Origin of the sequence: Actinomadura rudentiformis, from assembly GCF_008923185.1 — a bacterium.
GTDB lineage: Bacteria > Actinomycetota > Actinomycetes > Streptosporangiales > Streptosporangiaceae > Spirillospora > Spirillospora rudentiformis.
This window is the reverse complement of sequence record NZ_WBMT01000028.1, coordinates 56,138-169,513: the sequence shown is the minus strand read 5'-3', so window position 1 is coordinate 169,513 and position 113,376 is coordinate 56,138. Positions and strand designations below refer to the sequence as shown.

At 65.5% G+C, this 113,376-nt stretch carries 94 protein-coding genes, 1 tRNA gene, 1 other RNA gene and 2 pseudogenes (1 of these 98 running past the window's edge); 32 read left to right on the top strand and 66 right to left on the bottom strand.

The features are described 5' to 3' along the window. Positions 1-233 (top strand): hypothetical protein (locus F8566_RS51970; RefSeq protein WP_225994069.1); only part of this gene is annotated, 233 nt, incomplete at its 5' end. A 70-nt stretch (positions 234-303) separates the two neighbouring features. Here the strand turns inward: F8566_RS51970 and F8566_RS44090 are convergent. Continuing rightward, positions 304-1,109: pseudogene (locus F8566_RS44090) on the bottom strand (IS5 family transposase); the annotation flags it as partial. Positions 1,110-1,414: 305 nt separating this feature from the next. Here F8566_RS44090 and F8566_RS44085 point away from each other — a divergent pair. Then, positions 1,415-2,278 (top strand): restriction endonuclease, encoded by an 864-nt coding sequence (locus F8566_RS44085; RefSeq protein ID WP_151569394.1) that lies wholly within the window; start codon positions 1,415-1,417, stop codon positions 2,276-2,278. Between the two features lie 211 nt (positions 2,279-2,489). On the opposite strand, the gene F8566_RS44080 is transcribed toward F8566_RS44085, so the two are convergent. Beyond that, the gene (locus tag F8566_RS44080) at positions 2,490-3,704 is read right to left on the bottom strand and encodes a Shedu anti-phage system protein SduA domain-containing protein (RefSeq protein ID WP_192810182.1); all 1,215 of its coding nucleotides are present in this window, start codon (positions 3,702-3,704) and stop codon (positions 2,490-2,492) included. A gap of 76 nt (positions 3,705-3,780) precedes the next feature. Beyond that, complete coding sequence (locus tag F8566_RS44075) at positions 3,781-4,968, bottom strand: DNA cytosine methyltransferase (protein ID WP_151569390.1); 1,188 nt, start codon at positions 4,966-4,968, stop codon at positions 3,781-3,783. Between the two features lie 657 nt (positions 4,969-5,625). On the opposite strand from F8566_RS44075, the gene F8566_RS44070 reads away from it, so the two are divergent. After that, a complete protein-coding gene (locus tag F8566_RS44070) occupies positions 5,626-6,420 on the top strand; it encodes a DUF6879 family protein (RefSeq protein ID WP_404800402.1) in 795 nt (264 codons plus the stop codon). Then, positions 6,417-6,698, top strand: coding sequence for a Zn-binding domain-containing protein (locus F8566_RS44065; protein WP_151569386.1), 282 nt, complete (start codon positions 6,417-6,419; stop codon positions 6,696-6,698). Before F8566_RS44070 ends, F8566_RS44065 begins: the two co-directional genes overlap by 4 nt. Before the next feature lie 469 nt (positions 6,699-7,167). Here the strand turns inward: F8566_RS44065 and F8566_RS44060 are convergent, their stop codons facing one another. The 3 genes from F8566_RS44060 to F8566_RS44050 are packed head-to-tail and all read right to left on the bottom strand — an operon-like array spanning position 7,168 to position 12,541. Beyond that, positions 7,168-10,062: a Z1 domain-containing protein gene (locus F8566_RS44060; RefSeq protein ID WP_151569384.1), complete on the bottom strand. Its 2,895-nt coding sequence runs from the start codon at positions 10,060-10,062 to the stop codon at positions 7,168-7,170. Continuing rightward, the gene (locus F8566_RS44055; RefSeq protein WP_151569382.1) at positions 10,059-10,982 is read right to left on the bottom strand and encodes a PD-(D/E)XK motif protein; all 924 of its coding nucleotides are present in this window, start codon (positions 10,980-10,982) and stop codon (positions 10,059-10,061) included. Before F8566_RS44055 ends, F8566_RS44060 begins: the two co-directional genes overlap by 4 nt. Positions 10,983-11,038: 56 nt before the next feature. Then, positions 11,039-12,541 carry an ATP-binding protein gene (locus F8566_RS44050; protein ID WP_151569380.1) on the bottom strand — a complete coding sequence of 501 codons (1,503 nt, stop codon included), beginning with the start codon at positions 12,539-12,541 and terminating at the stop codon, positions 11,039-11,041. 779 nt (positions 12,542-13,320) lie between these two features. Between F8566_RS44050 and F8566_RS44045 the strand changes: the two genes are divergently transcribed. After that, the gene (locus tag F8566_RS44045) at positions 13,321-14,211 is read left to right on the top strand and encodes a serine/threonine-protein kinase (protein ID WP_151569378.1); all 891 of its coding nucleotides are present in this window, start codon (positions 13,321-13,323) and stop codon (positions 14,209-14,211) included. Between the two features lie 586 nt (positions 14,212-14,797). Here F8566_RS44045 and F8566_RS44035 read toward each other — a convergent pair. The 12 genes and pseudogenes from F8566_RS44035 to F8566_RS43990 all read right to left on the bottom strand — a co-directional run bounded on the left by F8566_RS44035 (position 14,798) and on the right by F8566_RS43990 (position 32,240). After that, positions 14,798-19,837 (bottom strand): FtsK/SpoIIIE domain-containing protein, encoded by a 5,040-nt coding sequence (locus F8566_RS44035; RefSeq protein WP_151569376.1) that lies wholly within the window; start codon positions 19,835-19,837, stop codon positions 14,798-14,800. Next, positions 19,834-21,279, bottom strand: coding sequence for a hypothetical protein (locus F8566_RS44030; protein ID WP_151569374.1), 1,446 nt, complete (start codon positions 21,277-21,279; stop codon positions 19,834-19,836). Before F8566_RS44030 ends, F8566_RS44035 begins: the two co-directional genes overlap by 4 nt. After that, the gene (locus F8566_RS44025) at positions 21,279-23,111 is read right to left on the bottom strand and encodes an ATP-binding protein (protein ID WP_151569372.1); all 1,833 of its coding nucleotides are present in this window, start codon (positions 23,109-23,111) and stop codon (positions 21,279-21,281) included. Before F8566_RS44025 ends, F8566_RS44030 begins: the two co-directional genes overlap by 1 nt. 862 nt (positions 23,112-23,973) lie before the next feature. Then, complete coding sequence (locus tag F8566_RS53190; protein WP_225994068.1) at positions 23,974-25,008, bottom strand: DNA cytosine methyltransferase; 1,035 nt, start codon at positions 25,006-25,008, stop codon at positions 23,974-23,976. A 490-nt stretch (positions 25,009-25,498) separates the two neighbouring features. After that, positions 25,499-25,888 carry a hypothetical protein gene (locus F8566_RS44015; protein ID WP_151569369.1) on the bottom strand — a complete coding sequence of 130 codons (390 nt, stop codon included), beginning with the start codon at positions 25,886-25,888 and terminating at the stop codon, positions 25,499-25,501. A 299-nt stretch (positions 25,889-26,187) separates the two neighbouring features. Next, a complete protein-coding gene (car, locus tag F8566_RS44010) occupies positions 26,188-29,625 on the bottom strand; it encodes a carboxylic acid reductase (RefSeq protein WP_318836476.1) in 3,438 nt (1,145 codons plus the stop codon). Between the two features lie 51 nt (positions 29,626-29,676). Next, positions 29,677-29,841, bottom strand: a complete 165-nt coding sequence (locus F8566_RS50560; RefSeq protein WP_192810181.1) for a hypothetical protein — start codon at positions 29,839-29,841, stop codon at positions 29,677-29,679. 171 nt (positions 29,842-30,012) lie between these two features. Then, positions 30,013-30,207: a flavin reductase family protein gene (locus F8566_RS51965; protein WP_264159535.1), complete on the bottom strand. Its 195-nt coding sequence runs from the start codon at positions 30,205-30,207 to the stop codon at positions 30,013-30,015. Between the two features lie 2 nt (positions 30,208-30,209). After that, positions 30,210-30,440, bottom strand: coding sequence for a hypothetical protein (locus tag F8566_RS51960; protein ID WP_225994071.1), 231 nt, complete (start codon positions 30,438-30,440; stop codon positions 30,210-30,212). A gap of 462 nt (positions 30,441-30,902) precedes the next feature. Beyond that, positions 30,903-31,621: pseudogene (locus F8566_RS44000) on the bottom strand (RibD family protein). After that, a complete protein-coding gene (locus F8566_RS43995) occupies positions 31,618-31,968 on the bottom strand; it encodes a hypothetical protein (RefSeq protein WP_151569363.1) in 351 nt (116 codons plus the stop codon). Before F8566_RS43995 ends, F8566_RS44000 begins: the two are co-directional and overlap by 4 nt. Before the next feature lie 53 nt (positions 31,969-32,021). After that, positions 32,022-32,240: a hypothetical protein gene (locus F8566_RS43990; RefSeq protein WP_151569361.1), complete on the bottom strand. Its 219-nt coding sequence runs from the start codon at positions 32,238-32,240 to the stop codon at positions 32,022-32,024. Positions 32,241-32,270: 30 nt separating this feature from the next. Here F8566_RS43990 and F8566_RS43985 point away from each other — a divergent pair, with 30 nt between their 5' ends. Beyond that, complete coding sequence (locus F8566_RS43985) at positions 32,271-32,618, top strand: hypothetical protein (protein ID WP_151569359.1); 348 nt, start codon at positions 32,271-32,273, stop codon at positions 32,616-32,618. Between the two features lie 23 nt (positions 32,619-32,641). On the opposite strand, the gene F8566_RS43980 is transcribed toward F8566_RS43985, so the two are convergent. The 14 genes from F8566_RS43980 to F8566_RS43910 form a co-directional block, all read right to left on the bottom strand. Beyond that, positions 32,642-33,121, bottom strand: a complete 480-nt coding sequence (locus tag F8566_RS43980; RefSeq protein WP_151569357.1) for a hypothetical protein — start codon at positions 33,119-33,121, stop codon at positions 32,642-32,644. A gap of 174 nt (positions 33,122-33,295) precedes the next feature. Then, complete coding sequence (gene drmB, locus F8566_RS43975; RefSeq protein ID WP_225994067.1) at positions 33,296-35,074, bottom strand: DUF1998 domain-containing protein; 1,779 nt, start codon at positions 35,072-35,074, stop codon at positions 33,296-33,298. Next, the gene (locus tag F8566_RS43970; protein WP_151569353.1) at positions 35,071-38,226 is read right to left on the bottom strand and encodes a helicase-related protein; all 3,156 of its coding nucleotides are present in this window, start codon (positions 38,224-38,226) and stop codon (positions 35,071-35,073) included. The genes drmB and F8566_RS43970 overlap by 4 nt, the downstream gene beginning before the upstream one ends. Continuing rightward, on the bottom strand, positions 38,223-40,037 hold the full coding sequence (locus F8566_RS43965; protein WP_151569351.1) for a UvrD-helicase domain-containing protein: 1,815 nt from the start codon (positions 40,035-40,037) through the stop codon (positions 38,223-38,225). The genes F8566_RS43970 and F8566_RS43965 overlap by 4 nt, the downstream gene beginning before the upstream one ends. After that, entirely contained in the window at positions 40,034-44,743 is a 4,710-nt protein-coding gene (locus F8566_RS43960; protein ID WP_151569349.1) for a DEAD/DEAH box helicase family protein, read from the bottom strand. Before F8566_RS43960 ends, F8566_RS43965 begins: the two co-directional genes overlap by 4 nt. Before the next feature lie 104 nt (positions 44,744-44,847). Beyond that, a complete protein-coding gene (locus tag F8566_RS43955) occupies positions 44,848-45,510 on the bottom strand; it encodes a hypothetical protein (RefSeq protein ID WP_151569347.1) in 663 nt (220 codons plus the stop codon). Between the two features lie 1,364 nt (positions 45,511-46,874). Beyond that, on the bottom strand, positions 46,875-47,246 hold the full coding sequence (locus F8566_RS43945) for a very short patch repair endonuclease (protein WP_151569416.1): 372 nt from the start codon (positions 47,244-47,246) through the stop codon (positions 46,875-46,877). A gap of 98 nt (positions 47,247-47,344) precedes the next feature. Continuing rightward, positions 47,345-48,469, bottom strand: a complete 1,125-nt coding sequence (locus F8566_RS43940) for a DNA cytosine methyltransferase (RefSeq protein ID WP_151569343.1) — start codon at positions 48,467-48,469, stop codon at positions 47,345-47,347. Positions 48,470-48,820: 351 nt separating this feature from the next. Continuing rightward, a complete protein-coding gene (locus F8566_RS43935) occupies positions 48,821-50,164 on the bottom strand; it encodes a tyrosine-type recombinase/integrase (RefSeq protein ID WP_225994066.1) in 1,344 nt (447 codons plus the stop codon). Between the two features lie 545 nt (positions 50,165-50,709). After that, a complete protein-coding gene (locus tag F8566_RS43930; protein ID WP_151569339.1) occupies positions 50,710-53,328 on the bottom strand; it encodes a tetratricopeptide repeat protein in 2,619 nt (872 codons plus the stop codon). Positions 53,329-53,397: 69 nt separating this feature from the next. Then, the gene (locus F8566_RS43925; protein ID WP_192810180.1) at positions 53,398-54,342 is read right to left on the bottom strand and encodes a phosphotransferase; all 945 of its coding nucleotides are present in this window, start codon (positions 54,340-54,342) and stop codon (positions 53,398-53,400) included. A gap of 978 nt (positions 54,343-55,320) precedes the next feature. After that, positions 55,321-56,766 carry an aldehyde dehydrogenase gene (locus tag F8566_RS43920; protein WP_151569335.1) on the bottom strand — a complete coding sequence of 482 codons (1,446 nt, stop codon included), beginning with the start codon at positions 56,764-56,766 and terminating at the stop codon, positions 55,321-55,323. A 411-nt stretch (positions 56,767-57,177) separates the two neighbouring features. Beyond that, positions 57,178-58,281, bottom strand: coding sequence for an NAD(P)-dependent alcohol dehydrogenase (locus F8566_RS43915; protein ID WP_151569333.1), 1,104 nt, complete (start codon positions 58,279-58,281; stop codon positions 57,178-57,180). 138 nt (positions 58,282-58,419) lie between these two features. After that, on the bottom strand, positions 58,420-60,069 hold the full coding sequence (locus tag F8566_RS43910) for a sigma-54-dependent Fis family transcriptional regulator (RefSeq protein WP_151569331.1): 1,650 nt from the start codon (positions 60,067-60,069) through the stop codon (positions 58,420-58,422). Positions 60,070-60,509: 440 nt separating this feature from the next. Between F8566_RS43910 and F8566_RS43905 the strand changes: the two genes are divergently transcribed. Then, complete coding sequence (locus F8566_RS43905) at positions 60,510-61,019, top strand: nuclear transport factor 2 family protein (protein WP_151569329.1); 510 nt, start codon at positions 60,510-60,512, stop codon at positions 61,017-61,019. A gap of 125 nt (positions 61,020-61,144) precedes the next feature. Here F8566_RS43905 and F8566_RS50555 read toward each other — a convergent pair whose 3' ends face one another. Then, the gene (locus F8566_RS50555) at positions 61,145-62,095 is read right to left on the bottom strand and encodes a peptidase inhibitor family I36 protein (protein ID WP_192810179.1); all 951 of its coding nucleotides are present in this window, start codon (positions 62,093-62,095) and stop codon (positions 61,145-61,147) included. A 35-nt stretch (positions 62,096-62,130) separates the two neighbouring features. Then, a complete protein-coding gene (locus F8566_RS43895) occupies positions 62,131-63,018 on the bottom strand; it encodes a peptidase inhibitor family I36 protein (protein ID WP_151569327.1) in 888 nt (295 codons plus the stop codon). Between the two features lie 1,103 nt (positions 63,019-64,121). Between F8566_RS43895 and F8566_RS43890 the strand changes: the two genes are divergently transcribed. Continuing rightward, complete coding sequence (locus F8566_RS43890; RefSeq protein WP_151569325.1) at positions 64,122-64,304, top strand: hypothetical protein; 183 nt, start codon at positions 64,122-64,124, stop codon at positions 64,302-64,304. Positions 64,305-64,350: 46 nt separating this feature from the next. Here F8566_RS43890 and lepB read toward each other — a convergent pair whose 3' ends face one another. The 7 genes from lepB to F8566_RS43855 all read right to left on the bottom strand — a co-directional run bounded on the left by lepB (position 64,351) and on the right by F8566_RS43855 (position 71,716). Beyond that, positions 64,351-64,833: a signal peptidase I gene (gene lepB, locus F8566_RS43885; RefSeq protein WP_151569323.1), complete on the bottom strand. Its 483-nt coding sequence runs from the start codon at positions 64,831-64,833 to the stop codon at positions 64,351-64,353. Continuing rightward, positions 64,830-66,704: an ABC transporter ATP-binding protein gene (locus tag F8566_RS43880; protein ID WP_225994065.1), complete on the bottom strand. Its 1,875-nt coding sequence runs from the start codon at positions 66,702-66,704 to the stop codon at positions 64,830-64,832. The genes lepB and F8566_RS43880 overlap by 4 nt, the downstream gene beginning before the upstream one ends. Further along, complete coding sequence (locus F8566_RS43875; protein WP_192810178.1) at positions 66,661-67,095, bottom strand: TlpA disulfide reductase family protein; 435 nt, start codon at positions 67,093-67,095, stop codon at positions 66,661-66,663. The genes F8566_RS43880 and F8566_RS43875 overlap by 44 nt, the downstream gene beginning before the upstream one ends. Continuing rightward, positions 67,067-67,786 (bottom strand): MauE/DoxX family redox-associated membrane protein, encoded by a 720-nt coding sequence (locus F8566_RS50550; protein WP_192810177.1) that lies wholly within the window; start codon positions 67,784-67,786, stop codon positions 67,067-67,069. Before F8566_RS50550 ends, F8566_RS43875 begins: the two co-directional genes overlap by 29 nt. A gap of 103 nt (positions 67,787-67,889) precedes the next feature. Further along, positions 67,890-68,093 carry a hypothetical protein gene (locus tag F8566_RS43865; protein ID WP_151569317.1) on the bottom strand — a complete coding sequence of 68 codons (204 nt, stop codon included), beginning with the start codon at positions 68,091-68,093 and terminating at the stop codon, positions 67,890-67,892. A gap of 263 nt (positions 68,094-68,356) precedes the next feature. After that, entirely contained in the window at positions 68,357-69,739 is a 1,383-nt protein-coding gene (locus F8566_RS43860) for a hypothetical protein (protein ID WP_151569315.1), read from the bottom strand. Between the two features lie 645 nt (positions 69,740-70,384). Next, positions 70,385-71,716 carry a hypothetical protein gene (locus tag F8566_RS43855; RefSeq protein ID WP_192810176.1) on the bottom strand — a complete coding sequence of 444 codons (1,332 nt, stop codon included), beginning with the start codon at positions 71,714-71,716 and terminating at the stop codon, positions 70,385-70,387. A gap of 420 nt (positions 71,717-72,136) precedes the next feature. On the opposite strand from F8566_RS43855, the gene F8566_RS52490 reads away from it, so the two are divergent. Next, complete coding sequence (locus F8566_RS52490) at positions 72,137-72,259, top strand: hypothetical protein (protein ID WP_264159534.1); 123 nt, start codon at positions 72,137-72,139, stop codon at positions 72,257-72,259. Between the two features lie 65 nt (positions 72,260-72,324). Here the strand turns inward: F8566_RS52490 and F8566_RS43850 are convergent, their stop codons facing one another. Continuing rightward, a complete protein-coding gene (locus tag F8566_RS43850) occupies positions 72,325-72,540 on the bottom strand; it encodes a hypothetical protein (RefSeq protein ID WP_151569311.1) in 216 nt (71 codons plus the stop codon). 123 nt (positions 72,541-72,663) lie between these two features. On the opposite strand from F8566_RS43850, the gene F8566_RS50545 reads away from it, so the two are divergent. The 4 genes from F8566_RS50545 (at position 72,664) to F8566_RS43835 (ending at position 75,573) form a co-directional block, all read left to right on the top strand. Further along, positions 72,664-72,801 carry a hypothetical protein gene (locus F8566_RS50545; RefSeq protein WP_192810175.1) on the top strand — a complete coding sequence of 46 codons (138 nt, stop codon included), beginning with the start codon at positions 72,664-72,666 and terminating at the stop codon, positions 72,799-72,801. 123 nt (positions 72,802-72,924) lie between these two features. Further along, positions 72,925-73,248: a hypothetical protein gene (locus F8566_RS43845; protein WP_151569309.1), complete on the top strand. Its 324-nt coding sequence runs from the start codon at positions 72,925-72,927 to the stop codon at positions 73,246-73,248. 73 nt (positions 73,249-73,321) lie between these two features. Then, positions 73,322-74,581, top strand: a complete 1,260-nt coding sequence (locus F8566_RS43840) for a metal-dependent hydrolase family protein (RefSeq protein ID WP_151569307.1) — start codon at positions 73,322-73,324, stop codon at positions 74,579-74,581. Between the two features lie 179 nt (positions 74,582-74,760). Beyond that, positions 74,761-75,573 carry an SAM-dependent methyltransferase gene (locus tag F8566_RS43835; RefSeq protein WP_151569305.1) on the top strand — a complete coding sequence of 271 codons (813 nt, stop codon included), beginning with the start codon at positions 74,761-74,763 and terminating at the stop codon, positions 75,571-75,573. 166 nt (positions 75,574-75,739) lie between these two features. On the opposite strand, the gene F8566_RS43830 is transcribed toward F8566_RS43835, so the two are convergent. Then, on the bottom strand, positions 75,740-77,098 hold the full coding sequence (locus F8566_RS43830) for a DUF2079 domain-containing protein (RefSeq protein WP_151569303.1): 1,359 nt from the start codon (positions 77,096-77,098) through the stop codon (positions 75,740-75,742). A 115-nt stretch (positions 77,099-77,213) separates the two neighbouring features. On the opposite strand from F8566_RS43830, the gene F8566_RS43825 reads away from it, so the two are divergent. Together F8566_RS43825 and F8566_RS43820 are read left to right on the top strand one after the other, a co-directional pair. Continuing rightward, positions 77,214-77,891, top strand: coding sequence for a response regulator transcription factor (locus F8566_RS43825; RefSeq protein ID WP_151569301.1), 678 nt, complete (start codon positions 77,214-77,216; stop codon positions 77,889-77,891). Beyond that, entirely contained in the window at positions 77,884-79,440 is a 1,557-nt protein-coding gene (locus F8566_RS43820) for a sensor histidine kinase (protein ID WP_151569299.1), read from the top strand. The genes F8566_RS43825 and F8566_RS43820 overlap by 8 nt, the downstream gene beginning before the upstream one ends. On the opposite strand, the gene F8566_RS43815 is transcribed toward F8566_RS43820, so the two are convergent. Together F8566_RS43815 and F8566_RS43810 are read right to left on the bottom strand one after the other, a co-directional pair. Next, complete coding sequence (locus F8566_RS43815) at positions 79,437-80,525, bottom strand: serine hydrolase domain-containing protein (RefSeq protein WP_192810174.1); 1,089 nt, start codon at positions 80,523-80,525, stop codon at positions 79,437-79,439. The genes F8566_RS43820 and F8566_RS43815 overlap by 4 nt on opposite strands. A gap of 598 nt (positions 80,526-81,123) precedes the next feature. After that, positions 81,124-82,257 carry a diaminopropionate ammonia-lyase gene (locus F8566_RS43810; RefSeq protein WP_151569295.1) on the bottom strand — a complete coding sequence of 378 codons (1,134 nt, stop codon included), beginning with the start codon at positions 82,255-82,257 and terminating at the stop codon, positions 81,124-81,126. A 90-nt stretch (positions 82,258-82,347) separates the two neighbouring features. On the opposite strand from F8566_RS43810, the gene F8566_RS43805 reads away from it, so the two are divergent. The 3 genes from F8566_RS43805 to F8566_RS50540 all read left to right on the top strand — a co-directional run bounded on the left by F8566_RS43805 (position 82,348) and on the right by F8566_RS50540 (position 83,932). Next, positions 82,348-83,295: a LysR substrate-binding domain-containing protein gene (locus F8566_RS43805; RefSeq protein ID WP_151569293.1), complete on the top strand. Its 948-nt coding sequence runs from the start codon at positions 82,348-82,350 to the stop codon at positions 83,293-83,295. A gap of 150 nt (positions 83,296-83,445) precedes the next feature. Next, positions 83,446-83,718: a hypothetical protein gene (locus F8566_RS43800; RefSeq protein ID WP_151569291.1), complete on the top strand. Its 273-nt coding sequence runs from the start codon at positions 83,446-83,448 to the stop codon at positions 83,716-83,718. A gap of 46 nt (positions 83,719-83,764) precedes the next feature. Then, positions 83,765-83,932, top strand: a complete 168-nt coding sequence (locus F8566_RS50540) for a hypothetical protein (RefSeq protein WP_192810173.1) — start codon at positions 83,765-83,767, stop codon at positions 83,930-83,932. A gap of 147 nt (positions 83,933-84,079) precedes the next feature. Here F8566_RS50540 and F8566_RS43795 read toward each other — a convergent pair whose 3' ends face one another. Then, the gene (locus tag F8566_RS43795) at positions 84,080-84,283 is read right to left on the bottom strand and encodes a hypothetical protein (RefSeq protein ID WP_151569289.1); all 204 of its coding nucleotides are present in this window, start codon (positions 84,281-84,283) and stop codon (positions 84,080-84,082) included. A 135-nt stretch (positions 84,284-84,418) separates the two neighbouring features. Here F8566_RS43795 and F8566_RS43790 point away from each other — a divergent pair, with 135 nt between their 5' ends. From F8566_RS43790 to F8566_RS43780, 3 genes are all read left to right on the top strand, one after another. Continuing rightward, positions 84,419-85,228 (top strand): MerR family transcriptional regulator, encoded by an 810-nt coding sequence (locus F8566_RS43790; protein ID WP_225994064.1) that lies wholly within the window; start codon positions 84,419-84,421, stop codon positions 85,226-85,228. A 108-nt stretch (positions 85,229-85,336) separates the two neighbouring features. Then, positions 85,337-86,284, top strand: coding sequence for a serine hydrolase (locus F8566_RS43785; RefSeq protein ID WP_151569286.1), 948 nt, complete (start codon positions 85,337-85,339; stop codon positions 86,282-86,284). 121 nt (positions 86,285-86,405) lie between these two features. Then, complete coding sequence (locus tag F8566_RS43780) at positions 86,406-88,172, top strand: S9 family peptidase (protein WP_151569285.1); 1,767 nt, start codon at positions 86,406-86,408, stop codon at positions 88,170-88,172. Between the two features lie 199 nt (positions 88,173-88,371). Here the strand turns inward: F8566_RS43780 and F8566_RS43775 are convergent, their stop codons facing one another. From F8566_RS43775 to F8566_RS50535, 4 genes are all read right to left on the bottom strand, one after another. Next, complete coding sequence (locus F8566_RS43775) at positions 88,372-89,040, bottom strand: TetR/AcrR family transcriptional regulator (protein ID WP_151569284.1); 669 nt, start codon at positions 89,038-89,040, stop codon at positions 88,372-88,374. Between the two features lie 105 nt (positions 89,041-89,145). Continuing rightward, a complete protein-coding gene (locus tag F8566_RS43770) occupies positions 89,146-90,219 on the bottom strand; it encodes an aspartate-semialdehyde dehydrogenase (protein ID WP_151569283.1) in 1,074 nt (357 codons plus the stop codon). 548 nt (positions 90,220-90,767) lie between these two features. Then, positions 90,768-92,042, bottom strand: a complete 1,275-nt coding sequence (locus F8566_RS43765) for an aspartate kinase (RefSeq protein WP_151569282.1) — start codon at positions 92,040-92,042, stop codon at positions 90,768-90,770. A gap of 314 nt (positions 92,043-92,356) precedes the next feature. Further along, positions 92,357-92,512, bottom strand: a complete 156-nt coding sequence (locus F8566_RS50535; protein ID WP_192810172.1) for a hypothetical protein — start codon at positions 92,510-92,512, stop codon at positions 92,357-92,359. Between the two features lie 281 nt (positions 92,513-92,793). On the opposite strand from F8566_RS50535, the gene F8566_RS43760 reads away from it, so the two are divergent. The 4 genes from F8566_RS43760 (at position 92,794) to F8566_RS43755 (ending at position 94,398) form a co-directional block, all read left to right on the top strand. After that, positions 92,794-93,543 carry a hypothetical protein gene (locus F8566_RS43760; RefSeq protein WP_151569281.1) on the top strand — a complete coding sequence of 250 codons (750 nt, stop codon included), beginning with the start codon at positions 92,794-92,796 and terminating at the stop codon, positions 93,541-93,543. A 153-nt stretch (positions 93,544-93,696) separates the two neighbouring features. Beyond that, entirely contained in the window at positions 93,697-93,840 is a 144-nt protein-coding gene (locus F8566_RS50530) for a hypothetical protein (RefSeq protein WP_192810171.1), read from the top strand. A 7-nt stretch (positions 93,841-93,847) separates the two neighbouring features. After that, positions 93,848-94,015, top strand: coding sequence for a hypothetical protein (locus F8566_RS50525; protein WP_192810170.1), 168 nt, complete (start codon positions 93,848-93,850; stop codon positions 94,013-94,015). Next, complete coding sequence (locus F8566_RS43755; RefSeq protein WP_151569280.1) at positions 93,967-94,398, top strand: hypothetical protein; 432 nt, start codon at positions 93,967-93,969, stop codon at positions 94,396-94,398. Before F8566_RS50525 ends, F8566_RS43755 begins: the two co-directional genes overlap by 49 nt. Before the next feature lie 51 nt (positions 94,399-94,449). On the opposite strand, the gene F8566_RS43750 is transcribed toward F8566_RS43755, so the two are convergent. The 6 genes from F8566_RS43750 to ffs all read right to left on the bottom strand — a co-directional run bounded on the left by F8566_RS43750 (position 94,450) and on the right by ffs (position 99,673). Continuing rightward, entirely contained in the window at positions 94,450-94,974 is a 525-nt protein-coding gene (locus F8566_RS43750) for a hypothetical protein (protein ID WP_151569278.1), read from the bottom strand. A gap of 308 nt (positions 94,975-95,282) precedes the next feature. Next, positions 95,283-95,831 (bottom strand): DUF5063 domain-containing protein, encoded by a 549-nt coding sequence (locus F8566_RS43745; RefSeq protein ID WP_151569276.1) that lies wholly within the window; start codon positions 95,829-95,831, stop codon positions 95,283-95,285. Next, positions 95,824-96,423: a recombination mediator RecR gene (recR, locus tag F8566_RS43740; protein WP_151569274.1), complete on the bottom strand. Its 600-nt coding sequence runs from the start codon at positions 96,421-96,423 to the stop codon at positions 95,824-95,826. The genes F8566_RS43745 and recR overlap by 8 nt, the downstream gene beginning before the upstream one ends. 56 nt (positions 96,424-96,479) lie before the next feature. Then, positions 96,480-96,881: a YbaB/EbfC family nucleoid-associated protein gene (locus tag F8566_RS43735; protein ID WP_151569272.1), complete on the bottom strand. Its 402-nt coding sequence runs from the start codon at positions 96,879-96,881 to the stop codon at positions 96,480-96,482. 385 nt (positions 96,882-97,266) lie between these two features. After that, positions 97,267-99,540: a DNA polymerase III subunit gamma and tau gene (locus F8566_RS43730; RefSeq protein ID WP_151569270.1), complete on the bottom strand. Its 2,274-nt coding sequence runs from the start codon at positions 99,538-99,540 to the stop codon at positions 97,267-97,269. Positions 99,541-99,577: 37 nt separating this feature from the next. After that, an RNA gene (gene ffs / locus F8566_RS43725) (signal recognition particle sRNA small type) lies at positions 99,578-99,673 on the bottom strand. 60 nt (positions 99,674-99,733) lie between these two features. Between ffs and F8566_RS43720 the strand changes: the two genes are divergently transcribed. The 4 genes from F8566_RS43720 to F8566_RS43705 all read left to right on the top strand — a co-directional run bounded on the left by F8566_RS43720 (position 99,734) and on the right by F8566_RS43705 (position 102,040). Beyond that, positions 99,734-100,090, top strand: a complete 357-nt coding sequence (locus F8566_RS43720; protein ID WP_151569268.1) for a DUF952 domain-containing protein — start codon at positions 99,734-99,736, stop codon at positions 100,088-100,090. Positions 100,091-100,100: 10 nt separating this feature from the next. Beyond that, positions 100,101-100,185: transfer RNA gene (locus tag F8566_RS43715), tRNA-Ser, on the top strand. Positions 100,186-100,777: 592 nt separating this feature from the next. After that, a complete protein-coding gene (locus F8566_RS43710; RefSeq protein ID WP_151569266.1) occupies positions 100,778-101,683 on the top strand; it encodes a glycosyltransferase in 906 nt (301 codons plus the stop codon). Positions 101,684-101,761: 78 nt separating this feature from the next. Beyond that, a complete protein-coding gene (locus F8566_RS43705; protein WP_151569264.1) occupies positions 101,762-102,040 on the top strand; it encodes a hypothetical protein in 279 nt (92 codons plus the stop codon). Positions 102,041-102,148: 108 nt separating this feature from the next. Here the strand turns inward: F8566_RS43705 and F8566_RS43700 are convergent, their stop codons facing one another. Further along, complete coding sequence (locus tag F8566_RS43700) at positions 102,149-102,460, bottom strand: ArsR/SmtB family transcription factor (RefSeq protein ID WP_151569262.1); 312 nt, start codon at positions 102,458-102,460, stop codon at positions 102,149-102,151. Positions 102,461-102,566: 106 nt separating this feature from the next. On the opposite strand from F8566_RS43700, the gene F8566_RS43695 reads away from it, so the two are divergent. Then, on the top strand, positions 102,567-103,562 hold the full coding sequence (locus F8566_RS43695) for a zinc-dependent alcohol dehydrogenase family protein (RefSeq protein WP_151569261.1): 996 nt from the start codon (positions 102,567-102,569) through the stop codon (positions 103,560-103,562). A 2-nt stretch (positions 103,563-103,564) separates the two neighbouring features. Here the strand turns inward: F8566_RS43695 and F8566_RS43690 are convergent, their stop codons facing one another. Both F8566_RS43690 and F8566_RS43685 read right to left on the bottom strand, forming a co-directional pair. Further along, entirely contained in the window at positions 103,565-105,040 is a 1,476-nt protein-coding gene (locus tag F8566_RS43690; protein ID WP_151569259.1) for a DUF2079 domain-containing protein, read from the bottom strand. Positions 105,041-105,460: 420 nt separating this feature from the next. After that, entirely contained in the window at positions 105,461-105,955 is a 495-nt protein-coding gene (locus F8566_RS43685; RefSeq protein ID WP_151569257.1) for a SigE family RNA polymerase sigma factor, read from the bottom strand. A gap of 439 nt (positions 105,956-106,394) precedes the next feature. Between F8566_RS43685 and F8566_RS43680 the strand changes: the two genes are divergently transcribed. Beyond that, complete coding sequence (locus F8566_RS43680; RefSeq protein ID WP_151569255.1) at positions 106,395-106,694, top strand: type II toxin-antitoxin system VapB family antitoxin; 300 nt, start codon at positions 106,395-106,397, stop codon at positions 106,692-106,694. 273 nt (positions 106,695-106,967) lie between these two features. Here the strand turns inward: F8566_RS43680 and F8566_RS43675 are convergent, their stop codons facing one another. From F8566_RS43675 to upp, 7 genes are all read right to left on the bottom strand, one after another. Further along, on the bottom strand, positions 106,968-108,236 hold the full coding sequence (locus F8566_RS43675) for a CynX/NimT family MFS transporter (RefSeq protein WP_151569253.1): 1,269 nt from the start codon (positions 108,234-108,236) through the stop codon (positions 106,968-106,970). Positions 108,237-108,312: 76 nt separating this feature from the next. Beyond that, complete coding sequence (locus F8566_RS43670; protein WP_151569250.1) at positions 108,313-108,996, bottom strand: FadR/GntR family transcriptional regulator; 684 nt, start codon at positions 108,994-108,996, stop codon at positions 108,313-108,315. 552 nt (positions 108,997-109,548) lie between these two features. Further along, complete coding sequence (locus F8566_RS43665; RefSeq protein WP_151569247.1) at positions 109,549-110,943, bottom strand: helix-turn-helix domain-containing protein; 1,395 nt, start codon at positions 110,941-110,943, stop codon at positions 109,549-109,551. 285 nt (positions 110,944-111,228) lie between these two features. Then, on the bottom strand, positions 111,229-111,756 hold the full coding sequence (locus F8566_RS43660; protein ID WP_151569245.1) for a PH domain-containing protein: 528 nt from the start codon (positions 111,754-111,756) through the stop codon (positions 111,229-111,231). Between the two features lie 7 nt (positions 111,757-111,763). Beyond that, entirely contained in the window at positions 111,764-111,922 is a 159-nt protein-coding gene (locus F8566_RS50520) for a hypothetical protein (RefSeq protein WP_192810169.1), read from the bottom strand. 77 nt (positions 111,923-111,999) lie between these two features. Then, on the bottom strand, positions 112,000-112,260 hold the full coding sequence (locus F8566_RS43655) for a hypothetical protein (RefSeq protein ID WP_151569243.1): 261 nt from the start codon (positions 112,258-112,260) through the stop codon (positions 112,000-112,002). 250 nt (positions 112,261-112,510) lie between these two features. Further along, the gene (gene upp, locus F8566_RS43650; RefSeq protein WP_151569241.1) at positions 112,511-113,149 is read right to left on the bottom strand and encodes a uracil phosphoribosyltransferase; all 639 of its coding nucleotides are present in this window, start codon (positions 113,147-113,149) and stop codon (positions 112,511-112,513) included. An 84-nt stretch (positions 113,150-113,233) separates the two neighbouring features. Between upp and F8566_RS43645 the strand changes: the two genes are divergently transcribed. After that, on the top strand, positions 113,234-113,376 hold the start of the coding sequence (locus F8566_RS43645) for a hypothetical protein (RefSeq protein ID WP_151569239.1). Its footprint extends 1,081 nt past the window's final position; 143 of the gene's 1,224 nt are visible here — the first part of the coding sequence; the start codon lies at positions 113,234-113,236; its stop codon lies off the right edge, out of view.

The window sequence follows — 113,376 nt, the reverse complement described above, 5'->3', positions numbered from 1 at the left end:
ACCAACGTGACCGGCACGACCCGCGGATGGAAGGCCGCGTTGAACGCACTTTCGCTGCACTACGGCGACCGCATCACCCTGAACTAACAGCGATCACCACGCCACCCACAGATTTTCAGACAGTCCCCGTCCTGTCGAGCCGCTGGAACTACTACCACCCCACCGCCGGCGGCAAGACCGTCTGGTGCGAACTCACCGATGATGTGCTCCCTATGAAGATCGATAGCCCTTAGAGTCCTCACTCAAGGGACTAGAAGCTCCTGAAGCCTCAACCATGTCCTTAGACCGTGTCCTACGTGGTGAGTTTGAGTAGGAGTTGTAGCAGGTGAAGGCGGCGGCCAGGCCGAGAAAGGCCAGATAGTTGCGGGGATTGCGTTCGTAACGGGGTGACAGGCGGCGGTAGCCGGTGAGCCAGGAAATGGTGCGTTCGATCACCCAACGGTGCCGTCCGAGCCGGTGGCTGGGTTCAATGCCGATGCGAGCGATGCGCGGGGTGATGCCCATGCTACGGAGCCAACGCCGCAGGTCAGGCTGGTCATAGGCCTTATCGGCGTGCAGTTTGCCGACCAGCCGATACCGGCCCCGTTCGGGGTCGTGTCTCATTTGAAATCCGGCGACCATCGGCTTCAGGCCGTGCATGTTGTGGACGTTGCTGGCCGAGATGTCGACGCCGATGGGCAGGCCGGCGGGATCGGACCGGATGTGCATCTTGGAGCCGGGTTTGCCGCGGTCGACGGGGCTGGGGCCGGTGCGCCCGCCCCCTTTTTCGCCCGCACGTGCGCCGAGTCCAAGATGGCACGCGACAGGTCCAGCAGCCCCCGGTCGTCCAGGCGGTCCAGCAGGACCTGATGCAGCCCGCCCCATACCCCGGCCCGCGACCAGAGCGTAAACCGGCGGTGCACCGTGGACTTGGACGCCCCAAAGCACTGCGGCAGATGCCGCCAGGCACAGCCGCTGGTCAGCACGTACACCATCGCCGCGAATACCGCCTGATCATCAATGTTCGCCGGACCGCCGTCCTGCGGTCGCCTGGTCGGCGGCGGCAGCAACGGCCACGCGATCTCCCACAAGCCCTCGGGAACGACCCAGCTCCAATGTTCAGTTGACACAAGATCAACGATCACTCACCACGTAGGACACGGCCTAATGCTTGCCACAGGCGCCGCCCCGGCGGATCAGTCCCCACGGATTGCCGCCGAGGTCCTGCTGTTGGTCACGATGCAGCGTCCGTCACCACTCAACGGCCTAGCCCTGACTCACGTGCGTTGAGCCAGGGTGGACGTGCCGGGCATGGCGCAGGTCGAAGGGCGGGTTGTCGTGGCGAGGCGGTCCAAATCCAGCGCGAGGGTAAGCGTCCACCACCACCTCGAACTTGTTCGCTACGGTTGGCAGCCATCTCCGGCAAACTTGCCCTGTGGCCCCTATCGATATACCGCAGTACAGCGAACTCCTTTGGCCCACCCTTGAGGCGGTGACCCGACTTGGCGGATCCGGATCGATCGAAGAGATCGTCGAAGAAGTCCTGAACGGTGAGAGGTTTTCTGAGCAACAGCAAGCCGTGTTGCATGGAGATGGACCACAGACTGAGATCGAATATCGCCTCGCCTGGGCCCGCACGTATCTCAAGGGCATGGGTCTGCTGATCAATAGCAGGAGGGGAGTGTGGTCGCTAACTGAACATGGCCGAGTCGCAACTGCCCCGCAGGTTGAGAAGCTGCATCGCAAATACGTTCTCAAGCTGCGAGAGGATCGCAGGCGGCGGCAGCAGGAGGACCTCGCTCGCGTCGAGCAGGAAGACGACGGCGCGGACCAGCCGCACTGGCGCGACGAACTCCTCAGCGCACTGATGCGTGTGTCGCCCGATGCTTTCGAGCGCCTAACACAGCGCCTGCTACGGGAAGCGGGGTTCATCAACACGACAGTGACCGGTCGAAGCGGAGACGGCGGCATCGACGGCGTTGGGGTCTACCGTATGTCGCTGGTGAGCTTCCCGGTCTTTTTCCAGTGCAAGCGTTACAGCGGCAGTGTTGGCGCTTCCGCCGTGCGCGACTTCCGGGGCGCGATGGCTGGCCGCGGCGAGAAAGGCCTGCTGGTGACGACTGGCACGTTCACCGGAGACGCCAAGGCGGAAGCCACCAGGGACGGCGCTCCGCCCGTCGATCTGATTGATGGGCAGCGACTGTGCGACCTACTCAAAGAGTACGATCTTGGAGTTAGAACGACGATACGTCAGGTCGAGGACATCTCCGTTGACACGTCGTTCTTTGACGAGGTGTGAGATACAGGCCCCGCGGCGCATCCCAGCAAGTTGAGGAAGCGTCACCGGTAACATCGGTCACCCGCCGGCAAATAGCTGGCGTTTCGCCGTCTGGGCCGCAGCATGGCCGAGTCCAAGCTGAGTATCAACGCTCGTGGATACTGCTACACCTTGCTGCTGGCGGTCGGAGGTAACGCGCCATCCGCAGATCCCGCTTCGGAGCACTCAGTAGCTAGGAACCGCTGAGGGCCCCCTCGGCCAGCTCGGTTTCGAAATTCAAAGCACGCTCTGCGTTATCCAAGAGGTCGGCATATGTCAAGACTTCAACTCGCGCAAGATGAGCATTGTAAGAGCGAATCGCTTGATCAATCTGGCGCCGATCAGCTTCACCGTCACGTACAAGACTCTGGTGACCGATGATCACGGTCCCACGCACGCGACGGAAGTCGTAATTAATTCCAAACTCGTTGCGATACAGGGCTTCGAGAATAGGTCCTTGCTCGTCAAGGGCACGGAGGTAGTTAACACACTGACTCACTGCCTCATGTACCGGCTGGCCAACGATCCAATGATTCCGATGCCGTACAACAAGTTTAGGGATATCCGGCCCCTTCAGTTCGACGATTTGTAGCGAACCGTCGGCACAGACCAGGGGAATGTCATGCTGATCGAGATGGGCTAGATCACGGCGCGGAGCGACCCTACTGTACCGGGCACCGAAAAGCCAGTAATGATTGCCCAACTTCTCCTGCATTTGAGTTTCCGTGGCCCCAGGCGTCGCAGCCAATTCTTGCAGTTCTGACACGAGTCGGCGGCGAGTGCCGACAACTGCCATTTCGGCAGCTGTCATTCCACTACTCGTTTCCGTAAGCGCCGAGATTACCTCGCCTATATCGTCGCGCACAGAAAGCGCACGGGCAAGTTCTGAAGGGTCTATCCCAGCACTCTGGATCTGTTCCAAAAGATCACGCTCCGCGCGGCGCTGCAAAACCGAGGGGGCATCACGGTCCGCGATTTCAATCAATCGGAAATCTGGCAGAGACGCCCGCAAGTCTTCCATTATGCGGAGCTCGTGAGTATCCCTCACCAGACAGATCCCGTAAGCTGGGACCCAGTCAGACTGCGGAGCCGACCTTCTAAGAAGAAGAATTGTCGCCTGGCCAGCCCTCTGCACGAATCTCTCCGCTGGCCCGACCGTAAGCGCTCCCTGATCCGCCTCGACCAGTCCGATAAGAAGAGTCGCACTTTTGGCACCATCTGACTGTCCCAACCGCACAGTGAGGTTGCCCGGCTTGCTGATGTAAGCCACATACACTTCACCTGCGGCAAGACCGAAGGTTCGAGCGATCACCCCTATAAAGGAGCGATATTTGCCCGCGATAGGCTGATCGTGCTGTACCCCCGCAAGAGCACGGTTGATTTCATCCAGAAAGCCGGTTGCATCCACCTTCGCGAGGATAGCTTCCCAAAACGATCTACGCAGCTCCTTCGAGAGACTCGGCGGGTCCGTCGAGCAGGGCAAGTCATGCGACGTTGCCTTCCATGAACTCTGCATGCTGCTTGACCGCCAGCGCGAAGTTCTCGTCGTAGCGCAGACTGCTCGCCTGGAGGCGCCCATAGAAGCCGCTCGTTGCGCGAAGGCTTAGAGGCGTCATCGTAGACTGATCCACAACATCCAGCAGATGCCTGTAGGGCTGCACCTCAGGCCACATGCTGGCGGGATATTCCCAGCGTTCGTTCTTGTCCCCCCATGCTGCTGCTGGCCAGCGCGTTCCCCGAGGCAGGATCAGGCTGCCGCCATCGTCCCATGTGCCCGGGGGGAGACCCAGCCGGCGGCCAAGCCACTCAGCGACTCCGACCGTCACGGCATTACCAACAAGCTTCCACCTCGCACTCCCGGACCTGCCGAATCCCTGGGCGGCTTCCGTCCACCCCCGTGGAAACCCCTGCAGGTCCTCGGCGTCGGTAAGGGAAGGTGTGACGATTGCTCGACCTGGCTCGGCATCGCGGACCCACAACGCGGGGGGAGAGGGAATGCCCAACCCAGATCCGCCCTTGAGGGTCGGCAAGGCATCTTTGGCCCACCCCAGACCCCGGCGCCCCTCTGTCCAGTAGAAGCCGTGAGCGTCGTCCCGGTACCGCTCCCCGGAGGGTTCGGCCACGTCGTCGGAGAAGAGAACAGAACGCGGGTCATGCGTCCTTGACGCAAGCATGATCACTCGCTGCCTACGCTGCGGGACACCGGTGAAGCGGGAGTCGACCAAGCGGTAGGCCCACCGGAACTGAAGTCGCTCGAACTCAGAGACCAAGTACTCCATAGCTCGGCCGCCATCTAGGGCGAGCATATTGCGGACATTCTCGATCACCACCCAAGTGGGGCCAGAGTCCGCAAGTAGCTCGAACAGATGTCTCACCATGCCTGACGCGGCACCCTCGATCCCAGCCGTTCTACCTGCCTGGGAGAGGTCAGTACAAGGAAAGCCTGCGGTCACCACTTCGACATCCGGGAGCGACTGGAGAGTCTGCACGTCATCGTGCAGCGGCACTCCCGGAAACCGGTCTTGCAACACGGCTTGCGCCGGCTCCCACCACTCGCAAAGCATGGCCGCGTGCGCGCCCATACCCCTCCGAAGCCCCAGCTCAAGGCCACCGATGCCAGCAAACAAGCCCGCCACCCGAGGGGCAGACTCATTGACCACGGCGTCATGCATCCGACGATGCTCTCATGCTCCAACTCCTCCGGCCCCATTGACGCACCCCGCGCCCAGCCGCACCCTCAGAGGGCATTGAAGCCCCTTAGCCAGCTGATGCCCTACTGCCACAATCATCGCGAACAGACGTTCGAGATTCCAGTCGAGTAACGGAATACTCACTGAGTGTATTCATTGAACATGAGCAAGAGGCAGCTGCTCTTACGGAGCGGATGCATGAACACGCCCAGGTCTGCTGGATCGAGCGCCCGAGCCGTGGATGGTCGAGTCGGGGCCGTTGGCAGAGCTCAACCTACCGCTGAATCTTGGATCAGAACCGGCACAACGCCTTCCACACTCGACTCACGGCGCTTGGCGCTGAGGCGCGCCAGCGAGCGCGCGCGTTGCCCGTCACCAGCTGAACCCGCATCAAGCGGCACCTCAACCGTGGGAACGAGAGTGGAAGTGGGTGACGACCTCGTGGACATGTTCGTCCGCGCCTAACGCCAAGGAGAAGTATGAAGTCGATCTCGGCTGAGCGCCGAAGCCAGCTCATCACTGCCGTGACGCGAGCTTCAGGAACTGGAACTGCTCGACCGGTACGGCGTCGACATCGACCAGGTGCCGGACGAGACCGAGCGGGTGCGATCTGTGGCGGTCGCGGAGACCGCCGCATGAATCAAGGCGGGCATCGAGCAGCGCCGCGTCAAGACGATCTCCAAACCGGCATCGGCCTACATGCATGGGACTTATGAGTTCGCCTCGTACCTGGTGGAGGCGGGTGAAGACATCGGGTGGCTGCCTTGCCGCCTGGCCTCCACGCTGTTGTTGCCGGGGAGCGACATGTTCGTGCTGGACGGCAAGGCCGTCATGTTCAACCTCCACGACGGCGACGCCAATCCGGCGGGGCAGCAATGGGACGACGATCAGGCACTGGTCAGGCAGTGCCAGGATTCGTTCGAGGCCAGGTGGACGGTCGCGGTACCGCACCGGGATCACCGGCCTGACTGGCAGATGGCTGATGACCTGAAGGCCGCCCGTGAGGCGCTCGGTGTTCGGCTGCGGAAGGCGCTCAAGGGCACGACGGAAGAGACCTCAGCAGAGCAAGACTTCGTCTGCGTGCCCGCTCACGAAGAAAAGATCGACGACTCCCTGGCCATCACGCAGGTGATGAAGGTCAAACGACTCCGCGAAGTTCGTGTCCTGAAGGGCTTCACCCGTCTGCATGCCCAAGTCCTGCGTCGACATCCCGTTCCCCCAGCCTCCATGCCCCAGGCAGCTCCCCAGGCTGGCTCCCGGCCATTGAGGTCATCGGGGAAGGTGCGTTCCTCCGGCTCGACGAGGAGCGACTGGCCGATTGGGAGAACCGCCCCGCCGTCGTCGAGCGAGTCGCAAAGATCAACTCCTCGTACGCAAAGCAGTTCCTCCAGCAAGGAACAGCCCCCGACCGAGCCATCACGCCCCGCCTCATGATGATGCACACCCCTGCAAACGGGATCATCAACGAATGGGCCTTGGACTGCTGCTATCCGGCCGCAAGCCTCCGGGAACGCCTCTACGTGTCCGACACCATGACCGGCATCCTGATCTACACCGCAACGAGCGACTCCACGGGAAGTCTCGGAGGCATCGTCGCCCAGACCGAATACGGCGACTTCAGCGGCTCGATCCGTCGTGCCCTTGACCGCGTGTCCTGGTGCTCGGCAGATCCGTTGTGCATCGAGTCCCGCCCTCCGGCCCCGGCAATCTGAACCGCGCCGCCCGCCACGCCTGCATTCTGCTACCCGAAACTTCCTGTGAACACTTCAACACCTTGCTGGACAGAGCACTCCTCGTCGGAACCCCAGACAGTCCGGAGAGCAGCTTCTTCGACAAAGCCCGCGAATCTGGATTGTTCAAGCAATCAACAAGGGCTGGCACAGCAGAACAGATCCGAAACCTTCACATTCCACATTGCTGACGACGCAGAGCGGCTACGGCCGTCCGCTCCTTGATGAAGAGAAGTCGTGCGACCTTGAATGGACAAGCCCCAGGCGCTCAGAACTTTCTGATTCACTTGGGTGTGACTCCGGATGGAATCGCGCCCTCCGTTCCGCCGGCACTCAAGCCCTATTCGACCCCGGAGCAATCTAGAGTGACCGACCGAGTGTCTGGGCGCACCCCCACTCGTCCCAGGGCTTCATTGGGCAGACGTCCGCAGAACCTCGTGTGCGAGACGGTCTAGTCAGCATCGACAATGGCAGCACGAGCCTTGCGGCTATCACGAGTCTTAAAGGTGACGAGGCGGCCGTCAGATGCTGTCGCCTCGGCGGGCGCGAGTAGGTGAAACACCATGATCACCTGGTGGGAATTGATCTCCGGTGCGACGGGCGGATCGGTCTCTATGACCGGGTACAGGAGAAAGGCGCCGCGTCTGGGACGGGCCCACTTGTCCGCCTCCACGTCGGCAGGCTCGGTGCTGAGACCCACGATGCGTGCGGCGGTTCGCCGATGCCTGGGTTCACTGAGAGCACCGAAGTACGGATCGCGGCGACGTCGACGGCGGAACAGGCTAAGTGGTCCATGCCCCATGAGCATACGTACAGCCTCTGTGCCGCGAACATGTTGGGGCAGGATGACGGCCCAGTCTTCGACCTTCTCGGGGCCAAGTCTTCTGAGCCATCTCAGGTCCGGCGCGAAATGCTCCGGCTCGAACCAGCGCAGAGCGCCCAGCACGTCGAGCAATCCGCCCTGAGAGATAGTCCCCATGAGGGCGGGATAGGTGCTCTTCGGAGAAGAATGGAGCAAAACCCTGTCCGTGGCTGCTTCGATGAGCGGCAGCATCGCTTCGGTGTTGGCTTGAAGGTCGTTCGGGTCCTTCGGGTAGCCCGTCGGCTCCAGGCCGACGCCGGGTGAGCGACGCTCAACCAGTTCGACGTTGTACATCTTGTTGCTCGCCGTCGGCTTCAACCAGGGAATGTGTTGAGCGACCAGTGGCGGGATCTGTCTTGGCGTCACCTGCGGCTCACCGTCGACCCGTGTGGCGTAGCGACGCAGCTCGTTGCGGAAGAATTCCTCGTCACGAACGATCGCCTCGAATCCGTCGTACAGATTGGGGCTGATATAGAGCCGGACGAGGTCCTTGTAGTTCTGTCGGAAGCCGAACCAACGGCCCATCTGCATCATCGCGTCTGCCATCGCGGTCTTGCGGAGGAAGTACGAAACTGTCAGGCCCTCCACCGTGAATCCTCGTGCGAGCTTGTTGCCTCCCACGAGGATTCGCCAGACCGGACGGCGGTCGAAGTCGAGGTCCTCGGTCGCAGCGTCCTTGTCGCTGTTCACGACGATGACAGGGTCCGTCTGGCCGATGCGGGCGACAGCATCGGACACGTACGGAAGCAGCTCGTCGAACGTCACAGGAGTGGGGAGCCCCTGGCCGACGGCCTCCGCGACCGGTCGTACGTCGGCATCGAACAGACCACGGAGCCGATCACGAGAGGCCGCTGAGTAGTAGCCGGCCTTCTTCCACAAGGAGCGGATCCGATCGGCCTGTTCCTTGTGCTTTGCGGTCCGCATGGCCTCGTGAACGAGCATCGTGTGATGCCGAAAGACGTGGATGCCCTCGGCCTCGCGATACAACTTCATCGCACCGGTCAGGACAAAGGTGTCGATCGCCCTCAACAGGGTCTTATCGTCCTCGCCTCCTTCCTCTAGAACGAACCGGACGTGTGCCTTCTCCCGTGAGGTGGCGAAGGTCCGTTCAACATCGTCTAGTTCTGCGTCGAGGTCGTGGAAATCGGCAGCCCCAACGTACCCGGGCGCTCGCCTCAACGAGATCAAGAAGTCCTTGGGGAAGATGTCCTCAGCGTCGCTGGGGTCGATGAAAACGTTCGCGAACGGAGTGGCCGTGTAGCCGACGTACTGGGCCCGCGGTAGATCGCGAAGAAGCCGGGCGATCAGTCGATTGATCGCGGTCCGTTCCTTCTGGTCGTCCAGCCACTTCTTGGGGTTACTGGTGTTGACCGAGGCCTGATCGGACTCGTCATCAATGATCAGGACCGGGATGTGGCCGAGCTTCGCGGAGATTTTGTGGAGGTCGTTCACCAGCTTGGTGAGCACAGTGGAGTTCTTCTTGACGATCGCCACCTTGGCATCGGCGGGGTGGAGGTTGGTCGGGTCGTAGAAGGGCAGTGCTTTATCGACCTTGAGAAAATTCAAAGCCTCGATGCCGTGCTTGAGGCTCTTGTAGTCACCCGCGTACCTGGTCAGGCGATGAATCGCCGGACGATCGGCGTCGTTCGGCTTCACTCCGTGCGATAGGAACTTGCCGTCGATCCAGTCCGGGTCGTCCTGGTAGTCGACGTCGTCCAACGCGGCCTGATCGTCGGGATCCGCGCCACCGAGGATGTTCTCGACTCCGATGAGTTCCATGTCCAGGCGTCGTTGCGTCTGGTTGCGCAGCAGATCAGTGGTGCCGGTCAGGACGATGACGAGGCGGTATCCGGCATCGATGGCCTTGGCGACCACGCCAGTGAAATTGGCGGTTTTGCCACTCTGCACGTAGCCGACGACCAGGCCCTTGGCTTGGTACGCCTCGACGCGCGTCGGGTCAGAGAGCCGCTCGACCACCTCGTCGGTGGCCTGGTCGAGGGCGGCGATCGCTTCCGGTTCCCAACCCTTACGTGTGAGCAGTCCCTGGTAGCTCTTCCAGTAGAAGTCGCGCTTCTTTCGCAGTTCCTCTGTGTACCAAGGCTGCCAGTCGTCCTCGTCGGCGATGACGATGTCGTCATCCTTGCCCGCGATCGGGAATTGTTCGGCGAGCATCTTGCCGGTCAGGTCGTCGACCTCGAGCAGCCGGACTACCAGCGCCCGTCGTTGATCGGTATGGGGCTCGGTCCCTTCGGTCCAGGAGGCCTCATCCAAGTTGTCCCACTTGGCAAGTCGCAAGTGGAGCTGCATGCGCAACTCGTCGTCCTTGTCGCTGCCGGCCAGATGAGCCCGGAGAGAGTCGTCGTCGGCCGAGACCCCGTCCTTACGGCCCAAGAAGGCAGCCGTCTCGTGCAGAGCATCGGGCATGCCGTTCTGCTCCATCACGGCCAGAGCGGCGAGGTATGCCTTGGCGAACCCGTCGGTCATCCCAGTCCTCCATGGGCGAGTGCTGCTGCAAGGAAATCCGGCGCCGAGGCGTCGCCTTCTAAACCGGTGAGATCCACGCGATACCGCAGCTCCGGCACGCGAGTAAGGTCGATGCCTGCTGTAGCGAGCAGGTCGGTGGTGATGCGAGGAAGGTCGTCTGCGACCACATATGCGGTCGGCTTGCTGCGGTGACGCCAACGATTGGTGCATGTATCCGCGTACGACTCGCGCCAGGCGACCCCTTCAAGGCAGGAACTGAGCGTGTCGGACTGCTTTGCCGTGCCCAGCAAATCCCGGACCCATTGGATCAGCTCGGGAAGCGTCGCGCCGCCTTCTGCGCCGGGCGCGGTCAGCTGGTACGAAACCAGCCAGAGAGCGCGGCCCGCCACAGGCTGGAGCTGGCTCGGAGAGTCGATCCAGTGCGTGCGCCGCTCACCACTGGTGGTCTTGACCTCGATGTCGAGGCCACGCAACCCGAAATCGTGCTCTTCGAACTCAGGACCACGCCAGGCGGCGACAGCCTCGGCTACCCCAACAGCGTCGTACAGTCCGAGAACGAAGAGCAGCTCGCCGAAGAGGCCCAGCTCCTTCTCGACCGAGAACGAGTCACGACGCTCCAGCAATCGTCCCAGAAGGCGCAGTGTGTCGGTGAGCGCAAAGTCCAGAGTGCGACCTTCCAACTGGATGCGGTCGGCGACGGCCATGAGAATCGGATAGGCGTCCACGAACGAGCGCGAGTCGGTCACCGCGACCTCCGCCTGGTGAAGGCCACCGGCGTGAACCCTGCGCAACCGGATGTGCTCCAGGCCGGCGTCAGGAAGCGCGACTGTCTTCGGCAAGGGCACGCGCAGTCCGATCGCAGGCCTGGACGGATCGATGAACAGGCTCAGCCTCGGCTCGCCCTCGATCGGATACTCCAAGGGCACTTCCTCCCTGAGCTATTTCTCGAATCCGTCGATGCTGAGATGCCGACCCATCATGACCGCTCGCTCTTCGCCGCGGCTGTGATGATCTCCTGCCATAGGTTGAGGTTGTCCTTGTCCCTAGGGCCGAGGTGGTCTCCCTCGAAGACCTCCTCCAGCAAGAGATAGAGGAGCGACTTGATGATCGGTGCATCGTTGAGACCTCCTCTTCTGCCGCCGAGGACGGTCGTCCGGTAGCGGTCGTTCAGCCACAACACCCGCTCGGCCCGGTCGACCTCGAAGAAATCATCGCCATCGAACTGCTTCCAGCGGATACCGATCGGCTCATCCGACTCGTCCGTGAAGGGCACCTCGTCGGCGATCGCCCTACGCAGCCCCGGGGCGAAGCCCTTGCCGGGAGGAATCATCTTGCGGCGCTCTCGAGTTCTCTTGTTCGACTCTCGAAACGCCTGCTCCGCGTCTTCCAGGTACTGGGCGAACGTGGTTCCATCCTCGGCGACCGCCTTCTCAGCCAGGTGTGTGAAGTCGGGGCCGACGATGACTCTGGACTTCTCGGGGTTCATCCGGAAGAGACCGATCACATCATCATCGAGGTCGATGGCGACGCGAGCGAGCTGCAGACGCTTCGCAAGGGCAGTGATGCCGCCCCAGTCACCCCCGGCCTGAAGCAGCCTGTCTCGGCGGCAGATATAAAGACCTTGCCTGCGCTCACCACCGTCGAGCAATTTAAACTCGGGCAGGTTAGAACGATTCCATATGTGACACCGAAAGACGACCTGGCCGCTGTCCGATCTACCCTTAAGCTCCCTCGGATACCCGGCCCGACCAGACCGCTTGTAACCGAACGGATCGAGCGGGCTCACAAGAAACCGCGCGCCCGCAAATCCAGAGTCCGTGTCCTCCACTTCCAGCGCAATTCTGATGCGGCCGCCCGAAAGGAGGCGGTGAAAGACCAGACCGAGGTGATTGGAGACCATCCGGATCGTCCCGCTGACGAACTCCTCGACCCGAGTCGCGTCATCGGTCACCGGGAATCCGATTACCTCGTCCCAACGGATGACAGTCCCGGTCCCCTCGCCCGGGACTCCCCAGTCACGGACAAGCTCCCGGTGTGCGAACTCCACAGGCACGATGTCCGCGTGGAATGCTCTGTCGTCGTCCAACGTCAGCCTTCGCCCTACTGCGCCATGGCCCTCGGCACTCGACATGACCGTCAAGACGCGTGCCTGGCTGAATGAGGCGCTCTGGAGTCCGATCCCGAAGTGGCCAAGATCATCGGCAGCGTAGTCGCGTCTTCCGCCGACGGTCATCGCCGTATCGATATCGAAGGGTGACATCCCCCGACCATTGTCGACTACATATAGAGAACGAAGTCGACCGCCGTGCCGGATCAGCCGGATCAGGACGTCGCTCGCCCCTGCATCGATCGAGTTGTCGACCAGGTCGGCCAGAGCGGTGTCGAACGAGTGATTCCGGCCGAGGCCTTCCAGTGCACGAGGATCGGGCGGAAGCTTCACCGAGCCACTTGTCGGAACCTTATCCTGCCACCCTGACATCCCAACTCCTCTTGTACCGGGCACTCTTCCAAGGAGACCGCGGACCGGCCTGGCGACTGAAGGCGACCACCTGGGCTCCGCATCCCGCACCTAGCCCCACACCCTCGAGACAGTCGCTTACGTGCAAAACCTTCAGCACAACCTTCGGTTGAGCATCCCCAGGCAGTCGGTTAACGAACAAGCATGGGAACAAGGCCGAGCCCCGTGAGCCCGAGATGCCTCTAACGCCGAACGCTGACGATCGACGCAACACCTCTCGCCGCTAGATCTCTCACCAAGAGACGGTACCGACTCCAAACGACACGCACCGGATGGACCGTCGAACCACGCGAGACGATCACCCGTTCCAGCCCACGGGCACCGCTGCCCGGAAGCCGGGGTCGTGGGGGATGGCCAACCAGCTTCCCACAGGCTCGATCACGCCTCCCCCGATCTTCAGATCTTGAGAGGGCCGCGCCCCTCCCTCTCCAAGAATTCGACGGGACGCCCACCCCCGGATTTATCTGTCAGATAACACCAGGTCACCGGGCTCGGATTGACACCTTTCTGGTTCGACCCTAGAGACACGCACGTCATGCACGTCATGTAAGAGGCCAATACGAGAAAGAAGATCGGACACCGATAGCCACATCATCACTTCTACCCTCAAAAGACATGAAGAGCATGGAAGTGTATTTCGGTTCCGAGCCCTCCACCTTAGGGCTAAACCATTTGCGCTTCCTTCTCACCCTCATCCGCCATATGGCAATCTGGCCGGATTCGGAGCGAATGAAGCGAGTTTGATCGCGTTCACCTGCCCGGAACGGCACCAGCAACCAGCGGCGGACACTGTGAGAAGGGGAGCTTCTATGGGCGGCCACACGAGGAACGGTGAAGGTAGATTGATCAGGAACCGGTACCTGCTGCGCGAACTCCTCGGTCAGGGAGGCATGGGGGCTGTGTGGCTGGCACAAGATCAGCTTCTTCGTCGCGACGTCGCCGTCAAGGAGGTCATCTTTTCCTGCGGCCCGACCGAGGAGCAGCGCAAGATCCGGTTCGACAGGAGCCTCCGAGAGGCCCGCTCGTCTGCACGCCTCCGGCATCCGGCGATCATCGAAGTCTATGACGCCTTCGAGAGGGACGGCCGCCTTTGGATCGTGATGAGATACTTCCCCGGGCGCTCGCTCGCCGCGATTCTCCTCGACTTGGGCTCGCTGGCACCCGAACGTGTCGCACACATCGGTGTTGTGGTCCTTGACGCGCTCACCGCAGCGCACTCCCTTGGCGTCGTCCATCGCGACGTCAAGCCAGCGAACATCCTGATCGCCGAGACCGGGGAGATCGTGCTCACCGACTTTGGGGTAGCGTTCGTCGATGGGGAGACGACCCTCACTCTGCATGGCGAAGTGCTGGGTACGTGCTTGTACATGGCCCCAGAACAGCTCTGTGGTGAACTGGCCGCCCCCTCCGCAGATCTCTGGGCGCTCGGGGCGACGCTATACGAGGCCGTTCAAGGCCACCCGCCATGCGTCGGGCCGGATGCGTCTCTTCCAGCTAGCGCACCCCTGACCCCGATCATCAACGGCCTGATGCGCAAAGACCCCGAACAACGGCTTACGGCCCATCTCGCTGGCCAAATGCTTGCGGAGATTGCAAGGAGACCCGAAGACCCCCGCGAAGGGGCCGTTTGATCCGGTCCGGACTCCGGTGACACGCAGAATCTCACGTTCGCGTTGCGGGACGCGGCGAGTGCTTCGGCAACGCCGTCATCGAGGAGATCCAGGTGGGGCGGTGCGTCGCGACGGCGGCTGGCGCGGCACCTGGGTCAAGGCCGGGGTTCCGCCGCCGGCCCCGGTTCCGCGGTTCGCGCTGGTGCAGCGCCGACGGGTGATCGAGCGCACCTTGCCTGGCTGGGCAAGTACCGGCGCTGTCCAAGGACTACGAATACCTGGCCGCCACCTCAGAAAGCGTCATCTATCTGGCGAAGAGCATGATCCTCTCCATCGCCTCACTGGCTCCCTGACCTGACCCTTCTCAGACTCCCTCTAGCATCGCATCAGCGGGATCAGAGTCAGCAGGCCAGACCTTGGCAACGTATGCACCGACAGGTGACAACGGACGGTGTCCTTCAAGAGAGCCGGGAAGACGGCCTGACCGCCGCATCGCTGGTCGCAGCGGTCAGCTGATCTCCGCCTGGCTCAGCGAGAAAGCACGTGCCACTGGTGGCCTGCTTACCCCCTCTACGAGATAGAGCTGATCAAACATGGCGGAGCCTGGTCAGCTCCCGTCGTAGGCCACCTGCAGTCGTATGGTGCCCTTAGCCGTGTGCAGAAAGGCGTCACCATGTCCGGCCAGAGCTTCAGCTCCGGTCTCGTCCAGAATGATGCGACTGTCGGTCACGGTCTTGACTCGCAGGGCGAGTTGGGCGGGGAAGTTGGAGCGGATGGTCGTCGAGATAACGTCCGCGCTCGGGCGCTGCGTGGCTGCGATGACATGGATGCCCGCAGCGCGGGCCTTCTGCGTTAGGCGTTTGAGCAGCGCTTCGATTCGCTTCTTCTCTTCAGCATCACTGGTGAGGTCGGCGTACTCGTCCAGGACGACGACGATCCATGGCTTTCGGTCTTCTGTGTCGACCTTGGCGTTATACTCCACGAGCTTGCGTGCGCGGAGCGCCTTCATGTCCTTGTAGCGCTCGGCCATCTCTTCGACGGTTTCCTCAAGAATCTCGATCGCGTCGGCGGCGTCCATACCGATCATGCCATCAAGGTGAGGATCGTCCTCGAAGTCGACAAGCTCGGTGCCCTTAGGATCAACGAGACGAAGTCGCAGGGCACTCTTGTCGTACCGGATCAAGCCCTTGAGGATCGTGTCCAGGGCAACGGACTTTCCCGATCCGGTAGTGCCGGCCACCAGCAAGTGCGGTGAGTCCGCAGAGGAAAGGTCGATGGTTACCGGGTTACCTTCGATATCGGCGCCCAGCGGGGCGATGAGGCTTTCGGGGTGGACCGGGCACTTCTGCCACAGCACCTTGGCATCAACCCCGTACTTCTCGTCGTCGATCTTGGGGATTTCGAAGAGGACGGAGCCGCGGTCGCTACGGGTGCGAATACTGAACCCGGAGGGCAGCGCCAGAGCCAGGAAGATCTCGTCACGCCGGTTGGTCAGCTTGTCCACGGTGACCCCAGGATTCGGAATGAACCGGAAGATGTAGAAGCCGGGACCCTCCTGCCACTTGCCGACCTCCGGGGAGGTGACCGCGACCTTGTGGCGGGCGAAGACGTCTACGACCTTGTTGTATCGAAGCCTCAGCTCCTCCTCGGGGAGCCCACCGCGGTGAGCCTTCAGGGGGACAGGATCCGCCTCTGCGGCAGAGTGGCGCGCAACTACCACTCTCGGCGCGTTTGTTGGAGCAGTCGCTCCAACGCTCTCGACAGGTGTCGTCGGTTCTTTCGGGGTGGACATTTTGGCGTAAATATCTGTCGAGAGGGTCTGAACGGCGGTGCCAGAGACCTTCACGGCCCCGTCGAGGTCCCTAGAGGCAACAAGGGGGTCTGCACCGGGGGGGTCCTGATTAGCGCGCAGAGCGCCGATGAGGTTCAGCAGCTCGTGCTTGTTCAGCCTCACCAAGGTGTGCTTGCCGAGGCTTCCGGCCATGGGGGCAAGCTGGTCGTCCTCGGCTGAGATAACCACGGCAACGCCAGTAATCTGACCGAGCTGGACATCCTCGGAGCGCAGGGCGTCAAGGACCTTCGCCTCGACCTGACGGTGGTCGTCGTCGCTGATCACGGTGCGAGCTGGGAGGTCTGCGGCCTTTAGGACGTTTCCACTGGTCTGAGCGATCGCGGCGGCGAGCTCGTCCAGCCAGAAGGGACGATCGTGGCGAACTTCACCGTCCGAGCGAAAGGCGTCCTCGCACAGGTCGGTGGTGCGGTTGAGTTGTTCCTCGGCCGAGCCGACGTCGAAGGTCTGGCGGAACTTCGACTCGGCGACCAGAATATCCAGGCGAACCATGCCGTCATCCTGGACGGTCAGCACGAAGCGGCCCAGATCGGCACGAGTTTTGTGTCCCCGGCCGAACCAGCGGTGGTGCTCGTCGAAGCTGATCCAGGTGACCAGGCTCGTGCCCTGCCGAGCGACGGGGAACTGCTGGTCAATGACGAACCGGGTGGCGACCAGGCCAACGAGTTCGTTGACCGTGGTGCCGATACCGAGGGAGCGCAACACGGCGCCTGGGGCCACATTGCGGCCCACCTCGTAGATCCGCTTCGCGGTGCCTTCGGAGTCCTGCGGGGTAACGACCCCGATCTGCTCCAAGCGGCGCCGCAGTCGCTGGACGACGAACTGCTGGCCGGTCTGCGAGCTGACAATAAGGGTGTAGGACTCGTTCTTGCCGACACTGGGCTTGACCAGGATGACGTCAGGGCGGTTACGCAGGGCATCGATCTGCTCGCGTCCGATGAAGCTGTCGAGGGTGACGACCCAGTGGGCCACGCGGTGCAGGGTGGTGAACAATTTCTGGTGCTGGTCGAACTGCACCTGCATCTCGAAGTAGTCGATACCGTCAATGCTCTCTCTGGAGACCGGGGAACGGCGGTCGTAGCGCACGCACAGGGTCGACCAGGACTCAAGTGTCTCGTCGGCGGTCTCGGGCAACAGCGCTCTGACGACATTCTCGCTGGTTTGCGCCAGGTTATGGGAGGCCGGGTGCTTCCAGGAGTTGAAGGATCCCGACAAAGATTCCTTCTTGGTGCTCTCCTTGATACTGGTCTGGGTGCCGAACAGTGCCGGGGCCAGGGCGAGGTCGATGGTGTCTACCAGCCCTGACAGGTCTGCTTCTTGGTCGGGCTCCCATGCTTGCAGGATGAGTTGGACGTCGGGCAGAAAACTGTCCTCGGAAATCTCCGCGCTGGAGAATTGCAGGTCGAAACCTTGGATGATCTCGTGATGGGTTGCTTGGGGAGCCAACACGACCAGATCGACCTTCAGACGGGGGTTCTTGGCCCGCATCTGCTTTGCCACGCGCATGGGCAGGATGGGGTCGCCATTGCGGTCCAGCAGCAGTACGCGTAGGCCGTCGAGCTTGTGGGGGTAGGTCGTCAGGTAGTCGGTGATGACGCGAACCATCTCATCGATCGCAGTCTCGTCAACGCTGGAGAGCCAGTCCTTGGACTCGTTGCCGCCGTGGCGGACCGGCGCGTACTCCTCGTGTCCGGCCGATTCCCGCATCGGAATGGCGATCGTGCCGCCGGGCCCGACGAGGACCGCAGGTATCCCATGTGGGGAAATGCGATCGATGGCGTCGAAGAAGAGATCCTCATTCTCCTGGTTGAGGCTCAGCCCTCCCTCTTTGTTCAGAGCGGTCTCGATGCTGCCGGCAGCCTCCGTGTAGTTCTTGGCCAGCCAGCGCAGCTTCAGCGGGTGGATGGCCAGCATCATCATGCGGTGGTCGGCTAGCCCGACGACATCTGTCAGGACGACGGCCTCGAGGTCTGTGTTCGGGGCGTTGTGAGGAACCAGGGCGGTGCGAGCTGCGCGGAGTATGCCTTCCCATTCGCGTACGTATTCGTTGATGTTCTCGGCGTCGAGCCCGTCGGATATCCGCTTGAAGTGCTTCTGTTTGAGGCGCTCCAGCTGGCCGGCGAAATGTGATGTGGGTTCGGGCACGGGCTCATCAACCTGCCAGTGCCTGGGCTCGTTGAACTTCTGAAGGAAGGTGTCAAAGGTCAGATTGCTGGCATGGCCGGGGGGAGGTCTCCAGCCGTGGATGAGGGCCGCCAGAGCGATCTGGCCGGGGATGCCCAGGGGGTCCCAGCGAAAGCGTCGCTGGGCGGCACCGTCCATCTCGACCAGGATGCGCAGCGGGGCCCACTCGATGTTCGGGTCAAACGGCTCGTCTTCCTGCGGCGGGCGCGGCTTGGTCAGGTCCAGCAGGCACTCCTTGACCTCAAGGGTCAGGCGAAGTCCGGTGGAGTCCTGGACGTCTCGCAGGGTGCGCGCGTACAGGAAGGCGAACAGCCAGCGGCTCCACTGTCCGGCTTCCTGGTTGCCTTCAAGCCCGACGACGACGGAGCCTTCCTCTTCGTCGGAAAAGTAGGTTAGCTCGCGCAACAGCGCACGCAGTGGGTCATGGACGAATTGAGAGTCCGGGAAGGCGAGCTTCTCGACTTTGCGACGAGATCGCTTGGACAACAGGTCGGCTAGCGGTTCGGTTCCTCCGACGGGAGCCTCGTCAAGGAAGCGCTGTGCGGATTCCTGGTCTCCGCGGTCGAGCGCGTCTTCGATCATCATGGCGTCGTACTCGTTGACCCGCTCTAGGGCAGCCCGTTCGATTTCCTGCCGGACCTGCTGGCCCAGGCCGATTCTCTTGGACTTCTGCTCGAAGACTTCGAGCCAGAGGGTCAGGTCCAGCTCGCGGCGAAGCTCACGAGGATTCTGCGGAGTAGAACCACTGGAGTTGAGGTTGAGGACGAGGCTGCGCATGCGCGTTTTAGTAGTCTCGGAGTCCGTACCGATGTACTCCAAGGACTCCTCGCTGAACTCAGTGGTGGCGATGCGGTCTAGCAGGTCGTCTTCGGTGATTTCCTTGCCGGTGGGCTGCTTGAAGGCACTGACCCAGACGTTCTTCTTGATTCGGGCGGGCAGCGCGGCGGGCTTGATAGAGAGCCCTCGGTCCGGAAAGAGGTCAAGAGCGGGCAGGGCTGCAGAGATCTCGGGGTAGACCGCTTCAGAAGTGTGGACATGAGTTGCTGCGACTTTCTGCGCGGTTTCGACCAGGAAGGTCGCCCAGCGGTGCAAGGAGCGGGGCTCCTCGTCGGTGACAGCACGCCAGATCTCCGGCAGAAGGGTGGCCATGAGGGCCGGAACGGTGCCGATGCCACCGGCCTCCCGCCACGCTTCTGCCATGAACCTGTCGAACCCGCGCTCGCCGGAGGCGTCGTGGTGGTCCCCCAGGATTGCGGCGTCGTCAAGGGCGTTCATGGCCGCCAGCCCCTGTGCGTCCGGAGATTCCCCCCACTCGAAGAGCAGGACCGCCGCGCCCTGTCCCGAATTTCGCCACTTGGTCAGCTGGTCCTGCGGGTCCAGCAGGTAGTCAACCGGTATGCCTTCGATCGGCTCCGAGGTGCCGACCTTGACGACAACCTGACGGTCCGGCGACTCCGACAGCCTCTGGGCGATGCGACGGAGCGCCTCGGCCACGGTCGGCCGATCGAATCCGCTGACTCGCAGGACGGCACGGGCTCCACTGATGTCGGTGACCTTGCAGAGCGCTTCGTCGGCGACGAACCGACCGAGCGCTCTGATACTACTGTCGGTCACCGGGGCTCCCCGCGGACCATGCTGGTCGCATCTGAATATTGAGTGAGCAGGCCGATAGCGGCCAGTCTTTCCCGGAACGCCTTGCCGTTGTGGTCAAGGACAGATGGGTCGACCTCGTAGGCCAACGGGCTCGCAGCCGCGACCTTGTTCTCCATAACGAGCCCGTACTTCTCGTACAGCAGCTCACAGAACTGGTCGAACTCCATCTCCGTCCCCTGCGGTATGGTGGCGGATACCAGGCCTTCGAGCATCGGGGGCTTCAGGGTGAAGTGTCGGCGCCCGACCGTCGCGTTCAGGGCCCCAACAGCGGCGAGGGTCTCGCTGAAGAACGCTCGGGGCGATGCGACCGCGTTGCCAGCCTCCTTGGTGAATCTTTCGTAGCGGCGCTTCCTGGCCTCGTCGCCTTCAGCTTCGTCGATCATTTCCCGGGCTTGGATGTTGATCGCGTTGACGATGTCGTTACGGAAGCCGGTGAGGTTCTTCTGCGACTCTCTGCGCAGCGGGGTCGCCTCATTGCCGAAGTCCAACAGGATCGACTCCTGATCGGTGGCACCAAGCTTCGTGCGTGCGAGATGCAGCTGGTGGCGTGCCAAGCAGTAGGGGACCCAGTGCATGAGGCCCTCGGTGCGCTTGGCTCTCGGGACCGTCGCGATCCGAGTGACGATGTTGCGGGTTCCTTCCCTCAGCAGATCGGGCCACGGGCTGAGGTCCTGGTGCATCGTGATTCCCTCGTCTGTGCCCTCCACGGGCGCTTCGTCGTAATCGAAGTCGTGCGCGCTGAGGGCCTTGGCAAGGTTGCCCAACGGGGTGCCGCTGTCCTGTACGAGGTCGGCCAAGCCCATTCGGGTCGCTTCCTTGCGGGCGAGATCAGGGTCGCTGCGTAGGACCTTGTAGGCCCATCCCCCACCATCGCGGAAAAGGTAACGCTCGATACTCGGAGCATTGATGCCTGCAGCGACCTTGCCAGCCTGCTTGCGCTTCTTGTCGCTGTTCTTGGAGGAGGCATCGGTTTGCTTGATTCGTCGTTCGACTGCGTCGTAGTGGATGAGCTCACCGACGAACGGATAGATGTGCACGCCGAACCAACCGGGTTGGCTACGACGCCCGGGGATTTCGACCAACAAGGAGGAGAACAGGGCGTGGAGTGTTTCCATCGTCTCCGAGGAGTCCAGCTCGACGGCCTTGCTCAGTTCCTCGTCGCCCTCGACGATGCGGGCCTTGGTCGCGATCCGCCGGGCCAGGTCGTGCGAGGTCCTTCTGTAAGCTGTGTCGGCTCCGCCGTCCAGGAGCCCAGCAAATCTCTCCGGGTCATCCTGATGCGCCAGGTACACGCCACGGGCGATCGCGAGCATCTCGAGTGGGACGTAGAAGCCGCGGCCTTGCCGTTCGAGATTCACCCCGAAGAGACGAAGGACGACCTCAGCCTTGGAACGATCGGCCATCACGCACGCACCGACCTGATTTTATCGCCGACGTCGATCATGAGCTTTCTCGTGGCGTTTCCCGCCAGTACCTGAATCTCATCGTCCTGGTTCAACGAGTCGGCCAGCTCTGCCAGGGATCCACTCAGGCCGCGGATCTCTGCCTCATGCTGGACCTCGCTGCGCAGGCCCGCGGCCCACCGTGTCAGCAACTCAAAGCGCAATAGGTCCGCTTCCACCGAGACCGCGTCTTGGTCAGGGGCGACGGCCGGGATGCGGATGTAGATGGCCCGGTTGAGCCACTCGACGGCGTTCTGCATCTCAGGGGCGACGCCCGTTCGGCCTCTCTCTCGCCACTGAGTGACCTGGTCAACGACCTCGACACCCTTACTGGGCACTCGCCGAGAGATCACGGCCGCGCGGCCGCGGTGGGTGAAAAAAGCTGGGTCGAGTATCAGGAAATCGGGGTTGCTCCCCGCCCGGTGAATGCCCTGGACGGCCTCCAAGCCCTTGAGAAAGCGGTCTCGTACCCTGGTGTCTGCCGGGTCCCGGTTCTTGTCCTGGACACTGACGAAGTCGTCGCCGGCCAGCAGGCCCATGCGGGCGAACCGGTCCTTGCCGTCTTCGTTGTTGAAGAAGTCGGCTCGCCGCAGGAACGTGTACACGCTTCGCAACTGTTCAGCCTGCTTTTGGACATCCCGACTCGTACGGACCTTCTGCAGGTAGCTGCCAGCGTCCGCGGGAGGGAAGTCGCTAGCTGTGTCCGGGTCCAGCCGGTCGTCGACCTGGCGGCGGGAGACCTTACCCGGGTCCAGTTTTCGTAGTGCGAAGAAGGCAGGCACCAGATGGCGCTGTTGCTGCGTCAACCGGTCACCGAAGAGCGCCTGGTGGTACAAGTGGGGAGCCTGCCACAACCTGTTCGAGTGCGACCACTGGTACTTGGCGTGAACGTTCTCGCAGGAAAGGCCGCCGGTGAGCATGTAGCTGGTCACCGATAGCGCCTGACGGGTCGTGACCACGGCCCCGGTGCGCTCGGCCGCGGCGAACACGTCCCGGATCGCGGCCCGGCGCTGAGGCCCGCGGGTGGGATCGCTGAGCTCGTTGCGGTTGGCCAGAATGGGGCAGACTTCCCGTGCATCGCAGGTCTCGCAGGGCTTCCATCGCGACCATTGCGTCGTCGTCCACTGCTTCAGGACCCACGGGATGAGCCCGCCGTTGGGGCTGTCAGCCGCTACCGACTGGTAGTTGAGGTTGATGACGGTGACTGTGCCATCAGGGTCGCTGAGCTGCCCGCGGACGATGCCTTCCGTAAGGGTCGTCACCACAATCTTGGCGCGCCCCGTGCCGCCTTTGGCGAGACTATCGTCTTCAGCGGCGCACTTGCGTAGCTGGCCCTCGTTCGCGCAGATGATCGCGACGCCCCCATCCGCAGGGTCGAGCAACTCCACAAGCTTGTGAGCGCCCGCCTGCACGCTGAGCTCGCTGAGATCCCTGAGAATAAACAGCGGGCGTCCGCTACGGGTCCGACCGATAGGGCGGCTGGCATCGCCTGCCTCGGCCAACTCGCGGAAAACCGCCTTCCGGACCTCTGGTGTGATCGTCTCGGCATCGACCCGTAGCCCGGCCAGAAGGCTGGCGCACAGACTTGTCTTGCCATGCCCGGCGTCCCCGGTCAGGACGATGGTTTTCGCGGTCGGTCGCTCAATGGCACTCAGCAGGTAGTTCAGCGTCACGACGGGGAACAGAGATTGCGTCCAGTCTGCCTGCAGCTCGTAGATCATCTCGGAGGTGTCGACGTCGAACGGCTGGTAACGACGTATCCGTTGAACGTGTTTGTTGACCTCTAGCGGCATGCTGCTGTCCTTCGTCGACCGAGCCGAGAGCGCTGTGAAATTCTAGCTGCCGGGGCCGCTGACTGTAGATCGATTTCCCTGACCGAGCACTGAAGCACCTTGGTTCACGCTGTGTGACTGTATGGATATCTCGGGAATTGATCATCATGCTTGATGATGAGGCACTCGATGTTGACTGCGATCGCGCTCAAGACGTACGCGACGTGGGGTTTGACGACGCCGAGGTAGCGCAGCGGCGTAGTCGCTGACCATTGAAGGGCTTATTCAGGCTGTCCGTGATGCCGAAATGTGAGGCGTAGAACCGTCGTGATCAGCACGTCAGGCGATACTCAGATATCGGTTTACCACCCACACTCATCCTTGATCGAGTGTTGTGATCCAAGCGGCGGCTGAAGTTTGCGGAGGGCGTCGTCCTCCTGCGAGTCTCGCTCGATGTTGGTCTCGCGGTTGACTTAGAGGCAGCTCCCATCAACGTCTTCAGGACCAACTTCCCGAAGCCAACGTCTGATAGGGAACCGTCGAGTCCTAATTCGACGGTGACCTCGGCGCCTCCGTTTCAGGAGGCTGCGACTCTCCATAGCGGGCGAGGCGGGGCTCCCGAGCGCGGCGTCCCCCGCTACTCAAGGGCGACCTCTCTGTCCCCACTGTCGGCCTCGCGTGCCGAGCCTGCAACGGACGGGTCCCGCCTACGAGTCGTCAGTTATGATCCAGCTGGTGAGCTGCAATCATTGATCGAGCGGAAAGCAGCGGAATTGCTGTAGCTTGATTTCAAGCGACTCAAGGACCGACATATCAACGATCACCTCAAACCTGGAACAATCACTGCTTGCGACTGGTAGCCACCAGCTCCTTAGCGGGCCTGCTACTTGACTGCTGCAATGAGAGCGCTCCCCACTGCGCGTGCGATCGCAGGAGGAACTGCATTTCCGATCATCCTACCTATAGGGTTGAACTCCACAGGTTCTCCTGGCCGGACAAACTCATAATCTTTCGGAAATCCTTGCAGTATCGCCGCTTCCCTCAGAGTGATCGCACGATCCTGCTCCGGATGGCCGAACCTTCCGGTGCCAAAATTGTATGACATAGTCGTAATAGTTGGAGACGGCTTGTCCCATTCCATACGCGCGTATACATTCCTGAATGTGGCACCAGAAGGCCTGGCGTGACAAGGAGATAGCAGCTCTGTCGGCCAATCATGCCACGTACCCCCTGGGCTGGATGCTTTGATCCGCTTCAAGTTCAGAGGGCTCAAGGCTCTTGCCTTATGCATACCATCGAGGTCATGCGTTTTCCCTTGATGAACGACTGGGAGGCTATAAATCGCATCTCTCACCGTTACAAATTCTCCAGGCTTGCGTTCACCTCCGGGGACATTGATGTGTCCGATTCGCGACGCAATGAGAACGAGTCGACGACGCTCTTGCGGAAGGCCATATTCTGGACCGTAGCAGCTCTTGAAAGAAACTCCGTAACCAATCTCTTCGAGAGTGCTAGCGAATTCCCTGAAGATCGTAGAACTCATGATTCGAGGGACATTCTCCATGGTCACTAGCTCAGGACGAGATTCTTTGGCGAGTCGTGCAAACTCACCAAGGAGCGACCACTGCGGCTCTGAAGTCGTATCCACGCCTCGCCGATATGGCGAGAAGGGCTGGCACGGAGCGCACCCCGCCAAAAGACGTATTGAGCCCGGCTTCCATAGACCCTCAAGCTGCTCTTTAGAGACTGTTCGGATATCTTGCTCGATGAACGGAGCTGCAATATTTTTCTCAAACGGGTATCTGCACCGAGGATCTATATCAAAACCGGCGACCACATTCAGGCCAGCCTGCATCAATCCATGCGACAGCCCACCCACTCCGCAGAAGAGATCTATCACTGAGATGCGTCTCGCCATATCGCCCATACTATGAACTTAGCTTAAACTGTCCCGCCTCGTCGACGGGTGGGGATAACGACACGAGCTCATCGTCCCAGTGCGCCTTAGCTACCAGCGGCAGCCCTCCTGCCAGGTCCTGGAGAGTGGGAACAGGAGTCGGCGGGTACCGATGTCGATCACGGTGGCCAGGAGCATCCACCGGCTGGCGACCAGCAGATAGGTCGCATCCCCGCACCAGCGCTCACCGGCCCGACCAATGCTGAAGTGGCGGCGCAGCTGCGTGGTGCACCCACTCCGCCCGCAGTGCCGCCCGGCGAATGCCGTGCTCGCGCGTCATCCGCTCCACCTGCTTGCAACTCACCACCATGCCTCCCTCGCGCACCCGCGGCAACCGGTACGTCCCGCCTGGTGTGGCGTGGACACTGCGATTCTGCGCATCATCGAGTACGGCCACCGATCGAGGTTGCGCGGCGGAAGCCGTCGCCGAATCTGTCGGTCTGGTGGGACGTCAGCGATTGATCTGCTCGACGATCTTCTTGATGTTCTTGATCCCGTAGTCCGGGCTCCCTTGGCCGAGCATGTAGCCGACGATCGCGTCGACGTCGGAGAGGCTCTCGGCACTGGAGTCGCCGAGCACTCGCCGTACGTGCGCCTTTTCGTCCGGACTCACAAAGCCATTGCTTCCACCGAAGCCGAAGGTGAAGTCCAGCCGATCCCTGACCTCCGGGGCGAGGCTGAACTTCGCTGTTTGCCCCGGACTCGTCAGATCCTCGGCACTCACTGCCGCTGCCCACTCGGCCAGGGGCGTCGACTTCGTCTCCACCACGCACAGCGCCCCTCGCTGAGCATGCACCTGGGCGAACGCGGGTGTTCCTGCAGACGGGACGAAGGCCAGCACGGCTCTGTTCAGCCCGGATGGTTCCTGGGTAGCAGGTGTGTTTCGACCGTGACTTTCCACGAACGCGTCGAGCCTGCGTATCCCGCGACCGTTTTGCAGGGTGTTGGAGACCAGGAGCGGCTCAGTCCCCAGGCCGGCGGCATGCTCAGCGATCCAGTCGATGCCGAGTTCGGCGGCGAACGCATTGCCACCTCACGGCAGCGAAACACCAGGTCAGGACAAGGTCGCCTGATGGGCTACACGCGACTGTCGAGTCGGATCTCGTGTCCTTCGCGTCCGGCCGCGAGTGCCGGTGTCGGTTAGCTCTGCAGCAGGTTGAGGCCGCGCAGGTCGGTCACGTACTTGATGATCAGCGCGGCGGACAGGTGGGGGATGTCGTTGTCGGGGCCGATGCCGACTTCTCGAACGGCCCTGGCGAAGCGGTCGGAGGGGAAAGGTGAGCCGTTCATCGGGTCATCCGGGTGTCGGTAGGCGTGGAGCAGCGGTAGGAGTGAGTGGCTGCGTTGGGCCTCGGGCAGTGCCCGCAGGGCGGTTTCGAAGCGGGTGAACCAGTCGTCGCAGCTGTCGATGCGGTGGATCGGGTGGCCGGCGTGGATGAGCCAGTCGACGAAGGTGTCGAGCGAGATGCCGTCGTCGTGGGGGTTGACGACGTTGTAGGTCCGGTATCTGTCGGTGTTGCGCCCGCTCAGGGTGTTGACGGCTTGAGCGACGAAGTCGACGGGCAGGCCGTCGTAGTGGGCCTGCGGCAGGGTTTCCTTCGTGTCGGTGCGGTAGAAGGAGGCCGGTGCGATTCCGGTCGTGACAAGGCTGAAGAGCAGGCGGGTGAAGATGTCGGGCACGTTGAGCTGACCGGCGTGCCGGGTGTGGGCGAGGATCATGTCCGACCGGAACACGGTCACGGGGAGGCCGCATGTCTCGTGGGCCTCGCGCAGCAGTACCTCCCCGGCCCACTTGCTGCTCGCGTAGCCGCTCGCGTAGGTGTCCGAGAGAGTGCGTGCGGGGCTGACCTTGCGGATGTCGGCGGCCTCGTCGAGCTGTGCAGGGTCGAGCTCGCCGGCCATGCCAACGGTGGAGATGTACGTGAGGGGTTTGACGTTCCCGGTGAGCGCTAGGCGGATCACCTCTGCGGTGCCGACGACGTTGGGGCCGAAGAGCTGGTCGTAGGGGAGGACGTGGTTGACGAGCGCTGCCGGGTGAAGGACGAGGTCAACGTCAGCGGCCAGCCGACTCCAGGTGTCCTGGTCCAGGCCGAGGTGTTGCAGGCCAATGTCACCGGGCACGACGTCGAGGTCGTCGCCAGCCAGGTTCTGGTAGCGGCGCAGCAGGTCCGCGTCGCCGGTGTCGAAGGCGGCGCAGAGGCGACGGCGGGCATCGGCGGCGTCTCGGCCTCGCACCAGGCAGATCAGGCGTCCGCCGGTCTCGGCGATCCATTCCAGCCAGTCCAGGCACATGAATCGACCGAGGAAGCCGTTGGCGCCTGTGAGCAATATGGTCTGCGGGGTCGCTCGGACAGCGCGTGGCAGCCGACCTGCGTTCTCGAGGACCTCCATGTCGAGGAATTTCTCCAGCGTGAGGTCGGCCGCAGAGAGCTGGGTGGCGTCGGCACCGTGCACTGCGGCGAAGGATGGACGTTTCACGCTTAGAGCGCGTTCGGCCTCGATGTGGTCCGCGATCGTCCGCAGGTCGTTCGCCGGGCTGAGCAGCACCCCGACCGGGATCTCGACATCGAGGACGTCCCGCAGCAGCCTGGAGAACGACAGCGCCGACAGCGAGTCGACCCCTAGATCCGTGAAGTGCACGGTCGCGGTCAGATCCGCAGGTGAGCAGCCCAGCAGCACGCCGGCGGCACGGCGGATCGTCTCAAATACGGGCTGGTCTGGACCCGCCTCACGCAAGGCGCGCAGCGCGTCTTCCTGTCCGCTCGCCAACTGCTCGTAGAGGGCTTCGAGGCGGTCGCCGTAGCGTGCCTTGAGCTGAGGGCGCAGGCTTTTGCGGAGCTCGGACAGCAGGCCGTTCGTCACGCTGAACGGCTCGGTCTCGATGAGGAAGTCGCGGGGGATCTCGTACGACTCCAGCTCGGCCTGGCGGGCGATGCGCTGCATCGACTCAGCGATCGCCAGTTTGAGGTCTTCGTGGCTCGCTGCCTGCTCGATCGCCTGGTCGGTGGGCACGACCACGGCCAGCGGATACGCGCGCTCGCTATTGCCGTATACGAAGATCTGCCGGATGAGCGGGCTGGAGACCAGGACGCTCTCAAGCCGTGAGATCGCGACGAACTCGCCCTGGGCCAGCTTCAGCACGTTGTTGCGGCGGTCGATGTAGATGAGCTCGTCTGGGCCGGTCTCGGCCATGATGTCGCCGGTCCGGTAGAAACCGTTCTCGGTGAAGACCTCCGCCGTCACCTCAGGCCTCTTGTAGTAGCCGCGAGCCATGGACGTCATCTTGAGCAGCAGTTCACCTCGCGGGTACGGCGAGTCCGTGGCGAAGTAGCCGAGTTCGGGCACGTCGACGAGCTTGTAGGCGATCACCGGAGGCCGCAGCACGCGCGAGTCGCGCAGGACGACGCCGGCCTCAGTCGACCCGTAGACGTTGTGCAGGGGCAGCCCGAGGGAGGATTCCAAGAACCGCTTCAGCTCCGGCGAGAGCGGGGCGCTGCCGCAGGAGACCTCCCTGACCCGGCCGCCGAGCAGACGGTCTCTCAGGTCCGCCGCAACCGCCGCCTCCAGCGCGCTTCGGTCGGTGGACTCCGAGGACGAGGAGCGCCGAGTCAGTTCCCTCTGGTACTCCTGGAACAGGATTTCGCAGATGCGCGGGACCAGCAGCAGCTCGGTCGGCCGTGCGAGCTCCATGTCCTCCAACAGGGTCGACGCGTCGCTCTTCGCCGTGAAGCAAGCCGTCCCGCCCCGGCCTAGCGTGCCGTAGAGCGCCGCGCGTCCGGCCGTATGGCTGAGGGGCATGTAGTTGATGCTGACGACGTGCTCTGCGTCGGCGTGGCCCACGCCGGCCCACAGACGATGCTGCATCCGCTCGGTGTATATGGCTCCTTTCGGGGAACCCGTGCTGCCGGAGGTGTAGAGGAGCAACTGCATGGGGTCCTCGTCCGGCTTTGGCCGGGGCAGCGGTACGTCCGGCAGGGGACGGCCGCGTTCGATCACGCTAGCGAGGGTGTCGAGGGCGCTCAGACCGGCCCGGGCAAGCCGCTCCCCTGCGGCCTCGAGCATCTCGCGCTCATCATCGACCTCCGGGTGGTAGTCGAACACCAGCAGCCGCGGCTTCGACGTAGCCGACAGGACCAGCTCGACCGCGCTGTCGAGGACTTCGAGGCTCGCCGCCAGAACGCATGGCGCGGTCTCCTCGACGATGGGCGTCAGCCGTGCGACCGGAGCGTTCGACGGCAAAGGCACGGTGACCGCGCCCAGCCGGAGGCATGCCAGGTCGAGCACCGTGTAGTCCGCGCTCGTGAAGCCGTACAGCGCGACGAAGTCACCGGCGTTCACTGGACGCTGGACGTCAAGGTGCCACTCGGCGGCCGTCGCTCCGGCCCGCTCCCACAACTCGGCATAGGTGATCGTGGTGAACCGCGGTAGCAGCCGCAGCACCTTCCGACCCGACACCGGGTCGATCACCGCCTCCTTCACCCGCTCACCCAGCGCCGGGCGTCCGGCGTATCCGTCCATGACCGAGGCGACGATTCGCGCCAGCCCATCTGTGGAATCGCGTGCGGCTGTTGTGAACAACTCACGGCCTTTCCGTGCGTGGGTGGATAGCGGACGAGTTGAATCCTTAGCTCAGCGGTCGAGGACGAGGCAGACTTCGGTGCCGGCGGTGTGCATCAGTTCGGCGCGTTGGCGTGGGTTGGTCTCGGTGAAGAGGTTTTGGTGGATCTGCTCAGTGGCGGAGGCGAAGCGGACGAACGAGCTGAGCTTCTTGCTGGTGTCAGGGTCGGCGGTCAACGGTGCTGCGAAGGCTTGGAGAGTGCTGGCGTGAAAGATGATGGGGCTGTGCTCGGGGCGGATGACGGTGGACCCGACTTCTAGTAGCACGACGATGTGATCGCCTGCGTGTATCTCTCGGTGCAGCGTGCAGCTCAGCCGTAGCGGTGAGCTGTTCAGCCAGATGCGTGGTCATTGGCCTGCGGATCGGTCGGTGTCTTCGGCGGACAATTGGCGCACGATGACGCGGTGTTCGGTGGCGAGCACGCTGATACCGATCCGGTTGGCGGTCCGCAGACGGGGCCACGTGGTGGTGGAGGAGTCAGCGATGCAGACGGATACGAGCGGCGGCTGCGTTGATACGGACGGGAACGAACTGGCGACCAGTCCTACGGGTGGTGGTCGAGGAGCGCGCAGACGGTGGTGATGCCGCTGGGGAACGTCCCATAGGCACGTCCTAGCGTCAAGCCTGTGAGCGCCGCACCATGGAGGGGAGCCGAGTCCGGATCGGTCATGGTGCCCTTGGAGCTGTTGTCGGGTTCCCGGGAATGCCGGAAGCCCGGTCCGGACAGGATGGGCAGCGCCGAGACCATGCGAGCGCAGTTCGACTCCTGCAGCAACGGAGGGCCCTAGGACGAGAACGCCTACCCGTCCAAGTAGACCAGGACCGAGCCGGCTGAGGTCGTCGACGTAGCGCGTGGTCATCTCGTAGAAGGCCCGGACGCCTTCCCCGTCAGGTGAGGTGCCAGACGGCCGCGGGCGGCCATCTCATCGGGTGGTCCTTCGTGATCAGGTGTTCTGGTGAGCATCGATCAGTTCTTCGGCCATGGCCCCGAGGCTTCCGTTCGCCACCAACGAGGTGTTCACCAACCGGGAAGCGCAGATCGATCGCCGCCATCACTGGCTGATCGAGCACTCCGCATGTGAGTGGCCCGTCCCGGCGCTGATGTACTTCCAGCGGCCCGCGGCCGACATCCTCGCGGTGGCTGGAGAGGGCGGCATCGGCAAGTCGCCGCTAACGCGTCCCGTCGCTGACCCTCCGCGGGCGATCCAGTCGCTTGGAATTCGCGGCCGTCAGCTGTCTATCTGGCGTTGCCGGCCAAATGGCGATGCGAGTCTTGGGCGGTGGGGATCAGAAGGTAACGCGCGAGGATGACATCTCCGATCTGGCGTACCTCGGCAACGGTCATCCTGTGGCCGGGGTGATGAGGGAACTTTCCCGGGCCGACGAAGCTGGGGGCTTCTGGGTCGCCGACGAAGAATGGAGCAATCACTAGCTGCAGCTCATCGGCAAACCCCGCGGTGAGGAACTGGGTGTGGACGGTGCCACCACCTTCAACCATCAGTCGTCGGACCCCCGGGCAGCGAGTTCCGCAAGAACGGCCGTCAGGTCGACGGGGTTACCGGCGTCCACGACCGTGGCGACACCGCTGAGTCGGTCGCGGCACTTGTCCACCGCGGAACTGGCGCAGAAGACGATCTTCTCAATGTCGCCGGCGGCAAAGAACTGGGCCTGAGGGTCGAGGTCGCCGCGGCTGGTGAAGGTGACCTTGATCGGTGTTTCGGGGAGGCCGCGATTAACACGGTCCTCACGGCGCTGCTGAGCACGCACCAGAAGGCGGGGGTTGTCGCGTCGGATGGTGTTGGCGCCGACCATGATCGCGTCGCAACTGGCTCGAACTTCGTCGACGCGATCGAAGTCCTCGTCGTTGGACAGCAGGAGACGCTCGTCGGTGTTGTCGTCGATGTATCCGTCGATCGACGCAGCGCAGGACAGCAGCACGTACGGGCGTTCGCTCATTCGAAAGCTCCAAGGTCAGTGGTGATCAGACGCTCGACGATACGGACGAAGTCTTCACCTGGGTCGTCGCAGGCATTGAGAGCAGCGAAGTGCTCGTCGGCCATCCATTGGCGGAGTCGCTTGTCTCGGGCGGCTTGGTGGTGGAAGCGCCGGGCTGTGCCACCGCTGCAGGGCAACGGGATGACTTTCTTGTCCATCGACAAGGCGAGGTCGATCTCTGTGCGGGTGCTGGCCGCGTCGCCGAGAACGATGATGTACTTCGCATCATGGATGACGTTGCGGTGACCGAAGAGCCCGAGGGCCAGGGCAACGTCGGGCGGACGGTACTGGTCGGCGATGTAGGTCATGACCTCGATTCCAACGCCGACCGGGCCGTGACTGACCTTGTATTGCCTGCTCATCACGAGCCGTGCAAGGCATCGATCACGCTCGCATCGGTGTCGGGAGCCCGGCTGCCGCAGATAGCCAGGTGCACCTGCCCGGGCTGCGCCGTTCCGGCCGCGCCGGCGTCGGCCTGTTCCTCTGGGAGGTACCAAGGACCTGCGAGATCAACGTTGATGTCCACCGGTCTGGCCGGGGCCAGGCCGAGCTGCAGCCGAGCCTGGTCGGGGATCTGCAAGCCATCGGCGATGCGCCTACCGTGTTCACCGTGACTCCCAGCCAATCCTCTCCCAGCAAACCCGACCCGTTCGCCCGTCACCGTATGCGGGTCATCACGGTGTCCGGCGACGGCCGGATCACCTCTGATGTCCTCCAACCCTGGTCGGCGGTCACCACCACCAACCTGGCCACGGGAGAATCACCGGACTTCCCTGCAGCGGAGATTCCCTCCGGTGTCCTCAGGAGGAGCGCGAACGGCGAGGAGACGCTCATGACCGTGGACGGACTCCGGCTGGAACTGGACGGTGCCGGGAACATGAAGGTCCACGACGACGAGGGCGAGATACGCGGTCCAGGGATCTTCATGGTGGTGGAAGTACTGCCTCAGGAGGGTTGAGCGGCAACCCGAGGGACCAACCTTCAATAGGGGCGATCCGCGCGTTCGAGGATCTCCTCTGCCCACGCCGTCGGGCCAGCCTTGGCATCGCGCCACTCGCCGACGGATCGGATCGGACCCTGAGCAGGTTGGACCTCGGCGACTCTAGCCATGCGGATCTCGTACGCCAAGGAGAACATTTGGACAGCAAGGATCCGCCGGAAGGAACCACCAGGGCGCCCGGCGAGCGCGGAACCGCCCAGCAGTACGGCTTCCGGCTTCATCCTCCGCGCCGTGGTGATCAGCTGCTCGGATTGTTCGACGAATGGCACACCGGAGTCGTTCACGAACGCCACGACACCGCCGTCCCCAAAGACATCGATTCCTTGATCGTGCACCACCGAGGCGACAGCCCCTGCTACCACCACGAGACGCTCAGGAACCTCGACAGCATTGAGCGCAAGCCCATGAACATCCGCGCACACCCGATCCATGATCTCCAGCAGCTGCTCACGCGACCTCATATCCGGCAAGACTAGACTCCACAGCACGGCTCGTTGACGTCCTTCAGCCTCAGCCACGTCTGGTTTCGTGTTCGCCTGTCGATCCCCAGGATCGGCAGAGTGCTCCAGTGGAACCGGCCGCTGAAGATCGTGATCGCTCCTGCGCTAGATCGTGCTCCGGCCGCACAGAGATCGTCAACGCTGTGCGAAGTGTTCCTCGGCTGCACGAGCGTCGCTAGAGGAGAAGAACCCTAGAGCGGGCACCTCCGAGGTGCCCGCCAGCAGGGCACGATCAAGCAGGGTGTTGAACTCCTCGCAACTGGTCTCCGGGAGAAGAACACACGAGTGGCAAGCGGCTCGGTTCAAGTTGTCGGTGCCGCTGGTCTGCGCTTCCATGCACAGTGGATCAGCGGAACACCACGACACTCGTTGTAGGGCGCTGCGCACAGAGGCGGCGAGCCGTCCCGACTCCACCTGGGCGACAATGCCGCCAAGGCTCCCGGCGGAGTCGCTGGTGGCCGTGTAGACCAAAAAGCCGGACATCTTGTCGGACACGTACAGGCGCTCACGCAAGGACGCCGCGGGGTACCCCGAGTCCAAGCTCCACTCATTGATGATCGAGTGAGCCAGCGTGTGGATCATGACAAGGCGCGGCGTGATGTCTCGATCCGGGACCAGGCCGAACCGCGCGAAACGCTCCCGGTAAGCGCGGTCGATGGGAGCTACTCGGGCCTGAACATCAGGATGTGATTCCCACTCGGCGACTCGATCGGGATCCAAACGGAGGAAGACGCCCTCCCCGATGACTTCGATCGCGGGCAGCCAATCAGGTCGGTTCTCAGTCGAGTAGAGCTGTGCCCGCTGGTCGAGGTTCGCGCTGCTCGGAGCGGCCAGACGAGTGAACCCCTTGAGCACCCGTACTTCGCGCAGTCGCTTGACCCGCATCACCTTGTCAATGGCCAGCTCGGCTGCGATGTCGTCGTCCGGCCACGGCACACAGACGAAGTCCTGCTTGCCCGGCCTCTCTTCGGTGGTCCTCGTCAGCGCTTGGTACTCGTCGAGCTTCAGCGTCGCCTCGGAGTCGTCCGTGTGACCGGCATCGTCCTGGCGGCGTCTCTCCACGGCCTGAATGATCTCTTCGACGCTGTACAGCCTATGGTCGTCCAGCTCCAGCTCTTCAAGGCGGTCACGTAGGTCGGGCGCCTTCTTGAGGGATCGCCAGTGGCGCTCCACCAGCTTCTGGACGCCTTCCGACCAGGGTGGGATCGAGAGTGCGGATCGCACATCGGAGAACCAGACCCCGGACGCACCACGCTGCATCGCCCGCGGAAGCTGTTCGCAATCTTCTGTCGGCACGTCGCCGAGCCAGGGTCGCCGACCTGTGCAGTCGCTGATGCCCTTCAAGGCGGCCTTCCTCAGGGCGCCTTCCATGGTGACAGGGCGCACGCCACATGAGCAGGAGATCTCGATGTCGCCGAGCGAGGCGCTACGACCTGTGGCTTTCAGCCTCAAGTCGTGGCGCTGAGAGTCATTCCCAGTGGGATTGCCACCCTTGTGAAGCCAGCGAAAGTAGGGAAAGTCATCGATGTGCCCCTCGGCGCAGCAGACGACGAACCTGGACGGCACCAGCTCGCGATCGCACTCCTTGCATTTGGCAGGGCTACGACTCGCGCCGAAGAACCTCGCTTTTGCCAGTCGGTTGCACCCCGGGCAGGACTGGACCTCCGGAAACCTGATCACCGGGATGTCGCCGTACTTCGCGCTCTCCGACGCCGGGGGGAGCCGGAAGCACTCCACCCCGAGCTCCTTTTCCAGCCGGCGCTCGTGGACGGTCTGGTCGAAGGGACCGAGCTCCGGCCACCGATCGAGTCCGGCCACCATGAACGACTCGCTGCCGACGGCGATCAGGGAACCGACCCCGTAGGTCGTGATGAGCTGTGCTCGCCGTACGCCCCCAATGGGCTTTCCCTTCACCGAGCTTCCCTGTCCAGGTAGATGGTCGACTCGACATCGACGTCCCGCAGACTCCACAGCGTTGCGAACGAGGAAGCGATCGAGTCGTCCGACTCGTCCCATCGCCCGGCGTCGACCATAAGGCCGGGCTGCCGGTACGTGCCGTACGTGAGCTCCGGGTCCTCGTCCGCCGCCTCGCGCCACTGGGCGATGATCTCTTTGATCTGTTTCTCCGTCATGTCTCGCTCGGCTCGATCGGCGACCCGCTCGACGCGGGCAAGGATCCGCTCGCAGATCGCGTTGAGTTCGTCCTCGAACTCCGCGATGTGAGCGGCGGCCTCCTTGGGACGGGCTGCTGGAATCATCAGCCGGGCCAGGCCGACGATGGCGGCGTGCAGGCCTCGGTCGCGGGCGCGAGCAGAGAACGGCGTCACGCTGGTCGCCTCGACCTGTCGATACAAGGCGGAGTGGTATGAAGCGAAGTTCTCATAATGTGAACGGTCCCTGGATCGCGCCCCGTTGAACAGAATCGCCACGAGTCCAGGCCACTTCCGCCCGACCCGACTGGTCGCCTGGATGTACTCGGAGGTGGACTGAGGCTGTCCCATCACGACCATCAAGCCGAGGCGGTCGACGTCAACGCCCACGGAGATCATGTTGGTGGCGAGGATCACGCCCAATGCGTCCGGATAGGGCGTGGCCATGTCCTGAAGGTGGCCGGGGATGGCACTTGACGGTTCACGGCTGGTCAGCTCGATGTCACGGCCGATGTCTCGTCGTTTCTGGCCGAGACTCTCACTGAGAAGGTCGAGACGGTCGTTGACGTCATCCTGGACCTGGAGCTTGGCGCCGCCGAGAAGCCGGAGGCTGTTGAAGTAACCCAGGAGGGTCCAGTAAGCATCGCGGACCTCGTCACTTCCCTCAATCGCCTGGGCATGGTGGAGCAAAGCCGCGTACGTCCGTACCATCAGACTCGTCTGGCTGGTCGCCGGCGCCATGAGGCCCACGTAGAGCCTGCTCGCCTTCCGCGAAGGCGGTGTCTCAACTGAGAAGTAGGAATCCCTGGCATCGAGCCCAGGCGGCGGAAACTGCTCCACCTGACGATCGAACAGCGCAAGGCCCTGGTGCGCGGCACGACGGATCGTGGCCGTGGAGGCGACGACCTTAGGCCGTTGGCCGATCAGGTCCACGGCCGTCTCGTAGAGGCCCGCCAGAGTGCCCAAGGGACCTGAGATGAGGTGCAACTCGTCTTGAATGATCAGCTCGGGCGGTGGTTCTGAACCGAAATGATTGAACAGGTTGCCGATCTCCGGCTTCCAGGGAAGCCCGGCGAACTTGTCCGCCGTGGCGATGATCAAGGTCGGGCGTTGCGCATAGATGGTCTCGTCGACCACGTGGATCGGAAGGCCGTCAGCGAAGTCGCAGCCCGGTGTGCCACAGGCGATCACCAAGCGATCGCCTGAGACCTTGTAGTCGTAATGGTCAAGGGCAGTGCCGCACCAGGGGCAAGAACGAATCTGGACAGGGTTCTCCTCCTGCACCTCCTCGTTTCTGGCGAGTCTCCGTAGAGAGCGCTTGGCCTCGTCCAGCGTGTTGGGCGTGGATCCACGTCCCACCCACATGCCGATGGAGATCTCCCTCTGGCCGAGACGGTCGCCTGAGTCCCGGCGCAATCGCTCCATGCAGCACATGAGGAGGGCGGCACGTTCGAACTGCTGGACCGTCAGCAGGCGAAGCGTGTAGCGCATCAAGACCGTGACTCCACCACCGTTCTGTGGGTCACGGAACCTCCTGAGGAACGTGGAGAAGGCGATCAGACCCAGGTAGGCCTCGGTCTTGCCACCACCGGTGGGAAACCACAGCACGTCGGCGATGTCACGGTCGTCCGACGTCCGATCGGCGATTCCGCTGATCGAGAGGAGGATGAAGGCGATCTGGAAAGGACGCCAGGTTCCTGCCGTCTCATCAGGCGACGAGGTCTCTCGATCCGACGACCTCAGCCATTCCGTACGGGCACGCTGCATGGCCATGGCTTGGTTCGCGAGCCGGAACGCCTCCATGGGAGCCGTGTCCGCGGGATTCCCCAACAGCTCGATCCCCGCATCCATGCGATCGCACGCCGCCGTACACCGTTCCAAGTGCTCGAAGGCGGTCTCGCGCAGGCCCTCGTCCGAGATGCCCTCAGCCTGTTCGCTTCTGCGTTGAATCCAGGCGCGGTAACCCGCGGTCAGCCCCTTCAGCGCGGCGACGACCTCTGCGTCGGATGCGGTGGCGAGACGATGCATTCCGAGTCGAGCCACGTCGATTTCAAGGTTGGAATCGGCCAACCGAAGATCGTAGGTGGGCACGAACGTAGTTCGAATCCACTGAGGTGCAGGAGTGGCAGCCAGGTCGTTGATGGCGACCTCCACGGGGTCCCACTCCACCGCGCAGCCGTGGCCAGTGGCGAAGTTCGGCCCATGACGGTAGAGCAGCCTGTAGGCCCCGGCTTCCTCGTCCGTGTCTGCGGAACCAAGTGATGGCCGCTCCACGAAGCACGACGATCCGTCTACGGGCCGTACCGTGATGCGCGGTTGGAAGAAGGCCATTGCATCACGGTCGGAAGTGTTGTCCTGCGCCACGAACAGGTTGAGGAGCGCCAGCGTGACAGCCGCGACTCCGTCGGCATTCGCTGGCCGCACCCGAACGAAGAGTTCCAGGTTGTCGGCCACTCTGATGGACTGCTGGAACACCTCCGAGACCTTGATGCTGCGAGGCTGAATCGGCAGGCTCATGCGCCGCCAAGATTCGTCCGCCACGGAACTGGTGCGACTACGACGTCCTTCCGCAGGGACGTCGGCCACATAGCGGGCCGCCTCAACCTCGACCACGATCGAATCCGAGACCGTCAGGTCGACGGAGAAGGTCATGCCCATGGAGGACGGGTAACGCACGTGTGCCATGGTCACGGCCGGGTCGGGAAAATCGTTCGGTCCCGTGGTCTCCGACTCCACGTCCAGTGCGTTGGCGTCGGCGACGCTGTCCTGAGACTGCGGGAACAGGATCCCGGCGGCGTACTTGGTGATGGGCGGATCGGTGATCGTCTCTTCGGCCGCGCCGGTGGGACCGATCAGATCTCGCTCCAGCCTTGTGACCAGTTCGCGGCGGAAGGCATAGTGCTCGTCGAAACTCATGACTGCTCTTCACCCCAGTCGCAACGCCCGAGACCCACGATCCGCGGTCGCAACCAGACGCCCGACCAGCCGAGACCCGCGTTGAGGCCCGCGGCTTCGCGGCCGATCACGGTTTCCACGTCGTCCACTCGAAGATCCTTGATCGTGGGCGGCAGCCTGCGTTCACGACCGGGCAAAAGCGTTCGCAACGCTCTGACGAAGGCTTCGCCGGTCACGCCGATCCGGTGCCCGTCGTGTTCCACGGCGTACGTTGGGAGGTCCGTTGTCGCGACGGCCGGTAGCTGAACGAGCGTGATGAGGTCGCCCTCTCGCACGGCGGTCGCAAGGTGGTTCTGAATCTTCAGTGGGTCTTCCTGAAAGCCGATCGTGCCCGCCGGCTCGTCCCGGTTCACGTCTTCCGGAAGAGCCTCAATGCCGAACACTCGCCCGGCTTTGAACCCCAGTTCGGCCCACCGCCCGTCCCGCTGCCGCCGGAGACGGCCGGCGGTGAGCTTGGCGATCGGCTTCATGTGGATCAGAAGATCACGCGGTCGGGTCATCGCCACATAGAGGAGTCGAGCACGCTCGGCCTGTTCGATGGGATCGTTCTCGGGGGCATCACCCGGATCCACGACGACCACCTGATCGAATTCGAGACCCTTGACTCTGTGGACGGTCGAGATCACGAGGCCTTCCGACGACTGGTGGGTGAGCTCGTCGGGCAGGTCTCCACGTATCAACCGCTTACGAATCGCCGAAAGATCGAGGGTCTCACCGCGACGGCCCCGGTCGATGCGTCGGAGAAGCTCCCAGGAGACCTCCGGATCGACACCGGCCCGGCTGAGCACGTCCAACGCCTCGCTCTTCTGCGGCTGCTTGGAATCGAGCTCGCGGTAAAGCGAGCCGACCCACGAAGGGATGACTTTGTCCTGAGCGGCGTGCTGGAGCCGATGCGGCACGCCAAGCTCGTGAAGCCGGCGCGAGATCAGGAGGACTTCGTCGTTCGATCTGCAAAGCATCGCGGTCGTACCGACCAGCCGGGCCAGGACCGGAGCCGCCTGATCGATCGTGCCGAGGGAGTCCCCCGCCATGAGAGTGGTCCGCAGACTTCGCTGAATCTCACTGAAGGGCGCGTCCACTGCACCTAGCGAGTCACCGTAGGCGAGCGCCACCCGGGCCTCGGACTCTCGAGCGCGAAAGTTCCCTTCGAGTGCGACCTCCTGGAGATCGTCTTCAAAGCGTTCGCGTACTTCTGCGTAAAGCCGCGCCGCTCCCTCCAGACGCTCCTGCCGATCGTCGAGTTGGAAGCCATAGATGCCCTGGGCCGGATCACCGAGCAGGGTGAACCCTTCGACGTCGGTTTCCAGCAGCGCCAGTACGAGTTCAGCGCGCTCACCGACGAGGTCCTGAACTTCATCAACGACCAGATGGCGGATCTCTCCTACCAGTTCACCGGCATTCGGATCTCCCTTGATCAACCGAGTGGCTTCACGAATCCGTGGCCCGAACCCCAGACGTTGCCAAGCACCATCGGGCTCGACCTCGGACAGGAGCCAAGTCGCGTAGGAGTCGAACGTCCGAACGTCCACATGCACGGCGGCGGAGTCGAAGACGGCCAGACGCTTCCTGACCTCGCTGACGGCCGCGCGCGAGAAGCTCAATACCAGAATCTCGGATGGCTCGAGTTCCTCTTCCTCGATGAGGAAGGCGAGGCGATGGATCAAGGAGAGGGTCTTGCCGGAGCCGGCCGGAGCCGTCACCAGAAGGCGAGCCTCTGCAGGTTCTTCGACGACCTGCCGCTGCTCTTCCGTCAGTTGAACGTCAGTGCTCATCGGCTCTTCCACAGGTACTCGAACTGACGGAACGCAAGCTCTTCGCCGTACTGGGCGATGTTGTCGGCGACGTTGACGATCAGGCACTCCTCCTTGCCGCCGTTCAGCGGCCCTCGGATGCCCCGGCCGATCATCTGCTGGTAGACGTTGGGGCTGTAGGTCGGTCGGGCGACGATCACGGCTCGCGTCGCCGGCGCGTCGAACCCTTGGGATAGGACGTTGTAGTTGGCCAGGACGCGAACCTTGCCCTGTCGGAACTGCTCGATCGCATGACGCCGCTGACCAAGATCTGTATCGCTCGACACCGCGGCGGCCGACACGCCCTTGCGCGTGAGAAGCGCCGCCATGGTCTGGGCGTGATTGACGGACGTCGCGAAAAGCAGGATCGGCCAGTCGTCGGGCAGCTCGAGGATCTTGTTGATCAGTATCCCGTTACGGATGGCGTCATGGCCGAGCCGCTCCTCGGCCGATGCCGGCAACCGACGCAGCTGGGCGAGTGAGTCTCGCTCCTGCGCGCTCAGATCGAGACTGGCACCCGGAAGTTCCTCGTGCTTGACCTGGGCCAGCACGCCGAGCTTCTGCAGGGTGACGTACGGCTCGGCACCCAGAATCTCCGTGCCGTCGCGGTGATGGTCCAGGCGGTTGCGACCATAGCGCGCGACAAGCCGGTCGGTCTCTTCCGTGTTGGTCCCACGGAAGGGAGTCGCGGTCAAGCCGACCAAGGGGCAGCGCGATCGATGAGGGGTCAACCCGAGGGCGGCCAGGACCCGGGTGTAGCGCGGGCTGATCGACGCATGCGCCTCGTCCACGACGACGGCCTGGACTTCACGTAGCCACGCATAGCCGTCGACATCGATGATCTTTTCCAGCTTGGCATCGGTGGCAATGACGAGGTGATATCCCTCGCCGACCTGGTCCGCCTCATTGGTGGACCAGAGCCTGCTGATCGTCAGCTGCTGGGCCGGACCCGTGTTGCGCCACACCATCTGCCAGGTCTGAACCGCCTGCTCGCACAGCTCTTCCGTCTGCGCCACCCACAGAACCGGGGTGGAGACGGCGTCGGACGGAAGCGCACGCAAACGGCGAATGATCGCCTCCACGGCGACTCGAGTCTTGCCCGCTCCGGTCGGCAGGCTGAGCATTCCGCGTAGCGCGGGCCGGCTCTGAAGCACCTCCAGAATCCGACCGACCATGAGCTCCTGGTAGTCGTGCAGGGGCGGGAAGTTCACCGGGCCTTGCACGGTGAGCACAGGTTCGAGGCCTGGCTGCCGGAACCCGGCATACTCGGCGGGGAAACCGAGATCCGCCACAAAGGCCTTCGCCAGGTGGTTGCCTGCCATCTGGGTCGGTACGGGGAATCCGCAGTCCTCCAGTTCCTGTCGGAACTCTCGAAGGACGCCTGAACCGTAGACGGCGAGCGCCAACTCGGCAACGGTCCGGTCATCGGCCGGGCCTTCCTCGGCCTCGACAGCATCGACCAGCCCGTACGGCAGCCTCTCTCGGAGAACATCCCCCCCGAGCATGGCCACCAGCTTGTCTCGGAGATCCGGCAGCTCTCGGACCCTAATGATCTTTTGGTCTCGCTGGATGTCCTCACGATGCTGAAGGACCTGCCGACAACGCTCCTCGGAGAGTCCCAGCCTGAAGAGTGCGTTCAACTCTCTGAGGAGCGCCAGGTCGTCGCCGCGGTCGAGCCAGTAGACCGTCTCCTCGCGCCGACCGATGTCGACAGCCTGTGAAGTCTGGCCCGACGGCGTACGGACGAGTTGCTCCAGGGCCTCACAGCGCAGCAGGTCAAGGCCGCGCAGCGGGCGCCCGGGTTCGAACTTCAGCTGTGGGAACACGTCCTCAAGGGGCGTCGGCTGACCCGAGTACGACGCGCGAAGCTCAGTGACGTAGACCTCGTCAAAGGTTTTCATCCCCCATTGGTCCACGAGCTGGGCGACGTCGTCCGACTCAGGAACGAACAGAGCCGGGATGTCTCCCGCCATAAGACGCTGATACTGGCCGGCGTCTGCCGTGGCGACTGCCTCCGCGGGAGGGCAGGTGGTCCATGTCTCGCCCTGTTGGCAACGGATCTCAACGGGAGCGCTCAACTGCGTGGCGGCAAGCGCGTACAGCGCGCCGAGCTCCACATGTCGTTCACTCTCCAGGGCCTCCTTGAGGAGCGAAAGCCACAGAGCTCCCTTGATCTCCTCCAGGCTGTTGGCGAGGCCGAGAGCCCGCGCAAGGCCAGAGTCGATATCCGCCACGGGTAGGACCCGAGAGTGACCGGCCAAGCCAGGACCGACGCAGTCCGCAATCCGACGGATGCCCATCGAGGTGGCGAGCCTGCCGCTCTTCTCAATGGCCCACACCAACGGCGACGGAATGGGGAGGGGCATGTCATCGGGACGAGTCAGCGCATGGACCGTCCATTTGGTGACCAGGCCGTCGGCCGGCAGATTCTGGATGAACCGAGAGCACGCGGCGGGAGTGAGGTCGAACAGAAGCCCGAGGTGACCGGCGGGACGGGCACCTTCAATCTCGATCCTGCCCTGCTGGGGCCTGCGAACACCTGCAGGCAGGGCCTTGTAGTACCTCTCGACCATGCTCGACCTGTAGTCGTCGAACCACACCGCCGACGACGGGTCAACGTCAGGGAGCGGCACGTCCGACATACCCAACTCGCTCAGCATCCTGATGTCATCGTGATGAAAGTCCTCATCCACCACGAACCCCGAATCATCAGGACTTCCGGAGGGGATGACAGCGCCCGGGAGAAGGCAGCGGCTCAACCGCTTGTAGGTCCCGGCACGTGTTCGGACCATGAGATCCGCGACCACGCCACGGCTGATCACATGGTCGACGGCGCGATCCACCGGAACTTGCCGGGCGAGCTGCCAGAACCGATCCCAATCCGGACCTCGGTACAGATCGAAGCCACCGGAGACCGCCGCGGAGAAGCGGCCGAAAGCGTCGGCCTCCCTGATACCGAGGGTCTTGAGACATTGAGAGGTGGCTGTATCGTCCTCCAACTCCGGATCCACGTAGAGCGTGTCCTCGGAGGGGGGATCCATCGCCGTGCGCCGGAAGACCTTCCCCTCCTGCGGGGGGACCAGTCGTCCGTCCGCCGTACGTAGGATCGCAGCCCTGCGCGCCAGATGCTGGTAGGGATGGTTTTCGTCGACCATCTCGGCCACGATCGACAACGCGACCGCCGAAGCGGCGGCTGTGCCGTCTGAAACCAGAGCTTCCAACCACTCTTGGACAGTCGCCGCCTGGCCGTTCGCGTCCTCGATCAGCATGTAGGCGCGAGCCCTGCGCGTCGCCGTCCTCTCAACGGAGTGGTGGCACCAATCTATGGGACGGCCGGGGTACGAAGCCCATCGCTCGACCCACGCACTCCAACGCCCCTCATTCTGCTCGGGTGCCTTCGGATGGATCCGGATGTCCCCCGGGCGTTGGAATACGCCTTCTTGATCCGGGAGGGAACGGGTATGCGCCACCTCTGTCCGGACGCGCTCGGTAAGGAGCTTGTCCGCCCAGTTGCGCGTCTCGCGACCACGGGCCGTGATCAGTTCCAGAGGTCTCGCGGGATCTGCCGGCGCGGCGAGACTGGGAAGAGAGGCGGCGATCAGACGGGCGGCCTCCTTCATGAGTTCCTCGTTGAACGCATTGTCATTGAGGATATGGCGACGGTCTTCGTTGGTCTTCCAAGCGGCATTCAGGACACCGCTCAAGGTCGTCTTGTAATCCGTTGGAAAGAACGCCCAGAAGGCCCCCTCACTGTTCCCACCAGAATCCGGGACGGCCCAAGCAATGGGAACTGCCACTCGGTCGCGATACTCACCCGCGTCCGCCCATGCATCATCAGAGAGGGTGGAAGTCGTCTCGAAGACCGACCACTCTGAGGGGGCTGCCTCCACACCGTTCTCGATCACCTGGAGCGAGCGATGAACACCCTCGCCCTGAACGAAGATCTCCTTGCGGTACGAAACATTTCTACGGTCTTCGAGGATCACACGGCCTGCATGCGGAGAGAACACCGCGAACACGTCCGGGAACTCACGGAGTTGATCAGCGAGTTGGCCGGCGAATCTGCCATCACGCAAGGGGAGCTTCACCACGGTCGCGGCCCAGGACATCAGCTCATTCAGCGTCGGGTCGGCCAGCCGTTCCCGGCCCACATCAAGGAGATGCGCGATACGGAGGACGGGCGTAGGTCGCTCCCCGGGAACACGTTCCAGGATCCGCTCACGGGCATGGGCGGCAGACCACCCGAAAGAACCGGTGCGACTGAAGAAGAGCGGTTGATCGGTAACGCTCAGAACGGACTTGAAACCTACGCCGAAGCGACCGATCTCCGCGCCTCGCTTGCGAGATAGGTGCGAAGCCAGAATGGCTCGAGCACCATCGGGAGTGATCGGGTTGCCGCGGTTCGCGCAGTACAAGGCCTCGGCGGTGAGAACAACGTGGATGAGCCCGTTACGAGAACCCATGAGCTCGTCGGCGCCGTTCTGGATCAGCTCGTACAGCTGCCGGTGTCCGTAGCCCCCCTCTCTGATGGAGGTCTCGATGTTCGCATGCTCCTCGATCAGATCCGCGTTGGCCACATAAGACCGGAGGCACGCCTCAGACTGGGTCAGGACGACCTGCGCGACGAGACTGTCCTCGCCCGACCAGCCGGAGCGTCCGACAGGCTCGGCCTCATTCGAACTGACCACTGAGATCCGCTCTCCTCACGAACATACGAGATATCTCTGCTCTAGTGACGTTATGCCAGACAGGTACGACAGCCGGGGTCCAAAGGCGCGAACCGGCCAGTTCGTCATGACTCCAGGTTCGCCAACCGGTAGTGGCCGGGCGGAATCTCCCCCGGGGCGTCGTCGTGCGACTCGATCAGCCACCCCTCATCGACCAGTTCGCGCAGCTCTTGGCGCCATGTCGGAACCTTGGCGACCCGTTCGAGCTGCTGCGGGCTCGCTGGCCAGGGGCTGATGTGGAGGAGGTATTCGATCAACCTCTCGGCCGGGCTCGTCCCACCGATTGACCCGATGGTCCTTTCGCTCGAGGCAACAGCCTCCTCCAGGTAGGGGGCATTGAGCCGGTACGGCGCGTCGGCGCCCGCACGGACGGTGTCGATGTCCCAACCGACCTGACGAAGTTCGCGGATACGTCGGGCCCATGCCCGGATGGCCGCAACACCCTCCAGCTGATGGGGCGAGACCTCTTCCCCAGGATGACTGCGGAAGTAAAGGAGCAGCGCCGTTCGGGCTCCGCCGACGACGTCGTGGCGGACCTCGGCAAGAGCCTCTCGCGACTCGGCAAGATGCGTGCCGACCTCGGCCGCGGTCTCCAGCCACTCCTGAGCCCTCAGATTCTCACGCGGCGTGGCCTGCACGATGGCCAGCGCGTCCTTGAGCGACTGTTCAAGCTTCTCCAGTTGCTCCCGATGGAGACGCCCATCACTCTCGGCCGAGTGAACGTTCATAGAGCCGCCAACGCCTTCCTCTGTGCCCTGTAGTGGCGAGGGAGGGTCGTCTTTTCGGCACGCTGACGCAGAGCCCAAGCCCAGTCATCGAATGACTCGGTCAGCACCCTGAAGAGACCATCCAGTTGTTACAGGTCCCAGACCATCAGGCTAAAAGCTCATCCAGGCGAGGTTCCGGGACGACTCGATGCTTTCCGAGCCGCCCTCGCGGAGATTATGCGGTCCGCAGCAAGGATGTCAACAGCGGGTCATCTACGCCAAGGACGTAAGGGGTGAATGCAGATTAACCATTACTTTACCCCAACGCGGTAAGGGTGACGATCGCCGCGAAGAGGCATATTTCACGCGGATTTGCCCCGACCGCTTGCGCCTAACGGGGACGATCGGTAGAAACTCCGTTATGCCCGGCTCGTCTGGGCGTTGGAGTGGCTCGCTTACGAGGGGTCACTCATGTGCATGCCGGGGATACCTGGTCGGGCTCGGGCCATCAGGCTCAAGCCGAGGGCATCCTCGACGCCAAAGGTACGGATCCGTGTTCTTGGAGTTAGGGGAAGGGGTGGAGGAGGACCATGAGTACACCGTCAGCAGGGCCCGAACAGGGCCGAGACCCCCCACCGAGAAGAAAAGCGACCATCAGGCGAACGGCTTCCGAATCCATTGCAGGCCGGGCCTGTTCACCGGTTGTGTGCTACTTGAGGTGCCTGGTTCCTTGCAGACGTGTATACCTCTTTCACTGTGCGTGTGGCCTTTCATCTTTCCGGCGGAGGCGTGCAGCAATACGCGAGATACCACGAGCGAGGCCGGAAAAGTGGTCGTGGAGTTCTGGCCGCTTACTGACGCGCCGTCGCAACAAAAGGCCTCATGCGCAATAGCTGTTCATCGCCCGCAGCACCATCGACCCTTCGAAGGCCACGAAGGGCGAGAAGAACTCGCCAGGATCGTTCTCCGGGACGGTTGGCGCCGTAGCCCCACATCCCTCAGAAGGAGCATGCACCGCCGTGATCACGCCTACCGCCCCACAAGGGCCTGGAGAGCAGCCCCCGGACGGAGAGTATGAGAGCGCGCACGCCGAGATAGCGCTCGGTCTCTCTCCCGATACGGGCGAGATTCAGAGTATGGCCAAGGCCAGGATCGGAGCCGTCGTTCTGGTAGGCGTCGGTGGCCCGGCTAGCACCCTCGCGCTGGCTCGACACGCAGGCCTCGACCCGAACTGGACCGGCTTTCTGGTCCTCGTGTACTTGATACTCGCCGGCTGGCTTGCCTTCAAGCATCGCAAGCAGTAAGTGAGCAGTAGGGAGGCCCCGGTCCGGGACGGCCGGGGCTTTCCGCTTCCTGGCTATCAGACGGACCGTCACCTCGCGCCGTCACCTCGCGCGTACGATCGATTCGACTTTGAGTGCCGCTTCCCTGGGGTCCTCGTGTTCCCAAACCCTCACGGCCATCCAACCTGCGGCCTCAAGCAAGGCATCGGTCTCCCGATCACGAGCGCGGTTCTTTTCGACCTTGTCGGCCCAGTAAGCGGCGTTGGTAGCCGCCTTAGTGTGATGATCCGGACAACCGTGCCAGTAGCATCCGTCAAGGAAGACCGCCACTTTGGCGCGTGTGAAAACCAAATCTGCCGTACGTCTCACACCCGGGAGCGGGCGTACCGAGACTCGGTATCGAAGTCCCAAAGCATGCACAGCACGCCTGAGCGCCAGTTCCGGCTTGGTGTCGCGGCCTCTGTTAGCCTTCATGCTCCTGCGGACGCCGGGACTTGAGGCGACGGTCGGCCGCACAATCATCATGGATCCCACCGTAGGGCCATCCAGCGAGGCATGCCTAGGCGAACCGGCTAAACCGCACAGCGAGCACCGGAGCCGTTAGGACAGACGACTTCTTTGGCGGTCACGTCATCTCTACCGCCCGGAGCCGGCGTTGTTGTGCTTCTCCAGGTCTCGAGCTTCTTGAGCATCTCATCGGTAGGCGGCGACCAGCCGAATGCCGCACAAAGAACGTGCATCGCCAGACGAGGGGGCACAGCGTTCCCGATCTGCTGACCCACGTCCTTCCCTGACCAGGGGTAGTCCCGCGGGAAGGTCTGTAGCTGGCCGGCTTCCGAGTAGGTGAAGCGAGGCAGCTCCTCTTCATCATCGGAGACGACGCGGTTACGGAAGATCTTTCCGGTCACGGTGGCCGAGGGCTCGTTGTGGGCTCGACGGCCACGATCCTTCGGGTCACCCCCGGTGCCGTAGTTCGAAATCACGGAGAACCGGTAGGGACGATCGAGCGCGTCCTCCATCGTCACCCACGGCTCTAGGCTTGGATTGCCCTCATCCCGCGGCACGCCCTTGCGATAGGTCCGGTGAGTGGGGCTGGGGAGGCTGACCGACTCAGCACCCAAGCGCGCGATGAGGACGGCCCGCTTGCGGGTTTGCGGGACGCCGTACACCTCCGTGCTCAATACATCGCAATCAACGGCGTAACCCTCGCCCTGCAATGCCTTCGCGTAGGCCTCCCATACGGGCAGGACCGCCGGAACCTGCTCGAGAACGATGGCATCGTAGGGGATCTTCCACAGGTCGATCGCCTCAAGCGCCCAGCGCAGCGGCTCGAGAACCAGGCCGGTCCGCTCGTCACTCAGATTGTTGAGATCTTTCGCGATCACATCGCGATCTTCTCGATTCACCATTCGCTCGACGAAGCTCAAGACGTCCTCAAGAGCCTTGCGACCAACACCCGTGCCGGCGACGGTGAACGTCTGACAAGGGGGGCCGCCGGCCAGCACGTTCGCATCGGGGAAGTCGGTAGGCCCGTAGCCGCGCACGTCATCTTCAATGGTCTGTAGGCCAGCCTCACGTCGTGTCTCACAGGCGGAGGCCTCCCATTCGAGGCCGACGGTCGGGACATCAAGCTTCTCCGCCGCCACATCAAGTCCACCGGGGCCAGCGAACAAGTCCACGATCTTGCGGGGTTGCACTTGATCTCCATGTATGTCGTTCGTTCCTGATTCCGCCGCAGGTTCCTTACGAGATCATCCACGTTAGCCAACGGCAGCGCCAGCAGCTACGCAGCGTATCGTGCGCCACCGACGGCGTCCTGTGCACTCGCGACTTCTCATCACCCCACGTCACAGCAATTGGTGGCGGGTGTGGCTATGAGGGTGAGGGGCCAGGCAGCCGTCGATCGTGTCGGTGTGGTGCTGGATCACTCGCCGGGCACATGGAAGGCCTCGTCATCTTCAAGGCCGACGCTGGATTGTTGTCGGCAAGCTTTGGACGAGCCCCCGAAGGGCCGGGTTCTCCGGTCCTTCGGGGACTGGGCCAGTCGGCTATCGGGTGGTTGAGCGGTTGCGAGTTCTGGCGAGGGCTTCTAGGGCTGTTTCGTCGGCGTCGGGGAGGGTGTGTAGGTAGCGCTCTGTGGTGGAGATGGAGGCGTGGCCGAGGCGTTCTTTGACGACCTGGAGGTCGGCGCCGCCGTTGAGGAGCCAGGAGGCGTGGGCGTGGCGTAGGTCGCGCATGGTGGGTCTGGAGTTGAGGCCGGCGGCGGCCAGGGCGGGGTACCAGATCTTGCGGCGGAACCAGTCGTTGGGGATGTGGCCGTCGGTCTCTCGGACGCGGCGGGGGCGAGGGTTGTCCTTGCCCTCCGCTCGGCGGGCGGCTCGGTAGAGGGTGCAGGCGGCTCGGCAGTAGTCGCAGCGGCACCGGCCGGCGGTGTACGCGCTGAGGGTGCCGTGGTTGTAGGTGCGGCCCTTCTCGTTTGGTTCCGTGCGGCCGAGGGTGGCTGGGTCTGGGATCTCGGTGATGCGGGCTCGGGGCTTGTCTTGGGGTGGCATCTGGAAGAGGAGGTCGTCTCGGGTGAGGTTCGCCGAGCTGATGTGGGCTTCGAGTTTCTCGGTGATCTGGATGCTGAGTTTGAAGCGGCGGTACTCCTTGTCCTTCGGGTAGTCCTTGACGAGAAAGTGGCGGCCTTCTGGGTGGAACTTCGGGTTCAGCTCGACGACCGTGCGGCTGACGGTGAGGATGCGGGTTCTGAGGTTGAGGTCCTTCACGCGGAGCTCGCTGAGCTCGCCCCAGCGAAGGCCGCTGTCGATCTCGGTTTCGGCGAGGAGCCGGAAGGTTCCCTCGGGGAGTGCGTGGTAGACGTCGTCGAACTGCTCGGGCGTGATGATTTCGAGGGGCTTGCGGACGACCGGGGGCGTGCGTACTCCGCGGCAGGGGTGGATGAAGGTGACCTGGTCGTCCATCGCCGTGGTGAAGATGGCGCTGAGGATGATCTTTTGGTAGCGGATGGTCACCGGCTTCATGCCCTGGTTCTTGAGGGCCGTGATCCAAGCGCGGACGTGCTCGGGGAGGATGTCGATCATCCGCATCGAGCCGAACGTCGGCATGATGTTCCTGTAGATCGCGTACGTGTAGGCCTCACGGGCGGTGGCCTCGATCTGATGGTTCGGGAGCCAGGTCTGCTCGACGTAGTCCTTGAAGTGTTGTCTTCCGCGGCCGGGGTCTCCCGTTCGGCCTCTGGCGACCTCGACCTCTTGTCGTTGCCATGCTTTGTCGGCGTCCTTTTTGTTGGAGTATGTACCGGCTGACCGCATTCGACCTTTGATGTCGAGGTAGCAGGCCGTGTAGCGGTAATTTCCGTTGTTGCCCTTGCGCTTTTTCGCGTATCCCACGGCGCGATCCTCCATGATCATCCGTCCGTGATTTGTCCGTGGACGGTGGCGGACGGGCCATCCTTGTCCGTGAATGACTGACAGCGGATTAGGCTGACTACCTGGGATTTTAACGCGGATCGCCTTTACCTGCATGTCCCCGAATGGACATGATTTGCGGTTCGGGACGAAGGGGTCGTGGGTTCAAATCCCCGCCACCCCGACAGGTTGCAGAAAGTCAAAGGCCTTTTCGCAGTACAGGGAAACCGCCTTTTGATCGTTTGGCCCTCATTCGCCCTTAGACTGAACGAGAGCAAGCGTCACCGATCTTGCCCGGACGGCACAAGCCGGTCCCTTGGTCAGCGATCGAGAAGACGTCCCCTGATCAGCGCCATGAACGGCAGACGGTGGGGAACGTAAAGGGCACCGCTCGGGTGTCACATCGAACGCCCCGGCAAGCCGGTTGGACGTCATGGCCGCTTTCGATCAAGGGAAGCGGCCGTCTGCGAACCGGATAAGTCAGCCGAGGAAGCTAGAGCGGCCCCTCAGGACTCCATTGCCGGAGACTAAGCCCTCTCTTCGGATATTTCGAATTCGATGTACATGGCGGAACGGAGCCGCTCAGCGGCAGCCTCGGCCTGATGTCTGCCAGCTTCATCACCTGAGGCGGCGTAGGCCTGAGCCAGGCTCTCGCGAGTACGTAGCTCACCCAACCTGTCGTCACTGGATTCTTGGATATGAAGCGCCTTGCGAAGGTCTGCCAGCGCCACAGTGGGCTCGCCGAGGTGCAGCAAAATCGTGGCTCGGTTATGCAGGCGACGCCCCTGCCCAAAGGAATCTTGCAGAGAACCGCCCACCGAGATCGCTGCCTCAGCGCATCGGAGCGCCTCGTGCAGGTCTCCCATGTCGATATGGATACGCGCAAGACAGTCCAGCGCGCTTGCCTTACCGTAGTGGTCCGCAATCTCTTCGACTATGAGCAGACTCTGATGCGCTGCGCTGAGGGCTTGATCCAGTTGGCCGGTCCAGCGGAGGAGCCGCGCAAGATTCTCCAGGGTCTCCGCCTCACCACGGCGATCACCGACCTCGCGGCGGATCTTCAGCGCCGACATCACATGCTCGAGTGCCTTGTCAGACTTCTGGCATACTCGGTAGATCCGGGAAACGGTGTCGTGGGATTCTCCCTCACCCAAACGGTCTACGATCTTAGTGCGGATTTTCAATGAGGTGAGGGCGTGTTGCTGCGCGCTCCCAAGATGGCCCAACCGACGTAGGCTGCGAGCGATATTGTCCAACGTAGCAGCCTCTCCAAACCGATCTTGGAGCTCCTTTCGGATCGACAGTGCCTCGTAGGCATAATCGCGAGCCTGTGCGTAGCGGCCAAGGCGCCGACGTATGTGCGCGACGAGGTCGAGAGCATCTGCCTCACTCCTCTTGTCTCTAAGCGTCCGGTGGATGCTTAGCGCCTCCATCGCCATCTCCTCAGCGCTCCGCAGGTCGCCCTGGCGCCAGTAAGTCCGGCTCATACAGCAAAGGGTCTGACCCATTCCCACTCGATCGCCGTTCGCGCGGCAGATCTCAAGACTTTGGCTGGCGGATTCAAGCGCCGCTTCATAGTCATGGAGGTCATAATGAACGAGCGCCAAAGTGCGCAATGCCTCCGCATCTCTGTCACGCAAGGTCAGTGATCGGCGGACGTACTGCGCAGCCTTGTCAAAGTCACCCAGTTGAAGATGAGCCTGCGACAGATTGAGCATCATTCGGAAGCGCAGATACTCGTCGCCGAGCCCCTCGGCGACATGAAGCCCCTTTTCGTGGATAGTGATGTCGTCCAGGACATACCGCTTCAGCTGAAGAAATTTATGCAACGTTGCTGCCAACTGACACGCAACTCGCTCCTGCGAAGCGGCGGCAGCCTGATGGAATGCGGCCTGCAAGTTGTGCCGTTCTGTTTCAAACCAATCTGCTGAGTCATCAAGCCCTGCAGCCCGATCCTGCGCAGTAGCCAGGCGATGCAGAAGAAGCCGTCGAACGGCGGCCTGACACACCGCATCATCGTCCTCAGTCAACCGTTCGCGCCCGAAATCATAAATCAGGTCGTGGATCCTAAATCGTCTGGACTCGATCACCTCGATTAGATGCTCCTGCTCAAGAGCTCCGAGCATGTTCTCCGCTTCCGACTCGCTGACTTCCAGCAGGGCCGAGGCACAATCCGAGGTAAAGGTCGGTCCCTCGATCAGGCAAAGCCGTCGGAAGGCTTGACTCAGCGCTGGCGTCAAGTCTCGGTAAGATCGCTCGAAGGCCACTCGTACCGCGTTGTGCGGGTCATCGTCAAGTCTAAGGCGAGACAGGCGATTTCCCTTGCTCAGGCCTCGCACGACCGAGGAAATCGTCTTATCCGGCCGCATGTCGAGGCCGGCAATGGCGATACTCAGGGCCAGCGGAAGAAATGCACAGCGTCCACCGAGGTCCGCGCTGGCTGCTCGCTCGCGATTGACCCTTCGATCACCCAGCGTTGTGCACATCAGGGCATATACTTCGGCTGGTGAGAAAAGCTCGACAGCCATAGGCCTGGCCCCGTCATGAGCTACGAGACCAGTCAGCATCCGCCTACTGGTCACAATCGTGACGCATGATGGATGGCCGGGCAACAGCGGGCGCACCTGGTCAGAACTAGTGGCATTGTCCAGAAGGATCACCATTCTCCGGCCCGCAGTCAGCGAGCGGAACAAGGCTTCCTGCTCAGCCTCATCCGTGGGAACAGCCTTTGGGTCGACGCCAAGAGTACGAAGCAGTTGCCCCAAAGCCGAACCTGAGGTTAACGGGGAGCTCTCGTAATAGCCCCTGAGGTTCAGAAACAGATGCCCTTCAGAGAAGGTCAGCTTCAGCCTGTGCGCCCAGTGCACGGCAAGTGATGTCTTACCGACCCCGGGCATGCCGTGCAGTGCCACGACGAGACCAACACCGATCTGTCGCGACTCCTCCAGTAAGCACTCCAATCTCTCCAGGAGGCCTGTCCTGCCGACAAAGTTCGGATCGGCGTGCGGCAACTGCTCTGGCCGTATCAGCTTGGCCGCCGGGGCAACGACGATCTTGTCTCCCTGGACAGCATCCCCGCCGAACCCGATGGATCCGCTGAAGGTCGCCCCCATACCTGAAGGCGGGGTCGGGTAGCTGCTTCCCACGGTCGTCTCCACGTCATGGCTCTCACAGGCAGCCCCACCCAGTAGCGGTATGCCCGGGTATCGGTGTCGCTAACCGATCAGGGCAGGCTCGTCTGACAGTCGCCGCAAGAGGTTGATCCGCTCGGCCGTATGAGTGCTTTTCAATAGCAGCCGCTTGACGACGACGAACCGAAGCCACCAGCCGAGTACGTCATCGCGCAGGTCCGGACGAGATCTGGCATCGAGGTAGTCATCGACGAACTGAACAGCAAGCGAGAGCATCGCACTCCCCCATAGCCCTTGGCGGCCGCCGAACTGCAGGGCCCCATAGGCAACGTCATACAACTGATGGTCGTCGTATGCCCGATCCCAGTCGATGATCTCAACAATGCGGCCGTTGCGAACCAGCAGGTTCTCCGGTCGGTAGTCATGATGAGTCATTCCGTACAGGCCGTCGGATCGACCGAGAACCAGGTCAGCCTCATCCATCAATGCCTCGACGCTGACCGCCAGCAATCGCCGATCCGAAGGCTCGAGTCCTGCATCGTCGAACGCGTCGAACAATTCACCGAGACTGCGGACAAACCCGCGCGCAGATCGATGATACGGCGCCAGGAGATCGGGCTCGAAGTACGGCGTGCACATGCCTGGCTCATCCATGGCCAGGTGAATCTTGGCCAGCGCCCGTGCCGAGGCGCCGGCCAAGGCCGAGCAGGCCCAGAACTGTACCGGCTCATGATGGTTGAAGCGGCGCATGAACCAAAAGTGGTCCTCATCGATGACATAGCAGTCTCCGCCCCTCGTCCGGATGGGGGGCCTAACGCTATCCACACCGCGTCCTCGGAGCTCAAACAGCACGTTGAACTGCAGCTCGAACGGTGGACGGGAGCTGTCCTTGCGAACCTTCGACAGCACCAAACACCCCTGACCCGCAGCCCGCAAGAAATAGTGCCGACTGTGATGATCGCGGAACTCGCAGTGCGCGCCACTCACGCCGTAATGGATCGCGGCCACAGCACGCCAGTCATCACCCAAGGAGTCCTGCCGGAGGAGTCGGGGCTGCCGATCCCTCGGCGGCCATCCACAATGTGAAGGCAGTCTCCCGGGTCAGCCAAGGGACCGTACGGGGTTTGAGTCGATTAGAGGTAATCCTGTGGCCAGTAAACTCCACATGACAGCCAAGCCTCATGGGGAACTTTGGAATCATCGGCCTAACGCGGCACAGATCGGTCATCGAGTTCCCACGTCCATGTCTGAAGGCGCACCCCCTGGCCACCCACACGATCAGCCGGGTGCACGGCGGAGAGTGCGGACTCAGCATTAACTTGAGCCAGCACCACGGACGAGCAAGTGAAGGTTCCCGTAGCACGGCCACTGATGTTGCCCCGGTTTTCACGGACTCGTGGATGTGGAACGGGGGAAGCTCGCCGGAGCCGCTCACTTGGCGAAGCTTGCAACGCGTGGCGTGAAAGATGAGCTCGTGTTGTGCTTGATCGTTTTACCTGATGCGGCCCGGGTATGCCTGGGCGAGCTCTTTGAGGGCTTTGGGCGGCCGTAGGTTTGTGCCCTCGATGAGGCCCGGTGCGGACGCCGTGGCGTCGGCTCGAGCGGCGCGTTCACGGGCGCGTCTGTCCTCGAAGTTGGTGATGGCCTGTCACAACCGATTGACCGCGGCGTCATCGCTGGGAAGTGCCCGCGGGCCTGGCAGGGACCGGCCTTCAATAACCTGCGCTGTGATCACAAATCTGGCATGGGACACTGCCAGACACTGACGTCCCAGAGCTCCTATGTCCCAAGACGTACGTTTCCTATGTCCTGCGCGAACGCACCGCCACCCCGACATGGAAGTACCAGTCAGGTGCCTGATCAAGGGAGTGGATCAGGCACCTGACGGGTCTCTGGAGGCCGTTTGGCCGCGAAGGTGGTCTGCTCGGCCAGCGGCCTCACGCGGCTCGGGATCACCCCGGCACTGCGGCGGTTTGCGGCTTGGTGCCGGGGTGACGGGCAGGCGGGTCACAGGTAGATGGTCTGGGTCTGCTGGTAGCCAGCCAGGCCCTCTGGGCCCAGCTCGCGGCCTAGGCCGCTTGCCTTGACGCCGCCGAAGGGGGCGGCTGGGTCGGGGATGTAGCGGTTGACGCCGATGGTGCCGGTGCGGACCCGGTGGGCGACGGCCGCGCCGCGGTCGGGGTCGGACGTCCACACCGTGCCGCCGAGGCCGAAGTCGGAGTCGTTGGCGAGGCGGACGGCGTGGTCCATGTCGTCGTACGGGATGAGGGACAGGACCGGGCCGAAGATCTCCTCCTGGGCGATGACAGAGGAGTTGTCGACATCGGCGAAGACCGTCGGCTGTACGAACCAGCCCCGGTCTAGGCCCTCAGGGCGGCTCCCACCGGTGGTGAGGCGGGCACCCTCGGCGCGTCCCTTGGCGAGGTACGACTCCACGCGCTCGCGCTGGCGGGCGGTGGCCATCGGGCCGATCTGCGTCGCGGGGTCGCTCGCGTCGCCGACGGTGAGGGAGCCGGCGAATGCGGTGAAGGCGTCGACGACCTCGGTGTACCGGCTGCGGGGGGCGAGGACGCGGGTGCCGAGGAAGCACGTCTGGCCGTTGTTGAGGAGGGTGGAGGTGAACAGGCCCTCGCCGATCTTCGACAGGTCCAGGTCGGCGTCGTCGAGGACGATCGCAGCCGACTTGCCGCCCAGTTCGAGGGTGACCGGGCGCAGCAGCCGGCCGCAGGTCTCGCCGATGGCCCGGCCGGCGGCCGTGGAGCCGGTGAAGGCGACCTTGTCGACGGCCGGGTGGGAAACCAGGTAGGCGCCGACCTCGCGGCCGGCCGGGACGATGTTGATCACGCCGGCCGGGACTCCGGCCTCCTCGATGGCCTCGGCCAGCAGGTAGGAGTCCAGCACGGTCTCCGGGGACGGCTTGATCACCAGGGTGCAGCCGGTCGCCATCGCGGGGGCGATCTTGAACATGGTCAGGGCTTGCGGGAAGTTCCACGGCACGATCGCGGCGACCACGCCCACCGGTACTTTTCGGACCTCGATCGAACCGCCGAACAGCCCGTCTCGCGTCTCCGTCACCGCCAGCCCGCGGGCCTGCGCCACGTAGAAGCGCAGCACGGCGCTCGGGTATCCGGCCTCCAGCTGGCGGGCGACGGCTACGGGCATCCCGTTCTGGGCGCTGACCCGTTCGACGAAGCCGTCGGCCCGCTTGTCGATGGCGTCGGCGAGGCGCTCCATCACCTCGGCCCGCCGCGCGGGTTCCCAGCTTGCCCAGCCGGTCGGGTCGTCGAAGGCGGCGCGGGCGGCGGCGACCGCGCGATCGATGTCGGACTCGGTGCCCTCGGGCACATGCCCGAGGGGCTCCTCCGTGCTGGCGTTGACGGGGTTGATCGTCCGGGCGGAGGTGGGGCGGACCCATTCACCGCCGATGTAGAAGGTGTCGTAGCGCAGGTTCACTGGTCGGCTCCTAGAGGGCTCGGGCGGGTGGTGACGCGGCACACGGCCGCTGCTGAGGCGTTCGGCGGGTCGACATGGAGGAGGTGTGGCCGGCTCCGGGGATCACCTCGCTGCGGATCGCGCGGGCATGGCGCGCACCAACCGCCGGTGCAGGGTGCGGCGGGAGGGGTGACTGTTCTCGCCGATCAGGGATGTGATTGGTGCGCGGATCACCCGTCTGTTCGGTGCGCAGATCACACGCCTGAGCGGTGCGTGGATCGCCCGCCTGATCGGTGCGCGGATCATCCGTCTTAGTGGTGCGCGGATCCGCGGATCTGGTGCGTCGGCAGGTGCTCGGACATCACGCTGTCGGGGGGCGGTTCCAGCTCCGCCAGGGCGCCCTCGTACGAGAGGAACATCGCTGTCCGCCGCTCAGGCGAAGGTGAGGACGGGCTTGAGCGTGGTGCCCTTTTCGGAGTCCTCAACGGCCTGGTTGATGTCCTCGAAGGCGTACGTCTTGATCAGCTTGTCGAAGGGGAAGCGGCCCTGCTGGTACAGGTCGACGAGCTTGGGGATGAACAGCTGCGGCACGCTGTCGCCCTCGACGATGCCGCGCACGCTGCGGCCGAAGAGAAGCGAGGACATGTCGAGGGACACCTCGGTGCCGAGTGCGGCGGCGCCGATCAGTCCGCAGGTGCCGCCCTGGTTGAGGGCGTCCGCCGCCTGTCGCAGCACGGCCGGGACCGCGGTGGTGTCCACCGTGAAGTCGAGGCCGAGGCCGCCGGTGAGGTCTTGGAGAGCGGCCACCGTGTCGCCCGCCGCGCCGTTGATGACGTGGGTGGCGCCGACCTCCTTGGCCAGCTCCAGGCGCTGGTCGTTGAGGTCGACGGCGACGATGGTGGTGCAACCCGCGACGACGGCGCCCATGACGGCGCTCAGGCCGACCGATCCCGCGCCGAAGATGGCGATGCTGCTGCCCGCCGGGGCCTTGAGCGAGTTGAGGACGGCGCCCGCGCCGGTCTGGATGCCGCAGCCGAGCGGGCCGAGCAGTTCCAGAGGCGCGGCAGGGTCTACTTTGACCACGTTGCGCTCGGAGGCGAGAGCGTAGGTCGCGAAGGCGGACTGGCCGAAGAACACACCGTGCACGCCGTCGCCTGACTCTCGGTGCAGCGGCGTGCTGCCGTCGAGCCGGGAGCCTGCGAAGTTGCATGCGAAGAACTGGTCGCAGTAGGCCGGGCGGCCCTGCAGACACGTGCGGCAGCTCCCGCAGGACTGGAACGTGAGGACGACGTGGTCGCCGGGGGCGGCCAAGGTCACTCCGTCACCGACGGCCTCCACGACACCGGCGCCCTCATGGCCGAGCACGGCGGGCAGGGGAACCGGGTACCACTGGTCGCGGACGATGAGGTCGGTGTGGCACACCCCGGAGCTCACCATCTTGACGACGACCTCGCCGGGGCGCGGATCGTCCAGGCTGAGGGGCGCCAGGGTGAAGGGCGCACCCTCGGTCTCGGTCAGCGCGGCGGTGATCTGCATGTTGCGGCTCCTTTCCGTTGGTGACTCACCGGAAAAGTAAGACCGCGCGTCCCCTCCCAACTGTTCAATTCGTGGACACTTCGAACGGGGCCCGTGTCCGGTCGCCGTGATCCACGAGCCGGACGTCTCTCCGACGGCTCAGGTGGTGATCTGCAGGGTGCGCATGCGGTTGTAGAGAGTGGTGCGGCTGATTCCCAGGCGCTTCGCGGCATGCAGCTTGTTGCCGCCGCACTCGCGCAGCGCGGCCGCGATCGCGTCGTGTTCGGCGCGCTCCAGCGGCGTCATGCTGCGCCGACGTGGGCTGATCCGGTACCCCTCCGGCAGGTCCCAGGGGGTGATGTCGCCCACCGAGCGGTGCCCGGCGACCGCCCGGACGACCGCGTTCAATTCGCTCAGGTTGCCGGGCCACGGGTGGCCTGCGAGGGCCGCCAGCGCGGCCGGCGTGAAGCGCAGCCGGTCGCCGGCTCCCAGGCTGTCGAGCATTGCCCGGACGAGTTCCGGCAGCTCCTCCGTACGTTCCCGCAGCGTCGGCAGATCGATGTGAGCCGGGCAGGCGGCGGCCAGTGCGGCCCCCTGGCCGGTGAGTTCGGCGAGGGGGGCACCGGTCAGGGCGATCCACAGGCCTGGTCGTTCGATGAGCCGGCGGAGGCGGACGGCGCAGGTGTCAGGCAGCAGTTGTACGTCCTCGACGACCAGCAAGGCCGGTTGGTCGTCCGCAGTACTCTCCAGGTCGGCGAGCCAGGCGGTCTCGCCATGTACGGCGACTTCCGACGCTTCCAAGGTGACGATCCGTGTGCGGCCCCCATCCACCAGTGACTGCACCGTCCTGGTGCGGCCTGTTCCGGGTTCCCCGCCGACGTACACGGGCATTCCCGGCACGGGCTCCGTGGTCCGTACGCCGGGACGCCTGGCGGAGCCGACGATCCGGGCCGTCGCGCCCGTCCCGTCCGGCTTGTCGAACTCAAAGAGCACGCCCTCCGCCCCAGGCGCGACCGCCTGGAACCGGACGGAGACTTCTCGCCCAGAGGCAAGCTCGACCGAACGGACCGTGTGGGGCGGCGGCGATCCGATGCCCCGGTGGACGATGCCGACCGCGAGTTCTCGTAGCCGGATGTGATCTACGGGGTCGAGGAGCTCCACAGCGGAGGGATTCGCCAGCACCACGCCCTCGCCGAGCACGAGCACCGGCCGGCTGCGGCCTGCCGCCGCCGCCTGGAAGGCCGCCAGCATCCGCTGTTCGGCGCGCCGCGTGGACTGCAACAGCCGTTCCTCGATGTCGCGGGCCGCGCGTGCGATGAGCGGGGCGAGCAAGGGAGAGTCGTTCCCGGTGTCACAGGTGATGTCGAGGACGCCCACCAGGCGGCGGGTCACCGGGTGGATGATCGGATGCCCGTAGCAGCTGAACCGTTTGAACGGCTCCAGGTAGTGCTCCTCACCATGTACCGCGACACCACGGCGCAGCTCGTGTGCCGTGGCGATCGAGTTCGTCCCCGTGGTCTCCTCCAGGAAGACCCCGCCCGCCACCACTCCGAGCCCCTCCAGCCGGTCGCGCAGCTGCCCGGCTCCGATGGGCATGTCCACGATCCGTGACTCGCGGTCGGTGAACAGTACGCAGAAGCCATCGTCGCCGAGCTGCTCGGCGAGTTCGGCGAGCACGGGCTCGGCGGCCGCCGCCAGACGGCTGCGCCGGTCCACCGCGTCCGGCTCGACGCGCAGGTTGGGAGCCTCGGGGCTGAGCCCGCTCATTTCGGAGCGCCACCAGGAGCGGGCGATCTCCGGACGGAGCATGTCACTGGGCTGCACAGCGACCTCCGGCGAACTACATGCCGCATTCTCGCGGCTTGGCGCTGATGTACGCAGAGTACGGGGATCAGTCGGGCTGGGGAACCCATGTCCGTTTTCCGCTTGAGCCGCGGACAGGTGCGCGATGTGCATGTTCTGCAGGGCCCGAGGTCGCTCGGCGGCGAAATGGCCGCAGGCGATGGTCTTCAGCACGACGTTCGGAATACCCCCGGAAGAGCATGTGCAGGGGGTGGCCGTGCCGCGAGTGGGCGCTGATTGCCCCGCGATCGGCGCGCACGCATGCACGTGCCGCACGGGCATGCACGTGCCGCACGGGCATGCACGTGCCGCACGTGCGGTGCGCCTTGGGTTGCCGCTATCGTTGGCTTAACCAACGTGGGCATGACCAACGCTGGTTCTCGCTGTTTCCAACTCCGAAGGGCCCCATGACCGGCATCTCTCACGACACCGACGTCCATCAGCTCCAGCGGCAGCTTCAAGAGCTGACGGACCGCGTCGAGGTCACTGACCTGATCCGCCGGCTCTACCGGTGGCTGGACGAAGGCATCGGCGACCCACGATCCGTCTTCGCCGATGACGTCGGCGCCGACACACCCGCCGGCCAGGTGCAGGGCATCGACCGCGTGATCGCGCTGGCCACCCGCAACCAAACACCCGACCAGCGCCACCATCACCTGGTCACCAACCCCTTGGTCGAGTTGGACGGCGACCACGCCGTCGTCCACACCAACATGCTGCTCACCATCGCGCCCAGCACTGCCGCGCCCGGAGCGCTCGCACCCGAAGCCACCGCACAGGTTGGTGGACGCTCGCGTTTCGAGGCGACCCGGACGGCCGAGGGCTGGCGGCTGTCCCAGGTCCAGCACCGGCCGATGTGGTTCTCTGGCTCCCTGGACGGCGTCACCGCCAAAGGCGTCGTGAGACGGGAGGAGTGACCCGCCACCCCGACAGATTGAAAGAGCCCCCTTCCGAATTGGAAGGGGGCTCTTTGGCTGCCCGTTCAGCTACGGCGCCCTGTGAGGGAGAGCGAGACGCCGATGAGTCGGACTACCTTTGGTGGTTACGGCCTGATGGTGATGTTCCTGTAGTAGGCCTTGAGGATCCTGGCGTAGCCCCAGCCTGCACGGGCCTTGTCGCGGGAGCCGTACTGCGACATCCAGTCACCGGTGCGCCACGCGCCGCACGCGGTCGTCGTCGCGCAGTACTGGGCCATGAAGATCTTCCCGTTGCGGTTGATCCGCTTGCCCCACGTCGCGTCCACCGCGGCGTTGGTCACGGCCTTCGCGGAGCCGGGCCTGTAGACCTGGCTGTTGGTGTTGTCGTAGACGTCGAAGCACTGGCCCCACGACGTCTTGCGGGTCGAGTGGAGCGCCCACCACCAGGCGTAGCTCTTGACGGCCATCGCCCCGGCCCGCAGGGACTCCCTCGGCCAGCTCGTGATCCACTCGTTGGGCAGGACATTCTTGACGTAGGTCTTGAACGGCACCCGGTCCACGCGCTTGAGACCCACTCGGTACACGAGGATCGAGGAGGGCAGCTTGGTGTTCGTGCCGTCGGTCTTGCACTTGTTCGGCGGCGGGGAACCGATCCTGTGCGAGGCGTTCTGGTTCTTCAGGCCGGCGTTCAGGTTGCCCTTGGCGCCTGCCTTGAAGGACTGGGACCTGCCACGGTAATTGCTGTTGAAGTAGACCGTGACGGTCTTCTTGGTGCGGTTCCAGACCGAGGCGGCGCTGTTCTTGACGCACTTGCCCTTGCCGGCGCCCGCACCCTTGAACTCGTAGCACGAGGGCTGCTTGGCCTTGTAGTCAGGGATCGAGCCGGTGAAGTCCGAGACCGACCCCTTGTTGCCGCTGTTGTAGTAGAGGCAGAACTCCCCGACCTCACACTTGCCGTTGCGGGCCGCCGCCGAAGCGGGCGATACGGTGGCGGTGACGAGGAACGCCCCACCGAGCGCCATCGCGGTGGTCGTCGCGGCGAACCGCGAGAACAGCCTTCCAGTTCGTGTTGACACTGTTGTCCTTTTCTTCTGTTAGAGGCCCGGGTGCGCTATCGGACGTTGTAGCCCTGGGAGTTCCAGAACCGGGTCGGGTTCGGGTTCTCCAGCTTCCAGTCGTTGACGCTCTTGGCTGCGCGCAACTGGCGTCCAGGGCGCATCTCGATGTGGGTGTGCGCGCCCGAGGGGCCCGAGACTCCACGCCATGCCTCGTCGGCGATGATCTGGCCCTTGCTGATCGTCTGACCGACGCGCAGGGAGGCCCGCGGCGCGGAGTGCAGGTAGATCACCGTCTTCTTCAACGAGGCGTTGTAGATGGAGATCGTGGAGAGACCACCGCTGCCGTTACGCCCGCGCGCGATGTAGATGATCTTGCCGGACGTCAGGGCGCGGACATCCGCGCCGATGCCGCGGGCGAAGTCGATGCCTTCGTGCCGGCCGGGGGTGTTCTTGTAGCCGTCGAAGCCGGCGGTGATCCGGCCGGTTTGGGGCCTGTACACCGCGCGCGTCATGTTCGTACGCGATGACGGGGAGAACTGGTGCGAGGCGTTCTGGTTCTTCAGGCCGGAGTTCAGGTTGCCCTTGGCGCCCGCCTTGAAGTCCTGGTACCTGCCGCCGTAGTTGCTGTTGAAGTAGACCCGGACGGTCTTCTTGCTGCGGTTCCACACCGAAGCAGCCTGGTTCTTCACGCACTTGCCCTTGCCGGCACCCGCGCCCTTGAAGTCGAAGCACGAGGGCTGCTTGGCACCGTAGTCGGCGACCGAGCCTGTGAAGTCCGAGACCGATCCCTTGGTGTTGCTGTTGAAGTAAAGGCAGAACTCGCCGGTCTCGCACTTGCCGTTGCGGCTCGCCGCCTGGGCGGGCAATGCGGTCGCGGCGACCGCCCCACCGAGTGCCAACGTGGCGACCGATGCGGTGAGGATCCGGTTGAACGATTTCACGAAGTGCTCCTTCCCCTTCAGAGCTGTGCGCGAAGAAAGTACGGGCTACTGAGGGAGTGTTCGGTGCGCCTTCCAGCCAGGGCTGCAAAACGCAGGTGAGGGGGGTTTGGCCGGGCACATTCGGACCGCCGTTCGCTCCATGACTCGGGTGAACTACTGTGCGAGGTGAACGCACGGGACCCAAGCCGGAACGAAGGTGGCCCGGAGCGGGGAGCGCGACCGGCCGGTTGCTGCACGGCAACGTTGGCACGCACCGTCGTTCCCCCGCCAGAAAACTTCGTCCAAGAGGCGTACAGATCTTGCTGGACAAATAATCCGCAGGTCAGAGGCGTACGGCTGGACGTTCACGAGAATGGGCCGCTTGGCCGGCATCAGCGCCCGTTCGGGCGCGGATGTGAGTGGGAGCGCTCCCCAGGATGCCCCGACATATGTGGTCAGAGCACTGGCCTACACGGCGGCACATGGCCCCGGCCGGTTGCTCGGCCACGTCAGGTCCTGCTTCGAGTGACTGAATACGAAGCGGAATAAGATGCAGCATATCTGCGCTACAACACCGAAGTACAGCAACAAAGCCACATGCGTCCTCATCGACTTTCGGGCGCTCCCCAGCCTGATCCTTGCCCTTCGGACGATGCGCTTTCCGGTGGACGTATAACCGACAGGGGTGGGGCTGGTTCGTTCATGAGTACGTCACTGACTTCAGATAGAAGAATCGCGGCTCTCAGCACTGGAGACGTTTGTGCATCGAGAGCATCGTTTCGCGTCGGGCCGCGAATTGGGGACGGCTGATGTCATGGCACGCGCGTGCCCAGAGCGGGTGCAGGTCAGCGAACCAGTCGTGGTCCTCGTGGGAGGCGTCGTGAGCTCCACCAGGGCGGTCGCCGGGAATCCCGCGTCCAACAGCCGGGCGGCATGGGCGAGGATGTCATCCAACCCGCCACCCGAGTACACGTAGCCGCGGCCTGTGAACGCGTCGGCGGGGCCAGCACCCGATTCCGGCCTCGGCGGGACCAGCACCCCCACTCCGGCCCCGGCGGGCCAGCATCCCGACTCCCGCCCCGGCAGGCCAGCACCCCGACTCCGGCCTCGTCCGCGCTGGGCTCATGTCTTCAACCAGCCAGGTTGGATCGCACGTTCAGGAGCACCGGCGCGGCGCGACCGTCCAGGGTGATGCCGTGCTCAGGGGCGGGGTGGAGATCGAGGTCTGCGGCGAGGCGGGCGATGAGGGCGCGGTCGTCTCGGAGGTTGGCATCGCGGAGGCCGGGCGAGCACGAGCGGCGTGGTGAACGGGACCAGGCCGTCAACCCCATGGCAGGGCCGCAGTCATATCGATCAAGCTTGGGCTCGATGCATTCGGCGTACGACCAAGGCGATGAGGCGGTCGGCCTGGATGTAGCCGTAGTGCCTTGAGTCGTAGGACTCATCGGGGTTGTCTCCCAGAACGACTAGGCAGCCGTCGGGGACTGTGCCGTCTGGCTGAGCGTCGGCCAGTCCATCTGGCTGAGCGTCGGCCAGTCCATCTGGCTGGGTGTCGGCCAGTCCGGCTGGCACTGGGTCACCGGGGGTTGCGGCCACTCTCTTGATCACCCACTCCGGGTTGGACTGGCGGGTCGACCAGTGGGGTGGCGGTTGCTCGACCACCACTACGTCGCCGGTCCGGATCCGGGTGGGCGGGACCCTCCGGACCAGCACGCGGTCGCCGGGGTGGTAGGCGGGCGTCATGCTGAGGCCTCGTACGGTGATCATCAGCAGCCTGCGCCGTGCCCACAGGAGGACGCACGCGCTGGCGGCTGTGAGCGCCAGGAGCGTTCTCATGTTTCTCCCTGGAGCTGGTAGCCCGACGCCTGCAGTGTGAAGAGGCGCGCGTAGAGGCCGTTCGCGTCGAGCAGGTCGGCATGGCGGCCCAGCTCGGCGACCACTCCGTCGCTGAGCACGGCGATGAGGTCCGCGTCGCGGACGGCTCCGAGCCGGTGTGAGATGAGGAGACTGGTCGCTCCGGTCCGCAGTTGGCGCAGGCGGGTGTGTACGTCGTGCTCGGCTTCGGCGTCCAAGCCGGCGCTGGGCTCGTCCAGGATCATCAAGTCCCGGTCCGCACGCAGGAAGGCTCTCGCCAGGGCTAGGCGCTGCCACTGGCCTCCCGAGAGCATCACCCCGGTGCCCGTCTCATGTTTTTCCGACTCGCTGAGGAACATCCGGGTCAGCAGGGTGCCGTATCCGGCGGGGAGGTCGGTCAGCGTTTCGTGGACGCCGGCCCATTTGGCGGCGGTCTCCAGGCGTTCCTGGTCGTCGGCGGCGGCCAGGTCGCCCACGGCGATGTTGTCGGACGCGCTGAAGTCGTAGTTCATGAAGTCCTGGAACACCGCGCTCATACGTTCGCGCAACTCGTCGACGGGCACCTCACGCAGGTCGATCCCGTCCCAGAGGATCGCTCCGCGGGTGGGGTCGTAGAACCGGCACAGGAGTTTGACGAGCGTGCTCTTGCCCGCGCCGTTGTGCCCGACCAGCGCCATGGATCCGCCGCTGGGGATGAACAGGTTCACGCCTCGCAGCACCCATGGGTGCCCGTCGCTGTAGCGGAACCACACGTTGCGGAGCTCGATCCCGTGCTCCAGCGGGGGGAGTACGCGCGGTCGCGCCGGAGGGGGCAGGTCGGGCTCGGCGCGCAGAACCGTCATGTAGTGGCCGAACATGACCAGCTCGTAGCTGGTGTTCGAGATAGCGCCGACCAGCCCGTTGAGCGCGAGCTGGACCCCGGCGATCGAGGCAACGAACATCGACACGTCGCCAACGGTGACCTGGCCGCGACCGGCCGCTGTGATCGCCCAGATCAACCCGCCCGCTGAGAGCAGCGCCGACAAGGCTGAGAGCACGGCGCGTAGCCAGAATTCACGTTTGTCCAGTTGCCGCAAGGCGCGGTTGGCGGTCTGCTGCTCGGCGTTCATCCGGCCGCGCAGGAACCCCGCCAGGCCGAACAGCCTGACCTCTTTGGCCGCATACGTGTTGCTGAGAAGGTCGCTGTAGAACTGCTCCCATCGTTCGGTCGGACCGAGCCTCCACTGCAGCGCCGCCCGCCGCCGCGCCAGCCGTAGCTCCACCACCAGCATCGGCACCGCCGCCAGCAGCATGATCGCGGTGAACGGCAGGCTGATGACGGCCAGCGAGCCGAGGAACCCGGCCACTGTCAGCACCCCCCGGCCGACACCGCAGACCGCGTCGACGATCCGGATCGGTGAGGTGGTGGTCCGCTGGGCGAGTCGCAGCCGGTCGTGGAACGTCGGTTCCTCGAACCGGCTCAGACCTGTGAACCGTTCGACAGCCGTGAACAACTCGTTCTGCGCGGACAGCGAGACCCGCCGGTCGAGCTCGGTGCTCAAGTATTCGCCGAGGTGCGGGCTCAGCGCGCCGACCAGGCCGACCGCCCCGAGCGCCACCGCCAGCCAGACCAGATCCTGGTACGGCCCCGGCCCGGCCAACTCGTCCAGTAGGTACTTCAGCAGCCATGCCAGCAGTACCGGCAGTACGGCGCCGAACACCGTGTTCGCCAGGTATCCCAGCAGATGCAGCGGAGCGGCTCGGTGGACCAGACGGGCCGCTCCGCTGAGCCGCACCAGCGCGTCGGCCAGGTGCCCGGCCGCCGCCGCCCTACGATCCGACAGCAACCGGAAGCCGGGCAAGTTTGCTCTCACTGGCGAGGACCCTGCCGTCGGCGTCCACCAGGCAGAACACCGGGAACACCGCCGCCTTGAAGGCCTTGGACAGCTTCTCGTCGACGTCCACCACCACCGGGACGACCGGATTGAGTGCCGTCACGAACGTCGGCGTCTCCTCCCCTTCTCCGGTCACGACGGCGAGCACCTGCCGGGGTCCGCTCCCCAGATCTCGGGCGTACTCGACGAATTCGGGCAGTGTGTCCAGGCAGGTGTCGCAGCCGGGGCTGAAGAAGGCCACCAGCGTCTCACCCGAAAGCCGGTCACGCGAAACCCGCTCGCCGTCCACGGTCCGGGTGTCGAATGTTCCGATGACCTCGCCGACCGGGACGGTGTCCTGCTCAATGAAGAAGCCGGGGCCGGCTGCCAACAGACGTTCCAGGTGCTGCCCGTGTTCCCGCAGCCGCCGCACCACTCCCAGGGTGAGCAGCAAGTCCAGTAGGCAGAGTGCTGCCACCAGTACCACCGCCATGGTGAGTATGAACATCGTGAGTCCCTTCCTGTGGAGTCAGGGTGGCGCTGCCTGCCCATGGGGTGACGAGATAGATCAGATCGTCCATACGGGCCACCAGCACGGCGACCACCAAACCGACGCCGCCCGCCAGCACCAGCCCGCCGGTGTGCGCGGACCCGAGATCGCGGGGCCCGGCCATGCCCGCCAGGGCGGCGGCGATCAGGAGCGCGTTGCGGAACAGATGGTGTTTGCGCAGCGGCGCGGCGGACGAAGTGCCGAAGCAGCGGCATGAGGCGTTTACGCCACGCTTGAGCGCGGCGGCGATGAACACTCCGAAGCCCAGTAGCAGGACAGCGGCGACACCCAGCCCCAGCCGCACGGTCGCCGCCGGAGCGAGCATCACCGGCACCGAGACCTCGGCGGCCAGCACCGCCACCGAGACCGGCTGGGCGGCTTTTCTGCTTACTTTTCTGGGCAGGAGCGCGGCCAGAAGCGTCCGCGTAGCCCGGGTGAATTCCCGGAACGAGGCGTTACCTGTCTTCCCGGCCACCGAGGCGATGAAGACTGCGCCGATCAGACAGCGGCAGCCGAAATACACATAGTCCATGGCACATGACTCCTGCCCGGTCAGTGTGACCGCCGGCGCCATCCGACAACGCGCGGATGGCACCGGAACGGCCACCTACAATAAGGAGGGAAGGAGTTCTGAATTAGCAGTCGCGACCTGTTGTGTTGCACCCGCACTTGTGGCCGCTGATGCAGTCGTAATAACGGTAACCTTCGACGGGGCGCGGGCCCATCAGCACGCAACAACGCTCGTATTGGCAGCCACAGCGATTTGCCGCCGCGGCCACTGCGTTGGGGACCAGCCGTCCGAGCAGCTTGTCACTGATCCGGTTGACCGTCGAGATCATCGACGCCTCCTTTGCCGTTGTGCCGGCTCGTGCGATTGCCACTCCATGGAGTGATCGCCCCTAGAGTTCGGCTCGCCACCAGGGAAAGTCAATGCCGCTCCGGTGAGGCGCTATCACGTAGGGTAACCGTCACTGGTAACACACCGTGAAAGCCAGAGGAACGATCCAATTACTGACCGGATCCGGCCATTACCTTCGGCGCCCGTAATTAACGACACTAATCGGTTTGCGCAGATGGCTAATGATTTCGGAGAAGATCTGGCTCAGAAGAATGTGAGCAGGGTGGCGGCCAGCACCAAACCCAGATATCCCGGCCAGTAGACCAGCTTCGGCAGCAGGTTGGCGCCCCAGGTGAGGGCGCGCATCCGAATATTGGCGGTCAGCATCATCGCGTTCAGCGACACAAAAAGGATCATGAAGTACAGCGCGTAGGAGAAGTACTCCAGATACACCGTGCCCTTTGCCTCCGTCGCCTCGCGGATCGCGTTCTGGTCGAACACGATCACCAGCAGCATGCCGACCGCGAAGCTCATCACCTGGAAGGTGGTGAAGCCGACGATCTCCCGGCGCTCCTCGTCGATGGTGATCAGGAACATCGTGGAGAACACGACCAGGGCGATGAAGGACCAGCGGATGAGCGGACCATAGAGCGGTCCTTGCGGGTCGCGCTTGAGCCCGAGGTTGAAATACAGCTCCGGCGTGTTGCTGTTGCTGATGCCCGTCGGCTTGGCGAAGCCGAAGTTGGTCGTGTACGGATTGTTAAGGTAGCTGTAGGCGGTGAAGCCCGGATTCCACTCGCCGTAGACCATCTTCGCGTCCATCGCCGTCATGTTGCGGATCTTCCACGGCGGGTATCCCGCGAAGTCGGGGGTGAGGACGACCCGCTGCTGGAAGTCCATGCCCCACATCCGCAGCCAGACATTCTGCTTGTCGAGCGGATAGCTGCCGTAGTCGAACAGCTGCCGGAACTCAGCGTTGAAGTACCACCCCATGAGCGTGTGGTCGCCCTCGTCATACTGGTAGACGAGCTTCTCAGTGGCGGCGTAGGCGTCGCCGGCCTCAGGGAAGACCACTCCCGGCTTGACCCGCGCCTCCCGGGGAATCCACTGCCAGACATAGCCGGAGAGCATGACGTTGCTGGCGCCTTTGAACTCCACCGACTGAATGAAGACCCCGGTCGGCACCTTGGTGTAGCCGGCACCACGCTGCGGCAGATGCTCGGTGAGAAAGCGCTGGGCGGCCTGGTCGTTCGTCACCACGCTGCCGACCGCGTTCTGTTCGGCCCCTTTGCCGTAGACCATCGTCCAGGAGAAGGCGATGCCCGCCAGGCACAGCAGCGAGGTGAACGCGCTCACAAAGCCGAGCCGCATGCGGACACTGCGGCTGTCCGCGCGGTCCAGGGGCTTCAGGATCTCCAGAGCGAGCAGCGTCAGGAAGATGATGGTGGCGAACGTGAGCGAGGAGAAGTAGTGCGGATCGTCGTAGTTCAACGTCAGCCCGCCACGCGACAGGTAATTGAACAGCGACCACGCCATCCAGCCCGTGACCGGCACCAAGAGGACGCGCACCGAAATCTTCAAACGGCGCGACCAGCGCTCACCGGTCACAGCGCTCAGCGAGTCTCCGTCCCAGTCACGCTCGGCCACGACAACTCCTATACGCTCCGTTGTCGTAGCAATACCCAGAGTAGTGAACGATAGACCGCATGTTGGGCATCTCGTTACGGTCTCCAGCGCACTGGCGAATGCAGCCGCGCCAGGCACAGACCACAGAAGCACCGACCGCAGGCGCATAGACCGCCGACCGCACAGGCACACGCCTCACGGACGCAGGCCGCACGGACGCAAGCCGCACAGGCGGCTGCACAAGCACAGAGCGCAGGCCGCACGGACGCAGCCGCACGGACGCAGGCCGCAGGCCGGACGGACGCAGGCCGCAGGCCGGACGGACGCAGGCCGCAGGCCGGACGGACGCAGGCCGCAGGCCGAGCAGGCGCAGACCGCAGGCCCAGGCAGGAGCCAGACCGAGCACGCCGCAGGCCGGGCACGCTGCAGGCCGGGCAGGAGCCAGACCAAGCGCGCCGCAGACCGGGCACGTCGCAGGCCCGGGCGGGCACAGGCCACAGGCCCGCGCGGGCGGGCAGGCCGCAGGTCCGGGCGGCGGGCAGGCCGCAGGTCCGGGCGGGGGGCAGGCCGCAGGCCCGGGCAGGAGCCAGCCGGAAGGGGCACCGGCAGAACGCTGGTAGAGAGAGGCTGAACCCGCGCCGGAAACCGGGCTTGATGTTTGTGGGTCTAGTTCGGCGTTGGTGTGCTGTGGGTGTCTTCGTTCCGCTGGGCGATGAGGAATCGCGCGGCGGCCAGGAACGCGACGAGTAGGGCCACCACAAACAACAGCGCGGACGAAGAACCCATGTGGTGTGCCGCGTTGAGGTAGCTCGGCTCGGGTTGACCGTCGTTGAGCTGGGTCAGAGTGAGCGCTTCGCGGCCGCCGACGGCCAGGCCGCCGACGATGGGGCCGAGCACGGCCGGCAGTGCGCCGGACTTCGTCGCGGACGGTGCCGATGCGGCGACCGTGCAGGTCACCGTGGCAACGAGCAGCGCCAGCAGCAGGCCTGCCGGGATCCAGCGGGCCTGCGTGACCACCTTTTCGGGGACACCACCGGTCGCCGCAACGAGCACGAGGACGCCGAGGCCGCTGACCACCGTTCCGGCCATAGCAAGGACCGACCGCCAACGAGTCATCCCGGCGGCGATGCCGGCGGCCAATCCCGCCAGGGCCACCAGCACCGCGAAGGTTCGATGCGACGCCACCCCCGACAACCCCAGGAGCATCGGTGCTGCCACACCCGCCTGCACCATCGCCGCTGTGAGCGCGGCGACTCCGGCCCACATTCCCGCCAACGCTGCGCTCAGGGCCGCGATGATCAAGGTGGCGAGGCCAAGGACTCCGACCATGACGTACGAGCGGCGTGCCAGAGAGTTGCCGGAGACTTCCAGAAGCTTCGCCACCCGTTCAAGCGTCACCACCGCGGGCAGGAAGGCGACCAGGGTCGCCAGCACCCCCGCCAGCGCGACCCGGACTCCTATCCGCCGCCCTGGCTTACCGCGCAGCCGTGCCACCGCGACGATTCCTCCGGCCACAGCCGCCGCGCTCAGGGCCAATTGCAGACTGTCGGGTCGCCATGGGCGACTGAGCCAGCCGGCACCGACGAAGGTCGCGCCGACGAGTCCGGCTCCGGCTGCGCAGCCGGCCAGCGCGGCTCCGGCACCCGGGGCGCCGGCATCCATGAGTTCCTGGGCCGCAGCCAGAACCGCCACGAGCACCAACGCCGCACCGGCCAGCCCAAGGTGCGCCACCATCGGACGCGATTGCAGCACGTCCAGATACGGCGTCGCCGCAGCAGGCGCCGTCAGCACCGAGCCGGCCAACAACAACCATGGCCACCAACGGATCAACATCAGCCCGGCGATGACCGCGACCACCGGCAACCCGGCGGCCAGGTAGGCATCGCCGTTCCACGACGTGCCCACTTCCCGTGTGGCGATCACGCGAGGCACCACGCCGCTCCCCGCAGCGGCATTGGCCAGCACACCGAGCCCAGGCGCCGTCGCCACCAGGAGCAACCAGTGCCGTCTCGATGATGCCGTCCGCTCACGCCCGTCCTGATCGACCATGGAGGCGAGGTTGGCACAAGTGTCACTGCTCAGACTTGAGCAAAAGTACTCATTTCGAGCTCCGAGCACGGGTGGTCCCGGCGGCGCGCATCGTGGCGCTGGCGCTGGCGCTGCACGGCATCGAGTCTTACGCGGCCTAGGTGGCTCAGCGAGCTCGGGTGCTTTGGCGGCTCAGTGGGCTTGGGCACTTGGGCACTTGGGCGGCTCAGCGGCTTAAGGGGCTTAGGCGCGCCTGCGACTGCTTAGGGCGCCTAAGGCGGTCTAAGGCGCCTAGATAGGGCGTCGTCCCGATGTGGGGGGTGGGGCCTTAGCGCGAATCTTTAGATGTCGGGCCGAACGGGTCGGCCGGACGGAAACAAGGAGATCGCGATGATGCACCACGACGTCACCAAGGCCGTCGCTGCCGACCGCGTACGCCGGCTGCGCGCCGAGGCCAAGGCCGACCGCCGCGCCGCCAAGGCCGACCGCGCCGCCAAGGCCCGCAAGCGGTGACCGCACAGGACCGGCGGCCGTCGACCGAGCCGCCGCCTGGTTGTCGCACCGTCCAGAGACCCCCGTCACGCGTGACGGGGGTCTTCGCTTTGTGCGCGGGGCCTCTGCCAGAGATATTGCTGGGCGTACGAACGCCACGGCCGCCAGCGCTCGGGGGCCGTTTCCGAGAGGAAGATGTCGGGGTCGCCGAGCACCCGCATGCGGATCAGCGAAACCACCAGCTTGTCGACTCCGGGCAGGTGTTCGCCGAGGTCCTTCCGGTCAATGGCCTCCTCGGTCAACGCCTGCAGCTTATGGATCAGTGAAGGCTCCAGGTCGGCCGAGGCCAGCGCGTCGAGGTCCGGGAACGTGTGGGGTGATGGTGCCGGAGGGGGCTGGGAGCGGGCGGCCGTGCGTGGCGATCAGTGTGGAGGAGCACGCTGCTGCGCGATCGGGTGCTGGTGACGACCACCGTCGCGTTCATGGCTTCCAACATCGCAGAGGGAATGTTGCTGGTCGTCGGGCCTTGGTTGGCCAAGACCCAACTGCCGGGCGGGCCGTAGACGCTCGGACTGCTCTTCGCGGCGCTGTCGGTCGGCGAACTCCTCGGCGCGCTGGCCGCGGGCGCGATACGTCCACGCGTCGATCTCCTGACCGCCATCGCGACTGTCCAGATCGTCGCCACCTTGGGCTTCCTCGGGATCCTGGCCGCCCCCGCCTCGTTCGGCGTGGGCGCCGGGTTCATGGTCATCGGCTTGTTCAGCGCGCCGATGACGGTGTGGGCGCAGACTCTGCGCATGGAACGTGTCCCCGCCCATGAACGCGGCAGAGCGTTCGCGACCCTCCGCACCTTGATGCAGGCGACCCCTCCCATCGGCGCCGTCCTGGCGGCGCCGCTGCTGAACGCGGAGCTCGTCGGCGTGTCCGCGTTCAGCATGACCTTGCTTGCGGGCTTGCCTGCCCTCGCGCTCCTCCTTCCCTTCAGTCGCGGGCCTCAGCGAGCCACCTAGCGCTTGCTTTAGTTGCTCGGTAGCCTCCTTGGAGTCCGGCTTCGGAAAGTCTCCGGCTGCGAAAGCAGGTCTCATGAGCCGTCTCGTACTCACCGGCGCGAACCTGATCGACGGACTGAACCCTCCTCGTCCCGGCAGCACCGTCGTGGTCGAGAACGGTCGTTTCAGCGAGGTCGTCCAAGGCCCGGCGGCCGCGAGGGCGGTGACCGCGGCGCCCGACGACGAGGTCGTCGACCTGGGCGGACGTACGGTCATGCCCGGAATGGTCCTCTGCCACTACCACTCCACGTACGACAACCTCGGCCCATCGCCCGTCCCCATCGGCCTCGACCACGCGCCGCCCTACCAGGCCCTGATCGCCGCGCGTAACCTGCGCACGGCGCTGGAATGCGGCTTCACCAGCGTGGTCAGCGCCGGGGCGGCGAACGACGTCGACGCCTCCCTCCACCGGGCCATCCGTGACGGACTGGTCGAGGGCCCGCGCTTCCTGCCGGGCAGCCGGGAGATCAGCACGACCGGGTTCGGCAACGACATGACGCCCTACCACTGGGACCTCCGGGCGCTGGGCGGCATGCGAACCTGCGACGGGGCCGACGAGTTCCGCAAGGGCATCCGCGAGGAGATCAAGCGCGGCGCGAAGGTCATCAAGCTCTTCGTCACCGGCGGGCACGGGGTCATGCGGTCCAAGGACTTCGAGGAGATGAGCCGCGAGGAGCTCGCGGCCGCCATCGAGACCGGCCACGGACGCGGCGTGCTGGTGCGCGGGCACATCGTCGGCAAGCAGGCCATCCTCGCGGCGGCCCGGCTGGGCATCGACATCATCGACCATGGCGACGACATGGACGAGGAGTGCGTCGAACTGCTGGCCGAGACGGGCACGTCGGTCGCGCCGAGCATCCACTTCACCGAGGTGATGCGCGACGTCGTGCCCGGGTGGGGTTCGATCGCATCGCGCGTCCACCTGGGCGAGGGGCGGCCGTACGAGATGCTCACCCACGCCGACAAGGCCGGGGTCAACATGGTGATCGGCGACGACTACGGCGCCCAGGGCCTGCCGCACGGCTCGTACGCCAAGGAGCTCGAGACCTACGTGACCAAGGCCGGCATCGCGCCGATCGACGTGCTGCGCTGGGCGACCGTCAACGGCGCCAAGCTGATGCGCAGAGAACACGACCTGGGCACGATCGAGGCCGGCAAGATCGCCGACTTCCTCGTGGTCGACGGCGACCCGGCGGCCGACATCACGGTCCTGCAGAACCCGTCCGCGATCGCCGTCATGACCGGCGGACGACTGCGTTCCGGCACGCTTCCATCCCGGGCCGACACCCCCTGAGCCCTTACAGGTAAGGCGTTTGGTGCCTCCTTGGAACACCGCGAACGCGTTCGGTGAAAATCCAGCCGGTGTTCATTACAGATCGTCAATTTCCGCCACCATGGTCCACTACGAGACGTACGATCACCCCCACATCCCTGGACCGCACACTCCCCAGCCGACAGGACGGTGCACCGCCCATGACCACCGGCGACCCCTCGACGGCCTCCTCCCGCATCGACATGACCCGCCCCCACTCGGCGCGGGTGTGGGACTACTGGCTGGGCGGCAAGGACAACTTCGAGGTCGACCGCGAGCTCGGCGAGCAGATCGCCGGGATGTTCCCGCACGTGGTGGCGACCGCGCGCGGTGACCGTGAATTCATGCACCGCACCACGCGGTACCTGGCAACCGAGGCGGGCATCGACCAGTTCCTCGACATCGGCACCGGGCTGCCGACGCCGCCGAACCTGCACCAGGTCGCACAGGAGATCAACCCGAAGGCCCGGGTCGTGTACGTGGACAACGACCCGATCGTGCTCGTCCACGCCCGCGCGCTGCTCAACTCGACACCCGAGGGCTCCTGCGACTACCTGGACGCGGACCTGCGCGAGCCGAGCCGCATCCTGCGGGAGGCCGGCACGACGCTCGACCTCGACCGCCCGGTCGCCATCACGCTGATGAGCGTGCTGCATTTCGTGGCCGACCTCGAAGACGTCGTGTCGATCCTGCAGCGCCTGCTGAACGCCGTGCCCTCCGGCAGTTACCTGGCGCTGACGCACAGCACCGACGAGATCGGCGGCCCGGCCGTCAAGAGGGCCTTCGAGATGTGGAACGCGACGGCGCATCCCAAGGCACAGCCGCGCACCCGGTCGGAGGTCACCGGCCTCTTCGACGGTCTCGAGCTCCTTGACCCCGGTGTGGTCTCCCCGCCTCTCTGGCGGCCGCCGCTGGACGTCGAGACCGAGCCTGAGCCGGTGCCCCTGTGGGCTGGGGTAGCCCGCAAGCCCTGACACCCGGCGCTAGACCAGGCGTCAGACCCGGCGCTACGTCCGGCACTGGACCAGGCGCTACGTCCCGCGCTGGACCAGGCGCTATGTCCGGTGCTCGACCAGGTGTCAGACCTGACGCTATGTCCGATGCTGGGAGCGGGCGTTACGTCCGGCATCAGACCAGCCGTTACGTCCGGCGGTAGATGACGACGCCGCCGCCTCGTTCGACGACGCGGTAACCCAGTTGCGGCAGCCTTGCGATGGTCGCGGCGTCCGCTGGCGACGGGCTTGGGAACGGACGCGAGGTGGCGACGGCGACCCACTCGGTCAGCGGCCAGAACGGGCTCGGAACGATCAGCCGGAACACCCTGCAGCGACGGGTGAGCTGGGGCGCCAGACGGTTCGACGTGGCGACGTCGGCTCCGTCAGGGATGACATCGAGGATGTCGCGCGCGGGGCCGAAGCGTTCCGTCCCCTGCCAGTCACCGGCATCGAGAAGGCGCGTCAGGGGCAGGCCCCCGAACATGGTGACGGCGAGGGCGAACGCGAGGATCGCTGTGGGCGCCGACTTCCGTACGACGCGGGTCACCGCCGTCTTGGAGGTGTGCAGCCTTCGCAGCCCGTCGAGGGCGGCGATGAAGACGATGGGCATGAGCACCGCGCTGTAGTGGAACCCCGTTCCCCAGTACGCAGGATTGCTCGTCCAGAAGCGCGCGGCGACGTACGGGACCGCGATGAGGAGCAGCGGAGACCTCAGGGCCAGTAGCAACGTCGGAGCGACGAGCGCCAGCAGCGTCCAGCCCTTCACGCCCATCGGGGTGAGGAGTGTGGCCATGCCCGAGCCGGAGGCCGTCTTGGCGTACGGGTAGACCTGCCCCGGGCTGAACGCGGGAATGATGACGAAGACCGTCAGAAAGCCCGTGACCACCGCCACGGTGACGATCAACAGACCGAGCCGGCGACTTCCTGCGCAGAGGACATAACCGCCGACCGCCGCCAAGATGAGCGCCTGGTCCTCCTTCACCAGGAGCAGAGGCAGGGCCCAGCACGCAGCCGCCGACCAGCGCCGGTGCACCAGGCGCTCCATGCTGTACGCGACCAAGGGCACCGCGAACGCGATCTCGTGGAAGTCGAACGCCGCGGCCTGCTGGATTCCCCACGACAGGCCGTACCCGAGGCCGATGCAGACCCCTGCGCGGCGGCCGAGGAATTCCATGGCGAGCCGTGTCACCGGCACCGCCGACAACGCCAGCAGAATTCCTTGCGTTACCAGCAGTGTGATCGGGCCTGGAAAGATCCGGTAGAACGGCGCCAGCAGTACGAGAACGGGATGGAAATGGTCGCCAAGCACATTGAACGCAGGGCCTTTGAGCTCGGCGATGGGTGCCCGCAGCTGCGCGTACGCGCGTACCGCCTGCTCGAAGATGCCGAGGTCGTACCCGGCTGTCCGCATCGTGTGGTGCCGGTTGACCGCCATTGCCGAATAAGCGGCGAAGAGCGCCGCCGCCACCACCCATGCCGCACGGTCTGGCCGCCGAAAAAGCATGGAGCACAGATTTGCGACCACACACTGAATGCACGCTTAAGCGACCTGAATCCCCGCTTAAGCCACCTGAAGCCGGTTTCAGGAACGAACGACACAGCGTCGCCATAATGGCCCAATGCGATTGCTGCTGATCGAGGACGAGGAACGTTTCGCGGCCACGCTGAGCCACGGCCTCCGGGCCGACGGCTACGCGGTCGATGTCGCCCACGACGGCAGGCATGGCCTCGACCTCGCGCGCACGCACCCGTACGCGGCAGTGATCCTTGACATCATGCTGCCGGGGCTGAACGGCTACGCCGTCTGCGCCGAGCTGCGACGCGGCGGCTCGACCGTGCCGATCCTCATGCTGACGGCCAAGAACGGCGAGTACGACGAGGCCGAGGCCCTGGACACCGGCGCCGACGACTACATCTCCAAGCCGTTCTCGTACGTCGTGCTCGTCGCGCGGCTGCGCGCGCTGCTCCGGCGCGGCGGAGCGACCAGGCCGGTCGCGCTCACGGTCGGCGACCTGTGGCTGGACCCGGCGGCGCGCAGATGCCGCCGCGGCACCACGGACGTGACATTGACGGCCAAGCAGTTCGCCGTCCTCGAATGCCTCGCGCGACGACCGGACGAGGTGGTGACCAAGATCGAGATCCTGGACGAGGTCTGGGACCAGCAATTCGAGGGCGACGTCAACATCGTCGAGGTCTACGTACGCGCGCTCCGCCGGAAACTCGACCTCCCGTTCGGCCGCGCCTCGATCCAGACCGTGCGCGGCGCGGGATACCGGCTGGTGGCCACCGATGCCTAGACCGCCGACCCGCATCCGCCTGAGCCGCATCCGCTTGAACCGTCTCCGCCTGAGCCGATTCCGGCAAAGCCGACTCGGCCTCGGCAGCCTCGGCAGGCTCGGCTTTGGTCGGCTCCGCTCTGTCCGCGCGAGGGCCGCGGTCGCGGCGGCGCTGGCGACGCTCCTCGTCTTCGGCGTGGGCGGCTGGTGGCTACGCGACGTGATCCGCGACCAGTGGGCGGACGAGGCGCTGAAGCAGGCCACTCGTGACACGTTCACGTTCACGTCGGCCGCAGAGACCGGAAAACGCGCGGATGTGCTTCACCATGCAGGCTTCATCGTGGTGTTGGAAAACGGGCAGTGGTTCATTCCCATGGGAAGCTCTCCCGGTGAACAGGTCGTGGAGCCGCCGGAACTTCTGCCGCCGGCCGAGGGCCTGCATCCCGACACCAGGTGGCACACCCGGGCCATCCCCATGCCGGAGGCACTCTCAGGCTTCGTTTCGGCGTATCTCGTGAACGGCGACGTTGACGGCCTCGGCGAAGCAACCTCCCCGACGAAACCAACTCATACGTTCGTGGTCGGAGTCACCGACGTTCTCCCGGCAAGCCACGTCCGCACGTTCACCGGGCTGAAGGATGCGCCCGCGCAGAGGCTGACCGTTTATTGGCCGGTCCCCACCGAACGCACCGAGACGGCCGTCGCCACCATCGACCGGTTCTTCATGTGGGCGCTGCCGGTCGCGGTGGTCTTCGTCGGGGTGGTCGCCTGGGTGGTCACCGGACGCGCGCTGCGTCCCGTCGACGCCATCCGCGCGAAGATGAACGAGATCGGCGCCCGCGCGACCGACCAGCGGGTGCCCGTACCGGCCGGCAGCATCGAGATCGCGAGGCTCGCCCGGGCCACCAATGAGACCCTTGACCGGCTCGAACACGCGCTCGTCCGGCAACGGCGGTTCGTCGCCGACGCGTCACACGAACTCCGCTCACCGCTGGCCGGGCTCCGCAGTGCCCTGGAGATCCCGCTCGTTCACCCGGACGAGGCGAACTGGCAGACCGTCGTCTCGACCGCGCTGGCCGACACCATCCGCCTCCAGACACTCACTGACGACCTCCTGCTGCTGGCCTCGGACGCGCGGGGGCCGTCCGAAGCCGGCGAACGCACCGACCTGGCCGACCTCGTCGAAGAACTCGCCGCCGAACGCGGACCGACGTTCACCGTCACCACCACCGGACCCGCCATCGTCGCCGGGAGCGAGGTGCGGCTCGGCCGGATCATCCGCAACCTCTTCGACAACGCCGCCCGCTACGCCCGTACGGAGGTCGTCGCCACGGTGACGACAGACGCCCAGACAGTCACCTTGACGGTCACGGACGACGGACCCGGCATCCCCGGGCCCGACCGCGAACGGATCTTCGACCGCTTCGTCCGTCTCGACGCCGCGCGGGCACGGGCGACGGGTGGCGCCGGGCTCGGCCTGACCATCGTCCGCGAAATCGTCGAAGGCCTCGGCGGCACTGTGCATGCCGCAGAAGGCTCCCGGTTCGTCGTCCGTCTACCCGCCGCCTAGCCGCAGAAGGCGATCTCCGCGGCCTTGTCCAGATCGGCCCTGAACTTCGGATCGGCCTCGAGCGCGGCACTGCTGTCGTTGTAGGTGATCACAGCCTGACGCTTGCCGTCGGCGCTGGTGTACGTCCAGGTGCCGTAGCCAGGGAAGCCACCGTCGTGCCCCCACGCGATGCCGCACGAGAACCGGGTCTTCACAACACCAAGGCCGTAGTCCTGCATGACGTCGCCATCCACAATCGGCCGGGTGGCCGTCATCTCACGCTGCAGACGCTTGGGAAGCAGCCGTCCGGTGAAGAGCGCCCGGTGGAATTTCGCGACATCGTCCACGGTCGAGATCACACCGCCGGACGCCCACGCGCTCGACGGGCTGATCTCGGTGCTGACGTCGCCGTATTCGTCCATGTAGCCGTGCACGTAGGGCCCCGGGAACGAACGGTCGACGGCCAGCGAGGTGTGGCGCAACCCCAGCGGCCGGAAGATCCGTCGCTGGAACTCGCCACCGAGCGAACGACCCGCCGCCTTCTCAATGATCATTCCGGCGAGGATGTAGTTGGTGTTGGAGTAGGTGCCCTCGGCGATCGGCGGAGTCTCCAGCGCCATGTCGACCAGTTCCTGCGGCTTCCATTCACGCCGGGGATCGCTCCAGACCCGCGGATCCAGCGAGTAGTCCTTCAACCCGCTGGTATGCCCGAGCAACTCCCGAATAGTGATCTTCGATCCGTTGTGGCCGTTGCGCGCCACCGAGCCGGGCAACCACTTGTCGACCGTGTCGTCGAGGGAGACACGACGTTCGGCGACCATCTGCAGCAGGACCGTACTGGTGAACGTCTTCGTGACGCTGGCAATCCGGAACCTCAGCCGCGCGTCCATCCGCTGCCCGGTCGCCTTGTCGGCAACGCCTGCGGTGACGTGCGTGACCTGCCGACCACGACGGCTAAGAACGATCACGCCAGGCTGCCCATCAGCCACAAGCCGTCCCGCCGCCACCCGAAGCCTCCCGACAGAGCTCTCCGCAGCCGCAATCCCAGCACCAGCGACTCCGCCGGTTGCAGACGCGCCGGTGGCGGACACGCCGGAGCCGGACACGGCACCGGTGAGGGACCCGCCAACAGCAGACGCGCCAATGGTGGACGCAGCGGCGGCGGACGGGCCTGCGGCAGACGCGCCAGAGGACGACGCGCGGATGGCAGACGCTCCAGCGGCAGACGCGCCGGTGACCGATGCACGGGTGGCGGACGCAGTACCGGCGAGGGACTCACCAGCGGCGGACACTCCAATGGCGGATGCAGCGGCGGCGGACGAGCGGGCGGCGGACGCTCCAGAGGATGACGCGCGGGTGACGTGTGCAGCACCGGTGACAGACGCGCCGACGGACGCGCGGGGGGTGGGCGCTCCAGAGGCGGGCGCGCCTGAGGCGGGCGCGCCTGAGGCGGGCGCAGCTTCGGTGGTGGGCGCAGTGGTGGTGGCGAACTCGGCGGGGGTGGTGGTCAGGACTGGGATCAGGGGGACGGTGAGCGCTCCGGTCAGGGTGACGGTGAGCAGGGCCCGGCGGGGGCGGATGGAGTTGGACGACACGAGAAGCTCCTTGTCGATCAGTGTGTTCTTACTTGATCAACTGTGGCCGGGAGCGTTGTCGTGATGAATGGCCCTGAACACCCGGGTCCGGGTGTACCTACGTACACCGTCAGTCGGCGAGGGCGGGGTTGGCGGCGGAGCCTTCGGTGCTCAGGAGGACGATCGTTGCGGTGTGGTCGCGCGCCAGTTCGGAGCGGCGTTCGGGCGTGAGGGCCGCCCGTATGCCCGCCAGAGCAGCCGCGCCGCAGGGACCTGCGGGGACGCCGAGTGAGGCGAGGTCGCGGGTGGCCTGGGAGGCGGCGGCCTCGGTCACGGCCACGGACGCGTCCAGACCGCCGACCAGGTACGGCCATGCGAGGCTGGACGGGGTCGCGCAGTTGAGTCCGGCCATGATCGTTGAGCCGGTCTCGATGCTGGTGAGGCGGCCGAGGGCCAGGCTTGCCAGCACGGAGGCGGCTGTCTCGGGCTCGACGGACAGGAGCGTGGGGCCGTTCGATCGGCTCCTGTAGTGGGCCACGGCGGCCTGGGCCAGGGAGCCGACGCCGACAGGTACCGCGACGAGCCCGGCAGGTCCGGCGCCGGCGGCGGTCAGCTGGGCGTCCACTTCGGCGAAGAGGGTCGCATACCCCTCGACCACCCACTGGGGCACCTGCTCGTAACCCGGCCAGGCGGTGTCCTGGATGAGCAAGGCCGCGGGCTCATCGGCCGAGGCTGCGGCCGCCCGTACCGCCTCGTCGTACGGACCGGCGACATCAACGACCGTGGCACCCTCGGCCTTGATCGCGGCCCGGGCCGCCGGGTGCACGCCGTCCGGAACGAATACCTCGGCGGTCAGCCCCAGCAAGCTCGCGATCCGGGCGACGGCGCGGCCGTGGTTGCCGTCGGTCGCGGTGACGAGGCGTACGGGCGGCAGGTCTGCGATCCGTTGACGCAGGCCGTCGAACGAGACGCGGCCGAGACCGTGGTGCTCGCTGAGGGCGCGGTGGATCGCCCAGGACGCACCGAGGATCTTGAACGCGGGAAGCCCGAAGCGCGCCGACTCGTCCTTCACGAACACCCGGCCGACCTTGAGCTCCTCGGCAAGGGACGGAAGCTCGACGAGCGGCGTCGGCGCGTAGCCGGGCAGGCCCGCGTGGAAGTCGGCCACATCAGGTGAGGGGGCCGGGCTGGTCCAGGAGCGCGCCGCCGGTCGCGCCAGCCAGGTCGTCCGTTCGGGTGCGGTGAGAACCGTCTGAGTCGTCATATCGCTCACGGTGCCGCAGTCTGATTCAATCAGTCCAGCGAAACTTTCTTAGCGATAACGTTCAGAAAAACCGAAAGGTAGTGTGCGGGCATGCTTGATCTTCACCGTCTGCGGCTTCTCCGCGAGCTCAAGCATCGGGGCACCCTCACCGCCGTCGCCGAAGCGCTCTCCTACAGCCCGTCCTCGATCTCGCAGCAGCTGGCCGTGCTGGAGAAGGAGGTCGGTGTTCCCCTCCTCGAACCCGTCGGCCGGCGCGTCCGGCTCACCGAGCAGGCCGAGATCCTCGTCGTGCACACCGAGGCCGTTCTGGAGCAACTCGAACGGGCGGAGGCGGAGCTCGCCGCCTCCATGGCGGGGCTCACCGGGGTGATCCGGATCGCCACGTTCCAGACCGCCGCCATGGCCCTGATCCCGACCGCGCTCACGCTGCTGCGCGAGGCACATCCCGGGCTGCGCGTCCAGGTGACGCAGACCGAGCCGGAGACCGCCCTCCCCGCGTTGCTCGCCCGGGACTTCGACCTCGTGATGGCCGAGGAGTACCCCGGCAACCCGAGTCCGCGGTACGAGGAGATCGAGCTGGCGGGCCTTTGCGAGGACGAGATCCGGCTAGCCGTCCCCAAGGCGGGAGCCATGGCCGACTCCTTGGAGGGCACAGAGGCGCTGGCGGCGCTGGCTGAGCGGCCGTGGGTCATGGAGCCGATGGGGACGGAGCCACGGCAATGGGCGACGACACTGTGCCGTACCGCGGGCTTCGAACCCGACGTGCGCTTCGAGTCCAGTGACCTCCTTCTCCATGCGCGTCTCGTCGAGGAGGGACATGCCGTGGCACTGCTGCCGGACCTGGTCTGGTCGAGACGGGCGGCGGACGGCGTCGTCCTGCGGTCGTTGCCCTCCGGCCAGCGGCGCCGGCGCCTGACGACGGCGGTCCGCCGGGGCGGCGGGCAACACCCGGCCATCCGCGCGTGCCGCGACGCTCTGCGGAGGACGGTGGCGGCGAACTCGCTGGCGAGGCCCCTGGCCGGGGACTCCAACCCCTGAGGGGGTGGGGCGGGGCCTAAGGGTGCTATGGGGGGTTGACTCCACCATGGTTGGGGGTTTTCCCCGATGGTGCGGGGAACACAGGGTCGTCATCGTTGTCAGTAAGCGAAACGGGGCCGTAGGACCCCGGCTTAAGGAAGAAGGCACGCGATGTCGACCACGCCATCTACGACCGCGTTGAGCATCTGTGACCTGGCCCGGCTTCTCTTCACCAGCCGACTGCAGGCCTCCGACCATCCCACTGCCGACCAGGTGCGCGCCGCCATCGACGAGCGCCTCTGTGCCTGGGGCGCCGACTGTGGCACCTGCCTGGCGTCCGTCGCCCAGGAGGCAGGCGACCACCCCGAGGCGTACGCCGCCCGCATGCGCTGGGCCTTGGACACGGTGAGCCGCACTTACCCGCACAGCCTGGCCGTCGCCTGAGTGCACGCCCCGGGACCTGAAGCCGATACAGAGGAGATGGATCCAGATGACGTCACGTTCACGTTCACGCTTCGCAGACCGGCCGGAAGAGATCGCCCCGCAGAGCCTCAGCGACCTGATGTCGACCGAGGAGCTCCAGAACGGGCCGTTCGGCGGCAACGGGGGTCGCCGCGGCAAGAAACGCCCGGCCATGACCTTGAGACGAGTCACCTGACGACAAACGGACATCACTTGAAGACAACGGATATCACTGCATCGGCGGCCGGCCCCTGGCCAGGGGACCGGCCGTCACCATGTCCACCGCGGCCATCCCGCCGACCACTGCGACGTGAACGTCGCCGCCGCCATGCCCGTTGCTCAGTCAGGACTTCTTCTTTTTCTTTTTCTTCTTCTTGTCGCTGTCCGGTTCCCACTCGTACCCGGGCGTACCGTCCTCGCAGTACTTGTTGGCCACCTTGGTGTCAGTGGCGTCCTGCTCGCACCAGCGTTTCTCGGAGCACGCGCCCAGCCCGAGTCCGGCGACCAGAACGGTCCCCGCGAGCATGGCGGAACGGGCCTTGGACATGTCGCCTCTTTCGGGGTTGGAGGACACCCTGTGACCGGCAGAGGGTAGCGCGAACCGCCTGATCGATGGCCACCCGCTGGGCTTCTGGGACGGACTGTGCCCTTGGCCATTGAGAGTGAAACTATGCTGGCGACCGTGAGGGATGAGCCCGCGCGGGACGCCGCCGCCGATGTCCGCCCAACGGAGGCCGTCCGGGAATACCGGATCAGCGAGCTTGCGCAAGCCGCGGATGTCCCCGTACGAACGCTGCGCTACTACCAGGAGCGCAAGCTGCTCCCCCCGCCGCGCCGCGAGGGGCGGATCGGCCTCTACTCCGAGGATCACCTCGCCCGGCTGCGCGTGATCGGCAACCTGCTCGAACGCGGGCACACGCTGGAGGGGATCCGCGAGCTGCTGTCCGCATGGGAACAGGGCCACGACGTCGCCGCGGTGCTGGGCCTGGAGAAGACGGTCACCGCACCCTGGTCCAGGGAGACTCCGGTCACGATGTCGCTGACCGAACTGGCGGAGTTGTTCCCGGGCGAGGTCGACCCCGGCGCCGTCGAGCAGGCGGTCGCGCTCGGGCACATCGAGATCCACGGCGACCAGGTCACGCACTGGAGCCGCCGTCAGCTCGAAGCGACGGTGGCGCTCGTACGGGCCGGGGTGCCGCTGTCCGAGGTGCTCGCCACGAGCCGGCGGCTGCAGCGCAGCGTCGACGAACTGGCGGACATGTTCGTCGAGATGATCATGAAGCATGTGGTCGGCCCGCTGGACACCACGGAACTGGCCGACCGGGACCTCACCGACCTGACCGACACGCTCGCCCGGCTCCGCCCTGGCGCCGAGGTCGCGGTCGAAGCCGGGTTCGCCAGGGCCATGGAACGCCGCGTTCGCCAGGAGATCGACCGCGTCTTCGGCCGCCTCGCCACCACGCACAGGGATCCCGGAGAGCCGCAGGCCTGACGGCATTCGGTCGCAGTCGTCCATCCGCACGCTGTCATCATTCGGTACGCAGTCGTTATCGCCGACCCACTTGCCTCTCCAGCACCAACCGTCGCTACCGTGACTCAAATGCCACGAGGTGTCCGCCGGACTCTGTCCGCCACGCTGCTCGCCGGTGCCGTCCTCTTCTCTTCGGCCGGTCTCACCGCGATCCCCGCGAACGCCGCTCCGGCGAGCACTCCCGCGACCGCAGCCGCCAATCCCTGCAGGTCGAGCAAGAACCCGCGGCTCGCCAAGAACCTCGGCACTGCGATCCGTACGGCACTGCGGGGCCGCACCGGGATCGAGTCGGTCGGCGTCTACGACCGCAAGCGGAAGATCGTGTGCACGGTGGACTCCGCGCGCCGCTTCGACTCGGCCAGCGTCGTCAAGGCCACCATCCTGGGCGCGGTCCTGCGGCGCGCCATCGAGCAGAAGCGGCTGCTGAACTCGACCGAGAAGTCACTCGCCCACAAGATGATCACGCGCTCGGACAACGACGCGGCGTCGGCGTTGTGGCGTTCCGTCGGGCGGACCCGCATGCAGCGGTTCCTCAAGATGGCCGGGATGACGCAGACCAAGCTCGGCCCGGGCCGGTACTGGGGCCTGACCCAGATCACCGCCCGCGACCAGATCAAGTTCCTGGCCGTCCTAACCGCTCGCAACAAGGTCCTGACCGACCGGGCGCGGCGGTACGAGCTGAGCCTGATGAACCGGGTGGTCTCGTCGCAGCGCTGGGGCACCCCCACCGGCCGCCCGTCCGGCGTGAAGTGGCATGTGAAGAACGGATGGCTGCCACGGCACGGCCGCCACTGGCGTGTCCACAGCATCGGCAGCTTCTCCGGCCGAGGCGAGGACTACATGATCGTCGTGCTCACCCGCGACACCCCGTCCATGACGTACGGCATCCGCACGATCGAACGCGTCGCACGCGCGGTCCACACCCGCCTCAACCCGAACCAGCGCACCATGACGGTCGAGAGCATCCCCGACCCGACGTGGGAGACCTCCGACGGATCGGTCCCGCCCAACCGCTGACCACCTGAGCGACCGAACGGGGCGAACCCATCAGCCGGATTCGCCCCGTTCGCCATCCCAGCCCGGGTGGTGGGATGTGTTCTGGGCGTTCCGATATGTGGGCTGCTCCATACTTGGTCACATGGTCGACGATGAACGTTGGAAGGCCCGGTTCCGGGCGGCCCGGGTCAGTCTGCCTGGTTGGGCTCGGGACGCACCGCACCGGTCCACATACCGGTCGAACGTGACGGGCACGTGGGAGATCTACGCCTGGGACCGCGCGACCGACGAGCGGCGGCAGGTTACGGACCGTCCTAACGGGACGTGGATGGGCGGCGTCGACCCGTCGGGCGAGTGGATCTGGTGGTTCGCCGACACCGACGGCGACGAGTTCGGCGTCTGGCAGCGGACACCGTTCGGTGGCGGCGACAGCACGCCCGCAGTGCCGGGGCTGGAGCCGTCATACCCGTCCGGGCTGGCCCTTGGCCCGAGCGGCCTCGCCGTCATCGGGCGCACCACGGAATCCGGCAACACCGTGCACTTCTGCCGCCCCGATGCGGCACCCGAGACGTTGTACGAGCACGCCGAAGACGCGCACGTCGCCGCCCTGTCCCGCGACGAGAGCCTCATCGCGATCGGGCACAGCGAGCACGGCGACAGCCGCCACATGGCGCTGCGCGTCGTACGGCCGGACGGCACCACGGTCGCCGACCTGTGGGACGGACCGGGCAAGGGACTCTACGGCGACTCGTTCGCGCCTGTCGCGGGTGACTCGCGGCTGCTGGTCAACCACGAGCGGCGCGGCAAGGACGAACTGCTCATCTGGGATCCGGTCGCGGGCACCGAACACGAAATCGTCCTCGACCTGCCGGGTGAGGTCGGCGCGAGCTGGTACGTCGATGGGACGGCCTTGCTGATCTCGCATTCGTACGAGGCGCGGGACGAGCTCTACCGCTACGACCTGGCGGACGGCTCGCTGACGCGGATCGAGACGCCGCGCGGAGTCATCGGCGGTGCGACCCCGCGGCCCGACGGGACCGTGGAGTTCTCGTGGTCGTCGGCGGCCGAGCCACCGGTGATCCGTTCGACCTCGGGCACGGTCGTGCTGACGCCCCCCGGCCCGCCCGCGCCGCCGTCCGTACCGGTGGAGGACGCCTGGGTGGACGGCCCTGGTGGACGCATCCACGCGCTCATCAGCCGGCCCACGACCGGATCCGCACCGTACCCGACGGTCTTCGACATCCACGGCGGCCCGACCGCGCAGGACGAGGACTCCTTCGCTCCGACCGCCGCAGCCTGGGTCGACCACGGTTTCGCCGTCGTCCACGTCAACTACCGGGGCTCGACCGGCTACGGCTCGCAGTGGCGCGACGCCATCGAGGGCCGCGTGGGGCTGACCGAACTCGAAGACATCAAGGCGGTACGCGACTGGGCGGTGGAGACAGGCCTGGCCGACCCCAGCCGGCTCGTGCTCACCGGCGGCTCGTGGGGCGGTTACCTGACGCTGCTCGGCATCGGTACGCAGCCCGAGGACTGGTCGGTCGCGGTGGCGGCCGTCCCGGTCGCCGACTACGTCGCGGCGTACGAGGACGAGATGGAGGGGCTCCAGGCGTTCGACCGGTCGCTGTTCGGCGGCTCGCCGACCGAGGTGCCGGACCGCTACCGCGAGTCGTCGCCGCTGACGTACGTCGAGCAGGTCAAGGCCCCGGTGCTGATCCTCGCGGGCGAGAACGACCCGCGCTGCCCGATCCGGCAGATCGACAACTACCTCGGCAGGTTGGCGGAGCTCGGACGGCCGCACGAGGTCTACCGGTACGACGCCGGGCACGGATCGCTGGTCGTCGAGGAACGGATCAAGCAGATGGACGCCGAGATGACCTTCGCCCGGAAGCATCTCGGCATGTCCTGACCGGCCGATGACGGCGCCGCCACTCCCCCGAACGTAAGGGCGTGGCGGCCCATCCATGACGTTCCCCCGGTCGAGCAAGGACCTCGCGGCCAACGCAGACATCACGGTCCGGCGCAGACGTCGGGCCATGCGCGGACGTCGCGGCCAGGCGAAGACGAAGCAGCCAAGCACGGACCTCACGGCCAGGCGCCTCTCGCGGTCAGGCGCGGACGTCGCGGATGACGTTGACCAGTTCGCGGGTGACGGACTTGAAGCCGGGGATGCGGGACATCGAGACCATCTTGTTGACCAGCGGGACGGTACGTTCCACCAGCAAGTACGTCTTTCGGCAGCCGGGGGAACTGTCGTGCACCCAGTAGAGGACGATGCCCATCGAGTAGAGCCAGAGCAGCTCCGGCAGCTCCTTGCGGAACTCGTCGTCGATCTTCAGGCTGGAGCCGTCGACGACCTCGCGGTAGATCGCGACGGCGGCGGCACGGGCCGGGCCGGACTCGGCGCTGAACGGGTTGAGCGGGCTGGTCGGCTCGGCGGCGAACTTGAAGAACTTCCCCGCGAACTCGTGGTACGGCACCATCGTGTCGACGCGGGCCTTGAGAACGCCGAGGAGCCTGGGCGCGAAGTCGCGTTCGGCGTCCAGGACCGCGCGGCAGGCGGCGACATGCTCGTCCTGGAGCTCGTCGTAGTACGCCTGGATCAGCTCTTCCTTGGAGCCGAAGTAGTAGTAGGCGTTGCCGACCGAGACCCCCGCCTCCTTGGCGATCGCCCGCATCGTCGTCGCTTCGTACCCGCGCTCGCGGAACAGCCGGAGCGCCGTCTCCACGATCAGCGCCCGGGTCTGCTCCGACTTCACGGCCTTGGTCTCGGTCACGTACGCCACCCTAAAGCGCGGATGCGCGAACTTGCGGAGTGTCAACTCTACGTGCGTGGCAGGTGGAAACGGCACGCCGCGGCGGTCAGGACACGTGGGCCTTACTCAGCCCGTGAGCTCGGCCGCCACGAGCTCGGCGATCTGGGCGGTGTTCAGAGCCGCGCCCTTGCGCAGGTTGTCGCCGCAGAGGAAGAGGTCGAGGGCGTTCGGGTCGTCGAGGGATCTGCGCACCCGGCCCACCCAGGTCGGGTCGGTGCCGACGACGTCCGCCGGCGTGGGGAACTCGTACCCTTCCGGATCATCGACCAGCACCACGCCCGGCGAGCCCGCCAGGATCGCCTGGGCCTCGCGCTGGTCCACGGGCGCGTCGAAGACTGCGTGCACCGCCAGCGAGTGGGTCGTCACGACCGGAACGCGGACGCACGTCGCCGCGACACGCAGGTCCGGCAGCCCAAGGATCTTGCGGGACTCATTGCGGACCTTGAGCTCCTCCGAACTCCAGCCGCCGTCCTGGAGGGATCCCGCCCACGGGACCACGTTCAACGCCAGCGGCGCCGGGAACGGCCCGAGCTCCCCCACCGCACTGCGCACGTCCCCCGGGCGATGGCCGAGCTCGCGATCACCGCCGACTCGTTCGAGCTGGTCGTACAGCGCGTCGATGCCCTCCTGGCCCGCCCCCGATGCCGCCTGGTAGGAGGCGACGACCAGCTCGTTCAGCCCGTACTGGTCGTGGAGCGCCCCGATTGCCACGATCATCGAGAGCGTCGTGCAGTTGGGGTTGGCGATGATCCCGCGCGGGCGATCACGGACTGCGTCCGCGTTCACCTCGGGAACGACCAGCGGGACGTCCGATTCCATCCGGAACGCTCCGGAGTTGTCCACGACCACCGCACCTCGTGCCGCCGCGACCGGCGCCCACGAGGCCGAGACCGCGTCCGGCACGTCGAACATCGCGATGTCGACCCCGTCGAAGACCTCCGGCGCCAGCGCGAGCACCTCGGTCTGCTCGCCCCGGACGGAGAGCTTCCGTCCCGCCGAACGGGCCGACGCGACGAGCCGGATCTCCCCGTACACGTCTCGCCGGGTGGACAGAATGTCCAGCATCACGGTGCCCACGGCGCCCGTGGCACCGACAACGGCGAGGGTCGGCTTGCGTCCGGATGAGTCCGTGGCGGTCATTGCCGGCGTTCTCCTTCGCGTTCGTCTGTCGCGTGTCCGGCACCGCCGCCCCGGTCCCGATGTCCGGGACCGCGCGACCGGTGTCTCAGCTGGCTCGACGGTCCCCGGAGGCTCAACGCCCCCCGCGCCTCCCCAGTTCCGGAGTTCAGCAGATTCCCAGGTTCACGCCGCCGCTGTCCCACAAAGAACCGGATCCTTGGCCACACTCCGTAACCGCCGCCGACCCGGTCTGCCGGGGGAAATACGGCATGCCTGAGGTCAGTCTCCATGTCGGCAGACAAGAATTCCGCGTCGGACGGCACAAGGTGCCAGGCCGCACGGCATAGATGCCAGGCCCGCACGACACAGGCGCTAGACCGCACGACACAGGTGCCAGGGCCGCACGGCACCAAGTCAGGCTGCACGGCACAGAAGCCACGGCCGCACGGCGCAAGTGCCAGGCCCGCACGACACAGAAGCCAGGCCGGACGGCGCAGAAGAGCCAGGCCGGACGGCAGAAGGCCCCGCGAACGGCGATCACGCCTCGTTCGCGGGGCCTCCGGCGTTGATCAGCGGCCGGTGCCGCCGTAGACGACGGCCTCGACCTGGTCGGCCTCAAGGTCGAAGGCGCGGTGGGCGCTGGCGACGGCGGTGTCGATGTCGTCCTGGGCGACGATCACCGAGATACGGATCTCCGAGGTGGAGATCATCTCGATGTTGACGCCGGCGTCGGCGATCGCGGAGAAGAACGTGGCGGTGACGCCCGGGTGGGAACGCATGCCCGCACCGATCAGCGAGACCTTGCCGATCCGGTCGTCGTAGCGCAGCGACTCGAAGCCGATCCGCTCCTTGACCTTGTTGAGCGTGGTCATCGCCCTCTGCCCGTCGCTCGCGGGCAGGGTGAAGGAGATGTCGGTACGGCCGGTCGACGCCGCCGACACGTTCTGCACGATCATGTCGATGTTGATCTCGGCTTCGGAGAGGACGGTGAAGATCGTGGCGGCCTCACCGACCTTGTCCGGCACACCGACCACGGTGATCTTGGCTTCGCTCCGGTCGTGCGCGACTCCGGAGATGATCGCCTGCTCCATGTCCTGTCCTTCGATGTCACTCGCGTCGACCACCCATGTGCCCTCCTTGGTGCTGAAGGAGGAGCGCACATGGATCGGGATGTTGTAGCGGCGTGCGTACTCCACGCAGCGCAGGTGCAGGATCTTGGCCCCGCTGGCGGCCATCTCCAGCATCTCCTCGTACGAGATGCGCGGGATCCGGCGGGCGGTCGCGACGATCCGCGGATCGGCGGTGAACACGCCGTCCACATCACTGTAGATCTCGCAGACGTCCGCGCCCAGCGCGGCGGCCAGCGCCACCGCCGTGGTGTCGGAACCACCACGGCCGAGCGTGGTGATGTCCTTGGTGTTCTGGGAGACACCCTGGAATCCGGCCACGATGCAGATCGAGCCCTCGTCCAGGGCGGTACGGAGCCGGCCCGGCGTGACGTCGATGATCCGTGCTTTTCCATGGGAGCCGTCGGTGATCACACCAGCCTGGGAACCGGTGAACGATCGCGCTTCGTGACCGAGGTTGGCGATCGCCATGGCCAGCAGCGCCATCGATATCCGCTCCCCGGCCGTGAGCAGCATGTCCAGCTCGCGCGCCGGAGGCAGCGGGCTGACCTGCTCGGCCAGATCGATCAGCTCATCCGTTGTGTCACCCATCGCGGAGACCACGACGACGACGTCGTTCCCCGCCTTCTTCGTCGCGACGATGCGCTGGGCAACCCGCTTGACGCCTTCGGCGTCAGCGACGGAGGAGCCACCGTACTTCTGCACGACAAGGGCCACGACTCGGTGCTCCTCGGATCGGGTTCAGGCGTATCGGCGAAGAGTCTACCGAGGCCAGACGAATGCATCACGAGCAGGTAACTCCAACATTTGGAACACCCGTCCGAAATACAAGATCCCACCGGCAGGAGAACGATCCCCAGCCCTCTGCCAGACGCCAGGTAAGCAGCCAGGCGTCGAGGCCAGGACACGGGCCGAGACGCGCCGCCGGACCCAGCCTAGGGCGAACACAAGCGGACAAGCCCAGGCCAGACGAACACAGGCGGACGAGCTCAGGCGGACGAGCTCAGGCGGACGAGCTCAGGCGGACGAGCTCAGGCGGACGAGCTCAGGCGGACGAGGCCGAACGAACAGGCCCATGCAGATGAGTCAGGCGGACCTGCTCTGATCAGCGAGAGCTTGCCGATCCGGTCGTCGTAGCGCAGCGACTCGAAGCCAACCGGCTCCTTGACCCAGGTGAGCGTGGTCATCGTCGCCTGCCCATCGCTGGCGGGCAGGGCGATGGGAATGCCGGTACAGCCGATCAACGCCGCCGACAGATTCTGAGCGAGGGCGGCCGAGGGCGGGGGACGAGGGCGGCTGAGCCTGTGGCGCGAGGCACCGTCTGGACAAGCCGGGAGCGCCGTTCCGGTCGGCGGGCAAGGGAACGAGATCGTCGCCCAGCAGGGCAACAGTGGAGGCAAAAGGCGCTGGAAAGCGCTTTCAACTGATCTCCAACCGCGCTCCAACCTCTCCTCGAAATGGTGCAGCCATGAAATCCCTCCACGCGCGCCGCCTGCTGGTCCCTGGTCTCGCAGTGGCGTTCCTCACCACTGGAATGTCAACCGCCGCTGCTGCCGCACCCGTCGCCGCCTCGGCCCCCTCTGCGCCGACCACGCTGGCAGCCCCGGCAGCGCCGGCGGTCGAAGCCGCAGCCCAGAAGAACTCGACGTACTTCGTCTACCGCACGTTCATCAAGGACAAGCGGGTCAACGCCTTCCCGTGCGTGGCGCAGGGTGGGCAGTTCAACGGCAACAATCGCTCCTACTCCACCAAGGACAGCGCCGGCTTCAAGACGAACATGGCGCTCGGCGTGAATTGGAAGACGAGCAAGGTTCACACCTCCAAGAAGGTCAGTGCGACCAAGCTGTACCGGGGCGGAAAGCTCAAGGGCACGAAGACCGCCACCTCCAAGAACATGAAATTCACCGGGGGCAAGTTCGCCGGCACGGGATCCTCGCGGAAGTACACGGTCACCCTCAAGCACTCGGCGACCAACCCCTTTTGCACGAGAATCGGCGGAGCGATCGACTACCAGGTCACGGTCACCATCTACCGATCCGGCAAGGTCGCGCTGTCCGGTTCACGCCGAAAGGTGCCGAACCACGAGGCCTACGTTTTCCACAACAGCCTCTCTGGAAAGCGGACGTTCGTGCTGAAGAAGAAGAACCATGGGTTCAAATGCCTCCAGCCTGTCGCCTGCAAGCGTGAAACCCTCAAGGAAACTCTCAACAAGTCCTGACCGCACTCCGTAGCGGATCGTGACAGGAGGGCCGGGCCACCGGCCCTCCTGTCACGCTCAGCATCCGAAGCGGCAGTGATCACGGGAACGGTTCCCCGATGAACGATCGACGCCCGTGCCGTTGTGGCGACGGGACCATGAAGGGACTCGAGGGTGACAAGAACCTTCAGCCGCTCAGCAGTCGTCGCGGTGTCTCTCACCGTGGCGGGAAGCATGCTGGCGGGCTGCGGAGCCCAGAGCCTGGCGAAGAACGTCTCGGCGGCCGGTAGCCCGGCGAAGGCCATCTCGGTGGCCTAGTCCGCCGATGCCAAGGCAACAGTCCGTCCATCCGGGGCCGATCGTGCTCGACTTCGAGGATCACTACCTGCGGGGCAAGCCGGAAGTCGCCAGGCACAACTACGAGGTGCTGAAGACCCTGATCCAGTGGCGCGCCAGGCAGCCCCGGGTCGTAAGTTCGGCTTCTACGGCCTGAATGGGCACACCCAGAAGCGTTACTACCCGCTGGCCAGGAAACTCGCCGTGTACGAAGCCGCGTTCTTCCCGAGCCTGTACACCCGGCACGGCACTGACAACAAGGCCTGGACCAAGGTGCTCAAGAACGCCATCGCCCAGGCCCGTGCGGTCGACCCCAAGAAGCCGATCTACATCTACATGTGGCCGCGCTACCACAAGAACACGCCCCACTCGATGAAGTTCATCCCTGCCAAGCAGTGGACGTACCAGTTGACCACCGCCTACAAGCTCGTCGACGGTGTCGTCATCTGGGCCCAGTCCAAGGACATCCAGGTCCCTGAAAACGGCATGGAATGGGTCCACGCCACCCGCAATTTCATGAAGACCCACCCGCACGAATGACCATTTAGCGCGTTCACTCGCCAGGCACGTCCTCGACACCGAGACGAACGCTCAGGCCTGGGACGTGCCCACGTACACCTCAAAGAGTTGTTCGAAGTCGAAGCTCAGACCGGTGATGTCCTGGAACACGCTCCAGAGGAAATCCTCGTCCGGGCCCCATGAGGGCATCTCGATCCGGGACTCGACAGGGAGCGGGTCCCCGGACTCCTGGACGATCTCGCCGTTGTGGTAGACGACGTTCCTTGTCAGCGCACTGTCATCGTAGAGCCACAGTCCGTACGTGGACGACACGCTGGAGAAGAGAAGCGCCAGCGCGCGTGTTCCCTTGAGGGCTCCGAGGGAGCCGAGGTCAAGGAGTCGGTCCACGTCGAGCGGCAACTGCTGGTCGGGATCCCAAATATGGCACCAGCCGCCGCTCTCGGAGAGGTAGAGGCGCCCGCCCGGAGACTGGGATGAAGCAGTGTCGGCGGACACCCGTTCGCCGGTCGCCTGCCAGTTGCCCGCGTCTGGCAGGCCGTCCACGATCTCGGCCACCGACCGGTCGCGCACGAACAACGCCGATGTGTTCCATCCCATGGGGCGTGATGTTGGGTCCCATCCGCCGTCCCCGTCAACCCGAGCGCCCGACATGATCTGCCCGAACGGGCCCGCCGACCTAGCCCGGTTGCCCAGCCGTCGGGCCCGAAGGCAATGCCTCGAAGCCGGCGCGGCCGTCTGCGGCAAGGGCGTCGAGCATCCCCGCAGGGAGGGAACGTCGAATGTGCGAGCGATGGAGTTCGCAGTAGGGCGTGGCGTGTCCCGCTGGTAGCCGTCCGCAGGCAGACGCTGGTAGCCGTCCGCAGACAGGGGCGCCGCCTACGACGCCCCTGCCTGCGGGACTCGGCTTACGGAACGGCGGCCACCTCTTCGGCGACGTCCAGGCGGGCTCCGGCGATCACCGCATGGAGCGCGCGGAGGGCGGCACCGGCGTGGTTGCCCCAGTGGTTGAAGTAGGAGTACTGCCACCACCAGAGCGCCTCGAGCGGGCGCTCCTGCTGGTAGTGGCGCAGGCCGTGGACGAGGTCGCTGGCGACGTCGACGAGGTCGTCGGAGAGCCGGTAGGAGGTCGGCTCGGTGTCCTTGTACGGGTCGAAGACCTCGACGTACTCGTCCACAGCGATGAGCCGCTCGGACAGTCCCTGCCGTACCGCGTCCAGATCCGGGTCCTCGCCCACCTCGGGCTCCCAGTTGCCCGGGAGGATCACGTCCGCGCTGGCGCCCAGCTGCGCACCGGCCAGGATGACCTGCGACACCTCCAGGAGCAGCATCGGCACGGTGTGCGCGCCGGCTTCCCCCCGCGCGACCGCCTCCAGTCCGCTCAGATAGTTCTCCACATGACATGCCACGCGCTCGGCGAGCGCGTTCCAGTCCTGCGGGCTGTTGGTGTCAGACATCGAGCAGCCTCCGTCCTTCGAATGCGCGGCCCAACGTCACCTCGTCGGCATATTCGAGGTCGCCACCCACCGGCAGGCCGCTGGCGAGGCGGGTGACGGTCAGGCCCATGGGTTTCACGAGCCGGGCGAGATAGGTCGCGGTGGCCTCACCCTCCAGGTTGGGGTCGGTGGCGAGGATGAGTTCGGTGACCGTGCCGTCCGCGAGGCGTTGCATCAGCTCCCGGATGCGCAGGTCCTCGGGGCCGACACCCTCGATAGGACTGATCGCGCCACCGAGGACGTGGTAGCGGCCGCGGAACTCCCGGGTCTTCTCGATCGCGACGACGTCCTTGGACTCCTCGACCACGCAGATCACCTGCGGGTCGCGGCGCGCGTCACGGCAGATCCGGCATTCCTCTTCTTCGGCGACGTTCCCGCAGGTCTTGCAGAACCGGACCTTGTCCTTGACCTCTTTGAGCGCCTTGGTCAGCCGTTCCACATCGGCGGGATCGGCGGCCAGCAGGTGGAAGGCGATCCGCTGCGCGCTCTTGGGGCCGACGCCGGGCAGTCTTCCCAGCTCGTCGATGAGGTTCTGAACCACCCCTTCGTACAACGGACCCTTCCTTCCAAGCTCGATCGGTCAACGGGACGAGACGTTCATCGGTTCGTTCAGAATCCGGGCAATCCGCCCGGACCGCCGGGAGCGCCAGGCAGGCCGCCACCACCGGGCAGGCCCGGGATGCCGCCACCGCCGAGGCCCTCGGCGAGCGGACCCATCTTCTCCTGCTGCAGCTCCTGGGCGGCACGACCCGCGTCACGGATCGCGGCCAGCACCAGATCGGCGACCGTCTCCGCGGTGTCCGACGGGTCGTCGACGTCGATGGCCTTCGGGTCGATGGTGATCCCCGTGACCTCGCCCTGGCCGTTGACCGTCGCCTTGACGAGACCGCCGCCCGCGGTGCCCTCCACCTCGGCCTCCGCGAGCTCCTGCTGCGCGGCGAAGAGCTGCTCCTGCATCTTCTGCGCCTGCTGCAACAGCTCCTGGATGTTCAGCTGACCACCGGGTTCCACGGTTTCTCCGTTCCTTCCGGCCCTTGCGGGCCTTCTTCTCGGCGACCCGTCGACCACGGACGTCTGTCGTCTCCCCGAGACTACGGGTTTCGGGCGTCGTGCGGTACGTACCGGCGCCGGTGTCTGGTCTGACGTCGGCAATGTTCGGCTATCGATGCCTTTCAGGCCGGAAAACGCGCAACATCCACAACTCGGTTCCGTCTGCCCGGGATATGAGCTCAAAGACACACCCGCGCGGCTCCCCGGAGACGACACGAACAACACGCATGGCGGTCACCCAGCCGGGTCTTGAGCAGGAGCCGCCGCTCTAGTCCGGACCAGCCGCTCTCATCCAGATCAGCCGCTCTCGTTCCGGATCGCCCCGGATCAGGAGTGGCCGCCCGGGTCAGGAATTGTCGATCTCGCGGATGATCTGGCCGCCCAGCTCGCGCTGGATCAGAGCCATGCCGCTGACCTCGGCCTCCGTCCCGTCGGCGTCCGCGTCACCCTCGGGATCCACCTCGTCGCTCTCGTCGATGGGCGGCTCGGGAGGGGGCGGAGCGTCATCCCTGGACGGCCCCGGCTGCGGTACGGGACGTGACGTGGCCGGAGCCGAGTGCGCCGATGCCGAGGGGCCGGATGGTGGAGTCGGCTCGGCTGGGGGCGCGGATGGCAACGGCCCCGATCCTGAACGAGGCGGAGCGGCCGTCGCGGCGTTCGAGAAACCGGCCTGGGGCGGCGGGGACCCCTGCCCCGGCGAGTTGGACGGGCGTCCCGCCGGTCCGCCAGGACGTCCTCCAGCGGGCGCGGCGCCTCCGACGACGGTGTCGATCCGCCAGTCGACGCCCATACGTTCTTTGAGAACCTCGCGGAGCACCGCGTCGCGGCCGCCGTTCGCGAAGTTCGTGCGAGCGCCCTCGGCCTCGAACGACAGCGTGAGCATGTTCCCGTCGAGCGAGAGCGGCCGCACCCCGTTCATGATCACCATCCAGGCGACCCGGCTCTTCTGCTTGACGGCCTCGACGATGTCCGGCCACAACTGCTGAACGGCGGCGATGTCCATGCCTCCACCCGCTGCCGGAGCAGGACTGGCCTCAGCCGGGGCAGCGCTGGCCGCCGCAGTAGCAGCGGTGGCAGCGGTGGCAGCGGTGGCAGCGGCCCCACGCACAGCAGGAGCCGCAGATCCACCGCCCCCCGCAGAGCCAGCAGAACCGGCTTGCGCGGCAGGCGCCGCAGGACGAGCGGAGGCAGGAGGCGCGGCAGGCGCAGGACGCGCAGGAGCAGGCGCAGAGGCGGCAGGCACAGCAGGAGAAGAGGCGCCGGCTGCAGCATGAGCAGAGGCGGCAGACGCAGGAGAGCGCACCGCAGACGATGCGGCAGGCGATCCTGCGGAGTTATCCACAGAATCCCGTTCCACTTCTGTCGCCCCACCTGGGTGGTTGACGATAGGCGCGGAGGCGCCGCCCTGGAGGCCTCCCGGCGTTCCCTGGAAACCCCCTGGCGCTGGCTGGAAGCCGCCTTGCGCCACCTGGCGCTCCAAGCGGTCCAGCCGCGCAAACATCGAGGCCTCGTCCTCATACGCCGCCGGAAGGAGGATGCGCGCACACACCAACTCCAGCAGCAACCTCGGCGAGGTCGCCCCCCGCATCTCGGTCAGTCCCGTGTGCAGGAGGTCCGCCGCACGGGCGAGCTCACCGGGCCCCAGCAGGCCGGCCTGGCGCTGCATGTGCTCCAGCTCGTCCGCCGGTACGTTCAGCAGCCCCGAGCCGCCCGCCTCCGGCACGTTCGACAAGATCACCAGATCACGAACGCGTTCGAGCAGGTCGGCAGTGAACCGGCGCGGGTCCTGGCCGCTCTCGATCACCCGATCGATGGAGGCAAAGACCTTGCCGCCGTCGCGGGCGGCGAACGCGGCGACCACCTCGTCCAGAAGGGAGGAATCGGTGTAGCCGAGCAGCGAAACCGCTCTGGCGTACGTGATGCCCGCCTCGTCCGAGCCCGCCAGCAACTGGTCAAGGATCGACAGCGTGTCGCGGGCCGAGCCGGCGCCCGCCCGTACGGCCAACGGCAGTGCGTTCGCCTCGTACGGCACGCCCTCGTGCTTCAGGATCTCCTCAACGAGCTCCTGGAGCACGCTCGGAGGGATCAACCGGAACGGGTAGTGGTGCGTCCGGGACCTGATCGTCCCGATGACCTTCTCCGGCTCGGTGGTCGCGAAGACGAACTTCAGGTGCGGCGGCGGCTCTTCGACGAGCTTCAGCAGCGCGTTGAAGCCCTCGCGGGTGACCATGTGCGCCTCATCGATGATGTACACCTTGAAGCGCGCCGAAACCGGGGCGAAGAAGGCCCGTTCCCGAAGATCACGAGCATCGTCCACGCCTCCGTGCGAGGCCGCGTCGATCTCGATGACGTCGATGTGCCCGTTGCCCGTGGGTCCCAGCGCGACGCACGAGTCGCACTTGCCGCAGGGATCCGGGGTCGGGCCCTGCTCGCAGTTCAGCGAACGGGCCAAGATCCGCGCACTGGAGGTCTTGCCACACCCGCGCGGCCCGCTGAAGAGGTATGCGTGGTTGATCCGGCCGTTGCGCAGCGCCTGCTGCAGCGGCTCAGCGACGTGCTCCTGCCCTTTGAGCTCGGCGAACGTCGCTGGCCGGTACTTGCGGTACAGAGCCAGACTCACGAGGTCCGCCCTCCCTCGAGAAGCAGAGCGTCAGAAGCGAAGGGACCCCCCGCACACCCGCCAGAGCCTGCTTATCCTTGCTGCCTTCCGGCCCTGGGGAGGTTCACAGGGTGACGCCGTGCGAGGGGTCTGCTGAGAGTCTATGGCATCCCCGGCCCCTGATATGCACGCTTCCCGCGTAGGCTCCAGCCCCATGCCCGACCGACCCGCTGCAATCCCGCAGGAGACGCTCCTCCACATCGCCGAACGCCGCCATTGGGAAGCGGCCCGGACGGCGGGAGTGTCGTACGCCATGTCGACTCTCGGCCGAACGCTCGCCGAGGAGGGCTTCATCCACTGCTCCTCCGGCCTGTCCCAGGTCGAGGGCGTTCTCGGCCGCTTCTACACCGCCGTAGACCGTTCAGACCTGCTCCTTCTCACGATCGACGTCTCCCGTCTGGACGCCGAGGTGCGGTACGAGCCGGCCGACGGGCAACTCTTCCCCCACATCTACGGCCCGATCCCGCTCACGGCCGTTATTGATGTCCGACCAGTGCCTGAGACCCGGTAGTCTCTACGGCGGAGGATTCGCCTAGTGGCCTAGGGCGCACGCTTGGAAAGCGTGTTGGGGGCAACCCCTCACGAGTTCGAATCTCGTATCCTCCGCGTCTCTAAGCAGGCAAAAAGCGATGAGGGCGGCACCCCCAGGTGCCGCCCTCATCGCGTTGGGTCTCAGTTTGGATCTCAGTAGCGCCTTCAGGCCACCGTGGCGGCACCCTCCGGCGGGCCCCCGACGCCCCTCATCCCGATCTTCACAGGGCGCCCAGAAGAGACCCCCGACGCGGACGCAACGTCGTCTCACATGTGCTGGTGGCGCCTGGTCATCAACGCGCTGGACGATCCCATGATCGACATGGTCGTAGGGCGTTGGCGCCGAAGATCAAAAGCACCGGGGCCGCAGTGCGCCGTGTCTCGCGGCGTCCGGCCGTTTCAAGGAGGCTTTCCCCTCGTGGTAGTCGGTGTGCGTGTTGAGAGGCTTGCCGTCCGGTTCGGTGAACACGTATGCCAGAGCTCACGGGCTTGATCACGTTCAGCGGCCTGCTTGCTCTTCTGGGCCTTTGAGGAGGGTGACCGAGGACGCGGGCAGGCCGATGGTGCGGCGGCCAGCCTTGGACCAGGCACGGAAGCTCCAGCACGCCCCAACTTGAGCAAGGCCCCGATGCTGTGCTTCGCGACAATCTCCCTCACTGGAGAAGGAATGACGACGAGACCATGGATCGATCCGGCACTGGGAATTATCGACGTCAATTCGCCACGCTCACTTGAAAACCTGAAGAATGGAACGGTCTCCATAGTCATTCCGGCTCACAACGAAGAGGAGACGGTAGGCAAGGTTACGCGCGAGGCCTTCCGTGCAATCGAATTGCTCGGAGTGGACGGCGAGGTCATCGTCTCTGCCAGCGGCTGCACCGATGCCACCGCCGACCTCGCAGCCCAGGCTGGCGCGCACATCGTGGAATCCCCGGCGGGCAAGGGCAACGCCATGACGGCGGGCATCAAGGCCAGCAGCTCGGACGTCGTCTGCCTGATCGATGGCGATTTCCGGTATCTGGGTGACGAACCGTTGGCTGTGGGGCTGGTCAAACCAATCCTTCAAGGGGTAGCACACGCCACGATCGCGGACTTGTACTGGCGTCCCATTTATCCACAGCTCTGGTTGTTCGGGTTCTTCGCACCGCTGGCCGGAAGGATTTTCCCGGAGCTCCTCCCGACCCTGGGCTCTACGCCGTGGTCAGGACAGCGCGCAGCACTCCGCGAACTCTGGCCAACCGAACTTCCCGACGACTTCACATCCGATCTCGCGATCCTGCTGCACTGGCACGATCTGAACATCAGGCTCCGCCCAGTTGCGACAGACGACTGGGTCAACCCTCAGCGGCCCAAGCCCGATCTCATGCACAAGGAATTCACACTCTTCGCGGACTATGCGCTGTCCCGCGAACGCATCGATGCAGCTCAACGGGAGCACCTCGAAACCTGGTTCGCCTCGGTGCACGCGCACATGGCCGGGTACCGGCCCGATCAAGATGATCCTCAGCAGTTCGAGCGATCCCTTATGCGGCATGCACTCGCAGAACTCGATCGAGCGGCCCAGCCCCTCTGATCCACGCCAGAGAACGAGCCGTTGACAGGCCTCGCAGCCTCGCAGAGGGTGATCGTCAGGATCACCAAGGAGGTACTCGTGACTGTCAAGCTCTACAGCGAGCGCGGCGGCCAAGGGGAAGTCCTGGCAGCACTCGAGGAGACCGGCACACCGCCGACCGCGCTCGTCTGGGCGGCCTCGATGACCAACGACGACGACACCAAGAGCGTCTTTCTCACAACCCAGTACGAGGGCGCCGCAGGCTTCCGTGACTTCCACGGGGCGGGCACGTTCGACCTCCCTGACCTTCAGCCGATCACACACGTCACAGTCAAGGACAAGGCGCTATATCAACCTTCAGACCAGCAGGGTGCGTAACCCGCGGCCCCATCGCTCCCGGCATGCAGAGCTAAGCAGTTGCCCTCCTGGCCGGAAAGAGCCCCACCAAGAGGTGTGCGCCAGGGGTTCGCGTGCCGGTGGTGTGGGCTAGTGGGGGACGGGTGTGGCTTTTTGGTCTGCGGTCACCAGTGCGTCTAGGAGGCCGGGGAAGGCTTCGTCGATCTCGGCGCGCCTCAGGGTGTTCATTCGCGAGGTGCCTACGTAGTACTGGTGGATCAGGCCTGCCTCGCGGAGCACGCGGAAGTGGTGCGTGGCCGTGGACTTGCTCACGGGCAGGTCGAACGAGCCGCACTTGAGATCCACGGAGGTCTCGCAGAGCTGCGTCACGATGCTCCGCCGCACTGGGTCGACGAGGGCCTCCAGCACCCGTTGAAGCGTGATCGTCTGCACGTCGTCCATCGCCCTATAGTACGACAGCAATCAAAGTACGATGACCGTCAAAGTTTGACAATCATCGTACTTAGGGGTTCTATTCGATCTCCTACGACCGAAGGGAAGATGCGTGATGGCCAAGACGGTGTTGTTCCACGAGCTCGGCGGGCCTGAGGTGTTGCGGCTTGAGGATGTGGAGGTCGGCGACCCTGGGCCCGGCGAGGTGCGCCTACGCGTGGATGCGATCGGGCTCAACCGGGCCGAAGCGTTGTTCCGGAGCGGCCACTACATCGAGGCGGTGAGGCGGTTCCCGGCCATGCTGGGCACCGAGGCCGCCGGCGAGATCGAGGCTGTCGGCGAGGGCGTCGCGGGATTCGAGCCTGGGCAGCCGGTGAGCGTCGTCCCCGCGTTCTCGCAGAACGACTATGGCGTCTACGCCGAGCGGGCGATCGTACCCGCGGCGGCGGTCGTCCACCGGCCCGAGGGGATCGACGCGGTCGAGGGCGCTGCGGTCTGGATGCCCTACCTCACGGCCTACGGCGCGCTGGTCGAGACCGGCGGGATGCGCGCCGGGGACACGGTCGTGCTGAACGCGGCGTCCAGCAGCGTGGGGCTGGCCGCCATCCACGTCGCCAACCGCGCCGGCACGACGCCGATCGCCCTCACCCGCACGGCCGCCAAGAAGGACGCGCTGCTCAAGGAGGGCGCGGCCGAGGTGATCGTCACTGACGAGGAGGACGTGGTCGAACGGGTTCGCGCGCTGACCGGAGGGCGGGGTGCCGAGTTCGTCTTCGATGCCGTCGCGGGGCCCGGCGTTCTCGACCTGGCCAAGGTCGTGGCCCCTGGCGGCAGCCTTCTGGAGTACGGGGCATTGAGTGGCGAGGCGACGCCTTATCCGGGGTTCGAGCTCGGCATGCCCGCGCTGAACATGCGTACCTACACGGTCTACGAGACGACGACCGATCCAGCGCGGCTGCGCCGTGCCGCGGCGTTCGTGGCGTCCGGCCTCCGTACGGGCGCGTTCCGCCCGGTGGTGGACCGCACCTTCGACCTCGGCGACATCGTCGAGGCCCACCGGCACATGGAGTCCAACACCCAGGTAGGCAAGATCGTCATCACCAACGGGTGACTTCAGCGGGTTCGCTGGAGGATCCAGTAGCCGGTGTCGTGGACCTTGAGCTTGTACGTGGCGGAGGGGTGCATCTGCTTCGCCCACTCGATCAAGGTGTCGGCCGTCAGGGCCTGGTCGTAGTACGCGATGTAGTCGGGCACGAGGCCTGCGGTGTTCCCGAACCACAGGACACGGCATCGCCTCGTGAGCTGCGAGATCGGGCGGACGTTGACCTCGACGGTGGCGCCGTCCGGGATCGCGGCCAGAGCCCGGGCACCGGCCTTGCTCGCGGGCGTCGGCTTGTACGTGGCCACCTCGAAGACCGAGGCGAGAGGCCGCGTGGTGGTGAGGGCGAGCGCGGCGGCGAGGACGGCGACGGGCAGGTGGTAGGCGTACGCGCGCAGCCAAGGCCGGAGTGAGACCCGGGTCCGGGGGATCGCGTCCACGAGCGCCAGGAAGACGATGGGCATCAGGATCGCGTCGTAGTGCCAGAACACGCCCCAGTGGTTCTCGTCCTGCGACGCGAACCGCCAGGCAAGCGTGGGCACGATGGCGATCAGGAAGGGTGAACGTAGCGCAAGCAGGCCCGATGTCGGGACCAGGAGCCACAGGAGGGTCCGCAGTTTGTCGCCCGCGCCGTTCAGGAGGGCGCCGCCTGGGGCGTTCTCCTCAGGCTCGAGCTTGGCCCAGTAGTCGTAGCCGCCGCCGTCGTTGAACGCCGGGATGATCACACCGACGGTGACGAAGAACGCCAGTACTCCGACGAGCGCCACGGCGAGGGCGATCTGCGCCGTGGCCTGGTGTACGCGCCGCGTTCGGATCGCGACGATGAGGCCGATGGCGGCGACGGTCAGGCCGAGATCCTCCTTGACCAGCAGCAGCGGCAAGGCCCAGAGCAGCGCCGAACGCCAGCGTTGGGCCAGCACGGCTTCGAGGGCGAGCGCGATCAGCGGGACGGCGAAGCAGATTTCGTGGAAGTCGAAGTCGATCGCGCCCTGGATGCCCCACGACAGCCCGTACGCACCGCCGATCGCCACACCGCTTCCGCGCCCCAGCAGGCGCGCGGCCGCACGCGTGACCGGCACCACGGACAGTGCGACGAGGAGGGCCTGCGCCACGAGCAGTGTGACCGGGGTCGGGAAGAGCCGGTAGAACGGGGCGAGCAGCAGCAGCACGGGGCTGAAGTGATCGCCAAGGATCACGAAGCCCGGCCCCTTGAGGTCGGAGATCGGTGCCTGCACATGCGCGTACGAACGAACGACCTGCTCGAAGATCCCCATGTCCCACGAGCGCGATTCCGCCCGCAGGTAGCGCGAGATCGACACGATCGCGTACGCGGCGAAGAAGGCAGCGGCAAGCAGATACGGATCAAAGCGAGCCGAAACTCTCAGCCTCAGCTTGCCGAACAGCCGTGGCCTTGGTGTGGCGGGCCCAAGCGGGCCGATCTCCTGGGAGGTTTCGCCGGAACGGTCTCCGACCGCAGCGCCGTAGGTCATCGGTGGCCCACCAGGCTCCGCGAAGACTTCGCAGAACCGCTCGAACGAGGCGTCACCGGCTTTCTCGGGGTCGCCGTCGGAGATCCGGATTTGGAGGGCAGGACCGTCCCTGACGGTGTACGAGTACGAGTGGGCGTAGGCGTGACGAAACGACTGGCCGAGGGCGATGGTTCGGACGCCGGAGAGACCGGGACAGCAGGCTGAGAGCGTTCGCCATCGCCCATGAGGGTCCCGAACAGAGCGACCATCCCGGCACACACGACGGCGGCCGCCGCACTGGCCAGATGCCGCCGCTTACGACGCCTCCCGAGAACCTCGATCCGCTGGTGTTCGACAGGCCGCGCGGCCTGAGCACCCGCCCCGGCGGCCGCCTGGAGCCTCCGCCGCAGCCGCTCGTCCGTCTCCACGGCCCGTTCGTGCTCAGACATCGTGTTCCTCAAGCGAGTCGTCGAGGAGCGGAGCCAGTGCCCGGCGGCCCCGCGACAAGTGCGTCTTCACCGTTCCCGCGGACATCCCGGCCTCGGCCGCGACCTGCTCCACCGGCAGATCACAGACGTAGAACAGGACCACCGCGAGCCGTTGGCGGGCGGGCAGGCTGCGCAGTGCCCGCGCGACGGCGACCGCATCGGGTCCGGGTTCCGCAGCCGCGGCCGCGGCCGAGCCGACGCGCAGCCACGCCTCGGCACTACGCGTTCGACGACGCCACCGGCTGATCGCCAAACGGGTCGCCGTGAGGCGCACCCACGCTTCCGGCGAGCCCTCCCGATCCAGCTTCCGCCGGGCGCCCCAGGCGCGGACGAAGGCCTCCTGGACGACGTCTTCGGCTTCCCGGAGGTCGCCCGCGACCAGGAACAGCTGTCCGATCAAGCTCCTGACCGCATGCGCGTAGAACTCCTCGAACTCCTCTACGGTCAAACGCCTGCTCCCAGGACGGTGGACATCGCAAGACATACGCTCCGGAGCCGCAACCGGTTGACAGCACGAGCGGAAATATCACGGTATTCCAGACACCATGTCTTTTGCGCGACGTCGTCGCGCAATCCGCCGCCGCAAGCGCCCCGAACGTCGGGGCGTATCCCCCACCGGACGGCTGGCGTAAAACCCATCGCACTATCCACACCGGACTGTCGGCGCAAGCCGCACTCCGCTGGTGCAAAGCCGCGCCCGCGCCAACTCCGAGGCGGTCGGCGGCGACAGGATCCAGCACCGTGCTCGGGGGGCTACGTCCAGCCCGACGCGTTCGCCCACGGACCCTCTGAGCAGCGGCGCGATGGTTCACGACAGCTACGAGACCGGAGGCCCCCGGCGGGGCCACACCTTCTCGGGTGGCATCTGACCCCGTAGACTCTGAGGCGTGATCTTCAAGGCGGTTGGCGAAGGGCGGCCCTATCCCGAGCACGGACTCTCGTCCCGGGACTGGGCCAAGATTCCTCCACGCCAGGTCCGTCTGGACCAGCTCGTCAGCACCAAACGCGAGCTGGACCTGCAGTCTCTCCTGGCCAAGGACTCCACGTTCTACGGAGATCTCTTCCCGCACGTGGTCCAGTGGCGCGGCGAGCTCTACCTGGAAGACGGCCTCCACCGCGCCCTCCGCGCCGCGCTCCACCAGCGCCTCGTCCTCCACGCCCGTGTCCTGGACATGGACGCCGGCTGACCCGCCGGCCTGGACGCGTCCAGGCCCCACGGTCCGAGCTTGAGCCTGGACGCCGCCCACCCCGTCGCAACGCGGCCAAGACTCCGCGCGAGCTGAGCCCGCGTACGACCGGTCAGGGCGGAGCGTCCGTCCTCAAGGACCGCTATCCGGAAAGCCGGGCAAAGGCACCGGACCGCTCGGCAGTCCAGTCGCCCTGGCTCGTACGGACGCAGCAAGCAAGTCATAGGCCAGGGCGGAGCGGGGTGCTCGCCCTGGCCGGTCTGGGGAGGGCGATCAGCGGGCGTTGACGGGCACGCGAGGCGGTACGGGCATGTCCTTGGGTTCGATGACCTGCTCGAAGGAGCCCTCCGAGCGCACGGTGCTCGGGCGAACGACGCCGGGGCGGGCCGCCATGAGGCCGAAGACGGTCTCGGGGACGACCAGCACCAGCAGGAGCACCAGGGAGACCTCCCATCCACCGGTCACGCTGTGGAGGACGCCCACGGCCAGCGGGCCGAAGCCCGCGAGCAGGTAGCCACCTGTCTGGGCCATGCCCGAGAGGCGCGCCGCCACCGCAGGACTGGATGAACGCAGGGTGAGCAGCGTGAAGGCCAGCGGGAACGCGCTGCCCGTGGCGAGACCGAGCACGGTCACCCAGAGCCATCCGGCACCGGGAGCGACCAGCATGCCGATCAGGCCCACGACCATGGCCGTGGAGACACCGACGATCAAGAAGCGCTGGTCCCGGACGCGTGCGGCCAGCACGGGGACCACGAAGCCGAGCGGGATACCGATGATCATCATGTACGAGACCATCATCCCGGCCTCGGCGGCGGCGAATCCGTGGTCCCGCATGATCTCGGGCAGCCACGACATCAGCACATAGAACATCAGCGACGCCATGCCCATGAACACAGCCACCGACCAGGCCAATGGCGAGCGCAGCAGCGAGCCGACCTCGGTGGCCGGAGCCAGCGACTCACGCCCGGGACGGCTGCGCAGAGCGATCGGCCCCCACACGAGCGCGGCGATCAGCGACGGAACGGCCCACACCGCCAGGGCCAGCCGCCACCCGCCGGCGTCGTCCAGCGGTACGGCCAGACCGGCGGCGACGGCGCCGCTGGCCGCCATGAGCATCATCGCCAGCCCGGTGAGTGAGCCCACCCGGCCGGTGAAGTGCCGCTTGATGACCGCGGGCATGAGCACGTTCCCCGTCGCGATGCCCGCGCCCGCCAGGACCGTTCCAGCGAACAGCGCCAGCGACGACGGCACCACCCGCAGCACGATCCCACCCGTGATCAAGACCAGTGCGCCGGCGATGGCCACCTCGGTGCCGAACCAGCGGGCGAACGACGGCGCCACCGACGCGAAGACGCCGAGGCACAGCACCGGCAGCGTGGTGAGGATGCTCACCTCGACGCCGGACAGCCCGAACGTGTCCTGGAGATCGCCGAGCACCGGCGCGATGCCGGTGATCGCGGCCCGCAGGTTGGTCGTGAGCAGGATCAGGCCGGTGAGCATCCAGATCGTGGTCGGACGGGTGATACGTGCAGAGGAACTCATGTCGCCTTCGTCGTACGCGGTGCGTGCAGGTGGAAGGTGGGCACGCTCGCAAGGGCGGTGCCGTGAAGGAACGAGGTCAAGCCGGGGCCGGCTGCTCCGTCGAACGGAGGATCTCGTCCAGGCAGGAATGGGTGGCCTGGGCCGCGGCGGCCGCGTCCCCCGCCTCGATCGCGTCAGCGATCGGCGCGTGGGGGATGTCGGCATGCTGGAGCAGATTGCCCGCGGCCCCGATGCTCGCCCTCAACACCGCGCTGAAGTCACGGTAGAGGTCGGTGAGGACCTTGTTGTGAGTGGCTTCGACGACCGCCATGTGGAACGCCAGGTCGGCCTCGACGAACGCCGCGTGGTCGCGGGCCTCCCACTGGGCGTTGCGGTGCGCCAGCGCCTCATTGATCGCCGCGATGTCGGCGTCGGTACGGCGCGCGGCGGCCAGCCGGGCGGCCTCGACCTCCAGCCCGCGCCGCACCTCGAGGATCTCGATGAGCTCGGCGGTCTCCAGCCTGCGGCGCACCGCGCCGGAAAGCTCACTGGTGGCGCGAACGTACGTACCGTCCCCCTGACGGCACTCCAGAAGCCCCGCATGGGTCAGCGCACGCACCGCCTCCCGGACGGTGTTGCGCCCCACGCCGAGGCTCTCGGAGAGCACCGGCTCCGGCGGAATCTTGGCGCCGACGACCCACACCCCGGTCGCGATCTCGTCCCGCAGCTGGTCGATCACCTGCTCGACCAACGACGAACGTCGGGCTGTGCGCAGCGTCATGATTCCCCCCTTAGCTCTCCCGTAGAGACGTGACTCACTGACCTCCGGTCAGCCAGTCATCCCATGTCTCCATGTTAGGACCGAAATCCACCCACATCAATTCCAGGCCCCGCATTTTCGCAGCTCACCGACCCATCCTGTGAGTAACCCCACCCCAACCGTAACCACGCCCCAAACCCATACGGAGCCACCAGCCCAGGACGCCAGCGCCGAAAGGCGATACGTGACAGCGGCGCGAGACGGCGACGCGGAACAGCGGCACGGGACGACGGCACGGGACAGCGGCGCGAGACAGCGGCACGGGACGGCGAGGCGGGACGACGGCGTGGGGCAGCGGCGCTGGATGGCGGCGCTGGATGGTTTGTGGGGATTGGGTGTGCCGAGGGGGCGCGCTGGCGCTAGGAAGCGGTTGGTGGGGCCTTGGTGGTTGTGTCAGTTAAGGCGCCCGCGCCTGCTGTCAGTTGGGCGCCCCGGGGGTGGGGCCGGGCGGCGCGGACCACGGGCGGCGGGGGCGGCGGCCTTGCCGACGGCCGTGGTCCGGCGCGGGGCGGGTTAGACGAGGCCCAGGTCGCGGGTGGCGGCTTGAGGGCGTGAGGGACGTAGGCCTACGGCTTCCAGGGCTTGGCGGTAGGCGTTGGCGGCGCCGTCCGTTTCGCCTGCGGCTTCGAAGAGCTCTCCCAGCTCCCGGTAGATATGGGCTGCGGGGCGGCTTGGGGGGAGGTCCTTCATCTGGCTTCCGGCCGAGTTCAGCACCACGAGGGCAGCCGTGCGGTCGTCCTGGGCGATGCGGGCACGGGCCAGGACCAGGCGGGCCTGGACGGTCTTGCGAACGCGGGCGGCGAGGTCGGCACCGGCCTCCGGCGTCGGAGGCGTGTGCACCGGCGCCGCCAGGACCAGGCCTGTCTCCAGGAAGTCTTCGAGTGAGGAGATCGCCTGCTCCGGTTCGCCGACGAGAACGAGCGCGCGGGCCCGTTCGATGGTGCTCTCGGTGGCTTCCGCACCCTCGAGGACGGACGTGGCCCTGAGGAGATCGAGCGCTTCGGCGGCTGCGGCACGTTCCGGCTCAGGGACACCATCGGCGCTGAACGGTGTGACGCCGCGGAGCAACGCCCGCGCGGCGGCCAGGTTGAGCCGTGCCTGGGCCTGCACCGGCGCTCCGCCTCGTACCGCCAAGGCCTGCTCAGCAAGGTAAAGCGCGTCGCCGACGGCGCCCTCCTCCAGTGCCCGCGAGCTGGCACGGCGGTAGTGCGTGCTCAGCTGATCGTCGGACTCGTCTGAGGCCAGCAGGCGGCGGCCCAGGGCGTGGGCGCGGTCTGGGTCGGCTCGGTCCACGTAGGCAAGGAGAAGGATCCGCCCGGCCTCGGTGTGCTCCTGCCCCACGGTGAGATCGAGGTGCTGGAGGCGGGCGAGAGCGCGTTCCCCGAGGGCGATCGCCTGGCCGAGGTCTCCGACTGCGTGGTAGCAGCGCGCCAGGGCGATCACCGGAGGCAGCCAGCTGGTCCGGCCAGGGTCGCGTTCGGCCTGCTCGCGGAGTTCCTCGAACAGCGCGATGGCGGCCTCGGTGCGGCCCAGCTCTTCGAGCGCGCGGGCGCGGCCCCATCGGGCGCGGGAGGTGAGGTCGGGGTCGTCGCTGCGTGCGAGAACCTCCTCGAAGGCCGCCTCCGCGCCGGCGGGATCGCCGTCGAGGAGGGCCAGGTGCGCATGGCGCTCCCGGACTTCTAGATGAGCGCGTTGTTCTGGCTCGACGCCCTCTGCGAGGTACTCGGGCGTGCACCCGAGCCTTTCGGCCAGCATGCGAAGAACGGTCGGTGTAGGCGTTCGCTTACCCGACTCGATCAACGAGATATAGCTGTCTGAGAGGTCGTGACCAGCGAGCTGAGCCTGCGAGAGGCGTCTGGTCAGCCGCAGGTTGCGGACACGCTCGCCGACGTTGCCTGGACCCGGCATGTGGACTCACTTAGCGGAAGTAATCAGGCGGCTGGGGTGCCGACATGATTGCACATTGCGGGTTATCGCACATCGAGAGTAACAAAGCGATAAGGAATGTGATCATCTCATGCCCTGCCGGGCTCGCCATTCATCCTGGTGGTACGGACCTCGCCGCGAACCCGTTCAACCTCGAATTGGTCCTGCGGACAGAGATCGTTCACCCATGACATCGGGACCACCAGGACCGGCGAGCGCGAAGCCGGCCCGTAAAGGAATGTGGAGGACGGGGTCTGTGGATGGTGGTCAGTCGTCAGAGGGGTTCTTGTTGGGGAAGATCATCTCGCAGACTTCGAGGTAGAGCTGCTCCGGATAGGGCAGGTAGGGGACCGCTGAGAGCGCCTGGTCCTGACCGGCGGACTCCAGCACGAACTCGCCGTACCCGAGCATGCGGCCCGCGATGGTCCGCTTGAAGCTCATGTCCGTGACCTTGGCCAGCGGCATCATCGCCACCTTGCGCGTGATCAGGCCGGTGGTCAGGAGCATCCGCTGGTTGGTGATCACGAAGTAGTCGACCGACCATTCGGCCACCCGCCAGACGAACCAGAGGAGCAGGGCCAGCCAGCACCACCAGATGCCGCTGATGACGGGACCCGCGTCGCTGGCGACGGTATTGCTCAGCACGCCCGCGATGATCAGGCCGCCGAGGACCAGGCCTACCGGCAACATGAGCACCGCGGGGTGCCGCCGTACGGTGATGACCTGCGTCTCGTGCGGAAGTAGATACTTGTTTACCGACGCCGGCGCTGAGTCACCGGGCGTCACGAGTCTCATGAGGACCTCAGCCGAGCGCGCTGACGAAGGCCGCCAGCGAGTCGGCGGCGTTGGCTAGGCCGTTGGCGGCGTTGTTCACTGATTGTGCGGCCCCTTCGGGCTGCTTGAACACGTAGAAGGCCACAAAGGCCACAGCAACCCATGTGACGTACTTTTTGGCGGGCACGACTGCCTCCCGGACCACGATGACCCACAGACCCCAGGTCAGTTTTGCACAGCCGCGATCCTCGACAAAGCAAAGCCCTACGGCGCGTTGCCCAGTGTCGTCCGGGATGCCTGGCGCAGTTTCTCGGCGGCCACCGTGGCGAGAACCTGCAGGTGCTTGCGTGCGATCCGTTCGACCAGGTCGGGAGAAGCGGCTCCCGTGACCTCGTGGGCACCGTGCCGTGCTGCCGCCACACAGCGTGAAACAGTCTCTGGCGCGTGAACACCGCCGAACTCTTCGGTAAGCCGCTCGCCGATCTCTTCGTAGCCTGGCAGGTCGCCATCCCCTAGGTGAGCCATCACGCTTCCTCGAGCCTCGCTCGCGCCACCCTGGTCCAACGGTCCCCTGTGCCAGGGCGGCGGAGGGGAACGATCATTGACGTTCCGTAGCAGTTTATTACCCACGGTGACTCATGGGTGAACATCGGAATCCTGCGGAACGCCCAGCGTGGGCTACGCGAAACGAACGTGGATCGCTCCAAGGCGCGTTCTGACTCCCCGCCGGAACATTCATCCGCCAGGGACAGTTCAGCCGACCGGATCGGTGGGGTCAGACGACGCCGTACAGACGGTCTCCCGCGTCGCCGAGCCCCGGCATGATGAAGCCCAGGTCGTTGAGGTGCGAGTCGACCGCCGCGGTCACGACCCGGATGGGCACCTCGGTGCCTTCAAAGGCCTGCTCCATGTACTTCAAGCCCTCCGGAGCGGCCAGCAGGCACAGCGCCGTCACGTCGTTCGCGCCACGGTCGAGCAGGAGCTGGATCGCCGCCGCCAACGTGCCGCCCGTGGCGAGCATCGGGTCGAGGACATAGCACTGGCGGCCGGACAGGTCGTCGGGCAGCCGCGTCGCGTACGTCTGGGCCTGGAGCGTGCCCTCGTCGCGGATCATGCCGAGGAAACCGACCTCGGCGGTGGGCAGCAGGCGGGTCATGCCGTCGAGCATGCCGAGCCCTGCACGCAGAATGGGCACCACCAGCGGCTTGGGGCTGGCCAGTTGAACGCCCTGAGTGGGCGCGAGCGGCGTCTCCACAGTGGCCTCGACGACACGAACGTCGCGGGTGGCCTCGTACGCGAGCAAGGTCACCAACTCGTCGGCCAGACGCCGGAACGTGGGCGAATCGGTCCGCACGTCCCGCAGCGTGGTGAGTTTGTGCGCGACGAGCGGATGATCCACGGCGAGGGTCTGCATGGGGCTCACGGTAGCCCACACCGGGTAGCCTTCCATCTCGGACCCACGAGGATACGAGTCTCCTGAGCTGGGCAGTATGCCGTTATGAGCCGAGATCGCATCAGAACCTCCCGTAGCACCGCGGCCCGCGACACCTCCCCGTCACCACCTGCACCGACGGGCCGGCAGGACGACGCCTCGACCCCGACCGCAGAGGACGATCATGCGGCCGGACGTGCCGCCGACGC

Excerpts from the sequence above, each read along its gene's own strand:
- F8566_RS44075 (WP_151569390.1), bottom strand. The coding sequence starts at position 4,968 with ATGCATGACGCCGTGGTCAATGAGTCTGCCCCTCGGGTGGCGGGCTTG.
- F8566_RS44065 (WP_151569386.1), top strand. The coding sequence starts at position 6,417 with ATGATGATGCACACCCCTGCAAACGGGATCATCAACGAATGGGCCTTG.
- F8566_RS44060 (WP_151569384.1), bottom strand. The coding sequence starts at position 10,062 with ATGACCGACGGGTTCGCCAAGGCATACCTCGCCGCTCTGGCCGTGATG.
- F8566_RS44050 (WP_151569380.1), bottom strand. The coding sequence starts at position 12,541 with ATGTCAGGGTGGCAGGATAAGGTTCCGACAAGTGGCTCGGTGAAGCTT.
- F8566_RS44030 (WP_151569374.1), bottom strand. The coding sequence starts at position 21,279 with ATGGCCGATCGTTCCAAGGCTGAGGTCGTCCTTCGTCTCTTCGGGGTG.
- F8566_RS44025 (WP_151569372.1), bottom strand. The coding sequence starts at position 23,111 with ATGCCGCTAGAGGTCAACAAACACGTTCAACGGATACGTCGTTACCAG.
- F8566_RS53190 (WP_225994068.1), bottom strand. The coding sequence starts at position 25,008 with ATGGCGAGACGCATCTCAGTGATAGATCTCTTCTGCGGAGTGGGTGGG.
- F8566_RS43995 (WP_151569363.1), bottom strand. The coding sequence starts at position 31,968 with ATGACCTACATCGCCGACCAGTACCGTCCGCCCGACGTTGCCCTGGCC.
- F8566_RS43980 (WP_151569357.1), bottom strand. The coding sequence starts at position 33,121 with ATGAGGTCGCGTGAGCAGCTGCTGGAGATCATGGATCGGGTGTGCGCG.
- F8566_RS43970 (WP_151569353.1), bottom strand. The coding sequence starts at position 38,226 with ATGAGTTTCGACGAGCACTATGCCTTCCGCCGCGAACTGGTCACAAGG.
- F8566_RS43965 (WP_151569351.1), bottom strand. The coding sequence starts at position 40,037 with ATGAGCACTGACGTTCAACTGACGGAAGAGCAGCGGCAGGTCGTCGAA.
- F8566_RS43955 (WP_151569347.1), bottom strand. The coding sequence starts at position 45,510 with ATGAACGTTCACTCGGCCGAGAGTGATGGGCGTCTCCATCGGGAGCAA.
- F8566_RS43945 (WP_151569416.1), bottom strand. The coding sequence starts at position 47,246 with ATGAAGGCTAACAGAGGCCGCGACACCAAGCCGGAACTGGCGCTCAGG.
- F8566_RS43915 (WP_151569333.1), bottom strand. The coding sequence starts at position 58,281 with ATGCAGATCACCGCCGCGCTGACCGAGACCGAGGGTGCGCCCTTCACC.
- F8566_RS43910 (WP_151569331.1), bottom strand. The coding sequence starts at position 60,069 with ATGCTCCGTCCGGAGATCGCCCGCTCCTGGTGGCGCTCCGAAATGAGC.
- F8566_RS43905 (WP_151569329.1), top strand. The coding sequence starts at position 60,510 with ATGACCGGCATCTCTCACGACACCGACGTCCATCAGCTCCAGCGGCAG.
- F8566_RS43890 (WP_151569325.1), top strand. The coding sequence starts at position 64,122 with ATGTCTTCAACCAGCCAGGTTGGATCGCACGTTCAGGAGCACCGGCGC.
- lepB (WP_151569323.1), bottom strand. The coding sequence starts at position 64,833 with ATGAGAACGCTCCTGGCGCTCACAGCCGCCAGCGCGTGCGTCCTCCTG.
- F8566_RS50550 (WP_192810177.1), bottom strand. The coding sequence starts at position 67,786 with ATGGACTATGTGTATTTCGGCTGCCGCTGTCTGATCGGCGCAGTCTTC.
- F8566_RS43865 (WP_151569317.1), bottom strand. The coding sequence starts at position 68,093 with ATGATCTCGACGGTCAACCGGATCAGTGACAAGCTGCTCGGACGGCTG.
- F8566_RS52490 (WP_264159534.1), top strand. The coding sequence starts at position 72,137 with ATGATGCACCACGACGTCACCAAGGCCGTCGCTGCCGACCGCGTACGC.
- F8566_RS43840 (WP_151569307.1), top strand. The coding sequence starts at position 73,322 with ATGAGCCGTCTCGTACTCACCGGCGCGAACCTGATCGACGGACTGAAC.
- F8566_RS43835 (WP_151569305.1), top strand. The coding sequence starts at position 74,761 with ATGACCACCGGCGACCCCTCGACGGCCTCCTCCCGCATCGACATGACC.
- F8566_RS43830 (WP_151569303.1), bottom strand. The coding sequence starts at position 77,098 with ATGCTTTTTCGGCGGCCAGACCGTGCGGCATGGGTGGTGGCGGCGGCG.
- F8566_RS43825 (WP_151569301.1), top strand. The coding sequence starts at position 77,214 with ATGCGATTGCTGCTGATCGAGGACGAGGAACGTTTCGCGGCCACGCTG.
- F8566_RS43820 (WP_151569299.1), top strand. The coding sequence starts at position 77,884 with ATGCCTAGACCGCCGACCCGCATCCGCCTGAGCCGCATCCGCTTGAAC.
- F8566_RS43810 (WP_151569295.1), bottom strand. The coding sequence starts at position 82,257 with ATGACGACTCAGACGGTTCTCACCGCACCCGAACGGACGACCTGGCTG.
- F8566_RS43805 (WP_151569293.1), top strand. The coding sequence starts at position 82,348 with ATGCTTGATCTTCACCGTCTGCGGCTTCTCCGCGAGCTCAAGCATCGG.
- F8566_RS43800 (WP_151569291.1), top strand. The coding sequence starts at position 83,446 with ATGTCGACCACGCCATCTACGACCGCGTTGAGCATCTGTGACCTGGCC.
- F8566_RS50540 (WP_192810173.1), top strand. The coding sequence starts at position 83,765 with ATGACGTCACGTTCACGTTCACGCTTCGCAGACCGGCCGGAAGAGATC.
- F8566_RS43795 (WP_151569289.1), bottom strand. The coding sequence starts at position 84,283 with ATGTCCAAGGCCCGTTCCGCCATGCTCGCGGGGACCGTTCTGGTCGCC.
- F8566_RS43785 (WP_151569286.1), top strand. The coding sequence starts at position 85,337 with ATGCCACGAGGTGTCCGCCGGACTCTGTCCGCCACGCTGCTCGCCGGT.
- F8566_RS43780 (WP_151569285.1), top strand. The coding sequence starts at position 86,406 with ATGGTCGACGATGAACGTTGGAAGGCCCGGTTCCGGGCGGCCCGGGTC.
- F8566_RS43770 (WP_151569283.1), bottom strand. The coding sequence starts at position 90,219 with ATGACCGCCACGGACTCATCCGGACGCAAGCCGACCCTCGCCGTTGTC.
- F8566_RS50535 (WP_192810172.1), bottom strand. The coding sequence starts at position 92,512 with ATGACCACGCTCACCTGGGTCAAGGAGCCGGTTGGCTTCGAGTCGCTG.
- F8566_RS43760 (WP_151569281.1), top strand. The coding sequence starts at position 92,794 with ATGAAATCCCTCCACGCGCGCCGCCTGCTGGTCCCTGGTCTCGCAGTG.
- F8566_RS50525 (WP_192810170.1), top strand. The coding sequence starts at position 93,848 with ATGCCAAGGCAACAGTCCGTCCATCCGGGGCCGATCGTGCTCGACTTC.
- F8566_RS43750 (WP_151569278.1), bottom strand. The coding sequence starts at position 94,974 with ATGGGATGGAACACATCGGCGTTGTTCGTGCGCGACCGGTCGGTGGCC.
- F8566_RS43745 (WP_151569276.1), bottom strand. The coding sequence starts at position 95,831 with ATGTCTGACACCAACAGCCCGCAGGACTGGAACGCGCTCGCCGAGCGC.
- F8566_RS43720 (WP_151569268.1), top strand. The coding sequence starts at position 99,734 with ATGCCCGACCGACCCGCTGCAATCCCGCAGGAGACGCTCCTCCACATC.
- F8566_RS43710 (WP_151569266.1), top strand. The coding sequence starts at position 100,778 with ATGACGACGAGACCATGGATCGATCCGGCACTGGGAATTATCGACGTC.
- F8566_RS43700 (WP_151569262.1), bottom strand. The coding sequence starts at position 102,460 with ATGGACGACGTGCAGACGATCACGCTTCAACGGGTGCTGGAGGCCCTC.
- F8566_RS43695 (WP_151569261.1), top strand. The coding sequence starts at position 102,567 with ATGGCCAAGACGGTGTTGTTCCACGAGCTCGGCGGGCCTGAGGTGTTG.
- F8566_RS43690 (WP_151569259.1), bottom strand. The coding sequence starts at position 105,040 with ATGACCTACGGCGCTGCGGTCGGAGACCGTTCCGGCGAAACCTCCCAG.
- F8566_RS43675 (WP_151569253.1), bottom strand. The coding sequence starts at position 108,236 with ATGAGTTCCTCTGCACGTATCACCCGTCCGACCACGATCTGGATGCTC.
- F8566_RS43670 (WP_151569250.1), bottom strand. The coding sequence starts at position 108,996 with ATGACGCTGCGCACAGCCCGACGTTCGTCGTTGGTCGAGCAGGTGATC.
- F8566_RS43665 (WP_151569247.1), bottom strand. The coding sequence starts at position 110,943 with ATGCCGGGTCCAGGCAACGTCGGCGAGCGTGTCCGCAACCTGCGGCTG.
- F8566_RS43660 (WP_151569245.1), bottom strand. The coding sequence starts at position 111,756 with ATGAGACTCGTGACGCCCGGTGACTCAGCGCCGGCGTCGGTAAACAAG.
- F8566_RS43655 (WP_151569243.1), bottom strand. The coding sequence starts at position 112,260 with ATGGCTCACCTAGGGGATGGCGACCTGCCAGGCTACGAAGAGATCGGC.
- upp (WP_151569241.1), bottom strand. The coding sequence starts at position 113,149 with ATGCAGACCCTCGCCGTGGATCATCCGCTCGTCGCGCACAAACTCACC.